Consider the following 108,529-nt stretch of genomic DNA (forward strand, 5'->3'; position numbering starts at 1 on the left):
TGAGCATCGAAGACGCGCTCGCCGCCGCCCGCGCCACCCTGACCAGAGTGGACCCGGCGGCGGCCAGCCGCCTGCAGGCCGACGGCGCCCTCGTGGTGGACATCCGCCCGCACGTGAACCGCGCCGAGGAGGGCGAGATCCCCGGTTCGGTGCCGGTGGAGCGGATCCACCTCGAATGGCGCCTCGACCCGGCGAGCGAGCACCGCCTGCCCGAGGTGCACGCCGACCTGCCGGTCGTGGTGGTGTGCAACGAGGGCTACGCCTCCAGCCTCGCCGCCGCCGACCTGAAGCGGCTCGGTCTGCGCCAGGCCACGGACCTGATCGGCGGCTACCGCGCCTGGCGTGCGGCGGGCCTCCCGGTGGAACCGGGCGGCCGCCCCGCGGTTCCCTGACCGTCACCCGATCAGCTTTCCGGGGCCGAACCCCGGATCCCGGCGGCACAGCGTGTCGTCCCAGTCGCCGAAGGTCATCGACCCGGCGAAAGGGAGGCACTGTGTCCGATGTGGACTTCGGCGCGGTGGTGCCGAGAGCGGTCACCGGCGAACGCGGCGCGCTCGACCTGCTCGCGCGGGCCTGCGTACGGCTGGCCCTGCGGGTCGCGCGGGCCCACCGGCTCACCGACGCCGACGCGTGGGACGTCGGCCAGGACACCTGGATCGCGCTCGCCGCCCGCCTCGGCACGGTCCGGGAACCGAGCAGGCTGCCCGGCTGGCTGATCACCACCGCCCGCCGCCGCGTGCTGCGGATGCTCGCCGGTCGCCGCCGCGAAGTGCTCGGTGTACTGCCCGACCGTCCCGACGAAGCGCCGACCCCGGAAGCCCGCCTGCTCGACGCCGAGCGCAGCCGGGTCTTCTGGGGCGTGGCGGGGCGGTTGCCCGCCCGCTACCACCGGCTGTTGCGCCTGCTCGCCGACCGCCCCGAGCTGACGCACGCCCAGCTCGCCGCCGAACTCGGCATCGCGGTCGGCAGCGTCGGCCCACTGCGACGGCGGTGCTTCGACCAGATGCGCCGCCTGCTCACGGCCGAGGGCTTCCGTCCGTGAACAGCTTGTTCGAGACGGCAGGCCCCCGTTCCGGCAGCCGTGTGCTCGCCCGGAGCGCACCGGTGGGGGAGCTACCCGGCAGACCGAGGTCATCCGCCCCAGCGAGCACCACCCGCTCGGCGGGCACCGCGAGGGCGACACCGCCCCTGTTCGAGCAGGGTGCGGTCCCGCACCATCCGCTCGGCCTCGAACACCGCGCGCAGCTGCCGCGACACCGGCGCGATCGCCACCTCGTGGAACCGCGTCATCGCGCCGACCAGGTCCCCCAGCCCGGTTTCGGTCACCCACCTGGTGTGCTCCCAGCGCTGATCACCGAGCAACCGCAACTCCGCCTCGACCCGTTCGGCCGGCGTGTCCAGCAGCGTGCGCACCCCCGCGTCGAGCGTGGTCTCGCCCCTGGTCGGGGTCAGGAAATCCGGGAAGTACCCGCGACTGGGCAACACCGTGGCCAGCCGGTGCACCGCTTCGCGCCCACCCGGCGTGCGGGACACCTGACCACCGGCCCAGGTCCGCCAGCCACCGAGCGCGGTCGAGCCGTCCGCGGCGCGAAGCCGTTGCAGGCCGAGCAAAGCGTTCCACCGAGCGCCGCCGCGGAGGACTACAACTGCTTCATATCCACCACCGCCGCCATCGCGTGGTACCCGGCGTCGTTCGGGTGCAGCCGGTCGCCGCTGTCGTAGGCGGCCAGCATGGTGTCCTGGTCCGCCGGATCCGCCAGCGCCCGGTCGAAGTCGACCACGGCGTCGTACTCACCCGAGGTCCGGATCCACTGGTTCACCTCGTCCCGCACCGCTTCCCGTTCGTCGCTGTAGTAGAACGAGCCCTTGAACGGCGTCAGCGTGCCCCCGATCACCCGGATCCCGGCCGCCTTCGCCTGCTTGATCAGCTCCCGGTGCCCGGCGATCAGGTCGGCCGCGCTCACCCACGGCGTCGCCCCGAGGCAGTCGTCCGGCGGGAAGGCGCTCATCCCGATGTCGTTGATGCCCTCCAGGATGATCACCGACCGCACGCCCGGCTGCTCCAGCACGTCCCGCTCGAACCGCGCGGTCGCCTTCTCCCCCAGGCAGGTCGAGTCGGTGAGCACGCGGTTGCCGCCGATCCCCGCGTTCAGCACCGGTCGCTTCCCGCCGAACCGCTCGGCCAGTTCGTCCGGGTACCGGTTGTCAGCGTCCACAGTGGACAAAGCGCCCTCGGTGATCGAGTCGCCGAAGGCCACCACCCCGCGCTTGCCCGGTGCCAGCACCTCCACCCCCGACAGCAGGTACCAGGAGGCGGTGCTCTCGGTGAACGCCGTCGCCGCGGTGTCGGACCGGTGGTCGCCGCTCGCCCGGAAACTGGTCGCGTTGGCGTTCAGGTGTGAGGTGACCGGACCGCTCGGCTCGCGGAAGTAGAGCGTGATCGTCAGTTCCTCCAACGGAGCCACCAGCAACGGCAGCGGATCGCTGCGCAACTCGCCCCCGGCCGGGATCTCCGCCGACCGCGCACCGTGGAACCGCAGCTCCCGCACCGAACCCGGTTTCACCGCGGCGCCCTCACCGGCCCGCGCCACCGTCGCACCGGTCAACCGCACGGCTTGGTCGCCGTAGTCGTTCGACAACCGCACCCGCGCGGAAACCCCGCCCGAAGCCACCCGGACGACCTGGCGCACCGACTGGTCGGTGAACCCGGCCTCCGACCAGTTCGGCACGATGCCGATCGAGGGCTGCTGGACCGCTGTCGCCCAGGTACCCGTCCAGAGCCCCGAATCCGGTGCGGCCACCGCCGTCGGCGCCGTGCCGATCGCGGCCGTGGTCACCACGCCCAGCACCAAGCCGAGCAGTCTTCGTTTCATCGGACCCGTCCTCCCAGTCGTCAGTGGGGCGAACGCTAGCGAAGGGGTCCGACAAAAACGAGGTTCAGGCGTGGATCACGCGGCCGAGCTCGGCGGGCGTGGCGAGCAGGCCGTGGCGCGGCAGCACCCGGACGGTGTAGCCGAGCGAACCCGCGTACGGCAGGCGGAGCTTCGCCGCGAACGCGCCGATGCCCGCCGGTTCCATCGACGCGGTCACCGCTTCGGCCAGGTCATCGGTGTCGCCCACCTTGCCGACCACCGCCTGGATGTCCACTTCGGACGGATCGAGGCCTGCCAGGTCGATCCGCGCGGTGACCAGCACCTCGGTGCCGACCACGAGCGTGTCCGGGGCTTCCACCTGCAGATCGGTGTCGAAGATGGTCAGCCGCGGCCAGGCGATCTCCACCTTCGTCCGGTACTCGGCCAGCGAGCGCGCGCCGCGGTAGCCGTCCGCGATCGCGCCGTGCACCGTCTCCACCGCCGGGCGGTAGCCCGTCTCCACGTACTCCCGCACCATGCGCGAGGCCTGCAGGCGCGGCCCCAGCGTCTCCAGCGTGTGCCACACGCGCGACAGCCAGCCCTCCGGCGTGCCACCGGGTCCGCGGTCGTAGAACAACGGCACGATCTGCAACTCCAGCAGGTCGTACAGGGCGGCGGCTTCCAGGTCGTCGCGGCGCAGCGGGTCGAGCACGCCGTCCGCGGTCGGGATGGCCCAGCCGTTGCTGCCGTCGTAGCACTCGTCCCACCAGCCGTCCCTGATCGACAGGTTCAGCCCGCCGTTCAGCGCGGACTTCATCCCGGAGGTCCCGCAGGCCTCCAGCGGCCGGGTCGGATTGTTCAGCCAGACGTCGCAACCCCGGTAGAGGTACCGCGCCATCGCCATGTCGTAGTCGGGCAGGAAGACGATCCGATGCCGCACGCGCGCGTCGTCGACGAACCGCACGATCTGCTGGATCAGCGCCTTGCCGCCCTCGTCGGCCGGATGCGACTTCCCGGCGACCACCACCTGCACCGGCCGGTCCTCGTCGAGCAGCAGCGCGCGCAACCGCTCCGGGTCGCGCAGCATCAGGGTCAGCCGCTTGTAGGTCGGCACGCGCCTGGCGAAGCCGACGGTCAGCACGTCCGGATCGAAGACCTGGTCGGTCCAGCCGAGTTCGAGCGCGGAGGCACCGCGCTGCAGCCACGCCGCCCGCACCCGGCGGCGCACCTCCATCACCAGCTTCTGGCGCAGGTCCCGGCGCAGCGCCCAGAGCTGCTCGTCACTGACCCGGTCGCGGATCCCGGACCAGTTGTCCGAATCCCCGTCGTATCCCCATTCCTCATGGCTGCCGCCGAGCAGCGCGCTCAGCTCGCGCGCCACCCAGGTCGGACCGTGCACGCCGTTGGTCACCGACGAGATCGGCACCTCGCGCTCGTCGAACCCGGGCCACAACCGCGCGAACATGCGGCGTGAAACCCGTCCGTGCAGCGCGGACACCCCGTTCGACCGCTGCGCCAGCCGCAATCCCATGTGCGCCATGTTGAACATGCCGGGGTTCTCCTCGGCCCCGAGCGCGAGCACGTTGCGCAGGTCCACGTCCGGCACCAGCCTGCCGTCGCCGAAGTAGCGCTGCACCAGGTCGACCGGGAAGCGGTCGATGCCCGCCGAAACCGGGGTGTGCGAGGTGAACACCGTCCCGGCGCGGACCGCGGACAGCGCCTGGCCGAACTCGAGGTGCCCGTCGCGCATCACCTCGCCGGCGCGTTCGAGGCCGAGGAAGCCGGCGTGGCCCTCGTTGGTGTGGAAGACCTCCGGCTGCGCGTGCCCGGTCAGCTCGCAGTACTGGCGCACCGCCCGCATGCCGCCGATCCCGGCGAGGATCTGCTGGCGGATGCGGTGGTCGGCGTCGCCGCCGTACAGGCGGTCGGTCACCCCGCGCAGGTCGTCGTCGTTGACGTCGGTGTCGGTGTCCAGCAGGAGCAACGGGATCCGCCCGACCCGCGCCTTCCACACCTGCGCCAGCAGTTCGCGGCCGCCGGGCATGGCCACGGCCACGTGCATCGGCGTGCCGTCGGTGCCGGTGACCAGTTCCAGCGGCAGGCCGATCGGGTCGATCACCGGGTAGTGCTCGACCTGCCAGCCGTCCAGCGAAAGCGCCTGGCGGAAGTACCCGGCGCGGTAGAGCAGGCCGACACCGACCATCGGCACGCCGAGGTCCGAGGCGGCCTTGAGGTGGTCGGCGGCGAGCACCCCGAGGCCGCCCGAGTAGTTCGGCAGCGCTTCGGTGACGCCGAACTCCATCGAGAAGTAGGCGACCGCGGCGGGCAGCGTGCCCTCCCCCTCGTGCGCCCGGCGCTGGTACCAGCGCGGTTCGGTCAGGTAGTGCTCGAGGTTCTCGGTCGCGGCCCGCGCGGCGGCGAGGAATTCGTCGTCGAGCGCCAGCTCCTCCAGCCGGGCCGGCGGCAGCGCGGTGAGCAGCCGCAGCGGGTCGCGGATCTCGTTGAAGAGCTTGGCGTCGATCGAGGCGAACAGGTCCCGCGTGGGCGGGTGCCAGGTCCAGCGCAGGTTGGTGGCCAGCGCGCGGAGCCCGGCCAGCGGCTCCGGCAGGCTCGGTCGGACGGTGAACCGGCGGACTGCTCTCATGCCGAGACCCTAGCGTTCCGTGCACGGTTCGGCCGGTGGCCCACTACAGCCGGTCACCTGCCGCACAATGGGGGTATGCGCACGCCCGCGACCCTGCTCGCGCTCGCTCTCACCGTGGTGTCGCTCGCCGCCTGCGCCACGGCGGTGCGCGGGACCGCGGTCCGCAGTCCGGCGGTGATCGCCGAGGACCTCGCCCGCAGCACGAAGACCGTGGTCGAACCCGACTTCGTGAACGGGACGGACGGCAGCGACGTGGACCGGCTGGCCGCCACCTCGATCACCGACATCCAGGCGTACTGGACGGAGAACTTCCCCTCCGTGTTCGGCGGCCAGTGGGAGGACCTGCGCGGCGGCTTCTACTCGGTCGACACCGCCGACGCCGACGCCAAAGCACCGCCGTGCACCGAGTCGGCGGCCACCATCAGCGGCAACGCCTACTACTGCTCGAACGGCGACGTGATCGTCTGGGACCGCGCCGCCCTGCTCCCGGTGCTCGCCGAGCGCTTCGGCGGGGGCGGCGTGGTGCTCGTGCTGGCCCACGAGATGGGGCACGCCGTGCAGCAGCGCACCGGGCTCGGCCGCGGCGGCGACCGGGACAGCGCCGCGCTCTACCCCGGCATCGTGATCGAGGCGATGGCCGACTGCTACGCCGGTGCGTTCGTCCGCTGGGTGGTCGACGGCAACGCCGAGCACCTGCGGATCGACGCGGGTGAGCTGGACTCGCTGATGCGCGCGCTGATCACCTTCCGCGATCCGCTCGGCACCTCCCACCGCGAGGAGTCCGCCCACGGCGACGCCTTCGACCGCGTGTCCGCCTTCCAGGACGGCTACGACTCCGGCCCCAAGCTGTGCGCCGACCTCAACGCGACGAACCGGGCGTTCACGCAGCGCGCGTTCACCAGTGCCGAGGACGAGGCCCGCGGCGGAAACCTGCCCCTGCCGGACCTGCTGCCCGCGATCTCCGGCGATCTCGGCACCTACTTCTCGCGCGAGCTGTCCGCGGCGGGGCACGAGTGGTCGCCGCCCAAGATCGAGCAGGTGGCCGACCAGCCGCGCTGCACCGGCGGTGAGCAGGGCGCGGTGGCCTTCTGCCCGGACCAGAACTCGGTGCAGGTGCGCGAGGAGGGCACGCTCGGCGACATCCACACCAACATCGGCGACTTCGGCACCGGGACCGTGCTGGCCAGCCGGTTCGCCCTGGGCGCGCTCGGCGCGGCCGGGAAGCCGACCACCGGCGAACCGGCGCAGCGCGGCACGCTCTGCCTGGCCGGCGCCTACACCGGTTCGCTGCTGAAGCCCCAGGGCGACTTCACCGTGTCACCCGGCGACCTCGACGAGGCCGTCCAGGTCCTGCTCGGCTACGACTACCCGGCCCGCGACGTCGACGGCGGCTCGATCAAATCCGGCTTCGACCGCGTGTCCGCCTTCCGCGGCGGCGTGGTCGGCGGCGCCAAGGCGTGCGATCTGGGGTGATCCTCGCGCGGCGCCGGTACCCGCTTAGTAGGGTGCGCTGTGCCGGACTTGGTTCAGCCCTGGTGAGGGCCGGAAACGAAACGAGCGACGATGGGTAAGAACTGGGGGCGGGGGGCCCTGATCGCGCTGGCCGCCGTGCTCACGCTGAGCGCGTGCAGCGGCAAGGGCGATGGCCCTGGTGCCAACGAGGACAAGACCACCGAAGGCAACGTCGCCGGGCTGCCGGTCACGCACTTCGAAAGCGGCCTGAAGCCCGAGGCCCCGGCGCCGAACCTCAACGTCAAGAACGCCACGGACAGCGTCGAGGACAAGATCGCCATCGCCTCGATCGCCGACGTCAGCGACTACTGGACCCAGGAGATGCCCGCCCACTTCGGGCAGCAGTTCGAGCCGGTCAAGCAGCTGCAGTCCTACGACCCGACCACCGACCGCGAAGAGGTCTGCGGGGCGTCGCTCAAGGAAGCCGCGATGAACGCGTTCTTCTGCCCGCCGGAGGACCTGGTCGCCTGGGACCGCAAGCAGCTGCTGCCGCTGCTGAACGAGGAGTTCGGCCCGATGGCCATCGTGACCGTGCTCGGCCACGAGTTCGGGCACGCGGTCCAGTACCGCCTCGCCGAGAAGGCCGGGATGACCAAGAACACCTCGACCCTGGTCAAGGAGCAGCAGGCCGACTGCTTCACCGGCGGCTACTTCCGCTGGATGGCCGAGGAGAAGAGCAAGTACTTCCGGGTGTCCACCTCGGAGGGCATCAACCAGGTGCTCGCCTCGCTGTACATGATCCGCGACCAGGCCGGTCAGTCCGCCAAGGACAAGTCCGCGCACGGCACCGCCTTCGACCGGACCTTCGCCTTCCAGCTGGGCTTCGAGAAGGGCGCCAAGGAGTGCGCCGGGATCAACCAGCAGAACGTGGACGAGCGCATCACCGAACGCCCCTTCGACAAGCAGGACAAGGGCGAGGGCGACGCGAAGATCGACATGACCACGATCGGGCACCTGCAGGAGAGCCTGGACAAGGCCTTCGGAAAGGCGGGCGCGCAGCCGCCGAAGATCGTCGACGACGGCGGCTCCTGCCCCGGCGGCCCGGCCACCCCGCCCGCGTCCTACTGCCCGGACTCGAACACGGTGAGCATCGACCTCAAGGGCCTGAACGAGCTGGGCCGCACCGGGGACCGCAAGGCGGAGTTCGAGGGCGAGGACCCCGGCGGCCTCGGTGACTTCGCGGCGTTCGCGGAGATCGCCTCGCGGTACACGCAGGGCATCCAGAAGGGCGTCGGCGCCTCGATCGACAACGCCAACGCGGGCCTGCGCACCTCGTGCCTGGTCGGCGCCTGGGCCGCGGAGACGAACAAGCCGACCGCGGAACTGCGGCTTTCCTCGGGTGACCTCGACGAGGCCATCGCGGAACTGCTGCAGCCGAAGAGCGTGATCGCCGCCGACGTCAACGGCAAGCAGGTCGAGAACGGGTTCGAGCGGGTCGAGTCGCTGCGCCGCGGCTACCTCGAAGGCTCGGGCGTCTGCACCCAGAACTACGGCTGATCCCTGACGCGAAAGGGGAGCTTCGCCCGCGGGCGAAGCTCCCCTTTTCGCGTTGTGCTCAGAACAGGGCGGAGGCCAGGTTCCGGCGGGCCTTGAGCACCCGCTCGTCACTGGCGTCGAACAGCTCGAACAGCCCGACCAGGTGCTCGCGCACGCGGTTGCGGTCGTCACCGGCGGTCCGGCGGACCGCGTCGATCAGCCGGTTGAACGCCTCGTCGACCTGCATCTGGGACAGTTCGAAGTCCGCCGCGGCGAGCTGGGCGTCGATGTCCTTGGGGTCGGCATCGGCCCTGGCCACCGACGACGGGTCCACCTGGGCCGACCGCTCGGCGAAGGTGACCTGCACCAGCGCCGCCTTGGCCTGCTCGTTGGCCGGTTCGGCGTCGAGGATGCGCTGGTAGGCGGCCTTGGCGGCGGCGAAGTCGCCGCGCTCGAAGGCGTCCTCGGCCTCGGTGAACCGGGTGTCCTCGGGTTCCTCGACCGGCTCGCCGCCCGCGTCCGGGATGCCGGGCAGCTTGTCCTTGAGCGCGTCGAGCAGGGACTTGATCCATTCGCGGATCTGCGGCTCCGGCAGGGCGCCGGAGAAGGCGTCGACCGGCTGCCCGCCCGCGATCGCCACGATCGTCGGGATGGACTGCACGCCGAACAGCTGCGCGATCCGGGGGTTGGCGTCCACGTCGACCTTGGCCAGCGCCCAGGCGCCACCGGACTCGGCGGCGAGGCGCTCCAGCACCGGGCTCAGCTGCTTGCACGGGCCGCACCACTCGGCCCACAGGTCGACCACCACGAGCTGCTTCAGCGAGCGCTCCACGACGTCGGCCTGGAAGGTGGCCTCGCTGACCTCCAGCACCGCTCCGGCGGCGGGGGCGGGCGGACCGTCGCCGCCACCGGCGGGCGGGGGCGAACTCGGCGCCGGGCGCTGCTGTCGCGCCGCGTCGGCGCGGGCCTTGAGCGCGGAGAGGTCCACCGCGCCGGACAGCGCGGCGGAAAGGGCTGCTGACTTGGCTGCGGATCCGCGTGGGTGTGTCACGGTTCCATCCTGGCACGCCCTGGCCCCTGCTTCACCGCAGGTGCTGCTCGAGCCGGTCGACCTTGCCGGTGAGTTCGCCGGTGTGGCCGGGCCGGATGTCCGCCTTGAGCACCAGCGACACCCGCGGGGCCTCGGCCTGCACCACCTCGGTCGCCCGTTTCACCACCGCCATCACTTCATCCCAGTCCCCTTCGATCAGGGTGAACATGGCGTTGGTCTCATTCGGCAGGCCCGACTCGCGGACCACCTGGACCGCCTTGGCCACCGCCTCGGCGACGCCGTCCGACTCACCGAGCGGGGACACGCTGAACGCGACGATCATGGAACTACCTCCGAAAGGGGTGGGGAACCGGCTGAATAAGCACCACCCTGCCCCACCACCGCGGTACCCGCTGGTAACTTCGGCAGCCATGAACAGCCCGCTGCCCTTCGACCCGATCGCCCGCGCCGCGCAGCTGTGGGAAGAGCGCATCGGCGACTCCGGCACGATGGCGGCGGTGACCGGGATCATGCGGGTCCAGCAGATCATCCAGTCCGCTGTGGACGGAGCGCTGAAGCCGCACGGCCTGACCTTCGCGCGCTACGAGGCGCTGGTCCTGCTGACCTTCGCGAAGCGCTCGAGCCTGCCGATGCGCGTGATGGGCGAGCGCCTGCAATTGCACCCGACGAGCGTGACGAACATCGTGGACCGGTTGGAGAAGGACGGGCTGGTCAAGCGGGTACCGCACCCGACCGACCGCCGGACCACCCTGGTGGAGATCACCGACGAGGGCCGCACGCGCCGGGAACAGGCCACCGAAGCGGTCACCGCGATCGGGTTCGGCCTGAACGGGCTCACCGACCGGCAGACGCAGCAGCTGATCGAACTGCTCACCAAGGTCCGCAAGGCCACCGGCGACTTCACCGAGTAGTTCCACCGGACAGCAAACGGGGGCCGCCGATGGCGACCCCCGTTTGTTGCTCGTTGTCGTTGGCTCAGGCCGCGACGGGCTCGCCCTTCTCGGCGAACAGGCCGGTGCCACCGTGCGCGACCAGCTCGGGGCCGTCCAGCTTGCCGGTGCGCAGCGCCCACTTCTCGAAGGCCCAGGTGGCCAGCGGCGGGATGCTGGAGACCAGCGCCAGCAGCAGCGTGCCCGCCTTCCAGCCCAGCGGCTTGGTGACCAGGAGGGAGGTCAGCAGGTAGACCACGAAGACCACGCCGTGCACCATGCCCAGCACCGGCACGCCGCCGTCGCCGGACTCGACGACGTACTTGAAGAACATCCCGATCAGCAAACCAGCCCAGGACAGCGCCTCGGCCACGGCGGCCACGCGGAACAGTACAGCGGCCTTGCTGGACACGACTTCCTCCTATAAGTCGAAAAAACGTCCGTACAACGGGTACGGCAGGAAAGCTTCCTGCCCACGTCAACCGCGTTGTCGGACGATGTGATCCCAGTGTGAGCCGTGATCGCCATCACCGGAACACCGGGGGTGCGTGATCACGCTCACGACCAGCACCCCGACAACCTTGTCAGTCGCTGGGCGGATCCGGGTATTGACAGTGCGCGGTGAGCTGGTGTGCAATTCCGGCCACTATGACAACGTTGTCGTCTCCCGGCCGGGGCAGTGCCCGCCGAGCCACGATGAGCGATGTGGCGCGGCTCGCCGGCGTGAGCATCAAGACCGTGTCGCGCGTGGTGAACGACGAGCCCGCGGTCCACCCCGACACCGCCGAGCGGGTCATGGCCGCCATCGAGCAGCTCGGCTTCCGGCGCAACCTCGGCGCGCGCAACCTCCGCCGGGGTTCGACCACCGGCACCATCGGCCTGATCGTCGAGGACGTCGGGAACCCCTTCTACTCCGAACTCAACCGCGCCGTGGAGCGGATCGCCGGCTCCTATGAGCGCCAGGTGCTGACCGGCTCGTCCGAGGAGAACCGCGAACGCGAGCGTGAGCTGGCTCTCGAATTCTGCTCGCGGCGGGTGGACGGCCTGCTGATCGTGCCGGCCGGCATGCAGCACGGCTACCTCGTGCCCGAAATGCGGGCGGGCACCCCGGTGGTGTTCATCGACCGCCCGGCCGGCGACATCGTGGCCGACACGGTGCTGGTGGACAACATCGGCGGCACCGTCGAAGCGGTCACCCACCTCGCCGCGCACGGTCACCGCCGCATCGCCTTCCTCGCCGACAGCGCCGGCATCTACACCGCCAGCGAGCGCCTGCGCGGCTTCCGCGAAGGCTGCGCCCGCGCGGGCATCCGCTACGACGAGCGCCTGGTGATCATGCGCAAGCCGACCGAGGAGAGCGTCGGCGAGGCGATCCGCACCCTGCTGGCCGGCCCGGAACCGGCCACCGCGGTGGTCGCCGGCAACAACCGCGTCACCGTGCACCTGCTGCGCGCGCTGGCGCACCGCCCGGACCGGCCCGCGCTGGTCGGCTTCGACGACTTCGAACTCGCCGACCTGCTGGACCCGCCGGTCAGCGTGATCGCGCACGACGTCAGCGCGCTCGGTGAGGCCGCGGCCAATCTGCTGTTCGCCCGGGTGCAGGGCGATCAGTCCACCCCAAGAAAGGTAGTTCTCCCCGTGCGTCTTGTAGCCCGCGGTTCCGGCGAGGTGGCACCTCGATGAGCGCTTACGCTCCGCTCCGGCTCCCCGCGAACCAGCCGCCGCAGTTCTACCGGGGTGGCGACGCCATCGCGGGTCTGCGCGGGCTCTCCGCGTCCGCGAGCGACTTCGGCCCGGAAGACTGGGTCGGCTCCACCACCACCCTGTACGGCCAGGACACCAACGGCCTGACCAAGCTCGACGACGGCCGCTGGCTGCGCGACGCCGTCCGCGCCGACCCCACCGGCTGGCTCGGCGCGAAGCACGTCGAGGCGTTCGCCGATTCGACCGGCCTGCTGGTGAAGTTGCTCGACGCCGGGCAACGCCTCCCCGTGCACTTCCACCCGACCGACGCCTTCGCCCAGAAGCACTTCGACTCGCACTTCGGCAAAACCGAGGCGTGGATCGTGGTCGGCACCTACGGCGACGACCCGCGGGTCTACCCCGGTTTCCGCGAGACGCTGAGCAGGCAGACCATCGACGAATGGGTGCGCGAGCAGGACACCCCGTCCATGCTCGACGCGCTGAACAGCGTGCCGGTCACCCCCGGGGACACGGTCTACATCCCGGCCGGCCTGCCGCACGCGATCGGCGAGGGCGTCTTCGTGGTCGAGCTCCAGCAGCCGACCGACTTCTCGCTGACCATCGAATGGCGCGACTTCCTCGCCAGCCCCGAAAAGGGTCACCTCGGCATCGGCTTCGACACCGCGCTGGAAACCCTGGACACTTCCGGCTGGGACAACGACCGCCTCGAGACCATCATCCGCCGCACCGCGGGCGCCGAAGGGTCCACTGTGGACCTGCTCGCCGACGGTTCCGGCGAGTTCTTCCGCGCCGACCAGCTCCGCCCCAGCACCCCGCTGGCGCTGGACCCGTCGTTCGCGGTGCTGGTGGTGATGGACGGTGCGGGCACGCTGCGCACCGAGCAGGGTGACGAACTGGCGTTGCGCAAGGGCGAAACCCTGGTGGTGCCCCACGGCGCCGGCGCCACCGAACTGTCGGGGGATGTGACCCTCATCCGCTGCCGCCCGCCGGCCCCGGAAAGGAGGCCCTGAACATGAGCGAACTCCTGCTCGACGCCCAGGACCTGGTCAAGCGCTACGGCTCGGTCGAAGCCCTGCGCGGGGCCTCGTTCCAAGCCCACGCCGGCGAGGTCACCGCCCTGATCGGCGACAACGGCGCGGGCAAGTCCACCCTGGTGAAATGCCTGTCCGGGGCCGAGCAGCCGACCTCGGGCAAGATCGTGCTGGGCGGCGAGGAAGTCACATTGGACTCCCCCACCACCGCCCGTCGGCTCGGCATCGAGACGGTGTACCAGGACCTCGCCGTCGCCCCGGAACTCGACCCGGCGGCGAACCTGTTCCTGGGCCGGGAAATCCACCGCAAGGGCCTGCTCGGCAAGCTCGGCATGATCGACAAGGCGGAAATGCGCCGCCAGGCGGTCGAACACTTCCAACGGCTGGGCGTGAACCTGCAGAGCACCGAGGTGCCCATCGCCGCTCTCTCCGGCGGGCAACGCCAGAGCGTGGCGGTGGTGCGTTCGGTGGTGTGGGCCAGCAAGGTCGTGTTCATGGACGAGCCGACCGCCGCCCTCGGCGTGGTGCAGCGCGAACGCGTGCTCGACGTGATCAAGAAGGTGCGTGACCAGGGCATCGCGGTGGTGCTGATCAGCCACAACATGCCCGAGGTGCTGTCGGTGGCCGACCGCGTCGAGGTGCTGCGACTGGGCAAACGGGTCGCCCGGTTCCAAGGTGCGGACACCAAGCTCGAAGACCTCGTCGCCGCGATGACCGGTGCCCTGACACAAGAGGAGGCGGCGTGAGCATGACGACTGATCCCGCCAAGTCCACCGTCCAGTCCGATGTGGACGGAACCGGCGGCTTCGCCAAGCGCTCGGTGGGCGCCCGCCTGGTTTCGGCGAACACCTTCTGGATCGCGCTGGTGCTGCTCGCGTTGTGCGTGGTGTTCACCATCGCCGCACCCGGCGAGTTCGCCACGGTGTTCACCTTCCAGACCCTGCTCATCGAAACCGCGGTGCTGCTGGTGCTGTCGGTGGGCATGACCTTCGTGATCATCACCTCGGGCATCGACCTGTCGGTCGGCTCGGTGCTGATCTTCGCCGGCATGGTGTCGGCGAAGACCATGGAGGCGCTCAGCCCCGACGGCACGGCGACCAACGCCGGCTGGGGCGTGATCTCGGTGGGCCTGCTCACCGGCGTGGTGGCGGGCACGGTGTGGGGCCTGATCAACGGCCTGCTGATCGCGGTGGCGAAGATCCCGCCGCTGATCGTCACGCTCGGCACGATGGGCGCCGCCCTCGGCGCGGCGTACCTGCTCAACAACGGTTCGGACGTGCGCAGCGTGCCGACCGCGCTCAACAACACGCTCGGCTACGGCACCTGGTTCGGCATTCCGAACCTGGTGCTGGTGGCGGCGGTGATCACGCTGATCGGCGCGTGGCTGCTGCACACCACCAAGTTCGGCCGCTACACCTACGCGGTCGGCTCCAACGCCGAGGCGGCGCGACGCTCCGGCATCGGGGTGACCGCGCACCTGCTGAAGGTGTACACGCTCACCGGATTCCTGGCGGGCGTCGCGGGCTTCATGTCGCTGGCCTACTACGCCTCGACCACGATCTCCGCGCACACCACCGACAACCTCAACGCCATCGCCGCCACAGTGATGGGCGGGACCAGCCTCTTCGGCGGCATCGGCTCGGTCCTCGGCACGGTGATCGGGGTGTTCATCCCGGCGGTGCTGAAGAAGGGCTTCAACATCACCCAGGTCCCCGACTTCTGGCAGATGATCGCGGTCGGCGCGGTGCTGATCGCGGCGGTCTGGTTCGACCAGCGACGCCGACGGCTGCGCAACAGCCGCTGATCCCGGTTCCCCGCAACAGCACAAAGAGGTGCACCCATGAAGTTCAACCGCAAGACCTTCGTCGCCGCCGGTTCGGCGCTCGCCATCGCCGCACTGGTGACCGCCTGCGGCGGCTCAGGGCAGGTCGGCCAGAGCAACGACGCCGGCGGTCAGCCCGCGCAGAACAACAAGAAGCTGACCCTGATCCCCGGCGTGCAGGCCGAGCCGTTCTACATCTCGATGCAGTGCGGCGCCGAGGCGGAGGCGAAGAAGCTCGGCTACGAGCTGAACACCTCGGCCCCGCAGAAGTTCGACGCCGCGATGCAGACCGAGAAGGTCAACGCGCTCGGCTCCGCCCCACCGGCCGGGCTGCTGATCGCCCCCACCGACGACACCGCGATGCTCGCCCCGATCCAGCAGGTGAAGAACCGCGGCACCAAGATCGTCGAGGTGGACACCGCGCTCAAAGACACCGGTGTGGCCGTCTCGTCGATCTCCTCGAACAACGCCGAGGGCGGCAAGCTCGCCGCCCAGACCCTGGCCAAGCTGGTCGGCGACAAGCCGGGCTCGGTGCTGGTGCTCGACACCATCGCGGGTACCTCCACCACCAACGCCAGGGCCAAGGGCTTCGAGGACGAGCTGAAGAACTTCCCGAACCTGAAGTCCGCCGGCGTGCAGTTCACCCAGAACGAGCCGGACCAGGCCGCCTCGAAGGTGACTGCGGCACTCGCCTCCACCCCGGACCTGGTCGGCATCTTCGCGACCAACCTGAACACTGGCGAAGGCGCCGCCACCGGCCTGCGAAACGCCGGCAAGATCGGCCAGGTCAACCTGGTCGGCTTTGACGCCAGCCCGTCCGAGGTCGAGGGCCTGCGGAAGGGCGAGTACCAGGGCCTGATCGCCCAGGACCCGGCCTCGATCGGGCAGCAGGGCGTGCAGCAGGCGGTCGCCGCGCTGGAGGGCAAGCCGGTGCAGCGCAACATCACCGCCGCCCTGCACTCCATCACCAAGGACGACATGGACGCCAACCAGCAGTTCTTCTACAAGCAGCAGTGCTGACCTGACCCCGCGGCGGGGCTGTTCACCACCGTCTACTGTGGACGCCCCGCCGCCGGTTCAGCCCAGGTCCGCGAGCCGTTCCGCCAGCCAGACGCGCGCAGCCCGCCAGAGCCCGGCTCCCAGCGAGATCCGCGCCGCCCCCAGTTCCGCCAGCTCCGCACGCTGCGGCCCACCCGGCCACAACGTGGCGTTCACCGCCGCCGGACTCACCGCCGCCACGAACTCCCGCAACACCTCGGGCGACCGCACGAGGATCGGGTACACACAATCCGCCCCGGCCTCGAGATACGCCCTCGCCCGCTCGACAGCCTCGTCGAGCACGGCCTTCTCATTCTCCGCCCCGAGGAACACGTCCACCCGGGCGTTGATCACCAACCGGTCACCCGCCGCCGCACGAACCGACCCGAGCAGCTCGGCCTGCTCCGCCACCGGCCGCACTCCACTTCCGGGCACCGTGTCCTCGAGGTTGCAGCCGACCGCTCCGGTCTCCAGCAACCGCCCCGCCAACTCGGCGGCACCAAGTCCATACCCGGCCTCGGCATCCACGGTGACCGGAACGTCGACCACCCGCGTGATCCTGGCCGCCGCCGCGAACATTTCCGCGATCGGAGCCTCTTGGCCATCCGAGTAACCAAGGGACTCCGCGATCGCCGCGGAACTGGTCGCCACCACCGGGAAACCCGCCTCTACCACCAGGCGTGCGCTGTCGGCGTCCCAGGCGTTCGGCAACACCAGCGGACGGCCCGGGACGTGCAGTTCCCGGAGTTTCGCCGCCGTCATCGGGGCAGCGGCTTACGACTGGTGACGCCGAGCCGGTTCCAGGCGTTGATCAGCACCACGGCCCAGCACACCGCGCGGTACTGGTCCTCGGTCAGCACCTTGGTCGCCTGTTCGTACACGTCGTCGGGCACATCCTGGTGCTCGGCCAGCTTCGTCATCGCGTCGGTCAGTGCGAGCGCTGCCCGCTCCTGTTCGGTGTAGAGCTCGGTCTCCCACCAGGCACCCAGCAGGCAGATGCGTCGTTCGTCCTCACCCAGCTTGCGCGCGTCGCGGCTGTGCAGGTCCAGGCAGTACGCACAGCCGTTCAGCTGCGAACCGCGGATCTTGACCAGCTCGATCAGCTTCTGGTCCAGGCCCGCCGCCGCGGCCGCCTGTTCCACCTCGGTGTGCAGGGCCAGCAGCGATTTGTAGAGCGTGGTGTTCGCGGACAGTTGGATTCGCTTCGTCACGACCGCCACGCTACCGACAACTGGTTCACGACTATGGTCCAGTTTCATGGCGGTTTTGTGGTCCAGTTCCCGCGACCTTCACCTCGACTGGCAACCGGGCTCCGGCCAGCGCGGACTGGCCGAGGCGATCCGCCGGGCGATCCGGTCCGGCAGGCTCGAGACCGGTACCGCCCTGCCCTCGACCCGCGCGCTGGCCGAAGACCTCGGTGTCGCCAGGGGCACCGTCACGAAGGCCTACGCCCAGCTCGCGGTCGAGGGCTACCTGCGCACCACCCAGGGAGCGCCGACCAGGGTGGCCGCGATCGCCGCGCCGCAGGCATCACCGGCGCGGTCCCGGCCGAGCAGCGAGGCTCCAGCTGACGCCCGCTGGAACCTGCTGCCCGGCCGACCGGATCTGGCCGCCTTCCCGCGCACGGAATGGTTGGCGGCCACTCGAAAGGTGCTGCAGCAGGCACCTCCCGACGTGTTCGGATACACCGACGACCTTGGTGCGCCCGTGCTGCGCACCGCACTCGCCAGATACCTCGCCCGCAGCCGGGGCGTGGTCGCCGACCCGGACCGGATCCTCGTGTGCGGGGGCTTCGCACAGGCCATCTCGGTACTCGCCGCGGCCCTGCACCACCAGGGCGTGCACGAGATGGCCTTCGAGGATCCGTCCCTGCGCCGCTTCCGCGACCTGGCCTCGGCCGCGGGGCAGCGCATCGTCGGCGTTCCGGTGGACGGGGCCGGTCTCCGGGTGTCCGATCTGGACAGTCCGGTCGCCGTGGTGACGCCCGCCCACCAGTTCCCGTTGGGGGTGACGCTCGCCCCCGAGCGCCGGGCCGAACTCGCCAGGTGGGTGACGAGTTCGGGAGCGTTCGCCGTCGAGGACGACTACGACGGCGAGTTCCGGTTCGATCGGGAACCGGTGGGCGCCCTCCAGTCGCTCGCTCCCGAGCGCTTCATCTACGCGGGCACGGCGAGCAAGACCCTGGCGCCCGCGCTGCGCCTGGGCTGGCTCGTGCTCCCCCGTGCCCTGGTGGATCCCGTCCGGGCCGTGATGGCCGACCGTGGTTCGCGTCCGCCGGCGCTCAGCCAGCACGTCCTCGCCGAAATGCTCGAATCCGGCAAGTACGACCAGCACGTGCGCCGTCGTCGCACGGTCTACCGCAACCGCAGGGACCGGCTGCTGTCCCTGCTGCCACAGCCGCTGCAACCATCGGGGATCTCCGCGGGACTGCACCTGCTCGTCCCACTGCCCGCCGCCGGGCCGGATGAAGCGGTGGTGCTCGACCACGCACGACGGCATTCGCTCGCGCTCGAGACACTCCGCAACACCTGGATCTCCCCTGGCCCTCATCCACAAGGCATCGTCGTCGGCTATGCCGCGCCGGCCGACCACGCCTTCACCCCGGCCATCGACGCCCTGATGGCCACTCTTCGAGGCGCCGGCATCAGTTGGTCATCGGGAAGCTGACCTCACCTGCTCACAACGCCCTCGCTTTCCGCCAGCCCTCGATCTTCTGCTCGACGGCCGTCACCATGCCGTCGAAGATCGCCTCGCCCACCAACAGCCGCAACGGCGGTTCCTCAGTGCCGACCACCTTCAGCACCGCTGCCGCGACCTCGGCCGGGTCACCTTCCACGAAGTCGCCGTGATCGGCCGCCAGCTCCTCGCGCACGACGTCATACGCGGGATTGGCGACGGCGAGCTTCATGCTCGACCCGCCCCAGTCGGTGGCGTAGCCGCCCGGTTCGACCAACGTGACCTTGATGCCGAACCGGCCGACCTCGTGGGCCAGCGCCTCGCTCATTCCCTCCAACGCGAACTTGCTCGCCGCGTACAGACCGGCGGTGCCGAAGGTGGCCACCCCACCGACACTGGAGATCTGCACGATGTGCCCCGAGCCCTGGGCACGCAGTTGCGGTAGCACGGCCTGGGTCACCCAGAGCGCACCGAAGAAGTTGGTGTCCAGCTGCGCGCGGGCCTCCTTCTCGGTGATCTCCTCGACCGCGCCGAGCAGGCCGTAGCCCGCGTTGTTGACCACGACGTCGAGCCTGCCGAACGCCGCGATCGCCTTGCCCACCACGTCGAAGACCGCCGTCCGGTCGTCGACGTCGAGTGGCAGGACGACGAGGCGTTCCTGGTGCTTCTCGACCAGATCGTCCAGCGAGGACGGCTTCCGCGCCGTGCCGACGACCTTGTCCCCGGCCGCCAGGGCGGCCAGCACGAACTCACGGCCGAAGCCCCGGCCAGCGCCCGTGATGAACCAGACGCGTGGTGAATCCGCTCGAGTCATGTTCTTCTCCTTCTCCCACGAGACGAGACGTCTCGTTGTCCGCACAGCATGACCGACAGAATTCGACCTGTCAAGACGAGACGTCTCGGTTCGTCACGTGCTACAGTGAAGTCATGAGTGAGGCCCGGGGCCCGGATCCCACGCGCCGAAGTGAACGTTCGCGGAAGGCGATCCTGTCCGCCGCGATGGAACTGGTGACCGAGAGCGGATACGCGAAGACCTCGATCGAAGGGATCGCCGCGCGAGCCGGCGTCGGCAAGCAGACGATCTACCGCTGGTGGCCGTCGAAGGCGGCGGTCATCTTCGATGCGCTGCTCGAACTGACCGCCGGGCAGCAGGGGTTCAGCCTGCTGGACACCGGCGACCTGAGAGAAGACCTGAAGCAGGCTCTGCGGGCCACCGCGGAGGAACTGGCCAATCCGAAGTTCGACATTTCGTTCCGGGCACTGGCGATCGAGATTCAGTACGACGCGACGCTGGCAGGCCATTGGCGGGAGAAGATGCTCGGCCCCGCCTTGGACGCCACCAAGGACAGGCTGCGCAGCGCGCAGCACAGCGGTGAGATCGACGCCGACCTCGATCTGGACGTGGCCGTGGAGATGCTCTACGGACCGCTCTACCACCGCTGGCTGTTGCAGACCGCTCCGGTGAGCACCCAGCACGCGGACGCGGTGGTCGACCTGGCCGTCCGGGCGATGAGCCGATAGCTGCGCTGTCGGCGAACTCGCCCGCCGGTACCGGGAGCGCTGCCTACTGTCGGCGGCATGGAGATGATCGAGGTCGTCCCGGACCTGTACCTGCTCAGGTTCGCGGTCGGTCAGGCGTACCTGTGGCGAGATGCTGACGAACTGACGTTGGTGGATACCGGCTGGGCCGGCGACGGAACGAAGATCACCGAGGCGATCAGGGAACTCGGGCTCGACCGGGAAAACCTGGTTCGCATTGTGCTCACCCACTTTCACGAGGATCACGCCGGAGCGGCCGCCGAGCTCCGCGCATGGGCGGACGCTCCGGTCGTCGCGCACCGGCTGGACGCACCCGTGGTTCGCGGCGACGTACCACCGCCCGAGCCGAAGCTCGCCGACTGGGAACGACCGCTGTACGAACAGGTGGCGAGTGGGCAGCTCGTCGGCCCACCATCGCCGGTGGATCAGGAGGTCGAGCACAACGACGTGCTCGACTTCGGTGGTGGCGCCCGAGTGCTCTCCATTCCCGGGCACACGGACGGCAGCATCGCCCTCTACCTGCCGGAGCGAGGCGTGCTCTTCACCGGGGACACGATCGCCGAGCACGAAGGACAGGTGATTCCCGGCGTGTTCAACCTGGACGTGGAACGAGTGCACCGCTCGTTCCGGGAGCTGGCCGCCTTGGACGTCGAGGTGGCGTGCTTGGGGCATGGCGGTCCGTTGACCGTGAATGCGGACCAAGTCCTACGAAGCGCAGCCGAGAGGCTGGGCTGAACCAGAAGGGAGTTGATTGAGGAAGCTAGCGTTCCGCGATACCACCTAGTTTCGGCTCATGACGACGATGAGCCGAGCCCCGCAGAAGAAAACGTCGACGGACGGCGAAGTGCTGAGCCTAACTGCGCTGAACCGGGCGACGCTGGCTCGTCAGCACCTGCTCGCCAGGAGCTCGATGTCCGCCGCGGCGGCGCTCAGGCATCTGGTCGGCATGCAAGCCCAGCGCCCGAAGTCGCCGTACTTCGGGCTGTGGACGAGGTTGGCCGGGTTCCGGCCCGAGGAGTTGTCGCAACTGCTGCTCGATCGGCAGGCAGTGCGAGTACTTCTGATGCGCGGCACGATCCACCTGGTCACCAGCGACGACTGCCTGGCGCTGCGGCCGGTGGTCCAGCCCATCATGAACCGCGAGCTGGCCACGAATTCGCCGTTCAGCGGATGGCTGCGCGGCTTGGACCTCGCCGAGGTGGCACGTGCGGCACGTGAACTGATGGCGGAAAGCCCGCGAACGCCCGCGGATCTCGGCAGGCTGCTCGCCGCGCAGTGGCCGGACCGCGAGCCGGAAGCGCTGGCTTTCGCCGTCCGTGGCTCGCTGCCGTTGGTGCAGGTGCCACCGCGTGGACTGTGGGGCCGGAGTGGGCGAACGACCTGTGTTCCCGCCGACCTCTGGCTAGGACGGGAGCAAGGGACCGAGACGGCGCCGGACGAGCTACTCCGGCGTTATCTGGCGGCGTTCGGGCCAGCGAGTGTCGCGGACATGCAGGCGTGGTCGGGACTGACCCGGTTGCGCGAAGTGGTGGATCGGCTGCGGTCGGAGTTGGTCACCTTTGTCGACGAGAACGGCACCGAGCTGTTCGATCTGCCGGAGGCGCCTCGCCCCGGTGCCGGGGTTCCGGCGCCGCCGAGGTTCCTGCCGGAGTTCGACAACCTGCTGCTCGCCCATGCCGACCGGCGGCGGGTGCTGCCGGATGAGCATCGGGAACTGGTCATTGCCGGTAAGTGTGCGTTCCTGATCGACGGCAGGGTCGCCGGGACGTGGCGGATCGCCAAGGAGAAGAAGACTGCGGTGTTGGTCATCGAACCGTTCGCGGTTATGTCCACAAAGGATCGTCGTGAACTCGCTGAGGAAGGGCGGCGGTTGCTTGCCTTCGCCGAGCCGGAGGCGGAGAGGACGGAGATCAGGTTCTGAGGGGCTCAGGCGCGGAGATCGTCGATCAGGCGCTCGGCCGCGGCGTAGGGATCCAGCTCGCGGCCGGCGACTGCGTCGGCCAGTTCGGCGAGCCGGTCGCCGCCGCGCAGGTCGACCAGTTCGGCCCGGAGGCGTTGCAGGGCGATGGCTTCAATCTCGCCGGCGGCGCGGGCAGCGCGGCGGCGGTCGAGTTCGCCTTCGGCTGCCAGCCAGTCGTGATGTTCGTCGAGTGCTTTGAGCACATCCTCGGCGCCCTCGTCGTGGGAGGCGACGGTGCGCACGATGGGCTGGCGCCAACTGGGGCCACGCATCTCGCGGCGGCCCATCGCGATCATCTGCTTGAGCTCACGCACGGTCGCGTCAGCGCCTTCGCGGTCCGCCTTGTTCACCACGAAGACGTCCGCGATCTCGAGCACGCCGGCCTTCGCCGCCTGGATGCCGTCGCCCATGCCAGGCGCCAGCAGCACCACTGTGGTGTCGGCCAGCCGGACGACGTCCACTTCGGACTGTCCAACACCGACGGTCTCGATCAGCACGATGTCGAAACCGGCGGCGTCGAGCACGCGGACCGCCTGTGGGGTGGCCCAGGCGAGGCCCCCGAGATGACCGCGGGTGGCCATGGACCGGATGAACACGCCGGCGTCGGTGGCGTGGTCACTCATCCGCACCCGGTCACCGAGCAGGGCACCACCGGAAAACGGCGAGGAGGGATCGATCGCCAGCACCCCAACGCGCTTGCCCGCCGCACGCAGGGCGGTGATCAGCATCGAGGTGGAAGTCGACTTGCCGACCCCTGGTGGGCCGGTGAGCCCGATGAGCCGGGCCCGGCCGGTGTGCGGGGTCAGCGCGGCCGCGACCTCGCGCAGCTGCGGATGGGCATCCTCCACCAGCGAGATCAGTCTCGCGATGGCGCGTGGGACCCCATCCGCAGCGCGTGCGACGAGTTCGCCGACGTCGACCTGGACGGGCAACTCAGGCCTTGGGCACCGAGAGCAGCAGCGCGTCGCCCTGGCCACCGCCACCGCACAGGGCGGCGGCACCGAGTCCGCCACCGCGGCGACGCAGCTCGTGCACCAGGTGCACGACCAGCCGGGCACCGGAGGCACCGATCGGGTGGCCGAGCGCGATGGCGCCGCCGTCGACGTTGACCTTGTCGTGGTCGAGGCCGAGCTGCTTCGCCGAAACCAGGCCGACGGCGGCGAAGGCCTCGTTGATCTCAACGAGGTCGAGAGCGCCGACGTCCAGCTTGGCCTTGGCCAGCGCGGCCTTGATCGCGTTGGACGGCTGCTCGTGCAGGCTCGCGTCCGGGCCGGCGACCACACCGTGCGCGCCGATCTCGGCGAGCGGCGTGATGCCGAGTTCCTCGGCCTTGGCGCGGCTGGCCACCACCACGGCCGCGGCACCGTCGGAGATCTGGGAAGCGGAGCCGGCGGTGATGGTGCCGTCCGCGGCGAAGGCGGGGCGCAGCTTGGCGAGGCCGTCGGCGGTGGTGTCGGCGCGCACGCCCTCGTCGGTGTCGAAGACGATGGGGTCCTTCTTGCGCTGGGGGATCTCGATCGGCGCGATCTCCTCGGCGAAGCGCCCGGCTTCGATCGCGGCGGCGGCGCGCTGGTGCGAGCGTGCGGAGAACTCGTCCTGCTCTTCGCGGGTCAGGCCGTAGCGCTCGTTGTACTTCTCCGTCGACGAGCCCATGGCGACCTGGTCGAAGGCGCAGAAGAGGCCGTCGTGCGCCATGTGGTCGACCAGGGTGGTGTCGCCGTACTTGAAGCCGGAGCGCGACTTGGGCAGCAGGTGCGGTGCCTGGGTCATCGACTCCTGACCACCGGCCACCACGAGGTCGAACTCGCCGGCGCGGATGAGCTGGTCAGCCAGCGCGATGGCGTCGAGGCCGGAGAGGCACACCTTGTTGATCGTCAGCGCGGGCACGTCCATCGGGATGCCGGCGGCCACGGCGGCCTGGCGGGCCGGGATCTGGCCGGCGCCAGCGGTGAGGACCTGGCCCATGATCGTGTACTGCACCGCATCGGGTGAAACGCCGGCGCGCTCGAGCGCCGCCTTGATCGCGATTCCGCCGAGTTGCGCGCCGGAGTAGTCCTTCAGCGAACCCAGCAGCCTGCCGATCGGGGTCCTTGCCGCGCCCAGGATGACCGAGCTGGACTGTGTTCCGGACATGAGCAGCCTCCAACGGCGAACGACGGCGGTCCGTTCGACCATACCGGGCGGTGTGGCTTCTTGAATGAGTCAGTGTGAGCTGACGCACGACGCCTTTTCCGCGAACAGGACCTATTGTCGCTTCTCATGAATGAAGCGCTGAAGCCGTTCGTCACGACGATCGATCACGTCGGCATCGCGGTCGCCGACCTCGACGCGGCGATCGCCTTCTACGCGGAAACCTTCGGCCTCGAGGCGACCCACACCGAGACCAATCACGACCAGGGTGTCCGTGAGGCGATGCTGCACGCGCCCGGCGACCACGACGGACCCGCCATCCAGCTCCTCGCGCCGCTGTACCCCGACTCGACCATCGCGAAGTTCCTCGACAACCGCGGGCCGGGGCTCCAGCAGCTCGCCTACCGGGTGTCCAATGTGGAAGAAGCGATGGCCGCGCTGAAGGCGAAGGGACTGCGGGTCATCTACGACACGCCGCGCCCGGGCACGGCGGGTTCGCGGGTGAACTTCGTCCACCCGAAGGACGCCGGTGGCGTGTTGATCGAACTCGTCGAGCCCGCGAAGACCAGCGGCGACGCGGAAGGCTGAGCACGCAGCCGCAGGCGGCGAGCCTCAGAGCCAGTCGGCGAGCCTCAGAGCCTGCTGGAGAGCTGGAGAGCTGACCTATCAGCCGGAGGCGTGACGGCGGGCGGCGCGACCAGGGCGCTCGAGAAGTGGTTACGTCGCCGGGGCGGCTCGGAAGGTCAGGGCCCTGGCGATGAAGTTGAGCTCCCGCTCCATCTGCTCCGGCTGGTCGTCTTCGGCGTGGCGCGCGACCGAGTGCCGGTAGCTCACCGCCAGCGCGAGCAAGCCAGCGGCGCTTTCCACGTCGGTCATCGCGAGGCCGCCGACGCCCGCGGCCAGGATGACCGCCTCGACCTGGCGTACCAGCAGCTTGAATCGATCCTGAAGCGCGTCGCGCACCGCGTGGTGGGTGTCGGCTTCGCGCCACAGCAGATGAGACAACACCTGCGAGGCGCCCAGTCGCTGGTCCAGCTCCGAGACCAGGCGGCGCAGGCTCTCCGCGAGATCGCCGGGGACCACCACCCTGGACGGCTCCACGTGCTCGTCCGGCAGGCGCTCGACCAGTGCGCTCAGCAAATCCGTCTTGCGCTTGAAGTAGTAGTGCACCAGGCCCTTCGGCACGCCCGCCCGTTCGGCGATGCGGGAGGTCGGGGTGGCGTCGAAGCCGGACTCCGCGAAAAGTTCCTCGGCAGCGGTGAGGATGCGCTCCTTCGCCGAAGGGTCCTCGCCGGTACTACCCCGTGCCACCGAACCCCACCCCTTCCGCGTGCGCCGGGCCTCACCGTAACGTGGCCAGGCCCGGCCCACGCGAATTGTCAGTGCTGCCCGGCCGTGCGGTCGTGGGCGGCGTTGGCCACCGGCAGCGCGGTCGCGCCGGCGATCATGGTCAGCCCGCCGATGATCCACGAGGACCAGGCGGCACCCATCATGTCCGAGTAGCCGATCACCCACGGCGAGATGAACAGCAGCGCACCCAGCACGATCTGGATGCCCTCGCCGTACACCAGGCCCGGCATGGCCAGCGAGACCAGGCCGTCGATGGCCACCAGTGCGCCCAGCACGATGAGCGTCCACATGGCTGCCGTCTCGGTCTCCATCCACAACGGCGTCAGCACCGCCACCACCCCGAGCACGACCTCAGCCCAGTCGTGCGGACGGGTCCACGGGCTCGTCGACATCTCGCGCACCGAGATCACCTCCGTTTGCCAGGAGAACCGTGTGTTTCGCGGTTCACCCCGATGGTCCTCCTTGGTTGGCCGGCCGGTCAAACATCTGCGGGTCACGAACGCGTGTAGGGGCTACGCCCGTCGGGGGACTTCGGCGTGGTCGAAGTCTCTTCCGGGTTGAGCCCGGCGTTACTCGCCAGTAGTTTCTAGCGAACCGCGCCGACCCACGGAGGTTCGATGAGCGAGATCCAGCAGATCACCCAGGCTGTGCTGTCCGGGGAGCCGGGCGAGGTGGCGTCGATCGCGGTGCCGGAGAGCTACCGGGGCATGACCGTGCACGCCGACGAGGTCGGCATGTTCGAGGGGCTCGCCAGCCGCGACAAGGACCCGCGCAAGTCGCTGCACCTCGACGAGGTCGCCACCCCCGAACTCGGGCCGGGCGAGGCGCTGGTCGCGGTGATGGCCAGCGCGATCAACTACAACACCGTCTGGACCTCGATCTTCGAGCCGATCCCGACGTTCAAGTTCCTGCAGCGCTACGGCAAGCTTTCGCCGCTGGCCAAGCGCCACGACCTGCCGTACCACGTGGTCGGCTCCGACCTGTCCGGCGTGGTCCTGCGCACCGGGGCCGGCGTGCACACCTGGAAGCCCGGCGATGAGGTGGTCGCGCACTGCCTGAACGTCGAACTGGAGAGCCCGGACGGGCACAACGACACGATGCTCGACTCGGAGCAGCGCATCTGGGGCTTCGAAACCAACTTCGGCGGACTCGCCGAGATCGCGCTGGTGAAGGCGAACCAGCTGATGCCGAAGCCGAACCACCTGACCTGGGAAGAGGCCGCTTCGCCGGGGCTGGTCAACTCGACCGCCTACCGCCAGCTGGTCTCGCGCAACGGCGCTGACATGAAGCAGGGCGACGTGGTGCTGATCTGGGGCGCGTCCGGCGGGCTCGGCTCGTACGCCACGCAGTTCGCGCTCAACGGCGGCGCCATCCCGGTCTGCGTGGTGTCCAGCCCGGAGAAGGCGGAGATCTGCCGGAAGATGGGTGCCGAGCTGGTCATCGACCGGAACGCCGAGGGCTACAAGTTCTGGAAGAACGAGCAGGAGCAGGATCCGAAGGAGTGGCAGCGGTTCGGTGCGAAGATCCGCGAGCTGACCGGCGGCGAGGACCCGGACATCGTCTTCGAGCACCCGGGCCGCGAGACCTTCGGCGCCTCGGTCTACGCCGCGCGCAAGGGCGGCACCATCGTCACCTGCGCCTCGACCTCCGGTTACCTGCACCAGTTCGACAACCGCTACCTGTGGATGAACCTCAAGCGGATCATCGGTTCGCACTTCGCGAACTACCGCGAGTCGTACGAAGCGAACCGGCTGATCGCGAAGGGGCTGATCCACCCGACGCTGTCGAAGACCTACCCGCTCGCCGAGACCGGGCAGGCCGCGCTCGACGTGCACCGCAACGCCCACCAGGGCAAGGTGGGCGTCCTGTGCCTGGCCCCGGAAGAGGGACTGGGCGTTCGTGATCATGAACTGCGGGCGAAGCACATAGCTGCGATAAACACCTTCAGAGGTGTGTGACGCCGCGGGCTAGGGTGGACCAATGAGTCTTGGCGACGACAGGGAACTCGTCCCACTGGGAGCCGGCTTCGACCTGGAGAAGCGGGGCTATCACCGCGCCCAGGTCGACGACCACCTCGAGCGGCTCGACGGTGAGCTCAAGATGCTCACCTCGGACCGCGACGCGGCCATCTCGCAGGCCGGGGACCTCGCCCGCCAGCTGGAGATCTCCCGCAGCGAGATCGCCGAACTGCGTGGTCAGGTCGAACGGCTGTCGCTGCCGCCCACCACCCTCGAAGGCCTTTCCGAGCGGCTGCAGCGCATGCTGCGCCTGGCGCAGGACGAAGCGTCGGACACGCAGGCACGCGCCGAGGCCGAGGCCGCGCACATCCGGGCCAAGGGTGAGTCGGACGCGGCGGCGCTGCGTGCCGAGCACGAGGTCCGGCTGAAGCAGCTCGACGAGCGCCGTGAGGAGATGGAGCGCGAGCACCGCGGTGTTCTGGAGACGGCGCGCGCCGAGGCGGAGAAGATCACGCAGGCGGCGAAGGACGAGCGCGACCGCCTGGACAGCGAAGCCGAGCAGCGGCGCACCCAGGTCGAAGAAGACTTCGAGATCGCCATGGCGGCGCGCCGGACCGAGGCCATGCGGACGCTCGCCGAGCAGGAGGCGACCAGCAAGGCGGAGGCCGAGCGGCGGCTGCGCGAGGCGACCGAAGAGGCCGCGAAGATCCGCGCGAAGGTGGCCGAAGAGGAAGCCGCGGCGAAGGCGGACATCGAGCGCCGCCAGCGGGAATCCGTCGAGGACGCCAACAAGCGCAAGCAGGACTCGACGAACGAGGCGAACGCGCGGCTCACCGAGGCCGCCGACGAGGCTCGGCGCCGGGTTCGGGAAGCAACAGAGGAAGCGAACCGCCGGATCAACCACGGCCTCGAGCGCGTGGAGGCCCTGCGCAAGCTCCGCGAGAGCATCGCCAGCCAGGTGCAGGCCGCGCGCCAGGTGCTTTCGGAGGCCGAAGCCGTGCTGCACCAGGATGCCGGGGGTGCCACGGCGGTGGCACCGAAGCCGCACCAGCCGGGCGGTCCCAACCGGCCGGGCGGACCGAAGCCCGAGGGGTCCAACCAGGCCGCGGGGCCCGATCAGCCGACCCGGCCCGCCCTGTCGACCGGAGCCAACCAGGTCGCCGGGTCCGGCCAGACGGCCGGAGCCAACAAGTCGACCGGCCCCGGTCAGGCGAGCGGCTCCGGTCAAGCAGGCGGGGCCAACCCAGCCGCCGGGCAGGCAGCCGGGTCCGGCCAGGCAGGCGGACCCGGCCAAGCAGGCGGACCCGGCCAAGCAAGCGGACCCGGCCAAGCAAGCGGACCCGGCCAGGCAGGCGGACCCGGGCAGGCCGGGTCGAAGCCGGGGGCGAAGCAGGCTGGACCTGGGAAGTCGTCAGGGTCCGGGGAGTCCGGGGCCGAGGCGACGGTCAAGCTCCCCAAGCCCACGCCCCAGCCGGCCCCCCGCAAGCCGGCGCCGGGTCAGCGGCCTGCGCAGGCCCGTCAGAAGCCCTAGTCTCAGCACCCACCGATCGCAGGAGGAAGACGAATGAGCGCCTACCAGACCGTGGTCGTCGGCACGGACGGTTCCGACTCTTCGTTCGCCGCGGTGGACCGGGCGGCGGCGGTCGCCGGGGACGCCGGGGCCACCTTGGTGATCGCCTGCGCCTACTACCCGGCGAACAAGGCCGACGTCGAGAAGGCCCAGGACGTGCTGCGCGACGAGGCCTACCAGGTGGTCGGCTCCGCCCCCGCCGAGGACACGCTGATCTCCGCGCGCGACCGCGCGGCCAAGGCGGGCGCGGAGAAGATCGAGACCGTCGCGCTGGTCGGCGAGCCGGTCGAGTCGCTGCGCAAGGTGGTTTCCGAGCGCTCGGCGGACCTGCTGGTGGTCGGCAACCGCGGGCTGAACACGCTGGCCGGGCGCATCCTCGGCTCCGTGCCGTCGGAAGTGGCGCGCAAGTCCGGCGTGGACGTGCTCATCGTGCACACCACCTGAGGTGCCGACCGACGCGGGTGATCCCGGCGAACTGCAGCAGCGCCTGGAAAAGGTGCTGCTCGGCGGCAGGCGCCGGTACACCCGCCTGCAGGTGGTCGAGAAGGCGGGCGTGCCCGAGGACCGGGCGCGGCGGCTGTGGCGGGCTCTCGGCTTCGCCACCGTCGAGGACGACGAGGTGGTCTTCACCGACGCCGACGTCGAAGCGATGCGCACGGCCGACAACCTGATCAAGGCCGGCCTGGTCGACGCGCGCGTGGAGACCGCGGTGACCAGGGCGCTGGGCCAGCACCTGTCGCGGCTGGCCGAGTGGCAGGTCCACATGCTGTGGGAGCTGATCACCGAGAACCCCGAGCTGGGCCGGAACGAGCGCCAGATCGCGCGGCTGGTGGACCGGCTGCTCCCCGAACTGGAGCGCGTGCAGAGCTTCGTCTGGCGACGGCACCTCGCCGCGTACGCCGGGCGCGCGCTGGCCACGCCCGACGAGGACCTGGAGTCGCGCAGCCAGGTCGTCGGCTTTGTGGACATGGTCGGCTTCACGCGGCTGACCAGGCGGATCGACGAAACCGAGCTCGACGGCATCCTGGACGCCTTCGAGACGGTCGCCTCCGAGGTGATCGCCGAGCACCACGGCCGGATCGTGAAGATGATCGGCGACGAGGTGCTGTTCGTCGCCGACACCTCGGCCGACGCGGCCGAGATCGCGTTGACGTTGAACGAACGCGTCGAGGCCGATTCCTCCCTCCCCTCGGTCCGTGCCGGTATGGCCGCGGGGCGCATCCTGAGCCGGTTCGGCGACGTCTACGGTTCGGTGGTCAACCTCGCCGCCCGGCTCACTTCGGTGGCCAAGCCGGGCACCATCGTGGTCGATCGCGAACTGGCCGCCGACCTGTCCGGCGATCCGGCCTACGAACTGCGGTCGAGGCGGGCGGTTTCTGTCCGGGGGTACAGCAGGCTCAAACCGTGCTCGTTACGCCGGGCGCGTGAACGGCCCGGAAACCGCTTCGAAAGCAGCCAGCAACTCGCCGCCGAGATGCTTGGCCTGCGACAAGCCCGTGCCGAGGGCGTCGAGAACAGCCTGGACGAGGACTTTCCCGGCTACCGCAAGTAGTCGACTCGCGTGCGCTAAGTATCCCCCAAATTTCTTATTTCGCCTACGTCGGAGCACGCGTAGAGTGACTCCGCGCACTCAAACGGACACTCTCAGCTCTCATCCTGTTGAGCTAGCCCATTTCCGAGGAGGTGAAACCTGTGCGCGCCGACCCCGGCAGAGACGGGAAACGGACGCGAAGCCCGCTCCAGGAGATCTTCTGGACGCGGACCAGCCTGCTCCTGCTCGTCCTGGTCGTGGTTTCGATCACCTGCCTGTTCCTGGCCAGCGGCATGGATCCGGGGAACGGCAAGAACTTCGTCAATTCGGTCGGCACCGGCACGATGATCTCCGCGGTGGTCGGTTTCGGGCAGACGCTGATCACGGCGGCCGCCTCGCAGCGGGCCCTCGTGGCACCGGTGATCGACGAGAGCAGGCGGGCACTGGAGAAGCTCGCCGCCGAATACCGGTCGCTGAACAGGGAGTTCTTCCCCACCGACGTGTTCGAGGCGACCCCCGAGCCGGACCCCCGGTTCAACGAGTTGATGATGCGGGACCTCGCGGGCAGCAGGCAGTACTTCTTCCGCGGGTTCTCCGGCCGGTTCGCCGCCGCCAGGTTGCTGCTCTCCCACGCCGAGTGGGAGATGCGGGCGGTGCTGGCCGACCCCAGCGACCCCACCACGATCAGCGGCCGCGCCCGTTACCTGCTGCGCCAGGAAGGCCCCGAAGCGGACTACGAAGCGATCCAGCGGCGGCTGCAGGACGAGATGGGCATGGGGCTGGTCGGGTTGTTCCTGGCCAGGAGCCGCTGCACGCGGATCGACCTGACCGTGGTCACCGATCCCCCGCTGGACCGGCTGGAGATCTTCGACGACTGCGTGTGGGTCACGCTCTACAGCGACGTCGGCCCCGAAAGCGCGCTGTACCCGCGAACCCTGCGGTTCTCCGAGGGTTCGTTCGTCTACAACATGGAACGTGCCGAGTTCCTCCGGCTCGGCGGTGGCCGGAACGGCAGGCACTTCCAGATCACCCCGGAGACCACCCGGGCGGATTTCATCGCACTGTTCGGCCGGGCCACCGGCCGGCCGTTGTCCGAGGAGCAGTTCAGTGAGCTGGAGGGCCGGTTCCGGTCCTTCTCCCAGGAATTCTCCACCGCCGCTGGGCTGAGGAGCTGATAGATGGTGTTGACCCGCACATGCCCACTCGCCGAGCTGGCCGCCGACGTGGCCGCTCGCCGGGTCGGCTCCGACGACGACTGGCGGGCGCTCGCGGAGCCGTTCCAGCACTGGGCCGCCCGGCCCGGCCTGCGAGCCGAGCTGCGCGCGCACATCCAGTCGCTGCCGCCGGAACCGGCCAGCGCGATGATCCGGCGATCCAGGGAGACGACCACGCACTTCGCCTGGTGCCTGCGCGACGAACGGGACGAGCCGTTCTCGTTCTGGCTGCACGAATACAAACCGCAACGGGATTGGCGGCACGGTTACGCCGATTCGGTGCACAACCACCGGTACCACTTCTGGACCACCATCCTCCGCGGCAGCTACCTGCACGAGCGGTACGCCGCCACGCTGGATGTGGCCAGCGGCCTGATCACTTCGGCCCGGTTGATCCACGGTGACGACTACCCGGCGGGTACCACCGGGGTGCTGTTGGCCGACGAGTTCCACCGGATCCCGAAAGCGGCTGACAACACGATGACCTTTTTGGTGAAGTCACGACCAGTGAACGAATGGAGCGTTTCCTATGATCCATTGACCCGAACGAGTCACCGGCACGTTCCGGTGGAGACCCGTTTGGGGGAGCTTCTGGAACGAATCTGAAGTCGGACGTAGCGCACTAGCGATTACCATTCACTCCACCCGGCTGCCTTCCCCAGCCGGTTCGGAGGGGATCGATAATGCGCGCCCACCAAACCGTTGTCCACGCGACCTTCAACTCCGTGCCCGCCGCGGCGATCAACGCCGTCGAGCAGGCCGTGCGGCAGCTCTGCCTGCGCTACGCCGAGCGGCTGCCGTTCCACGGCTGGCACCACGTCAGCTTCGTCCGGTCGAAGTCCGTCGGTTTCGCCGAGCACAACGGCGCCGACGTGAGCATCGTCGAAACGGCCGCGCTGGTGCACGACGTCAACTACCTGGTCCGCCGGAACTCGCCGGCCGCCGAAGGCAGCGGCCTGCGCAGGGAACTGCTCGCCGACGCCGGCGTGCCGCTCCGCGCCGCCGAACGCATCGACGCGATCATCGACGAGGCCGAAATGGCCAATCGCGGACCGGACATTTCGCTCGAAGCGCAGGCGCTCAGCGATGCCGACACCCTGTTCAAAGCGCTGCCGGTGACCCCGGTGGTGCTGGCGCACAAGTACCTGCGCGAGAACGGGCTCAGCCTGCGCGAGCTGGCGAACAAGATCGTCGGCGAGCAGCGCGACGTGCACGACGAGGGTTACTACTTCTACAACGCCGAAGCGGCCGCCGAATATTCGCGCTGGGCGCTGGCGAACCTCGAGCTGTGGCAGTGCATCAAGGAAGCGGTGGACGACCCGGCGGTCGAGGAACTGCTCGACGCGGTCGACCAGGTCGACGTCGCGGCTTCCTGAACCACTCCGCTACCGCGCACAGGGGCCAGTACGGGTGTGGATGCGTGAATTCATTCACACGCGATGATGAACCTCCCGCACCCGGGTCCCGCCATTCGGACGGTTCTTCTCCCCACACGGCTGAATTCGCGCCACGAATAACCGGGCGCCACTATTGTGGCCGTGCAGGGCCATCGAATGGATAGGAGTCATGGTGCCGGACAAGGTCGTGGCAGGACGAAGAGAACCGCAGCCCCAGGGCCTCAGCTCGCTGGGCAAGGACCTGCGGACCAGGGTCTCCAGCGACACCTACGAAGCCACCGAAAAGATTGCCAGGAAACGCGGGGTGAGCATGGCGCATATCGTGCGCCAGGCGGTGGAGAATTACCTGGAGAAGGCACGCTGACACAGTGATGCGTTCGATGTCACAGTGGCCATCGAACGCATCAGCTTAATTGAATATTGAATCAGCGATCCGCGGGCAGTACCGCGTACTGGCGGACGTAGAGATCGGTGTAGGTGACCGGACCGCGCGGGCCGGGCACCTTGTCCAGGTTGATCCCGGTTTCCGGGACCCCGCGCAGTTTGAAGCCGTCGAGCAGGCGGGTGGGGGCGTTCCAGAAGACGCCGGTCCCGGTGTAGCCGTCGAAGAAGGCCTCGGCGGTGGCCGCGTTCTCGGTGGCGATGCCCGCCGCGAGCCCGGAGGTCTGCTCGTTGGCGATCCGCGTGGCCTCCTCGACGCCCGCCACGGTGGAGACGGTGACGGTGGCCTCGCGGTCCGAATCCAGGGCCCACTCGTAGCCGATGGCGTGCTCGTGGGGCGGCAGCGACGCGGTGACGCCGCGTCCGGCGAGTGCCTCGCTCACCACCGGCCACACCTTGTCGTGGATGGGCTCGTCGATCAGCAGCAGGTTCAGCCGGTTGCACACGCCGAGCCGGTCCAGGCTGCCCGAGACGAGCGCGCGCACCTTGTCCAGGTCCGCCGCCTCGTCGATGAAGAGCACACCACCGCCGTCGGCGTGCGCGAGCGTGCGCACCCCGTGCTGGGCGGCCTCGGTGGCGAGCGCGCGGGTGCTGTCGCCGCTCCCCCGCAGGATGACCAGCGGGATCAGACCGGGCTGCGCGACCAGTGCGGCCGCGGCATGCCGTTCGGCGCGCGGCACGAGTTGCACCGCGTCCTGGTCGATCCCGGCTTCGGCCAGCGCGGGCGCGATGACGATCTCGAGCAGGCGCTGCGCGGAGCCGAGCGCGGCGGAACCGGTGCGCAGGACCCCGGCGTTGCGGGACTTCACCAGCTGGGAGGCCACGTCCACGGTCACGTTCGGCCGGGCTTCGTAGTTGGCGCCGATCACGCCGACCGGACGGCGACGCTCCACCAGTCGCAGTCCACCATCCAAAGTGGACAGCGGGACGGTGCGCTCGGAGTGCGGTGCGGCGGCGAGCAGGCGGAGCTGCTCGGCCATGCCGGTGAGCCGCTCCTCGGTGATGGTCAGCCGATCCAGCAGGCCGGCGCTCATCCCGTCTTCACGGGCCTTGGCCACGTCGGCGGCGTTCGCCTCGAGCACGGCGTCGCGGTTCGACAACAGGCGCTCGGCCATGCCGATGAGCGCCGCGTCGATCGCCTCGTCCGGCGCGGCGGCCAGAGACGGAGCGGCGCGCTTCGCCGCGCGTGCGCACTCTTCCACTGCCTTGGCCACGTCGTCGCTCATGGGACCAGTTTGCCGCACGCGTGAACTCAGCTGAGCACGGGTTCGAGCAGCCAGCTCCCGCCCAGGAACAGGCTGCCGAACGCGAGCACACCGAGCACGAGCAGCCACAACGCCACCGGGACGCCGGTGAGCCTCGCCAGCTGGTCGACGTCGGAGTCGCGCGCGGCGCCGCGACGGCGTTTCGACTGCAGCTCGAAGACCGGGCGCACGCCGCCCAGCAGGAGGAACCAGGTGATCGCGTAGACGCAGACCGCCTGCACTCCGGGTGGCGCCAGCAGCGCGACGCAGCCGAGCCCGATCGCCGCGGCGACCACGGAGAACGCGCCGTAGGCGTTGCGGATCATCACCAGCACGCCCAGCAGCAGCAGCGCCGTGAGGCCGAGCAGCACCGAGATGCGGTCGGCGTTGATCAGCGCGGCGAAGGCCAGGCCGAGCAGCGCGGGCGCCGGGTAGCCGGCGAGCGCGGTCAGCACCATGCCCGGGCCGGTCGGCTTGCCGCGGGAGACGGTGACGCCCGAGGTGTCCGAATGCAGCCGGATGCCCTGCAGGCGGCGGCCGACCAGCACCGCGGCGAAGGCGTGCCCGGCCTCGTGGACGATCGTCACCAGGTTGCGGGCGAGCCGCCACGGGGTGCCGGACACCACCAGGAGGAGCGCGGCCACGCCGGTGATGAGCGCCACCAGACCCGGCGGATCCGGCTGTGCGTCGAACAGTCCCCAGAATCCGTCGGTGCCTTCCACGCGGACACCTCAGCACATGTGGAGTTGGATCGGTGTGACGCCCCCTTTCAGCGCTTCCGGTGAGGCGCCGCTCCTGGGTGGGGGCGGCGGGTGGCCGGTGGCGCGGGTTGCGGTGGTGAGGGGTGCGGCGGTGAGGGGTGCCGCCTCGGTATGGATAGTGGTCTCGGCAGGCACGAGGGTCTCGGCGGGCACGGCAGGCACGGTGGCTTCGGCGGGGATGACGGGCGCGGTAGGTGCACCGGGCACAGCAGGTGCGGTGACGCCGGAAGGCATGGTGACTTCGGCAGACGCCGTGGCTTCGGCGGGGAGGGCGGTCTCGGCGGAGGCGGCGGGCTCGGCAGGAAGAGTGAGCTCGGTGGTGAGGGCGGCCCCGGTGGGGGCGGTGGCAAGGGTGGCCTCGGTGGTGAGGGCAGCCGCGGCGGCGGCGAAGGTGGCGGGCTCGGCAGGAAGAGTGAGCTCGGTGGTGAGGGCGGCCCCGGTGGGGGCGGCGGCGAGGGTGGCCTCGGTGGGGGCGAAGGCGGCCTCGGTGGCGGCCTCGGTGGCGGCCTCGGCGGTGGCGGTGGCGGTGGCGGTTGGCATGGTCACCTCACCTTGACCGGGCGGTGGCGGCGCGGAAGAGGAAGCTGACCCAGCTTCGGTAGGGGCGCCACTTGTCGGCGATGCGTGCCAGCCCGTCGACGTCGGCGGCGTTGAGGCCGTAGGTGCGCGCCATTTCCGCGTGTAGGCGCGGTTCGTGGCGAGGGAAGACATCCGGGTGCCCGACGCCTCTGATCAGCACCAGTTCCGCCGAGAACGGGCCGATCCCCGGCAGTTTCCGCAGCCTGGCCAGTGCTACCTCACCGGGGAGGGCCCGTAGGCGGGTGGCATCGAGGTGGCCTTGTTCCGCAGCTGCCGTGAGACTCCTCAGCTGCTTCACCTTGGTCTCCGGCAGGCCCAACGGGCGTTCCAGCAGGCGCAACGCCTCCGGGCCCGGGAACGAGCTGAGCGAGTGCCCGTCAACGGTCAGCCGGGATCCGTGGCGCTCGGCTATCCGGCGCTTGATCCCGGCCGCCTGGACCTGGCGGATGCGCTGGCCGATGATCGCCCAGCAGGCGGCCTCGTAGGGCGAGTGGAACAACACCGGCCGCAGGCCGGCCGCGGCGGTGACCAAGCGCACGGCCAGCTCGTCCCGCTGGATCGCCGCCACGAACTCGGCGGCGTCGAAGTCGAGCGACAGGATGCGCTCGGCCTGCCGGCAGGCTTCGGCGGCCGACTCGCCTTCGGCCTCCACCTCGACCACGCCGTCGGCGTGCTGGCGCGCCACCACCCCGGCCGGCTTCCAGCAGCCGTCCACCGGGAAGGCCAGCCGCAGCGTGCTCGGCTCCCCGGCCGCGTCCGGCCGCCCGGCGGGCACGAAGTCCTCCAGGAACCGCATCGAAGCCCGCAGGTCGAACGGACCGCGCGGGGTGATCGACGCGGTCGCGCCCGGGCGCCAGCGGGTGATCATCTGCTACCTCCTCTTCGGTGATCGCGACGCTAGCGGGGACCCCCGACAGTTCCGGGGCGAAAACCGATTGCGCGTGGTGCTACCTTCGGCGCATGGGAGCTTTGTACATCTGCTGCGCTGTCGTCGCCCGGCCTTGGCCGTGGCGCGCCTGACGCGGCGGCCGTCCCCCTCTTCACCGAGTTCCAGGCGCTGATCACCCGCGCCTGATCCGTCCGCGCGACCTCACCACTGCACGGTCGCCGCGTCTCGACGTCCTCGCGTGCCTTCGCACGCCTTCCTTCGTCCTGACGTGGAGCGACCATGCCCGCCAACGGGTCCTGTCACCCTGCCCGGAAACACCCGTCCCCCAACCCTTCCGGCGTCCACTTCCTCGCCGCGCCCCGGATCGCCGACGAACTGGTGCGCTCGGCCGCGATCACCGAGACCGACCTGGTGGTCGACTTCGGCGCCGGCCTCGGTGCGATCACCGCGCCACTGGCCAGGACCGGCGCCGAAATCCTCGCCGTGGAACGGGATCCCGAGTTCGTGCGCAAGCTGCGCACGCGGCTCGCGGACGCGGCCAACGTCCGGGTCATCCCGGCCGACGCCCGCACCTTTTCCCTGCCCCGCAAGAAGTTCGCCGTGGTGGCGAGCATTCCCTACGCGGTGTCCACCGCACTCATGCGACGGTTGCTCAGCCCGACCGCCTCGGCACTGGACCGGGCCGCGCTGATCGTCGAATGGGGGTTCGCGAAACGACTCAGCGCGGCCAGCCCGCGCGACCTCGAAATCGCCTGGTGGGCGGCGAGGTTCGAGCTGCGGCTGGTGCGGCGCGTCCCGGCCAGGCACTTCAGCCCGGCGCCGAAGGTGGACTCGGCCCACCTGACCGTGCACCGGCGCGGCAAGCCGGACAAGCTCGTCGACCAAGCACTGTGGACACTGCTGCAGGCGGCCTACCGCACCCCGCGCGCCCCGGCGCGGACCGCCGTGGCCTTCCTCGGGCGCAAGCCCCACCGCCTGCTCAAGGCCAACGGCATCGATCCGGACCGTCCCGCCGCGACCGTGCCGCCCGCCGCGTGGACCGCGCTGGCCAGGCAGCTCGCCGCGGACCGCAGCCTGCACTGGCCGCCGTTGCCGAAGGCTTTGCGCGAGGACCGGCGCTGACATACTGTCGGTATCCCAACCGCCCTGGAGCCGCGTGATGCCGACCGAGACCAGCCACCGCCGCCTGCTCGACCTGCTCGACGCCCCGCCCGTGCGGACCACCGGCGGCTATCCCGACCTGCTCGGGGACCGCAGGCAGGCCGGTCCGCCGACCGGCCCGGCGCAGGTGCTGATGAGCGTGGACCTGGTGTCCTCGATCTACGAGCGGTACTGGCGGCCGGCACTCGGCCGGATCGCGAAGGGCCTGCACGGCCCGAGCATGTCCGGCGAGGTCGACCTGGCCACCGACCTGCTGCGGCTCCGGCGTGGCCAGGTGGTGCTCGACGTGGCGTGCGGGACCGGCCGCTTCACCCGTGCCTTCGGGGAAGCGGTCGGTCCCACCGGGCTCGCCGTCGGCCTCGACGGCTCGCGCACCATGCTCGCGCGGGCCGTCGAGGCGGGCGGGAACGACGCCGTCACCTACCTCCGCGCGGACGCCGTGCACCCGCCGCTGCGGCCGTCCACTGTGGATGCCGTGTGCTGCTTCGCCGCGCTGCACATGTTCGGCGATCCGGAGGCAGCGCTGGATTCCTTCGCCTCGGTGCTGAAACCGGGCGGACGGTTGGCGCTGCTCACCAGTGCGCGCCGCGAGTGCCGCCCCGTCCGCGAGCTGGACACGCTGACCGGCCTGGCCAGCGGGCAGCGCATGTTCGACCGCGGCGAGGTCGGCGCCCTGCTGCGCGAACGCGGGTTCACCGAGATCAGCGAACGCTATTCCGGGGTCACCCAGATCGTCGGGGCGACGCATTAGCATGCGGCAATGACGGCTCCCCACCACGCCAGCCCCAGCCAGCCCGACGACGCCTACCTGCGCACCATCGTCGCCGACACCGCGGACGCGGTCGAAGCCGCCGAACCGCTCGGCTCGCCCCACCAGGGCGCGCCCGAAGATGTCCGGACCGAGGTCGGTGCCCTGATCGACGCCCGCGCGCAGGACCTCGTGTCGTTGAGCCAGGACCTGCACGCGCATCCCGAAGAGGGCTTCGCCGAGAAGCGCTCGGTGCGCGCGCTCGCCGAACTCCTGCAGAACCACGGCCACCAGGCGACCGTCGGCGTCGGCGGGCTGGACACGGCACTGAGCGCGACGGTCGGCGAAGGTGGTCCGCACATCGCGCTGCTCGCCGAGTACGACGCGCTGCCGGGGATCGGGCACGGCTGCGGGCACAACATCATCTGCGCCACCGCGGCCGGCGGTTTCCTCGGTGCCGCCGCGGTCGCCGAACGCCTCGGCGGGCGGGTCTCGCTGTTCGGCACGCCGGCCGAGGAAGGCGGCGGTGGCAAGGAAACCATGGCCAGGGCGGGCGTGTTCGACGACGTGGACGCGGTGATCATGCTGCACCCGTTCAGCCACGACATCGCGATGCACCCGTTCCTCGGCAGGCGCCAGCTCGAGATGGTCTTCCACGGCGTCGCCGCGCACGCCTCGGCGCAGCCGTTCATGGGCCGCAACGCGCTCGACGCCGCCGTCGCCGCGTACCAGGGCGTGGCCGCGTTGCGGCAGCACCTGCCCGGCACCGACCGCGTGCACGGCGTGTTCACCGACGGCGGGGCCCGGCCGAACGTGGTGCCGGACCGCGCGGCGCTGCTGTTCTACCTGCGGTCCGGGCAGCCGGAAACGCTGCGCGACCTGGCCGAGCGGATCACCGGGATCGCGCGTGGTGCGGCCGAGATGACCGGCTGCGGGGTGGAACTGCACTGGGACGAGCAGCCGCCCTACCTGCCGATCCGGTTCAACGGCGCGCTGGCCGGGCGGTGGGCGGTCAACCAGGAGGGCTGCGGGCGCAAACCGTTGCCGCCCGGCATCGTGCCGGAGTTCCTCACCGGCTCGACGGATCTCGGGAACCTGAGTTTCCGGATGCCCGCGATCCATCCGATGCTGGCCGTGTCCGAACAGACGGTTGCCTTGCACACCAAGGAGTTCGCCGCGGCGGCCGGGTCACCGGCCGGTGACCGCGCGGTGGTCGACGGAGCGCTCGGGCTCGCGCTGACTGCGGCCGACTACCTGGCCGACGCGGACCTGCGGACGGCGGTGCACGAGGAGTTCGAGGCCGCCGGTGGCGCGTTGGACGTTCCGGCGTTCTTCGCTTAACCACAGGCGTTTCTCAGCTTATTCTTCTCAGAAAAGTCCCCGGGTAATCCACAGGTTGCTCACAAGCGGGCGCGCGAACCTGGGTGCATGGACGAGAACCGGCAGAACCCGTTGTTCACCCCGCAGCAGCACGAGCAGCCCGCCGCGCCGCCGTTCTACCCGGCGCCGCCGGCGCCCGCCGCCCGCAAGCCGAAGCGCTTGGCCGTGCTGGTGAGCGCGGCCGCCGTCGCCGCCGCACTGGTCGGCGGCGTCGGCGGGGCCGCGCTCGTCGGCCTGACCGACCAGGCGCCGGCGAGCAGCAGCACCAGTGCGCTCGGCACGGCCACCGGTCAGACCGTTTCGAACTCCGGTTCGGACGTCAGTTCCGTGGCGCAGCAGGTGCTGCCGAGCGTCGTGCAGGTCAACACCACCACGCGCGAGGGCGAGGCGATCGGGTCCGGGGTGATCCTCTCGTCCGACGGCAGGATCCTGACCAACGCGCACGTGGTCGACGGCGCCACCGGGGACGTCACGATCACGCTGTCCGACGGCACGAAGTACCAGGCGACCGTGCTCGGCGCGGACACCAAGGCCGACATCGCGGTGCTGCAGGCGAAGAACGCCAGCGGCCTGACCGCGGCGAAGCTCGGCGACTCGAGCCAGGTGCAGGTCGGCTCCGAGGTGGTCGCCATCGGTTCGCCCGCCGGGCTGCAGAACACGGTCACCTCGGGCATCGTCAGCGCGGTCGGCAGGCAGCTGTCCGACGTCGGGCAGCAGGAGCAGCCGCAGTCGCCGTTCGGGCGGACCAGCTCGCAGCAGCAACAGCAGGGGCCGAGCTACACCGCCATCCAGACCGACGCGTCGATCAACCAGGGCAACTCGGGTGGCCCGCTGGTCAACGCGAACGGGCAGGTGATCGGGATCAACTCGTCGATCTACTCACCGTCGTCGGGCGGGAGCGTGGGCATCGGCTTCGCCATCCCGATCAATGACGCGATCAAGATCGTGGAGCAGATCGAACAGGGTTGAGCGAGGGGGGAAGCGGGTGGACCGGGGTCGGGGCGGTCCACCCGCTTTTCATGCCTGCGGCTGCTTGAGCTCCGGGTGGACGGCGACCACCAGGTGGTGCGTGCGGCCGCCGGTGGCCGAGTCGTCGTGGTACTTGGCGACCAGCGAGGTCACCGCGTCGGTGAGTTCCTCGGCGAAGGCGGCGCGATCGGCCGCGGAGGCGAAGCGCACGTCGCCGTCGATGGTGAAGGTGGCCAGCTTCTTGCCCGCCCGCTGCGCGCCGGTGAGCAGCTCACCGACGTCACGCACCAGGCGCGAGGCGACCGCGAGCAGCCACCGCGCGGAGAGCCGGTCCGGCGACTGCCGCGGGTCGGGTTCGACGGCGCCCAGCACGCTCGGCGAGATCACGTACGAAGAGGCTGTCGCCCGCAGCACGCGCTCGGTGACGTTGCCCTTGCGGCGCTCCTCCACCAGCGAGATCAGCCCGTGCTGCTCCAGCGCGCGCAGGTGGTAGTTGATCTTCTGCCGGGCCAGGCCGAGCTTCTTGGCCAGGGTGGTGGCCGAACCCGGCTCGGCCAGTTCGGCGAGCAGGCGGGCACGCATCGGGTCCAGCGACGCGCCGGCGGCCTCGGCGTCGTCGATCACCGCGATCTCGTTCATCCGCCAACGGTCTCACCGACAAGTTTTTTTGTCAATCGAGGTGGTAGTCGAGTTCCAGCGTGTGGCTGCCGTCGTCGTGCTTGGCCACCATCGCGGAACCGGTGATGCCCGCCAGCTCCCCGACCCCGGAACCGGGCAGGATCTTCAGCTCGTAGCTGTCCGCGAAGGCGGCGTGCTGGAGCACGAACCCGCCCTTCCGCCCCTCGACCGAGACGTCGAACCGCTCGAAGGCCACGTACGCCTGCGCGGTTTCGGTGATCGCGCTGAGCATGGTGACCGTGCTGGCGCCCTCGACTAACCCGGTGAAGGTCTTGCTCAACCGCACCTGGCCCAGTTCGGCTCCTTCGGCCTCGTCGAGAGACGACGGCTCCCAGTTGTCCACGGTGAACGCTGCAGTGATCTTCGGCATACGCCGAGCTTCGCAGGCCTACCTGACAAGGTGTGTCAGGTTTTAGCGGCGGCGGTTCCCGAACAGGCCACGCGTGACCTCGCGTCCCAGCGCACTCGCCGCCGAGCGCAGGAACGAGCGGACCGCCGGGTTGTCCATCGTCTTCTGGATGAACCCGGGGCCTTCCTGCTCGGCGGGCTTCTCCGGCTCGGTGGCGGCCACCTTCGCGGCGAGCTTCTCGTAGGCCGACTCGCGGTCGATCGTCTCGGCGTACTTCCCGTGCAGCTGCGACGACTGGGCCGAGGCACGCACGGCCTCCTCGCCGATCGACCCCATCTTCGACCGCGGTGCCCGCAACTTCGTCCACGCGACCGGCGTCGGCGCCCCGCGTTCGGACAGCACGGTGACCACCGCCTCCCCGATGCCCAGCGAGGTCAGCGCCTGCTCCAGGTCGTAGTGCGTGGTCTTCGGATAGGTCTTGACCGTCTTCGCCAGCGCCTTCTGGTCCTCGGGTGTGAACGCGCGGATCGCGTGCTGCACGCGCGCGCCCAGCTGCGACAGCACGGCGTTCGGCACATCGGTGGACAGCTGCGTGCAGAAGAACACGCCCACGCCCTTCGACCGGATCAGCTTGACCGTCTGCTCGATGCTGTCCAGGAAGGCCTTCGACGCGTTGTCGAACAGCAGGTGCGCCTCGTCGAAGAAGAAGACCAGCTTCGGTTTGTCCAGGTCGCCCGCTTCCGGGAGTTCCTCGAACAACTCGGCCAGCAACCACATCAGGAAGGTGGAGAACAACGCCGGCTTGCTCTGCAGGTTGTCCAGCTCCAGGAGGGTGATCACGCCCTCGTGCATCAGGTCGGCGACTTCGAGTTCCGGCTCCCCGAAGAACTCCTCGCCGCCCTGGGCCGCGAGGTTGACCAGCGCCCGCAGGATCACCCCGGCCGTCGCTGGGGACACCCCGCCGATGCCCTTGAGGTCGGCCTTGCCCTCGTCACTGGTCAGGTGCGTGATCACCGCGCGGAGGTCCTTGAGGTCCAGCAGCGGCAGACCGCGCTCGTCGGCCCAGTGGAAGATCAGGCCGAGGGTGGACTCCTGCGTCTCGTTGAGGCCCAGCACCTTCGACAGCAGGATCGGGCCGAACCCGGTGATCGTGGCGCGCACCGGCACACCACGGCCTTCGGTGCCCAGCGAGAGGAACTGCACCGGGAAGCCCTGCGGCTGCCAGTCGTCGCCGAGTTCCTCCGCGCGTTTGGCCAGCTTGTCGGTCGACTCCCCCGCCTCGGCCAAACCGGACAGATCACCCTTCACGTCGGCCAGGACCACCGGGACACCCACCGCCGACAGCTCTTCGGCGAGCAGCTGCAGCGTCTTGGTCTTGCCGGTCCCGGTCGCGCCCGCCACCAGGCCGTGCCGGTTCAGCATGGCCAGCGGGAGGCGTACGCCGGCACCCGGGCACACCTGCCCGTCGAGCACCACCGAGCCCAGCTCCAGCGCCGCCCCTTCGGTCCGGTAGCCCTCGGTGATCGCGGTTGCGTCCTGGTCCATGCCTGCCCTCCCGTTACGCCGACCGGCCGAGCGTAACCGCGGGAACCGCAGGTCGCGCCCGCGAAAGTGCCCCGGAAGAGTTAGGGTGCCCGGGTGAACGATCGTCTTGTCTGGATCGACTGTGAGATGACCGGCCTCGACCTGGCCAAGGACGCCTTGATCGAAATCGCCGCCCTGGTCACCGACGCGGAGCTGAACGTCCTCGGCGAAGGCCTCGACCTCGTCATCCACTGCGATGAGGAAGCACTCGCCAACATGCCCGACGTGGTCCGCGAGATGCACGCCCGGTCCGGACTCACCGAGGAGGTGCGGCAGTCCTCGGTCACCATCGAGGAAGCCGAGCAGCGCGTGCTCGAGTACGTCCGGGAGCACGTGCCCGAGCCCAACACCGCGCCGCTGGCCGGGAACTCCATCGCCACCGACCGCGGCTTCATCGTCCGCGACATGCCCGCGCTCGACGCGCACCTGCACTACCGGATGGTCGACGTGTCCTCGGTCAAGGAGCTCGTCCGGCGCTGGTACCCGCGGATCTACTACGCCAAGCCGGAAAAGGGCCTCGCCCACCGCGCGCTCGCGGACATCCGGGAGTCCATCGGCGAACTGGACTACTACCGGCGGGTGGCCTTCGTGCCGCAACCCGGGCCCACCACCGAACAAGCCCGCGCGGCCGCCGCCGAAGTGCTCAAGCAGCCCCGCGGCTGACCCCCGGAAGGGGCACGCTACGATAGTCGAGCCGAGGTGATCGTCAGACCGCCTCGCACGGTGGGTGTAGCTCAGTTGGTAGAGCACCTGGTTGTGGTCCAGGAAGTCGCGGGTTCAAGTCCCGTCACTCACCCCATGTGGCCCATGCTGGTCGGTCGCTTCGCGGCCTCCCAGCATGGGCTTCGTCGTTCTTTCTGGGGGTCGGACCCCCAGGCCCCCGCCAGGGGGCGGAGCCCCCTGGACCCCCATCGTGGCTGGGCACGTTGGTGTGTGAACGCCGAGAGGCCCTCGCACCGGGGTGGGTGCGAGGGCCTCTTTGTGGGTCTGGTTAGTTCTTTTTGCCGCCGGATTTCCAGTCGTCCCAGGACATTTGCCAGACGGACCAGCCGTCGGTGGCTTCCAGGGTCTGCGGGCCGCCGTTCTGCACGGTGATGATGTCGCCCTTCTTCGAGGTGTCCATCATCCACTTCGCGTTCTCGGTGGAGAGGTTGATGCAGCCGTGGCTCACGTTGCGCTTGCCCTGCGAGCCCACCGACCACGGCGCCGAGTGGTAGAAGATCCCGCTGTTCGACATGCGGACCGCGTACTGCACGAAGGTGCGGTACCCGGCGGCGCTGTCGGTCGGCACGCCGTAGGTGCTCGAGTCCATCGTGTACCCGGTGTGCTCGCTCATCACCGTGTAGTTGCCGTTCGGCGTGCTGGAGGACTTCTTGCCCATCGAGATGGGCATCACCTTGGCCTCCTGGTCGTTGATCGACACCTTCATCTGGAAGGTCTGCCCGTCGGCGACGGCCACCAGCTTGTCGCCGATGGTGAAGTTCGCCGCCCGGTCCTCCTTGCCGTAGGTGCCGTTGCCCAGGTTCTTGCCGTACACCGCGGCCTTCACCGAGACCTTGGTGCCCGAGGGCCAGTAGTCCTTCGGCCGCCAGATCACCGAGGTGTCGCTGAACCAGTGGAACGCGCCTTCGACCGCCGGCTCCGACTTGATCTCCAGCGCCTTCTCCGCGGCGGCCTTGTCCCCCACCTTCATGCCGAAGGTGAAGATCAGCGGCATGCCGACGCCGACCGTCTCGCCGTCCTGCGCGTTGATCGACACGGTGGTCTGCCTGGCCGGCTTCGCCGTGTTGAAGGCCGAGGTGGAGGTGGCGGGCTGGCCGTTGGTACCGGTGCCGGTGGCGGTCAGCGTGTAGGCCTTGCCGTAGCCGAGCGGTTCGGTGGACACCCAGCCTGCCCCGTCCGGGGCGAGCTGACCGGCCACGGCCTTGCCCTCGGCGTTGGTCAGCTTCACGTCGTTGATCTTGCCGTCGGTGGCGTTGACCCGCACCGGCTCACCGGGGGCCACGTCCGCCGCGCCCTGAGCCGGGGTCAGCGCCAGCGAGACCGGTTTCGGCGGGGCCGTCGAGGTCTCTTTCGGGGCTTCTCCACCGCCGGGCCCGGGTTCCGCACCCGGCGCCGACGTGCAACCCGAGATGATGAGCCCGGCCGCGACCGCCAGCAGCGACAACCGCACCCCAGAACGCCCGGTTATCGGGCGACGCCCCACTCCGCCCCGACCACTCATGGAAGACCGTCCATTTCGCTTAGAAGAATGCCCCAAGTGTCCGGCTACAGTGTGCCCGACCGGGTTCCGGCGCGTGTGCGGGACTGGTCAACTGGGCCGAACCCGCTTCGGGGGACCCCCGTGAACGGCCCCCGAACCGCGTGCTAAAGTTTCTCTCGTTGGTGCGGGAGAGCGAGAAACCCGCCCGGCGCCATTAGCTCAATTGGCAGAGCAGCTGGCTCTTAACCAGCGGGTTCGGGGTTCGAGTCCCTGATGGCGCACCACCTGAAGGCAAAAGCCCACCAGTGTTTCTTTCACTGGTGGGCTTTGTGCTGTGCGGGGCCGGTCCGCTGGTCGCTGTCGAATCGTTACCGCGGTGAGCCCCGCCGCATCCTCGGGTCCTGGGACGGGTCGGCGTACATCGGCGGGCAGCCGGATTCGACGGCTTCCGGGCGCAGTTCGTAGTGCCAGGGCTCGTTGCGGTAGATCTGGCACAGCCCGTACCCGGCGCCGTGCTCGGACAGCCACGCCCTGGCCGCGGGTGGTCCGATGTCGACGGCGTCGCCCGACACGTGGGCCGACGTGTCCGGGGTGGCCACCCACCGGGCGGCCTCCTTTTCCGAGCCGTACTTCGAAATCGCCCGGCGAAGCAGTTGTTCCTGGTATTCCGGCGAACGCCAGCCGCCGTTCACGACGAATTCGACGCCGTCGGCCGCGGCATCGGTCGCGGCCCGGCGCAGGGCGTCGAGCAGTCCGGGGTCCAGGTTGGCCACGGCCGGGCTGCCGTCATCGAACACGGTGACCGGTACGGGGACGGCGCCGTGCGCCTCGCCGAGAGCGTGCCGGACGGCCGTACCTGCTGCGGTGGGAGTCATACCGCCAGTCAAGGCAAGGCGATGTTGCCACCACGTACGTGGTTTTCGATATGCCGACGATATGCGCGTGAACGTAGGTTCGACGCATGCGTGTGCTGGTCGTCGAGGACGAACCCTATATGGCGGAGGCCATTCGCGATGGACTGCGCCTGGAGGCGATCGCCGCGGACATCGCCGGTGACGGCGACACCGCGCTGGAGCTGCTGAGCCTCAACACCTACGCCATCGCCGTGCTCGACCGGGACATCCCCGGTCCCTCCGGTGACGAGATCGCCGAACGCATCGTCGCCTCCGGCACCGGCATGCCGATCCTGATGCTCACCGCCGCCGACCGGCTCGACGACAAGGCCTCCGGCTTCGAACTCGGCGCCGACGACTACCTCACCAAGCCGTTCGAACTCCGGGAGCTGGTGCTCCGGCTCAGGGCGCTCGACCGCAGGCGCGCCCACAGCAGGCCGCCCGTGCGGGAGATCGCCGGTCTGCGGGTGGATCCGTTCCGCCGCGAGGTCTTCCGCAACGGCCGCTACGTCGCGCTGACCAGGAAGCAGTTCGCCGTGCTCGAAGTGCTGGTCGCCGCCGAAGGCGGGGTGATCAGCGCCGAAGAGTTGCTGGAGCGGGCGTGGGACGAGAACGCCGACCCGTTCACCAACGCCGTGCGCATCACCGTCTCGGCCCTGCGCAAGCGGCTCGGTGAACCGTGGCTCATCGCCACCGTGCCCGGGGTCGGCTACCGCATCGACCCACAGGCCGGGGGCGACCGTGGATAGAGAGCCCGGGATGAGCGTTCGCCTCAAGCTCACCCTCAGCTACGCCGGGCTCCTCATGTTCGCCGGTACCCTGCTGCTCGCCGTCGTGTGGGTGTTCCTGCTGCGTTACGTGCCCGAGGTGGTCGCCGACGGACCTCCTCGCCGCCCGGGCTCCGGGCCCGCCCAGCCCCACGTGCCGGACCGCTCCGACCTGCTGGAAGCCTTCGTCCCGAAGGCGATCGCGATGCTGGCGTTCCTGCTGCTGTTCAGCCTGGTGGGCGGCTGGCTGCTGGCGGGCAGCATGCTCGCGCCGCTGACCCGCATCACCAACGCCACCCGCCTGGCCGCGAACGGCTCGCTCTCGCACCGGATCCAGCTGGAGGGCCGCGCGGACGAGTTCCGCGAACTCGCCGACGCCTTCGACACCATGCTCGCCCGGCTCGAAGCACACAACGCCGAACAGCAGCGGTTCGCCGCCAACGCCTCGCACGAACTGCGCACCCCGCTGGCGATCACGCAGACCCTGCTCGACGTGGCCCGCAAGGAACCGCCCCGCGACACCGGCGAACTCGTCGACCGCCTCCAGCACGTCAACACCAGGGCGATCGACCTCACCGAGGCGCTGCTCGTGCTCAGCCGCGCCCACCAGCGAACCTTCGCCCAGGAGCCGGTCGACCTGTCGCTGGCCGCCGAGGAGGCCGCCGAAACCCTGCTCCCGCTCGCCGAAAGCCACGGCATCACCATCGAGACCTCCGGTGAGCAGGCCCCGACCACCGGCTCCCCCGCGCTCCTGCTGCAGGTGACCACGAACCTCCTGCACAACGCGATCGTGCACAACCTCCCCGAGCAGGGCACGGTGTGGGTCACGACCGGCGTTCACGCCGGGAAAGCGGTGCTCACGGTCGAGAACACCGGCCAGCCGGTCTCCGCCAAAATGGCTTCCACGCTGGTCGAACCTTTCCAGCGCGGCACCCAGCGCGTCCGCACCGACCACGCGGGAGTCGGCCTCGGCCTGGCGATCGTCCAGAGCATCACCCGGGCCCACGACGGCACCCTCACCCTCACCCCCCGCTCCGGCGGCGGGCTCCACGTCACGGTGCGGCTGCCCGCGGCCGGAGCGCAGCGCTCATGAGGTGGTCCGGCGGCGCTCGGCGACCACGGTGAGCGCGTGCCGGGCCAGGACGGCGCCCGCGTCCGGCGCGCCGGTCGCCGACGCGCGGGCCGACATCGCCGCGATCCGTCCGGGGTCGGTGAGCAGCGGGATCAGGGTGCGCTCCAGCCACGCCGGGTCGAGGTCGCCGTCGTCGAGGAGCAGCGCCCCGCCGGCCGCGACCACCGGCTCGGCGTTCAGCCGCTGCTCACCACCGCGATCCGGCAGCGGAACGTACACGGCGGGCAGGCCGACGGCGGCCAGTTCGGCGCACGTCATCGCCCCCGACCGGCAGATCGCGAAGTCGGCGGCGGCGTAGGCGTACCGCATCTCGTCGACGTAGGGAACGACCACGTAGGGCGGGTCGCCGTCCGGCACCTCGACGGTGTGCCGCGGCCCGGTGATGTGCAGCACCTGCACGCCCGCCGCTCGCAACGCCGGAGCCGCACCGGACACCGCGGTGTTGATCGTCACGGCCCCCTGCGAACCGCCGGTGACCATCAGCACCGGCCCGTCGGGGCGCAGGCCGAACCGCCGCCGGGCGGCGTCGCGCAGCGCGGGCCGGTCGAGCCCGGTGATCGACGGCCGCAGCGGGATCCCGATGGCCGTGGCGTTCGCCAGCGGAACGGCCGGCGTGGCGGTGAACACGTGGGGCGTCAGCCGGACCGCCAGCCGGTTGGCCACGCCCGGCCGGGCGTTCGCCTCGTGGACCACGATCGGCAGGCGCTGCCTGCGCGCGGCGAGGTAGGCGGGAGCGGCGACGTAGCCGCCGAAGCCCACCACGACTTCGGCCCGCACGCGGTCGAGCACCGCCCCGGCCGCCAGCACCGCGTCGCGAAGCCTGCCCGGCGTCTCCAGCGCGGCCCGGTTCAGCCTGCGTGGCAACGGGACCGGCGGGATGAGTTCGAGCGGGTAACCGCGGGCCGGGATGAGCGTGGTGTCCAGGCCGCGGACGGTGCCGAGTGCGGTGATCTCGGCCGTGGGCGCCAGCAGGCGCAGGGCGTCGGCGAAGTTCATCGTGGGCTCGATGTGTCCGGCCGAATGCCCGCCGGCCACCACGACACGCGGTGCTTTCACCCCCGCCCTCCCAGCCGGGCCACGTCGGAAGTGGTACTGAGGCCGGGGGTGTGCAGCTCGCGCACGAACCGGGTCGACCGCCCGGTCTGGTCGGTGTACCCGCGGTTCCGGTAGAACGCGTGCGCGTGCTGACGGCGGTCCGCGCTGGTGACCTCTATGCGCACGCACCCCCGGCTCGCGGCGAACAACTCCGCCGCGGTCACCAGTTCACTGCCGACGCCGCGCCCCCGTGCCCGCTCGGCGACGACCAGCGCCACGATCCGGCCCCAGCTGCCGGCGCGCTCGAAGAACGGGCAGCTGTACACCGCGATCACGCCGAGCAGGTCGCCGCCGGCATCGGCCACGTAGGCCGCGCCCGCCGGATCCTGGTCCCAGCGGCCGATCCTGGCCGCCGTGGCGGTCGTGTCGTCCGGTGGGTACCCCAGCTGGTGCAGCAGCTCGCCGACGGCCGCGGCGTCGCTGACGTGTGCCGGTCGTATCCGCATGCCTCTTCCCGTGAACGACATGGCCTAGACGATGGGGAAGTCGAAGTAGGTGTCCGGATAGGGCTCGTCCTTCAGCACGTAGTGCCACCACTCGCGCTCGTAGGCGCGGAAACCGCAGTCCTCCATGACCGACCGGAGGTGCTGCCGGTTCTCCGCCTCCACCCGCGCGACCCCGGGCGCGCCGTGGTGGGAGATCGAATCCATCAGGTCGTGGTCACCGCCCATGGGCGCGAGTTCACCGGTGTCCAGGTGGTAGAGGGTCAGGTCGACCGTGCTTCCCCGGCTGTGCCCCGACTTCCTCGCCACGTACCCCTTTTCGAACATCTCGGCCCGGTCGATGTGCGGGTAGTGCCGCAGCTTCGTCCGGCCGTCCTCCGGCTGTCGCGCCCAGCGCACGAAGCAGTCCACGGCCCGTTGCGGGCGGTAACCGTCCCAGAGCAGCAGGCCGAAACCGAGGGAAGCGGCCTTTTCCCGCGCGTTCGCCAAGGCGCCGCACAGTACCTTCGTGCCGACGATCCGGTTCACCGCGTAGCCGTCGACGGGCTTGCCGGTGAAGTTGTCCCAGGTGGCGTACTTGGCGTCCCAACGCATTCCGGCCACGACCTCGTCCACGAAAGCAAAATCCTCGTTCATTGGAATTTCCCCGTCAACGTCAACGACACCATGCGGTCGATCACTTCGCCGAGCGGCACTCCGGCGGCCGCCATCATTCTCGGGTAACGGCTGTAGGAGGTCATGCCGGGAAAGGTGTTGACCTCGTTGAGCACCACCGTGCCGTCCTCCTTCAGGAACATGTCCACTCGCGACAGTCCGGAGCAGCCCAGCGCGCGGTAGATGGCCTTGGCCGTCTCCTGCACGCGGACCCTGGTCGCGGCCGGGAGGTCCGCCGGAACGGTGATCGTCGAGTTCTCGGAACCGCTTTCCGGGTTGCTCTCCTGGTGGATCTTGAAGAACCCGTGGGAGAGCGAGATCTGGTCCACCTCGCCGGCGAACAGCTCCAGTTCGTTCCCCAGGATGGCGCAGCCGACCTCGCTGCCGACCACGGGCTCCTCGATCAGCACCTTCGAGTCGTACTGCCGCGCGGTCTCCACCGCGGTCGGCAGTTCCTCTTCGCTGGACACCTTGCTGACCCCGAAGGACGACCCCGACCGCGCGGGCTTGACGAACACGGGATAGGTGAGCGGGCCGGGGTCGACCGTCTCGTCCGCCATGACGATCCGGAAGTTCGGTGTCGGGATTCCGGCGGCGGCGGTGATGACGTAGGCGAGCGACTTGTCCATGCACACCGCGGAACTCTGGACGTCGCAGCCGACGTAGGGAATGCCGGCCAGCTCCAGCAGCCCCTGCATCGCGCCGTCCTCGCCGAGCTTGCCGTGCAGCACGGGCAGCACCAGGTCCGGGCAGAGCACGTCGAACTTCCCGCGCTCCAGCACGAGGAACCCGCGGATGCTCCGGTCCGGCGACAGCACGACCGGGCGGCCGGTCTCCGCCCAGCCCTCGTCGGGGCCGTCGCAGAGCTTCCAGGCACCGCTTGGGGTGATCCCGATCCAGTACGGTTCGTACTTGTCGGCGTCGAGGTGCTTGGCAATCTCCTGCGCGGACTTGACCGAGACGGGGTGTTCCTCGGAACTTCCCCCGAAGATGATTCCGATCTTCATATCCAGTGCTGCTTTCTGCTTTCGAAGTTCAGGCAGTTGACAATGGAGTTCTCCACGGTGTCGCCAAGGGCGTGGTCCGTGTAGTAGGCGGTGTGCGGGCTGATGATCACGTTCGGGAGTTTCTGCAGTCGCAGCAGCAGATCGCTGTCCACCGGCTCGTTCCGGCGGTCCGCGTAGAAGATTCCGTCCTCTCCTTCGAGCACGTCCAGCGCCGCACCGCCCAGTTCGTCGTTCTCCAGCGCGTCGACGAGTGCCTCGGTGTCGAGCAGCGGACCGCGCCCGGTGTTCACCACGTACGCGCCACGCCTCATTTCCTTGATGCGCTGACGATCCAGCAGGTGGTGGGTGTCCGCGGTGAGGGGCGTGTGAAGCGTCACGATGTCGCTCTGCCGCAACAATTCGTCCAGAGAAACGTATTCGGCGGAGATCCCGGGACGGCTGTCGTGAGCCAGGATCTGGCAGCCGAAGCCCCGAAGCCGGTCCACGACGGCCGCGCCGATGCGACCCGTGCCGATGATTCCGACGGTCAGATCGCGCAGCTCTTTCCCGCGCACTTCGTGCAGCCGGTAGTCGTGGACGTCCGTGCGCCTGATCATGGATTTGGCGTTCCGCACGGACATCAACATCAGCATCAGCGTGTAGTCGGCCACGCTGTCCGGCGAGTAGGTGACGTTCTCCACGGAAATGCCGACGCTCTTCGCGTACGACACGTCGAGGTGGTTGTACCCGATGCTCCTGGTGGAGATGTAGCCCACACCCGCCTGGCTGAGCGCGAGCAGCGTTTCGTCGGTGATCCGGGTCTTGTGCCCCACGCTGATGCACCGATTTCCCGCCGCCAGCGCGACATTGGCCTCGGACACCGCATCCTCGACGATGGTCGGCCGGATCCCGAAGCGGGACGACATCTCCCGGAACAGGGCGGCCTCGTCCGGCCCGCACCCGTAAACCGTGATCCCCATCCCCGGCACGGTGGCGAAGGACCAGGCCCCCAGCGACCGGGTGCGGCGGGCCGCCGTTCGTGCTGGTTCGCGGTAGGTCATGCGCCCCAGTCAAGACAGCGCGGCGTTGCGAGCGCGTATCCGGTTTTCGATATGCGCAGGATAAGTTACTGGCGAGTAGTGCTAGGTTTGATGGCCGATCATCGCGATCAGGGTCCCGACCAGGTCCTCGGGCGTGACCGCCCATTTGTGCGCGGCCAGGTGCCCGTTGACTTCCAGGTCCGTGATGCCGTGCGCGCTGGACAACAGCAGCGCGGCGTACCGCTGGGTGTGCTCACCGCCGACGACCCCGCCGACGATGGCGAGGAACTCGTCCATGGCGCGGTCGGCCGCTTCCGTTGCGGCCTGGACCGCGGCCGGGGCGCCGGCCGGGGTGGTGAACATGAGGCGGTACAGGTGCGGCTGGTGACGGCCGATCGTCATCAGGGCGCCCAAGCCGCGCCGCAGGGTGTCCGCGGCGGGTACCTCGGGGTCGGTGCGCACGGCCCGCACCTGATCTGCGAGTCGTTCCAGCGCTTCGGCGGCGACGGTGGTCAGCAGGCTGTCCTTGTCCGGGAAGTGCCCGTACGGCGCCCCTCGGGTGACGCCGGCTCGGGCGCCGACCGCGCGCAGCGTCACCGCGTCCGGGCCGCCGCTGTCCAGCAGGTCGGCGGCGGCGTCCACCAGGGCGCGCCGCGTCGCGGCGGCGGATTCCGCTCGGCTGGCCATGGGCACACCCTAACGGTTGACACTGTCATCCGAGCTGCCTAGCCTCGTTCACATGACAGTGTCACATGAAACCGTGGTTGTTACCGGAGCGTCGACCGGGATCGGTGCGGCGAGTGCCCGCGAGCTGGCTCGCCGGGGGTTCCACGTGTTGGCGGGGGTTCGTCGGGAGCAGGACGCGGACGCGCTTCGCGGGCCCGGCATCGAGCCGGTCATTCTCGACATCACGCAGCCCGAGCACATCGCCGAGTTGGCCGGGCGCGTGAGTTCGTTGCGAGCGCTGGTGAACAACGCGGCGGTTCAGACCAACGCGCCGGTGGAAGCCCTGCCGTTGAGCGAATGGCGTCGCCAGTTCGAGGTCAACCTGTTCGGCCACATCGCGGTCACGCAGGCACTGCTGCCCGCGCTGCTGCGTCGTTCGGGCCGGGTGGTCAACATCAGCTCGGTCGGCGGGCGGGTCGCGATGGCCACGTACGGCCCTTACGCGAGCACGAAATTCGCCCTCGAAGCAGTCAGCGACTCGCTGCGGCGGGAACTGGCGCCGCTGGGCGTGCGGGTGGTCGTCGTCGAGCCGGGCGCGGTGCGCACGGAGATGCCGGACCGGGTGATCGCCGCCACGAAACAGCAGGCCGCCACCATGTCGCCGGAACACCGCGAACGCTACGGAAAGCTGATCCAGGCGGCCAACGCGCACGCCGCCGCCCACATCCCGGGCGGCCGGTCCGCCGCCGACGCGGCCAAGGTGATCGCGAAGGCCGTGACCGCCGGGAAGCCGCGCACCCGCTACACCGTCGGCCGCGACGCGGCGCTGGGCACGCGGCTGGCCCGGGTGGTGCCGGACCGGTTGCTGGACTGGGCCCTCGCGGCCAGCTTGAGGCCGCACTACCCGAAGGTCAGTCCAGTTCCGCGGTGAAGGCGCCGGTGAGGAGTTCTCGGGCGCGGGGCAGGGTGATGGAGCCGCTGAGCCAGCGTTCGCTGAGGCCTTCGACGAGGGCGGTCAGGCGTTCGGCGGCATCGGCCGGGTTGATGGTCGCGGAGACCCGGCCGACGGCTTGCGCCTCGCGGATCAGGGTTTCCGTGTCCGCCGACCAGGCCTCGGTGCTGTCACGCAGGGACTCGCGCAGGTCGTCCGAAAACACCGCGCTGGCACGGAGTTCGCCCCACGCGGTGCTGTTGGTGCGGACCTCGTCGGTGTCCTGGAGTTCCAGCAGCAGCATCTGCTCGAGGCGGGTGCGCGGATCGTCCGCGCTCAGCGCGCTTTCGGTGTAGCGCACGGCCCGGTCGTTGACGTGGTCCAGCGCCCGCCGGAGCACCCCGGCCCGATCCTTGAAGTGGTAGTAGATCAGCGCGGTGGACACCTCGGCCTCGGCCGCGAGCTTCTCCACCCGCAGGCCGCGCACGCCGTCCTGGGCGATCACCCGGACCGCGGCCTCCAGGATCTGGGTCTGACGATCGGACATGGATCCTCACTGTAGGGCCAGCGGCTGCTGCTGCGTGGTGCAGTGGATCCCACCCCCGCCCGCCGCGATGCCGTCGATGTCGAGTTGCACCACCTGGCGTCCGGGGAAGAGCCGCTCCAGGGTCGCGCGGGCGGCCGAATCCGCTTCGGGGTCCCCGAATTCCGGCGCGATCACCGCGCCGTTGCACACGTAGAAGTTGATGTAGCCGGCCGCGAAGTCCTCGCTGTCGTCCCGGACGTGCTCGGGGCCGTTGATCACTTCGACGCGCAATGGGCGGCCGTCGGCGTCGGTCGCGGTTTTGAGCAGGTCGAGGTGGCGGCGGGTGACGTCGTAGTCGTAGGACTCGGGGTCGTTGTCCAGTCCGGCGACCACCACGCCGGGGCCGGCGAACCGGGCGTAGAAGTCGGTGTGCCCGTCGGTGATGTCGCGACCGGCGATGCCGGGCAGCCAGATGATCTTCCGGAGGCCGAGCAGTTCGGCCAGCTCCGCCTCGACGTCCTGTTTGGACCAACCCGGGTTGCGGTTCCGGTTGAGCACGCAGCTTTCCGTGATGATCGCCGTGCCGTGGCCGTCGACCTCGATGCCGCCGCCTTCGAGCACCAGCTCGGTGCGCACCACCGGAACCCCGGCGCGCCCGGCGACGAACTCCGCGACCTCGGCGTCGCGCGCGTGCTCCTGCTTGCCGCCCCAGCCGTTGAAGTTGAAGTCGACCGCGCCGCCGGTCACGAACACCGGGCCGGTGTCGCGCAACCACAGGTCGTCGAGCGGGGTGGGGACCAGTTCGACCGCGTCGCCGACGAGTTCGCGGGCCAGGTCCAGTTCGTCCGGGCGGACGAGCATGGACACCGGTTCGAAGCGGGCGATCGTGGTGGCGATGGTGGCCAAGTTCCGCTGTACGACGGGCACCTGGTCGGGCTCCCACACGCGGTCGCTGACGCCGAAGGCCATCCACGTCCGCTGGTGTGGCTCGGCCTCGTCCGGCATCAACCGGCGCTGCGCGGCGGGGGCCGGTTCTTCGCAGCCTGTCATGAAGGCACCTCCCAGCAGCGAGAGTCCCAGTTGGACGAAGTGGCGTCGGATCATGCCCCGGACTGTACCTGACTGAATTTTCAGTCAGGAAGCGCAATGTGACAGAATCGCGGTGATGACGTGGCAGATGGTTCCGACGCACACTTCAGGGGAAGCCGCCGGTGCGGAGGTGGCGGTGTTGCCGGTGGGCAGCCACGAGCAGCATGGGGCTCACCTACCGCTGGCTACGGATACCGTGATCGCTTGCACGATTGCGGAGGCGGTCGCGGGGGCACATCCGGTGCTGCGCCTTCCCCCGGTCACCATTTCCTGTTCGCATGAGCACGCCGCCTGGCCTGGCACGGTCAGCATTTCGGCTACCACGCTCGCCGCGATCGTTACCGACGTGGCGGCGTCGCTCAAGGCGAGTGGCATTGAGAAGCTCGTGCTCGTCAACGGCCACGGGGGCAACTACGTGCTGAGCAACATCGTTCAGCAATCAAAGAAGATGGCGCTTTTCCCCACCATGGAGTGCTGGGACGAAGTGCGCGCCGAGGCCCGGCTGGAGACCGGCGCCTACAGCGACATGCACGCCGGCGAGCTGGAGACCTCGATCCTCCTCCACGCCCACCCCGAGCTGGTGCGTCCCGGCTACGAGAACGCCGACGAGCTCGCCGAGGATCGCAGGCACATGCTCACCACCGGGCTCGAGGCCTACACCAAGAGCGGCGTGGTCGGCCGACCCTCACTGGCCACTGCGGCAAAGGGCCGGGACGTGCTCGACCGGCTCGTCGTGGCGTTCGGTGACTGCCTCGCGTCGCTCGCTTGATCGCCGTCCGAACACCAGCACGCCGGCCCCCGGCAGGCTCGCCACCGCGCTCAGCAGGCCGTACACCACCGCCACCGTCAGGCCCTGCGCGGCGCCGAGACCCGCCGCACCAAACGACAGCGCCGTGACGCCCTCGCGCGGGCCCCACCCGCCGACGTTCACCGGCAGCCCCATCGCCAGCAGGGCCAGCAGGAAGATCGGCAACAACTCGAAGATCGGCGCATCGGTACCCGCCACGCGCGCGGCCACCAGGAACAACGCCAGGTGCCCGGCCAGCGCCGCCGCCGAGAGGGCGAGTACGCCCGGCCAGGTTCGAGCCGACAGCAGCCCGGTACGCACGTCGGCCACGGTGACCGCGACCCCGCGCCGCCACTTCGACGGGCTGTCCGCCCACCGCCGCGCCACCACCGGCGCCACGGCCAGCAGGGCCAGGACCACCGGCACGAGCGCCACCCCGATGGTGGTGATGACCTCCCGCGCCTGCGCCGGCACGAGCGTCGGCTGCACCGCCAGCACCGCGATCCCGGCCGCGATGAGCACCACCTGCCCACCGGCGCGTTCGAGCACCACCGCCCGCACCCCGCGCCCGAGATCACCCTCGTCCTTGCCGTGCCGAACCGCGCGGTGCACGTCGCCGAGCACGCCGCCGGGCAGCGCCACGTTGAGGAACAACGCGCGGTAGTACGCCGCGACCGCCTCACCCAGCGGCAGGCGCAGCCCGAGCCTGCGGGCGATCAGCACCCACCGCGCCGCGCTGAACACCGTGGTCAGCAGGCCGATGCCGAGCGCGGCGGCCACCGCGGGCAGGTTCACCGCGCGCACGCCGTCCAGCAGCGCGCCGGTACCGAGCTGCCAGCACAGGAACCCGAGGATGGCCGCCCCGGCGAGCAGCCGCAGCCACGACCAGAGCAGGCGCTTGGCCGCTGGGGACAAACCTGGGGCGAGCACGGCCGCGGTCATCGGGATCCCTCCTCCTGCCGCGGTGATCACCCCGGCACCCTGGACCACGTGCGGTGCCGTCGGACGGTTCAATCGAGTTCGGCCTGCCGCAGCAACTCGAGCAGTTCCGCGTGCAGCGCGGGCCCCACGGCGATGGTCGCGGCCGAGTCGACGGTGTGCTCGCTGCCGTCGCGGTCGAACACCAGCCCACCCGCTTCGCGCACCAGCAGCACGCCGGCCGCGGTGTCCCACGGGAAGTTGGCCAGTATCACCGTGCCCGCCAGCTTGCCGTCGGCCACCCAGGCCAGGTCGATCGCCGCGCTGCCGAGCATCCGGATCCGGTGCGCCCGCGCGCCGAGCCGGGCCAGCAGCCCCAGCCGCACCCGGTTCTTCGGCTCGGCACCCTCGCCGATGGCGAAGTCGCCGACCGACAGCACCGCGTCGGACATCCGATCGACCTCGGCGATCCGGATCGGCCGGTCGCCGGCGAACGCGCCGCCGCCCTTCACCGCGGTGTACCGGGCGCCGAGGAACGGCAGGTCGATCGCCGCCAGCACCCCGCGATCACCCTCGACCAGGCCGAGCGACACCCCGCACAACGGGATGCCGTGCGCCAGGTTCGAGGTGCCGTCCACCGGGTCCAGCACCCACCAGCGGTCCCGCGGCCCGGTGTGCCCGTGCTCCTCGCCGAGGAAGCCGATCTCCGGGGTTTCCTCGGCGAGGAACTCCCGCAGCGCGTCCTCCACCGCGAGGTCCACGTCGGTGACCAGATCGCGGTCGCTCTTGAGCGTCACGGCTCCCGGGATGCGGGAACCGATGATGTGCTTGGCCCGGTCCAGCGCCTCGGCGGCGACCGGGCGCAACGTGGTGTGGTCCATCAACTGCCCAGTCCGTTGACCACGGAATCGAGGTGCGGCAGGTGGTGGCCCAGCCGGTCCCGTTTCGCGGTGAGGTAGCGGATATTGTGGTCGGTCGGCTGGATCAGCAATGGTACGCGCGCGGAAACTCCGATTCCGTACGATTCCAGCGCGTCGATCTTGTCCCCGTTGTTCGACATCAGTTCGACCGTGCGCACGCCCAGATATCTCAGCACCCGCGCGGCCGGTCCGAAATCACGTGCGTCCACCGGAAGGCCGAGCGAGGTGGCCGAATCCACCGTGTCCAGCCCCTGCTCGTCCTGGAGCACGTGGGTGCGCACCTTGGCCACCAGGCCGATCCCCCGGCCCTCGTGTCCGCGCAGGTAGACCAGCACGCCGCGGCCCCGCTGCACGATCCGGTCCAGTGCCGCGCCGAGCTGGTCACCGCATTCGCAGCGGCGCGCCGAGAAAATGTCGCCGGTGACGCATTCGGAATGCACGCGCACCAGTACGTCCTGTTGTTGCCAGAGGTCGCCGAGCACCAGCGCGATATGCTCGTTGCCGTCCACCGAGTCGCGGAATGCGACCGTGCGGAATTTACCGCGACTGGTCATGAGGTCGGCTTCGGCGATGTCCTCGAACTCGATGGTTTGATCGCGCATCAAACAACTCCCTTTTCATCGCTCGACCCCGGGCCCACGCTAACCAAGATCGGGGACTCAGTCCACGCGCGGCAACGCGAGCAGATCTCGGTGGCGCACCGCCACCGCCAGCTCACCCGCCGCGCACGCCGCCAGGCGCTCACGCAGGTAGCGCTCCGCCGCCGGGCGAAGCGCGGGTTCCTGTTCCACGGCCGCGCTCACCCAGCCGGTCAACCATTCCGCCGTCAGAGCCGAGCACGTGCCGTCCAGCCGCCAGTCGCTGTCCGCCAACCGGACCACGGCACCGTGCCCGCCGAACGCCTCGGCCGCGACCGCCACGCTGTCCGGCCCGAGCAGCCGCCGCCCCTGAACCACCCTCCGCTGGTGCGCGTTGAACGCGGCGGCCAGGTCGGCGTCCAGCGGATCCCCCGGCGTCAGCTCCACCTCCCCCACCACCGACAGCGTCAGCAGCACCGGGATGCCCGCACACGCCGTGGCCAGCGCGGAAACCTCCTCCGCGGTGAGCAGGTCGAGCAACGCCGACGCGGTGATCAGCGAGGTCCCGGCGAGATCCGCGGCGCTCAGGTTCGTCACGTCACCCCGCGAAGTGGTCACCGTGACCGAGGCGGGCTTGCGCGCGGCGGCCACCGCCAGCAACGCCGGATCGCGGTCGTGCAGCGTCCAGTGCTGCGGGCCCGGCAACCGATCGGCGAGCCAGCGGACCATGGATCCCGTGCCGCAGCCCAGATCCCGGATGTGCATCGGGGTCATCAGGCGCTCGCGCAACGGTTCCAGCAGCTCTTCGGCCCGTGCGTCGGCGTCCGCCGGTTCACGCAGTGCCAGCCATTCCGAAGAAAACACAGAGAACTCGCTCATACCCGCTCCAGCACGTGAGCGAGTTTCCGCGCGCTGTGGTCCCAACCGGGCAGCGTCGTCCGGCGCGCATACGCGGCTTCGCGCAACCGTTCGCGCAACTCGCCATCGGTGAGCCACGCGCGCAACGCCTTCGCGATTTCACCCGGCTCGGGCGGTGTGAGCAGCCCGGCCGTGCCGACCGTGTCCGGCACGGCGTCGACCTCGGTCGCGAGCACGGGAATGCCGCGCGCGAGCGCCTCGGTGAGCACCATGCCGAAGGTTTCCGCGCGGGAGGTGAGCACGACCAGGTCCGCCCGTTCGAACTCGGCGGCCAGTTCCGCGCCCGCCCGTGGACCGGCCAGTTCGACCCGCTCGCCGAGACCGCGTCCGGTGATCATCCCGGTCACCTCGTCGGCGTAACCGGAATCGCGGCTGAGGGTGCCGACGCACCGGCAGTGCCAGTCCAGGTCGCTGACCTGCGACAACGCCTCGACCAGGAGATCGTGTCCCTTGCGCGGGGTGACCGCGGCCGGGCAGAGCAGCTGCCGCACCCCGTCGGTGCCGGACGCGATCGGCGCGGGCTCCGTGCCCGGCGGCACCGCGTGGACGTGCGCGAGACCGTGGTGCTCGACCAGTTGCGCGGCCGCCCAGTCGCTGGTCGCGATGACCGCCTTCGCCTCGTGCAGCGTGGTGCGTTCGAGCCGGTCGAGGTCGGGGTGCTCCACCCGCAGCGGCAGGTGCACCAGCACGACCAGGCGCAACCGGTTCGCGTGCGCGGTGATGATCTCCGGCACCCCGGCCGCGACCAGGCCGTCGAGCAGCACGAGCGTGCCCGCGGGCAGAGCGGTGAGCAGGGCCGCCAGCCGGTCGCACGCGTCGTCGCCGGGCTCGGGCCAGCTCCCGTCGATCGCCGATTCGTCCACCTGCCAGCCCAGCGCGCGCAGACCGTCGCACACGCGCCGGTCGTAGGTGTTGCCGCCGCTCGGCACCCGCGGATCGTCCACGTCACCGGGCAGCACGACGTGCAGTGCGGTCACAGCGAACGCTCGTAACTCGCCCACGCCACATGGGATTCGTGCAGGGTGACGGTGATCCCGGCGAGCCCGCGCGCACCCTCGCCCAACGCGCCCGCCTGCACCTTGCCTGCCAGGCGGTCGGCGATCACCTTGGCCAGGAACTCGGTGGAGGTGTTGATGCCGGCGAACTCCGGCACGTCGTCGAGGTTGCGGTAGTTCAGGTCGCCGAGCACGGCGGCCAGCTCCTCGGTGGCCAGTCCGATGTCGACGACGATGTTGTCCTCGTCCAGTTCGGACCGCTTGAACGTGGCGTCCACCACGAAGGTCGCGCCGTGCAGCTGCTGCGCCGGACCGAAGACCGCACCGCGGAAGCTGTGGGCGACCATGATGTGCCCGCGGACGTTCACACTGAACAAGGCTCACTCTCCATCAGTCGTAGGTGATCCGGTGGCACAGCGACGGCAGGTCGCCGCCGGCCAGCGGGGGCAGCACGGCCGGCAGGTCGCCGAACGGGCTTTCCCCGGTGATCAAGGCGTCAAACCGGGCGTCGGCGAGCAGTTCCATCGCCAGTGCCATGCGGTCCGCGTAGGAGTTGCGGGTGCGCCGGGCCGGGGACACCACACCGACCTGGCTGCCGCGGATGGTCAACCGTCGCGAATGGAAGAACTCCCCCAGTGGCAACGAGACCCGTTTATCGCCGTACCAGCTCAGTTCGACCACCACGCCGTCCGTGGTGAGCAGTTCGAGCGAGCGCACCAACCCCGCTTCGGTGGTGCTCGCGTGGATCACCAGGTCGCACTCGCCCTCGGCTTCGTCGGGCGTGGCGAAGCCGACGCCCAGCGCCTCGGCCACGCTCGCCCGCGCGGGATCGGCGTCGACGAGCTGCACGCGCGCACCCGGGAAACCGGCCAGGATCGCCGCAACCGAGCAGCCGACCATGCCACCACCGACCACGGCGATCCGGTCGCCGATCTTCGGTTCGGCGTCCCAGACCGCGTTGACCGCCGTCTCCACGGTGCCGGCCAGGATCGCGCGCTCCGGCGGGACCGCGTCCGGCACGGGCGTCACGGCGTCCGCCGGGACCACGTAGGCCGTCTGGTGCGGGTAGAGGCAGAACACCGTCCGCCCGCGCAGGTGGTCCGGGCCCTGCTCGACCACACCGACGTTGAGATAGCCGTACTTGACCGGTCCGGGGAAGTCGCCTTCCTGGAAGGGCGCGCGCATCACCTCGTGCTGGTTTTCCGGCACCTGCCCGCGGAAGACGAGTGCCTCGGTACCGCGGCTGACGCCGGAGTAGCGCGTGCGGACCAGCACCTCGCCGTCGCCGGGAGCGGGCACTTCGACCGGCCGAAGTTCACCCTGACCTGGGGCGCGGAGCCAGAACGCCTGGTGCATAACCCTCCTCTGAGCACGAAGATCGTCCCGTCAGGATAGGCGCGATCGACCCGACTTGAACCGTTCACGGACGTGGTACGTGGACAGGGTGAGGGCTTAGGGAGGTCGCGATGCGCACACTGGGATGGGAAGCGGCGGGCTGGCTGGCCGGGCAACTGGCGGTGCTCACCGCGTTGGCCGGCCACCTCGGCCTCGGGCCGGCGGGCTGGCTGGCCGGGGCCGGGTTCACCGCGCTGCTGTGGGGTGCGCTGGCCGCCTCGGTCGATCGCCCGTGGACGCTCGGACCGGCGAACCGGGTCACCGTCGGGCGGGCCGTGCTCGTCGGCGGGGTGACGATGCTGGTCGCCGACGCCACGGTCACCGGGTCGAGCCCGCACACCGCGTTGCTGGTGGCGGTCGCGTCGGTCGCGCTCGCGCTGGACGCCGTCGACGGGCAGGTCGCGCGGCGCACCGGCACCGCGTCGGCGCTCGGCGCCCGGTTCGACATGGAGGTCGACGCGTTCCTGATCCTGGTGCTCAGCGTGGCGGCGGCCTCGGTGGCCGGGCCGTGGGTGCTGCTGATCGGCGCGATGCGGTACCTGTTCGTGGCGGCCGCGTGGTTCGCGCCGTGGCTGCGGGCGGACCTGCCGCCGAGCACGGCGCGCAAGGCCGTGTGCGCGGTGCAGGGCGTGGTGCTGGTGGTGGTGACCTCGGGCCTGCTGCCGGAACCGTTGTCGGTCGCGGTCGCCGCGGGGGCGCTGGGCAGCCTGCTGTGGTCGTTCGGCCGGGACACCGCCTGGCTGTGGCGGTCTACCGTGGGGACATGGAGTCCCGCCGCGTGCGCACCCCGGATCGTCAGGACCTCGCCGCGGCTTGGCGCACGATCTCGGCCCGGCTCGCTCCGACCCCGCTCCACGCAGGTGTCGACGGGCTGAACCTGAAGCTGGAGACCTTCCAGCCGACCGGTGCCTTCAAGATCCGCGGCGCGCTCAACGCGTTGAGCGCGCTGCCCGCGGACGTCGTGCCGGTCACCGCGTCGGCGGGCAACCACGGGCTCGGCGTCGCGCACGCGGCCAGGATGCTCGGCCGCCGCGCGACCGTGGTGGTGCCGGGCAACGCTTCCCCCGCCAAGGTCGCCGCGCTCCACGCCACCGGGGTCGACCTGGTCGAGATCGGCAGTTCCTACGACGACGCCGAGCAGCACGCGCTGGAGCTCGCCGCCGGTGGGGCGCACTACCTCTCGGCGTACAACGATCCCGAGGTCATCGCGGGCCAGGGCACGATCGGGCACGAACTCCGCGAGCAGGTCCCCGGACCGCTGACCGTGGTCTGCGCGGTCGGCGGGGGCGGACTGGCCTCCGGGCTCGGGTTGTGGGCTTCCGGCCACGACGACGTCCGGATCATCGGTGTCGAAGCCGCCGAATCGACGGCGGTTTCCGCGGCCGTGCGCGCCGGGCGGGTGGTCGACGTGCCGATCGGGGAAACGATCGCCGACGGGGTGGCCGGTGGGGTGGAACGCGGGTCCGTCACCATCGAACTGATCTCCGCGCACGTGTCCGAACTGCTCACCGTGACCGAAACCGAAATCCGCGCGGCGATGCGGTACCTGCTCACCGAACGCGGCGTCGTCGCTGAGGGTGCCGGCGCACTCGGCGTGGCTGCTTTGCTTGCGGGCAAAGCGAAAGCGGACGGCACGGCGGTCGCGGTGGTGTCCGGGCGCAACATCACCGTCCCGGCGCTCACCGCCGCCGTGCGCTGAGCCAACCGCGCGAAGCTTGGCGCGCGCTGAACCCCTGCCGTCCAGCGGTAAGGGGGGAAACCGGTGCGCAATTAGGGGGTTGGGGCGGCGCGGACCGGCTGGCACAGTAATTCACGGGCCGCATTACCCCCAGCACGCATTTCGACCTCCTTGGAAGGAAAAGAGAGGCGATGCACAGAACTCCCGAGGCGACGACGATTCCGGCCGCCGCCGCACCCATTTCACTGAGCACCACCACGGTGGACATCGTGGTGCCGGTGTACAACGAGGAACGCGCGCTCACCGGCACGGTCGAGGTGCTCCGCGCCTATCTGCGCGAGAACTTCCCGTACGACTGGACCATCACGGTGATGGACAACGGCAGCGAGGACGGCACGCTCGAAGTGGCCAACGCGCTGGCGCGCAACGACGAACGCGTGCGGGTGATGCACCTCGACGTGGCGGGCCGCGGCCGCGCGCTGCGCGAGGCGTGGGGCCGCAGCGGCGCGGACGTGGTGGTCTACATGGACGCCGACCTGTCCACCGGGCTGGACGCACTGCTGCCGCTGGTCGCCCCGCTGGCGAACGGGCACTCCGACATCGCCATCGGCTCCCGGCACGCGCCCGGCGCGCGCACCATCCGCGGCCTGCAGCGCGAGTTCATCTCCCGCTCCTACAACGCGTTGATCCGGCTCACCCACGGCGCCCGGTTCCGCGACGCGCAGTGCGGGTTCAAGGCCGCGCGCGGCGAGGTCATCCGCCCGCTGCTGCACCACGTGCACGACGACGGCTGGTTCTTCGACACCGAACTGCTGCTGCTCGCCGAGCACAACGGGCTGCGCGTGCACGAGGTGCCAGTGGACTGGATCGAGGACGTGGACACCAGGGTGGAGGTGACCAGCACGGCCTGGCACGACATCCGCGGGCTGATCAGGGTGGCCAGGGCGAAGGCACGCGGCACCGCCCGGGTCGATGAGCTGCCGCGGCGGCCGGACCCGAAGCCGATCCACCCCGACCCGGTGCTCGGCGGGAACGCCGGCGCGCTTTCCTGGCAATTGCTCTCGTTCGCCATTGTCGGCGCCATTTCCACGGTGGCGACGTTGACCTTGTACGCGATTTTCCGGGAATGGATGCCGCTGCTGCTCGCCAATTTGGCGGCACTGACGCTGACCACCCTGTTCAACACCGAGGCGAATCGCCGGTACACCTTCGCCGGGCGCCGGCATTCCACCGGCCGGGTGCATTTCCAGGGGATCATCGTCTTCGCGCTGTACTACGGGTTCACCTCGGGTGCGCTGCTGCTGTTGCACTGGCTGGCCCCGGACGCCTCGCGCCTGCTGGAGCTCACCGTGCTGCTGGTGTCGTCGATCCTCGGCACCACCGGGCGATTCCTGTTGCTGCGCAACTGGGTCTTCCGCCGGAAGGAGCCGACGGCATGACCGCCACCGCGCACCGGAGCGCACCCGCGACCACCCGTACGGCGGTCTGGGCACTGGCCGCGATCTGCCTGCTGGCCGGGGTGCTCTACGCCTGGGGCTTCGCCTCCGGCAGTTGGGGCAACACGTACTACAGCGCCGGGGTCAAGGCCATGTCCTCCGGCTTCACCAACTTCCTGTTCGGCGCCTACGACCCGGCGGGCGCGGTCTCGGTGGACAAGCCGCCGATGTCGTTGTGGCCGCAGGTGGTCTCGGTGTGGATCTTCGGTTACCACGGCTGGGCGATCCTGCTGCCGCAGGTGCTCGCCGGGGTCGGCGCGGTGTTCCTGCTGCACCGGACCGTGCGCCGCTGGACCGGTGAACCCACCGCACTGCTCGCCGCGCTGCTGCTCGCGCTCACCCCGATCACCGTCGCGGTGAACCAGGTGAACCTGCCCGACACGCTGCTGGTGCTGTTGCTGGTCGCCGCCGCGTACGCGCTCACCCGCGCCGTCGAAGGCGGGCGGCACACCGGGTGGCTGCTGTGGTCGGCATTCTTCGTCGGCTGCGCGTTCACCACGAAGATGCTGCAGGCGTGGATCGTGGTGCCGGGCCTGGCCGCGGCCTTCCTGATCGGCGCGTCCGGTCCGGTCCGGCGGAAGCTGCTCGACCTGCTGGCCGCCGGGCTCGTGCTCTTCGTGTCCTCGTTCTGGTGGCCCGCGCTGCGTGACTGGTGGCCGGGTGAGAAGCCGTACATGGCCAGCACCTCGGACGGCACCGCGATGGACCTGATCTTCGGCTACAACGGGTTCGGCCGGTTGTTCGGTGCCGAGGGCGGTGCGGTCGCCACGCAGGCCGGTGGTGGCAACGTCGGGGTGGCCGGTGGCGCCTCCGGCATCACGCGGATGTTCGGCGCGGCCGGTGGCGGGCAGATCTCCTGGTTGCTGCCGCTGGCTTTGGTCGCGCTGGTGCTCGGCGTGCTCGGATTCCGCGCTGCCACGCGGGAAGGGCGCGCGGGCTGGGTGTTGTGGGGCAGCTGGCTGGTGCTGTCCGGACTGTTGTTCAGCTTCGCGCAGGGTGTGATGCACCCGTACACCTCGGCCATGCTGGCGCCGGCGGTGGCCGCGCTGGGCGCCGCCGGGCTCGCCCTGCTGTGGCGGTTCTACCGCGAGGACAACGCCGCGTGGGTGTTGCTGCCGTTGGTGGTGGCGGGGACCGCGGGCTGGGCGTGGGTGGTGATTTCCCGCAACCTCGCGTGGCACGGCTGGCTCCGCTGGGCCGTGGTGATCGTCGCGGCGGCGGCTGTGGTCGCGCTGGTCGTGGCGAGGCAACGGGACGAACTGCGCAAGGCCGCGCTGGGGCTCGCGCTGACCGCGGTGGTGCTCGCGCCCGCGGTGTGGTCCGCGGGTACCGCGCTCGACGGGAACCGGATCGGTGTGCTGCCGTCCGCGGGTCCGTTGAGCGAGCTGTTCGCCAAGCTGAAGGGCAGCCCCGGTGGGTTCGGTGGGCTGCTCACCGCGGACCTCAGCCAGGAGAACCGGCGGATCCTGGCCTATGCCAAGGAAAACGGCGGTGGCGCGGAGATCGTGCTCGCGGTCGAACGCGGGTCGACGGCCACCTCGCCGTTCCTCATCCACACCGACGAGACGGTGGTCGGGCTCGGCGGGTACGCCGGTGCCGATCCGGCGCCCTCACCCGCCCAGCTGTCGGACTGGGTGGCGCGGGGCCGGTTGCGGTTCGTGCTGAGCAGCCTCGGGCAGGGGCCGAGCGCACCCGCGCAGCAGGAGCGCGCGGCGTGGCTGGACCGCGAATGCGTGCTGGTCGATCCCGCCGCGTACGGGGGCCAGCCGGTCCAGAAGTTGTTCAGCTGCAGCTAGGGGAGGTCGTTCCGCAGCGGCGGAGCCGCTGGCTGTGGGCCGTCACCTCGCACCGCCACCCGCACCGCCACGCAAGCCACTCTCAACACTGCTAGGGGAGGTCTTATGAGCAAGCCGGTCGCGCTGGCGGTGTTCGCCCATCCCGATGATGCCGAACTGGCCTGTTTCGGCACCTTCGCCGCACTGCGTGCACGCGGGTACGCGCTGTCGGTGCTTTCGCTCACCGACGGCGCCAACAGCGACGTGGAGCAATCCTACCTCCGGCCGAAGGAAGCCAGGCTCGCCGCCGCGATGGTCGGGGCCGAGCTGGTGGTGGAGGACTTCGAGGACGGCTCGCTGACCGCGGGGCGGGCCGTGTTCGACCGGATCGAGCAGCACATCCGCCGGGTGCGGCCGACCGTCGTGCTGACCCACTACCCCGGCTCCCGCGAGCACCAGGACCACCAGGTGGTCGGCACGGTGGCGACCACGGTCGCCCACCGTGCCGGGCACGTCGGCCTGGTGTTGCAGGGCGAGCCGCCCGGTCAGGCCGGCTCGTTCACCCCGCAGCTGTTCACCGACATCACCGCGCACATCGACCTGAAGCTCAAGGCCCTCGCCTGCTACAAGTCCGAAGCGGACAAGGGCTTCATGCACCGCGAGACCGTGCTGGACCGCGCCCGCTGGTGGGCGCGGCAAGCCGGCGCGGTGGAGGACGGCGTCCCCCGCTACTACGAGGCGTTCGTGGTGTCGAAGGCCTTGCTGCCCGCGCTCGGGGTGTAGCTGAGGATGAGCAGCCCGGTCTCGTGCACCTCGACGCCGTTGAAGTCGAACTTGTACTGCTGCCCGTCGCGGTAGAGCAGCTCACCGGGCGCCGCCTTGCCGGAGAGCACCGGGTGCAGCCAGACCCGCAGTTCGTCGAGCAGGCCGTGGTCGAGCATCAGCCGGGTGACCGGGCCGAACCCGTACTGCAGCAGGTTCGTGCCGGACTCCTTGAGCTCGCGGATGCGCTCGACCACGTGCTCGCTGATCACCTCGGTGTTCTCCCACTTCGGGTCGGTCAGCGTGGTCGAGACCACGTACTTCTTCAGCAGGTTCATCCGGGCCGGCGAACCGTCCTCTTCGGTCACCGACGGCCAGACCGCGGCGAAGCCCTCGTAGGTCTCGCGGCCCATGATCACCGCGTCGGCGGCGCGCTGCTGGGCGTCGGCGGCGCGGTTGGCCTCGGCACCGAAGTAGTCCATGTGCCAGTCCTGCATGTTGCTGATGTCACCGTCGAGGGTCAGGTACGTGGCGTTGACGATCTTGCCCATGGTTCGCGCTCCTTGTTCCGCTGTGTGGTTGCCCGTGCGTCGAGCGGGCCCGGCGCGGATCGACAGCCCGCCGAAAAGATCTTGGAAGTAACCCCGGTCACACCTCGTTCGCGCAGACGGGTGACGACGAAACGCCCGCCACTCCTCCTTTGGGATGAAGCGAAGTGGTTTCATGTTCCACAGTGCGTGCTCGCGCGTTCTCTATAGGGAGAGAGCCGGCGAACGGACGGAAGGAACCACGGCGATGCCCGACTACCAGGACACCACCCGCGCGAAGATCGTCTTCGGACTGCGCACCTTCGCGGCGGGCCCGGCGCCGCTGCCCGCGGAGCTGGCGTACGACACCAGCGACCCGTACGCGGTCGCGGTCAACTTCCACACCGGCCGCGGCACCGTGCAGTGGATGTGCGCCCGCGACCTGCTCGCCGACGGCCTGCTCGGCCCGGCCGGTCTCGGCGACCTGCGGATCAGCCCGGCCACCGACCCGGAGTACGTGGTCTTCGAGCTGATCACGCCGGACGGCGAGGCCGTGATGGAGGCACCGTCGGCGGAGATCGCCGCCTTCCTCGACCGCACCTACGAGAAGATCCCGGCCGGCTCCGAGCACCAGTGGTTCGACTTCGAGCACGAACTGGGCAAGCTGACCTCGCACAGCTGAGTCACCGTCGTCGGGTCAGGTACCACCCCACGACGTAGGCGGCGAGCGCGACGCCCGCACCCCGCGTCATGCCGACGAGCAGCTGCCTGACCCAGTCGTAGCCGCTCACGCGGCTCACCGGATCCGCCAGGCCGCAGGCCGCCCCGAGTGGAGAGGCTGCTGAGAAGCCCGCGCTGTGTTTAAGTTCGCCGAGAAAGCCCGGTAGCGGGACTCCCGGCGGGAGCCAGCCGGTACCACCGCACCGCCGCCAGCGCGAGCACCAGCAGCCCGCCTGCCGAGGACACGTAGCCGATCACGTTGTAGAGCCGGTGCGGGCCGACCACGGACGTTCGCAGCCAGGCCCAGTGCTGCACCGCGGGGCCGTGCACGTGCGTGACGGCGTCCCAGGCCACGTGCGTCAGCGCTCCGACCACAATGGACACGGCGAGTCGCCACGCGGCCACCCTCCGTCCACTTCGGACCTCGATGCGGGCGCGCACCCCGTCCGGCGCCAGCGCGAGCAGCGGCGCGGCCATCGCCCAGCCGAGCAACAGCAGCATGATGCCGAGTGCAAGATCCACCCAGAAAACCCCGCCGAACGAATGCGTGATCTTGGAGCCGCCGGGGATCGGCAGGTAGTAGGCGACGTCCGGGGACAGGGCACCGGCGACCAGCCCCGGCAGCCACAGCACCCGCCGCAGCGGCAGCACCACGGCCGGGTGCGCGAAGGTGAACGGCACTCTAGGAGTTCCCCCGCGTGTACCGGTGCTTCACGCCGACCGGGAAGTACTCCGGGTCGCCCGCCGGTCGCAGGTCCACTTCGGGCAGTTGCCGGTCCGCCGGGACGTAGTGCGCGAACTCGCTGTTCAACCGCACCAGCTGCGCCCGGATCGACTCCGCCACCGCCGCCGGGTCGCCGTCCTTGCCCGGCGCGAGTTCGACGGTCACCCGCAGGCGCCGGTCCCGCTGCTCGTCCTCGACGGCTTCGAGCACGAACTTGCCGGTGACCCAGCCGCTGATGCCCGGCTGTTCCAGTCCGACGGTCACGTTCTCCGGGTAGACGTTGGCCCCGAAGAACGACACGGTGAACAGCGACCGGCCGAAGACGTAGACGAACGGCAGGTTCTCCCCCTCGGGCGGTGAGAACCCGTGCCGTGTGCAGAACTCGACCAGTTCGTCGTGCGCGAGCACCCCGCCTTCGTCGGCGATGTGGTAGCGGACCAGCGGAATCCCGTTGTCACCGGTGAACAGCAGCGTGCCGTCGGAGACCTCGAAGTACCGGCTGGCCGGGTCGTACTGCACCAGCGTGGGCAACCGGTCGGCGTCGAACAGTTCCCTCGCCAGGTCCGGCCGACCGGCCAGGAACCGGCGGATGGACACCGAGAGCGCGGTCTCGTTGCCCAGGACCCCGGCGTCCGCGGTGCCGTACAGCGCCACGGAATCACGCACCGGATCGGCCATCCCGGCGCGCTCGGCCATCAGGTCGCGCCACTCCTCGCTGAACACCTCGCCGGCGAGCACCAGCTTCACCGCGTACCGGTCCCAGCCCTCGCCGCTGTCCACCACGTCCTTGACGAACGGCGGGTACCCCAGCAGCACCACCTGCTCGAAGTGCGGCGCCAGTTCCGGCAGCACGCGGAGGATCTCCGCCTTGTTGTTGCCCGGCGCCACCACGGTGATCGGGAAGCCCTTGGCCGCCAGGTGCCGCACGCAGGCCGTGGTGAACAGGCCGCCGACCCAGGTGCCGAGCGGGAAGCAGACCACCGCCAGCGTCCGGCGGTGGTCCGCGCCGAACCCGCGGAACACCTGCTCGAACCGGCGGGTGATCTCCAGTTCGTCGGCCAGCGAACGCGGCCAGATGGTCGGTGTGCCGCTCGACCCGGACGACACCGCGATCATGTCCAGGTCCTCCAGCCTGCCGTCGCGGCACAGCTCGGGCAGCGGGTAGCGCTGGTGGTAGGACGCCTTGTCCAGCAGCGGCAGCCGTTCGAAGTCCTGCCGCGAGGTGATGGTGACCGGGTCGACGCCGTGCTCGCCGAGGAACTTCCGGTAGGCGGGCACCGAGTTGGCCACCTCGTGGAACAGGGCCACCGGGTCCATCGCGGCCGGTTCGCCGGAGAAGAATCGCTCGAAGGCCCGCGTCACGCGGTGGGGTCGCTCCAGGTCCATGCCCGCATCGTGTCAGACCCTGGCCAGGTTGAGGCGCGTCCGCACCTCGTCCGCTTCCGGCACGCCCATTTCCGCGAACAACGCCAGCGCGCGTTCCCAGTGCTCGCGCTCGCCGGTGGCGTCCCCCAGCCCGCGGTGGGCGTACGCCTGATCACCGGTGCAGCCGGTTTCGACGGCGATCTCCAGTGCGTCGCGGAAGAAGCGGGTCGCCTCGGCGGATTCGCCGCGGGTGATGGCCAGCGAGCCCAGCGAGGTGAGCACCCGCGACTCCACCCCGCGATCGGCGCACTCACGGGCGATCGCCAGCGCTTCACCCAGGCAGCGCGCGGCTTCGTCGTGGCGGCCCAGCTCGCGGTGGACGTCGCCGTAGTGCTTCAGCGCCACGCCTTCGTTGACCCGCCCGCCGGTTTCGCGGGACACCGCCAGCGCCTGGTCCAGCCGCTCCAGCGCGTCGTCGTACCGGCCGAGCGAGCGGAGCGCGCCACCGAGGATGCCCAGCGCGTACCCCTCGCTGGTGCGGGTGCCGGTCTCCGCGAACAACGCCAGCCCTTCCTCCAAAGAGGACACCGCCTGCTCGTGCTTCCCCTGCGCGGACAGCACATCACCGAGGTTCACCCGGACGTAGCCCTCGCTGGTGCGGTCACCGGTCTCGCGGGCGGCGGCCAGCGCGAGTTCCAGGTACCGCGCGGCGTCGCGGTAGCGCCCCATCCCCCGGCAGGCCGCGCCCAGCACCACCAGCACCAGTCCCTCGCTGTTCCGGTCGCCGGTTTCCCTGGCCAGCTCCAGTGCCTGCTCCAGGTAGGCCAGCGCGTCGGTGAACCGCCCGAGCGCCCGGCACACCAGGCCGAGCGTGTTCAGCACGTAGCTCTCGGTGTTGCGGTTGCCGCTTTCCCTGGCGGCGGCGAGCGCCTCTTCCAGGTAGCTCAACGCTTCCTTCGACCGGCCGACCCGCCAGTACCCGAGCCCGATGAGGGTCAGCGGGTCCGTGCGCTCCCCCGCTTCGGCGAAGGCCGACGCATGCGTGTGCAGCATCAGCGCGTCTTCGTGGTACCCGCCGAGGTCCAGGTACTTCCAGAGGATGCCGGACAGCAACCGGACGTGCTCCGGCCAGCCGTGGCGCGTGGCGTGCGAGGCGACGGCGAGCAGGTTTCCGCGTTCGGTCTCCAGCCACTCCTGGGCGTTCGGTGGGCGCCAGTCCGGGAACCGCAGCGGCGGCGCTTCCGGCCGCAAGTGCTTCTCCTGCGGGGAATCCAGGTCCATCGCCAGCGCGGCCGCGGCGACGTAGTGGTCGAACAACCGGGTCAGCGCGTCACGATCGTCCTCGGCGAGTTCGGCGGCGTAGACCCGCAGGAGGTCGTGCAGTTGGTAGCGGCCAGGCCGCAGTTCCTCGGCCAGGTGCGCGCGGACGAGCACGTCGATCAGCCGCTGTGCCTCGTGGAGGCTGGTCCCGGCGAGCGCGGCGGCGGCGTCGACGGTCAGCGCGCGACCGGGATGCAGGCCCCACAACCGGAACATCCGCGCGGCGTCGAGCGGCAAGTGCCCGTAGGACCAGGAGAACACCGCACGGACCGCGGTGCGCGGGTCGCCACCGCCGTCGAGCAGGTCCAGCCGCCGGCGCTCGTCGGCCAGTTCCGTGGCGAGCTCGGCCAGCGACACCGACGGCCTGGCCAGCGCCAGCTCCGCGACCAGCCGGAGCGCCAACGGCAACCGCACGCAGTACTCGACGAGCGCTTCCGCGGGCACGGGCTCCGCGGTCACCCGCTCACCGAGCAGCGTGCGCAACAGGTCCAGGGCGTCCTCGGGCGTCAGGAGGTCGAGCAGCACCCGGTGCGCGCCGTGCCGGGCGATCAACGCGGGCAGCGTCTCGCGGCTGGTCACCAGCACCGAGCAGGACGCCGCGCCCGGCAGCAGCGGCCGGACCTGCTCGACCGAACCGGCGTTGTCCAGGATCAGCAGGAGCCTGCGGTCGTCCAGTTCGGTGCGGAACCGCGCCGCGCGCTGGTCCTCCTCGGCCGGGATCTCGGCACCGGCGACACCGAGCGCACGCAGGAACCCGGACAGCGCGTCACCCGGTTCGACCGGTCGTTCCGGCCCGTACCCGCGCAGGTCGAGGTAGAGCTGGCCGTCCGGGAAGCGCTCGCGGGACCGGTGGGCCCAGCGCACGGCGACCGCGGTCTTGCCCACCCCGGCGGTGCCGGACACCACGGCGATCCGCACGGCCGTGCCGTCGTCGGGCAGGAGGTGGTCCAGCGAAGCCAGTTCCGTGATGCGGCCGGTGAACCCGCCGACGTCGGCGGGCAGCTGCGCCGGGCGGCGGCGGTCGCCGTCCGGCGCTTCCGGCTCTTCGGGCCGCAGCACGCGCGCGTGCGCCCGCCGCAGTTCGGGGCCGGGCTCGATGCCCAGGTCCCCGGCGAGGCGGCGGCGGATCTCGTCGAACAACTCCAGCGCCGCCGCCTGCTGGCCGGCCCCGGCGAGCGCGAGCATCAGCCGCGCGTGCGCGGTCTCGTGCAACGGCTCGGCGGTGGTCAGCGCCCGCAGGTGCGGGATGGCGTCCTCGTGATTCCCTTGCGCACCAGCGACTTCGGCGTACGCGAGGACGGCGGCCGACCGGCGCGCCTGGAGGGAGTGGCGCACCGGGTGGTGCCGGAATCCGTCCAATCCGGACAGTGCGGGACCACGCCACACCTCGAGCGCTTCGAGCCAGCACCGCTCCGCGGTCGCGGGATCCTCGGCTTCTTCGGCCCGTTTCGCGGCGGCTTCGAACCGCAGGAGGTCCAACTGGTGTTCCTCGACGGACAGCCGGTAGCCACCGGGGACCGTGGTGATCACCCGAGCCGGCTCCTGGCGCACCCGGCGCGGCTCCAGCACCTTGCGCAGCCGCGCGACGTAGGTGTGCACCAGTTCCAGGCACGAGGACGGCGGCCCGTTGCCCCACAGCACGTCGACGATCTCCTCGCGGCGCACCACCCGGTTCGGCTGGATCGCGAGCAGCGCCAGCAGCCGCCGCTGCTTCTCGGCGCCCAGGTCGACCGGCTGGCCCGACTGGTGCACCGACAACGGCCCGAGCACGCGGATGCTCAGCTCCGGGGCCTCGTCGGCGAGCACGGCCAGCAGCCGCCGCGTGGTCTCGGCGCGGGAGTTGCGCACGTGCCCGCGTTCGGCGTTGCGCACCGCGCGCAGGCTGACCCCCGCGCGTTCGGCGAGTTCGGCCTGGGTCAGCCCGGCCAGCAGTCGCCGGGCCCGCAGCCTGTTGTCCACCGGCACCTCCAAACCTGCCCGTCCAGCTTGGCGAAGATGCCGCCGGACGACCACCGCCAAACGCACCACAGGGTTGTTCACGCTGGTCAGAGCACTGTGATCGAGTACAGTGCGGAGTACAGGCAGGCGTCCAGTCCTGGCCATTATGGTGATACAGGTCACTGGGGCACCCGCCGCGTGGGGTACGGCGGGTGCCCTGGCGCGGTTGGGGGCCGCCAGCGGTTACTTCTCCCGCAGGCGGGAGTGGCGGCGGCCGTAGACGAAGTAGATCAGCAGGCCAAGGCCCAGCCAGGCGGCGAACCGGATCCAGGTCAGCACGTCCAGGTTCAGCATCAGGTACAGGCAGGCCAGCGCCGCCACGATCGGCAAGACCGGGGAGAACGGCACGGTGAACGGCCGCTGGAGGTCCGGCCGCTTGCGCCGCAGGACGGGCACCGCGATGGCAACGATGATCATCGCGGACAGCGCGCCGATGCTGACCATGTCCGACAGCTCGGTGATCGGCACGAACGCGGCGAGCAGCGCGATCAGCACCGCGCCGATGATCGTCACGCGGTGCGGGGTGCCCCAGCGCGGGTGCACCGTGCCCAGCTTCTTCGGCAGCAGCCCGTCACGCCCCATGGCGAAGCCGATTCGCCCGATGGTCACCAGCTCCACCATCATCACCGAGGTCAGCCCGGTCACCGCGCCCAGCGAGATCAGCGCGCTGATCCAGTGCATGCCCACCGAATCGAAGGCGTCGGCCAGTGGCGCGCCCTCGTCGATGTCGGTGAACGGGACCATGCCGGTCAGCACCAGCGACACCCCGATGTACAGCAGCGCGCAGATGCCGAGCGCGCCGAGGATGCCGACCCGCAGGTCCTTGCGCGGGTTCCTGGTCTCCTCCCCGAGGTTCGCCAGCGCCTCGAAACCGGTGTAGGCGAAGAACACGATCGCCGCCGCGGTGAGCACGCCGGCGATGCCGAACGCCGACTGCTCCAGCCCGAGCCCGGCCTGCACCACCGGCTGGTGCAGCACGTCGGCCCCCTCCTCCGGCGGCTGCGACGGCGGGATGAACGGGGTCAGGTTCGACCCCTTCACGAAGAAGACGCCGATGCCCAGGATCATCAGGCACACCGCGACCTTCACCACCACGAGCACGTTGGTGAACAACGAGGACTGCTTGATCCCGGCCACCGCGACCACCGTCAGCACCGCGATGATCAGCACCGCGCCGATGTTGATCGTGGCGTCCTCGCCGAACCACTGCGGCGGCAGGCCCAGCAGGTTCGCCAGGTAACCGGACCAGCCGCGCGAGACCACCGCCGCGCCGAGCGCGAACTCCAGCAGCAGGTCCCAGCCGATGATCCAGGCGAACACCTCGCCGAGCGTGGCGAAGGCGTAGGTGTAGGCGCTGCCCGCGGTCGGCACGCTCGACGCCAGTTCGGCGTAGCAGAGCGCGGCCAGCCCGGCGACCACGGCGCCGATCACGAAGGACAGCGTCACCGCGGGCCCGGCGTGTGTTTTCGCCTCGACCCCGGCGAGGGTGAAGATCCCGGTGCCGATGATGATGCCGACCCCGAATCCGACCAGGTCACGGCCGCGCAGGCGCCGCTTCAGGTCGCCGGATTCCTGCCGCGCGAGCACCGTGTCGACGTCCAAGGTGCGCATGATTCCCATTCGGGCACCGTAGGAGTTCCGGCACCGGTCCGCAGCGCAACGCGCTAGGCACTGTCCTACAAGTCACGCTCGCAGTCTTCGCGCCCAGGCGGCCCCTGGCGGCACCGGGCCTTCGGCCGAGTACGGCCAGTACGAGGCCGAACGCCCGGCACCGCCAGGAACCACCTGGATCACGAAGCCCATCGAGCAGACTTGCAGGACAGCGCCTAGGCGAACAGCCGGTCGGCGCAGTCGGCGACCAGGTCCTCCGCGTACCCCGGGATGGCGTTGCCCGCCCGCAGGTGCCGCCGGACCGTCGAATACGGAATGTCCACAGTGGCCAGAACCAGCCGGTCGGCGCCCTCGGCACCGGGGTGGCCGACGCGGTCGGCCAGTGCCCGCAGCGCCCGGTCGACCTGCGCGTTCCGCTTGGCCAGCCGGTCACGGGCGTCTTCCGGCCAGGTGGGTTCGCCGAAGTCCACCGGGCCGTACAACAGCACCGCGGCCTGGTCGGGGTTCGCCCGGCACCAGGCGACCACGTGCCGCGCGGCCGCGGCGGGCGAGTCACCGTCGAGCGCGTCGAGGAAGCCCTCCTGGAACCGTTCCACCGTGCGCAGCCACAGTTCGGCGAGCAACGCCGACCGGCTCGGGAAGCGGTGGTAGATCGACCCGCTGGGCGCACCGGCCGCCCTGGCCACCGCGGTGACGGTGACCGAAGCCGGCCCTCCGGTGGCGGCCAGCCCGGCGGCGGCGTCGAGCAGGCGGTCCGTGTCGTGGCGCGGCGGCCGTCCCATGGCGGGCAGGGTACCGCCAACCCGCTACGGTGTGCGCAGGCGAACGCGAGGAGTACTCATGTCCGACCACGATCCCGACCTCGTTCCCGACGGCGTCGATCTGGAGCACCCCAATCCGGCCCGGATCTACGACTGGTTCCTCGGTGGTACCGCGAACTGGGCGATCGACCGGGAGTTCGGGGCCAAGGCGGTGGCCGCCTTCCCGATGGTGCGCTCGATGGCCAAGGTCGGCCGCGAGTTCCTCGGCCGCGGGGTGCACTACCTCGCGCGCCAGGGCATCACGCAGTTCCTCGACCTCGGTTCCGGCGTGCCCACCGTGGGCAACGTGCACGAGATCGCCGACTCGGTGAACCCCGACAGCCGCTGCGTCTACGTGGACAACGAGCCGGTGGCGGTGGCGCATTCGCAGGTGCTGCTCGAACGCGAGGGCGACCTGCGGCGGCACGCGGTGATCCAGGCCGACCTGCGCGACCCGGAGAACATCTGGGAGCGCGCGATGGACACCGGCGTGCTGAACCCGACCGAGCCGATCGGGCTGATCATGGTGAACGTGCTGTACTTCGTCAGCCCGGAGGACGGGCCGAACGAGATCATCGCCCAGTACCGCGACCTGCTGCCGTCCGGTTCGTACTTCCTGTCCTCGCACATGACCGTGGACGGGGTGCCCGCCGAGGGCGAGGAGGAGCGGGCCGAGGTCCGCCGCCAGTACCGCAACTCGGCCACGCCGCTGCACCTGCGCTCGCGCGAGGAGTTCACCCGCTTCTTCGACGGGTTCGAGCTGGTGGAGCCGGGCATCACGTGGATCCCGGAATGGCGCACGGACGAACGCGCCTCCGAGGCCACGCAGGACTTCCTGGCCGCGCCCAACACCAGCAGCGCCTTCGCCGGGCTGGGGCGCAAACCCTAGGATCGGCGCATGGCGGGTGAGGGGCTGAGCGTCGACCAGGGCATTCGGACCCTGTTGCTGCTCATGCCGCGGATGGCGGGCCGGGTCAAGCGGATCCCGGTTCCCGAGCAGCTCCGCTCGTTCTCCCTCGCCCCGCGTCACCTGTCGCTGCTCGCCTACCTGCTCTTCGACGGGCCGATGACGGTGAACGAGCTCGCGCGCCTGCTGGAGGTCGCGCCGGCCACGGTGAGCCTGATGGTCGGTGACCTGAGCAGGCAGGGCGTGCTCGAACGCCGGGAGGACAGCCAGGACCGGCGGCGCACCATCGTGAGCATCGCCGACCAGCACCGCGACGCGGTCGACGCGTGGCTTTCGGCGGGCGCGAGGGCCTGGCGGAAGGCGCTGGAGCCGCTCACCCCGGACCAGCGGCGGATGTTCGTGGAGACACTGGAGACCTACGAGCGGGAAGCGGCCGCTCAGTCCTGATCGCCCTGGCGGCGAGCCAGGTTCATCACGGCCCACACCGTGCGCGTGGTGCCCTCGCCGCGCACGCCCCAGTCGAGCGGGAGCTGCTCCAGCAACAGCCTGCCGTCGGCGGTTTCGTCCGGGGAGACCGGCAGCGGCACGTCGTCGGTGGCCTCGGCGTCCACCTCGACGCGCAGGCGTGCGGCCTGCCGGTCGAGGCCGAGGCGGATCTCGGTCACCTGCTCGCGGTAGCGCTCGGCGTCGGAGATCAGCTCGTCGACCACGAGCAGGGTCTGGTGGACGGATTCCGGGGTGGCGCCGTCGAGCATCAGGCGCACCTGGCTGCGTGCCCAGGAGGTGCTCTCCGGGCCGTCGGTCAGCGTCATCCTGGCGTTGAGGATCTGGTCAGGCTTCGGCACGCGTGGGGCTCCTCCCCGGTACTGGGCTGCTTACCTGTACCCCGGATGAGCGTGGGGGAAACACCGGAGAGTGAACACAATGAACGAAAGCGTGACCACGGTCACGCGCGCGGTGATCCTTGACCGGCATTCGGCCCGTTGATCAAGGAGGATCACGTGCTCCGACGACCCCTTTCCGGGCGGTTGCCGCTGGTGGGCGCCGTGGTGTTGCCCGCGGTGGTGGCTGCGGTGGTGGCTGCTCCGTCCGCCGCACTGGCTGGCCCGGCCGCCCCGCTGACTGCCCCGGCCGCCTCGGGTACCGCACTGGCTGGCCTGGCCGCCGCACCCGCTGCCTCGGCCGCCGCACCCGCCACCTCGGGCACCGCATCGTCCGCCATGGCTGCCGCACTGGCTGGCCCGGCCACCGCGCCGGCCACCTCAGCCACCGCACCCGCCTTGGGCACCGCGAGTTCCGGCGTCACCGACCACCCCGTGCCCACCACCGGCTGCGGGCGCACGCCACCGGTCACCCCCGGCACCACCGTCCCGCAGACCCTCGTCTCCGGCGGCCTGACCAGGGAATACACCGTCCACCTCCCGGCGAACTACCAGCCGCACCGGCCCACCTCGGTGGTGCTGTCCTTCCACGGGCACAAGCGGACCTCCCAGTGGCAGGAGGAGCTTTCGGAGTTCTCCGGCGTGAACACCATCGCCGTCTACCCGCAGGGCCTGATCGGCACCGACGGCGGGTCAGCCTGGACCGGGGCGCCGTACTCCGCCGACGCCGACGACGTGCTGTTCACCAGCGACCTGCTCACCAAGCTCCAGTCGCAGCTCTGCGTGGACGCGAAGCGGATCTACGCCACCGGCAAGTCCAACGGCGGCGGCTTCGTCGGCGTGCTGGCCTGCCGCCTGCCCGGCCGAATCGCCGCGTTCGCGCCGGTCGCCGGGGCCTACTACCCGCAGGGCGGTGAGTGCTCGCCGAGCAAGCCCGCGCCGATCCTCGCCTTCCACGGCACCGCGGACGCCACCATCCCCTACGACGGAAATCCGGCGAAGGGTTTGCCCGCCATTCCGGACTGGCTCGAGAAATGGGCGGAACGTGACGGTTGTTTCGCTCATCCGGTGACCTATTCACCGCAGGAAAAAGTGACCGTGCAAAAGTGGCTCGGTTGCGACGAACGGAGCAGTCTCCAGCACTACCGCATCGACGGCGCGGGCCACGTTTGGCCCAGCACCAAGCCCAACAACGACTCCGCGACGCCCACGGTGCTGGACGCGACCCCGGTCATCTGGCGCTTTTTCCAAGGTCAGCGCCTTCGTTAAGCGACAATTCGGCTGACCATATTTCGAATTGGCAACGTCGCCGTCATGGGGTAACCCATTCCGGGTTCCTCTCGCATGGAGACAGCGGAGAAGCTCTGCGTCCACCCCTCGAAGACCTGCGGCGCCGCGGTGGCCGAAGCCGCGGCCGGTGACCAGGCCGCGCTCGAACGGCTGATCGCGGCCATCCGGCCGTCCGTGGTCCGGTACTGCCGCGCGCGCATCGGCAAGCACGGGGACAGCTTCGCCCCGGCGGACGAAGTGGCGCAGGAGGTCTGCATCTCGGTGCTGACCGCCCTGCCCACCCGCCGGGACGAAGGCTCGCTCCGCGCGTTCGTCTACGAGATCGCGTTCAAGCGCGTCGGCGAGGCCCGCACCGGGGCCGCGGACCGGTTCGGCGCGTTCGTCCGCGGGCTGCCGGAGATCGAGCGGGAGGTCGTGGTGCTCCGCGTGGCGGTCGGCCTCAGCGCGGAGCACACCGCCGAAACGCTGGGGAGCACGCTCAGCTCGGTGCTGCACATCCAGCACCGCGCGATGAACCGCCTCCGCGGCACGACCTCCTAAGCCAGGCCGGTGCGGTCGATCTCCAGCACGCACGCCGCCGCACTGCTGCGGTTGCCGACCCTGGTGAACCGCGATGACGCCGCCTTGAACAGGCGGGCGGCGTCCTGGCACTCCCCCAGCACGCGGTACGCGCGCCCGATGTCGAGCCGCACCTGCGCCGCGCACTGGTCGTCGCGCTGCGACTCGAGTCGTTCGAGTGCCTGGTACAGGCTGGCCAGCGCGCGCTCGGGGTCACCGCGCCGCAGGTGGAGCTGCCCGAAGCGCCGCAGCACGAGCGCCATCCGGTGGTCGTCACCGAGTTCGGCGCACAGCCGGCGGGCCTGGTCGAGCGCCGTTTCGGCGTCGGCGAGCTGGCCGAGGTCGAGGCACACAGCGGCGATCGAGGTATGGCTGTGGGCCGCGCCGAGCCGGTCGCCGCATTCGACGAACATCTCCAGCGCGCGGACCGTGCGCGCGTGCGCCTGCTCGGGTCGCCAGGTCACCCGCGAGACCACACCGAGCCCGGTCAGCGCGCGGGCCATGCCCGGCCGGTCGCCCAGCGAAGCGCTGATCCGGTACGACTCCCCCAGCGCGTCCACCGCCTCGCCGAACTCGTCCCAGTAGATGTGCAACTGCCCGATCCCGCGCAGCAGCGCGGCTTCCCCGCGCCGATCACCCGCGGCACGCACGGCGTCGAGCGCGCGGCGGTGGCACCGGGCCCATTCCTGGTAGAGCCCGCGGTAGTCGAAGTAGGCGGAGGCGGTCGCGGCGAGTTCCCAAGCCAGTTCGGCGAAACCGGCCACCGCCGCGTGCCCGACCGCGTCCTCGATGGCCTGCTGCTCGGTTTCGAACCAGGCCAGCGGATCGGCGGGCGGCTCGATCGCCACCGGCCACCGCCGCGCCCGGCCCGGTTCCGGCCGCAGCACACTGCCCGGCAGCCGGGCGGCGGCCCGTTCGGTCAGCCACAGCAGTCCGCCGAGCACCCGTTCCAACGCCGAATCCGGTTCGTCGGTCTCCGGCAGGGCCGAGCGGACGAGGTCGTGCAGCCGGTAGCGGCGCCCGCTTTCCCGGAGCAGTTGCCGCTCGTGCAGGTCCCGCAGCACGCGCTCGGCTTCGCTCGGATCGCCGTCGACCACCGCCGCGGCCATCCACGCGGAGAACTCCGGCATGGGCAACGCGGCCAGCCTGGTGAGCATCCGCCGCGACTCCGGGTCGACCTGCCCGAGTTCCCCGTCCTGCGCCCGCAGGATGCCGATCTGGATCTCGCGCAACGCCGCCGACGGTTCCACCCCCAGCTCCTCGACCAGCCTCCCGCGCCACCGCCGGTAGACCTCGAGCGCCTCGGCGGCCCGGCCGCGGTTCGCGAGTGCGGTCATCAACAGCCCGCAGAACCGTTCCCGGAACGGGTGCGCGGTGATCAATTCACGGAGTTCGGTGCTCAGGTCCTCGTCGGCGCCGCTGCGCAATTGGGCGTCGATGCATTCCTCGAGTGCCGCGAGCCGCCGTTCTTCCCAGCACGTCACGAATTCGGCGACCGCGTCGAGCCGGAGGTCCGCCAGCACCGGGCCGCGCCACCACGCCAGTCCCTCGCGCAGAGCGCGCACGCCGTCGTCGAGACGGCCCTCGGCGAGCAGCTCACGACCGCGGCGCACGGCATCGGCATACTTGTCCACATCAGACTGTCCAGATGCGACAGTCAGCCGGTAGCCCGGCCCCACCGTGGCAATCGGGTCGGCCTCACCCGGTTGGCGTAGTGCCCGGCGCAGCTGTGAGACGAGACCCTGGATCTGCACGCGGTGGCTCGCGGGCGGCAGCGCGCCCCACAGCGCCTCGGCGAGGCGGTCCACCGAGACGACCTGGTTCGCCTCGGCCAGCAGCAGCGCGAACACCTGCCGCGCCTGCGGCCGCCCGAGCCGCACCTCCGTCCCGTTCCGCGTCACCTGCAGCGAACCGAGCGCCCGGTACAAAATCGTCATGCGCAACCCCCAGGCCGACTGACGCGTGTGACGGTATCAGCTTCGGGTGTCACACCGGTGAAGAATTCACCTACGGATTTCCGGCTGCTCACCGCGCGTGGTTAGGTCATTCCATGCGAGAGGACGTCCGCGCGCCGAAACAACCGCTGGACCGGACGGCCAGGGTCACCGTGCTGCTGCTGTTCGCCGCGTGGACCGTGGACTACGTCGACCGCCTGCTGGTCAACCTCGCCCTGCCGCAGATCGGCGCCGAGTTCGGCCTCGACCACACCGAGCAGGGCCTCGTGCTGTCCGCGTTCTTCCTGGCGTACGCGTTGTTCCAGATCCCGGGCGGGCTGCTCGCCGACCGGTTCGGCGCGGTGCGGGTGATGCTGGTGGCGGTGCTCGCGTGGTCGGCGTTCACCGCGCTGACCGGGCTGGTCGGCTCGTTCGTGCTGCTGCTCGCGGTGCGGTTCCTGTTCGGCGCGGCGGAGGGCGTGTTCCCCGGCGCGTCGATCAAGGCGTTGTCGGAGCGCACCGAACCGGGTCAGCGGATGACGGCCAACGGCTGGATGCAGAGCTCCAACGCGTTCGGCGTGCTGCTCGCGCCCGCCATCGCCGCCCCGCTGATCGCGTGGTGGGGCTGGCGGGGCGCGTTCGTCGCGATCGCGGTGCTCGGCGTTTTTGTGTTCCTGGCGCTGCGGAAGTGGCTGCCCGCCCCGCGCGTGGCGGTCGAGCGGCGGCCCGGCGGCGGGCGGGCCGTGCTGCTCTCACCGGTGATGTGGCGGTTCGCGCTGATGTTCTTCGGGTACGACGTAATCGTCTGGGGGCTGGCCTCGTGGGTGCCGTCCTACCTGCAGAGCGAGCGCGGGCTCACGCTCACCGAGGCGGGCGCGATCACCGCGCTGCCCGCCCTCTTCGGCGGGATCGCGGTGGTGCTCGGCGGCCGGTGGAGCGACCGGCTGGGCGGCAGGCACCGGGTGGTCGTGCTGCCCGCGATGGCCGCGACGGCGGTGTGCCTGGTGGTGATGTCGTACTCCGAGCCGGTCGCGGTGTTCGCGGTGTTCCTCACGCTCACCGGCTTCTTCGCCGCGCTGTGCTACATGCCGATCTTCGCCGTGCCGCTGCGGAGCCTGCCCGCCGGGCTGGCCGGGGCGGGCGCGGGCCTGATCGTGTTCGGCGGGCAGGCGGCGGGCATGGTCATCCCGGTGGTGATGGGCGCGCTGGTGGACGAGTTCTCGTACCGGGTCGCGTTCCTCGCGTTGCTGAGCGGCGTGGTGCTCACCGTGGTGGCGGCGTTCGCCACCCCGCAGACCAGCGAGGGGTTCAAGCTCCGTTGACCGGAGCGGCGGGGGCTATATAGAGTTCTGCCTATGCCGAGAATGACCCTGCAGACCCAGGCCGTGCTCGCGGTGTTCCTCGAGCGCGACGCCGGTGAGGTGTGGGGGTTCGAGCTGAGCAAGGCGAGCGGGCTCCCGGCGGGCACCATTTACCCGATCCTCCAGCGCCTGACCGCCGCCGGCTGGGTGTCGAGCCGCTGGGAACAGGCCGAGCACGCGCAGGAAGCCGGACGGCCGCCGCGGCGGTATTACACGCTCACCACCGAAGGCCGCGCGCGGGCGGTGCACGCGCTCGCCGAGGGCGCGAAGAAGCGCGCGAACCTGTCCCGCCTGCTCGGCCCGGCCGAGGAGGGCGCGTGACCGGCGCGCTCGTCCCGCGGTGGTGGCTGGCGCCGTTCGCGCTGGCGACCGCGTCACTGCTGCTCGCCCGTACCGAATGGCTCATCGCCGTCGTCAGTCTGGTGTGGACGGTGACGGCGATGATGCTGGCGGCGGCGTTCGTGGTCGGGGTCACGCGGCGGTGCCTGCCGAGCGGGCTCACCGTGCTCGACCGGCTGGCGATCGTCCTGCCTCGGGCGGAGCGCGCGAATTGGCGGGCGGAACTCGTTTCGGTGCTGCACGCGTGCGAGGGGCGTGAACGGACGCGGCAGGCGCTCGGTTTTCTCACCGCGTTGCCGGTCACCGCGGTGGTCAGCCGGGTCCACCGGTGATCCGGCTGGAGGGCGTCGGGCAGCGTTATCGGCGCGGGCCGTTGGTCGTCGAGGGGGTGGAGCTGGCGATCGGGCCGGGTGAGCCGGTCGTCGTGCTCGGGGAGAACGGTTCGGGGAAGTCGACGCTGCTGCGGGTGATCGCGGGGTGCGGGACGCCGTCGGAAGGTCGCGTCACGGGTCGGCCGGTGACGGTGGGGTATGTGCCTGACCGGTTTCCGGCGCATCTGCGGATGTCGGCTGCGAGCTACCTGCGGCATCTGCGGCGGATCCGGGGGCGTTCGGCGGGGGATCCGGTGGAGTTGTTGGAGCGCTTGGGTTTCTCGGGTGGGTTGTCGACGCCGATGAGCCGGTTGTCGAAGGGGAACGCGCAGAAGGTCGGCTTGGTGCAGGCGCTGACGAGCGGGGCGGAACTCCTGGTGCTGGACGAGCCGTGGTCGGGGTTGGACGTCGGGGTGAGACCAGTGCTCACAACCGAGATCACCGCTCTCTCCCGGACGACGGCGGTGGTTTTGACCGACCACACGGGCACCGCGGATGCCCTGCCAGGGCGGCGGAAGCTGCGCCTGCACGACCGCCGTCTCCGCGATGAGGCCCACGAGGGCGCTGGTGGCGAGAGCCACCGGGACCGCACCGACGCGGGAGGCGATCGCGGCGGCAGCGGCGGCCGAGGCACGGTGGTGATCACCTTGTCCTGCCCGGAAGGGCTGGCCGAACCCGTCCTCGCCGAGGCGGCTCGGCTCGGTGCCACCGTCGAGGAGGTGCGCCGCTCATGAGCATCGTCAACCACACGGGACACCGGCGGCGGGTGGGGGTGGTGGCGGCGACTTGGTCCCTCTCCCGCTACTACAGCGCCGATCTCCTGCGCTCCCAACGGTTCCTCCTCCCCTTCCTCCTCTACGGCATGCTCCTGGCCCCCCTCTTCGGCGGCGACCCCGGGCCCCCGCCGGCTACGTGGGCGGCATCGGTCCTGGCGCTCTACCCCGTGTCCGTCTGGCTCGCGGTCACCGTGGCGAACACCGAGGACCCCACCCAACGGCAGGTCACCATCGCCGCCGCGGGTGGGCGGGGGCGGGTCACCGCGGGCATCCTGCTCACCTGCCTGCTCGCCGACCTCGTTCTCGTCGCCTTCGCGCTGCTTTGGCCGGTGCTCGCCACCGCCTACGACTATCCCCCGCACCTGCTCGCCGCCGGGGCACTCGCGCACCTCGCGGCCGGTGCCACCGGCACCGCCGTCGGCCTGCTGTGCGCCCGCCCGGTGGTGCGGGGCATCGGCTGGTCCGCCGTGCTCGGCGCCGCCGTGGTCGCCGCGACCGGGTTCCAGCGGTGGCTCCCGCCGGTCGGCGAGGCCGCGCGAACACTGGTGGACACCCCCGTTTCGCTGTCCACCCTGACGTTCGACGCGGCACTCGCACTCGCACTCGCCGCGCTGGCCGGCGTGCTGGTCAGCCGAGTCCGAGCAACGTAGCGAACCGGCCGACCATCATGTCGGCCCCCTTGATCTCCGAGGTCGTCGCCGCGTCCAGCAAGCCCGATTCCGGCGTGTAGGTCGCGCCGTGCTTCGGCCCGAGCGGCAACGCCATGGCGGGTGGCGCGGCTTCGTAGGTGCTCAGGTCCCCGCCGCCGATGAGGGCGCGGATGTTCGCCGCCACCACTTCGGCGTGGTCCCCGGCGGCCCTGGCCAGCTTCGCCTCCGGCACGTCGGTGATGTCACCGATCGCGAAAACCCGCTCCTGGCCGGGCAACCGCAGCTCCGGCGTCACCGCCACGCGCCCGTCCGCCAGCCGGGCCGCGGCCAGCTCCCCGGTCAGGTACCCCGTCGCGGGCACGATCCCGAAGCAGCGGAACCACAGGTCCGCGGTGACCTTGGTGCCGTCGGCCGTCTCCACGGTGAAGCCGCCCTCGGCCGGGGGCGTGTCGACCGTCGTGCCCAGCAGGAGTTCCACGCCGAGTTCGTCGAGCTGACTCCGCACCGACGCGCGGAACTCCTCGGGGAACCGGGCGAGCAGCTCCGACTCCGGGTCGACGATGGTGACCGCCTTGTCCGGCCACTTCGCCTTGATCTCCCCCGCCAGCTCGAGCCCGACCGGCCCGGCGCCGAGCAGGAGCACGCTGTCGGCCGCGGCGAGTTCGTCGTGCGCGGCACGCAGTTTGGCCTTGGCCGCGGCGGTGTCGCGATCGGCGAACTTGGCCGGGAACGGGTACTCCGCGCCGGTCGCGAGCACGAGGTAGTCCGCCTCGATCCGCTCGCCGGAGCCGAGCGTGACGGTGCCGGTGTCGGCCGCCACCGCGTGGTCGCGCACCACCCGGCCGCGCTTGAGCAGCTGGTCGTACGGCAGGAAGATCCGCTCGGCGAACTCCGGCTCGACCAGCCCGCGCAACGCGGCGACGTGGTGCACGAACTGGTCCTTCGGCTCGACGAGCACCACGTCGGCCACATCGTCGAGCGCCTTCGCGGCGGACGCCCCGCCGTACCCGCCCCCGACAACCACCACGGTCGCTGTCATCTTCGCCCCTTGTTCGCAGTACGTACTGTTGGCTGTGCGAACTACAGTAGTTCGCGGTACGAACAAACGTCAACTACACTCGGGGACATGAGTGACGGGACCGAGCTGGCGACCGCACTGGTGCGGCTGTCGCACCTGGTGCAGCGCGTGTTCACCGATGCCAGCCGGGACCACGACCTGACTCAGCCGCAGGCGCAGCTGCTGTGCGCGCTGACCCCCGGGCCGGTGGGCATGACCGAGCTGAGCCGGATCCTGCACCTGGAGAAGTCCAGCCTGACCGGGCTGGTGGACCGGGTCGAGCGCCGCGGGCTGGTGGCCAGGGTGCGCGACGACCACGACCGGCGCGCCTGCCAGATCCAGCTCACCGAGACCGGCGCCGAACTCGGCGAACGCGCGCACAACGACGTGGTCGACCGGCTCGACGAGCTGACCGCGGGCATGCCTGCCGAGCAGCGCGAGCTGGTCGCCGCCGCGTTGTTCGGGCTGACCACGCAGACCGAAACCGGGCGGCAGGTCTTCGAACCCGCCGCGGGGAGCTGACGTTCCGCCCCGATCGGGTTAACGTGCGCGCATGAAAATTACGCACCGGTGGACCATCGCCGTGGTTTCCGCGCTGGCACTGGCCGGGCTGGCCACCCCCGCCCAGGCCGCGCCCGCCACCCCGGCCACCGCTTCGACCGTGCAGTGCGAGTTCACGCCGACCCCGGAGAACCCGGCCGCGCGGCCGGTTCAGCCGCCGTCGCCGACCGCCTCGGCCAAGGGCACCGCGAAGGCGGTGCTGCAGACCAACTACGGGTTGGTCGCGATCGAGCTGGACAAAGCGAACGCGCCGTGCGCGGTGCACAACTTCCGGCACCTGATCCGCAGCTGGTTCTACCAGCACACGCAGTGCTTCCGGCTGACCGCTTCGCAACGGCTGGGCGTGCTGCAGTGCGGGGACATCTACGAGGTGGAGAAGGGCGGACCCGGTTACCGGTTCCCCGATGAGGTGACCGGGAAGGAGACCTATCCGCGGGGCACGGTCGCGATGGGCAACCAGGGCCCGGGCACGAACGGCAGCCAGTTCTTCGTGGTGCACTCGCACGCGAACATCGACCCGAAGTACAGCGTGCTCGGGCGCGTGGTGTGGGGCATGGACACGCTCGACCGGATCGTCGCAGCGGGCATCGCGGACGGCGCCGACGACGGCGCACCGGCGCACCCGGTCCGCATCCACTTCGCCCTGACCACCTAGGCGATGTCACGAATGTGGCTTTCGAGACGTTCCGCGTCTCGAAAGCCACATTCGTGACAGGGGGCGGTGCGGTGAAAGCCACCTTCACAGCACCGCCCGAGGCCTCGTGTCCATCACCTAGGGGTCCGGCGGCGGGAGATTCCCGGATGTCCCCGGCGCCGTTCGCCGCCACGGTATGGGGCATGAAACCTGCTGTGGTCAAAGGTGCGTTCGTCGCGGGGCCGGTGCTCCTGCTCGCCGGCGTGATCGCGATGAAGTTCGGCTGGAAGGGCAACACCGGCCTCGACTGGAGCATCGCGCTCCCCCTCTGGACGGGCGCGCACCTCGCCTACGTCCTCGGGTACCTCGCGTTCGGCATCGTGCTCGCCGCACTCTGGACCAGAGCCAGAACGCAAGCACGCCTGCTCGCCGACGTGCTCGGCGTGGCCGGGCTGATCGGGCTCATCGCCATCCAGGGGCAGATGGTGATCGACCTGATCGCCGGCTTCCGGGCCGAGGACCGCGCCGGGCTGGGCGCCATCACCCGGTCGATCCGCGACCTGCCCGGCTTCGAGAGCTTCTTCTACGGCGTCGTGCCGTCGCTGCAACTGGGCGCGGTCACGCTGCTGGTGATCCTGCTGGCCGTCCGCCGCCACGTCCCGCTGTGGGCCGCGGGCACCTTCGTCGTCGGCGCGGTGTGCGTCGGTACCCAGGTCACCGCGCTGATGGTGCTCGGCGGCGTGGCACTGTGCGCGGCGTTGCCCGCGATGCGCTCCGAGGACCGAAGGGTTCCCGCGATGGCCTGATAACCGAAGATCGGTTCGGCCACGAACCGGCTTCGGGCCTGGATTCGGCGGGCGGTGGCTGCGAGACTGGGCCGCCCTGGTCCGGTTCCTCCGGATTGTCCCCCGCGGAGGTTTCGCTGTGGAATCCTCGGTCGCCACCACCGTGCTGCTGCCCATCGCGCTCGGCGTGATCATGTTCGGCCTCGGGCTTTCGCTGACCACCAAGGACTTCGCCCGCGTGCTCAGCTATCCGAAGGCCGTGGTGGTGGCACTGGTCTGCCAGGTGCTGATCCTGCCCGCGGTGTGCTTCGGCCTGGTCTACGCCCTTTCGCTCCCGCCGGAACTGGCGGTCGGCATGATGCTGCTGGCCGCCTCGCCCGGCGGCACCACGGCGAACCTGTTCAGCCACCTCGCCCACGGCGACGTGGCGCTGAACATCACCCTCACCGCGGTCAACTCCCTGCTCGCCGTGCTCACCCTGCCGCTGGTGGTGAACTTCGCGCTCGGCCACTTCCTCGCCGGGGACGCCGGGATCGGCCTGCAGTTCGGCAAAACCGTGCAGATCTTCGCGATCGTGCTGATCCCGGTGGCGCTGGGCATGCTCGCGCGCCACCGCGCCCCGGCCTTCGCCGAACGCGCGCAGAAGCCGGTGAAGCTGCTGTCCGTGTTGTTCCTCGTCGGCACCATTCTCGTGGCCGTCTACCAGGAGCGCGAGAACATCGGCGGCTACCTCGCCGACGTCGGGCTGGCCACGTTCCTGTTCAGCGTGCTCTCCATCGGGGTCGGCTACCTCGCGCCGCGGTTGTTCAAGGTGGACCGCAGGCAGTCGATCGCCGCCGCGATGGAGATCGGCATCCACAACAGCGTGCTGGCCATCACCATCGCGCTCACCCTGCTGAACAGCACGCAGATCGCCATTCCCGGCGCGGTCTACGGCATCGTCATGTTCTTCACCGCCGGCGCGTTCGGCTTCCTGATCAGCCGCCGGGTGGCCGCGTCGCCGGTAAGCTCGCCCCGGTGAGCGTCTTCACCACGGTCCAGCGCTGGGCCGGCGAGGAGCCCGGCCGGATCGCCCTGCGGTTCGGGGAGCACGCGTGGACCTGGGCCGAGCTGGTCAGCCGGGTCCGCCGCAACGCCGGTGCCCAGCTCGCGGCCGGGTTGCGCCCCGGTGACCGGGTCGCCTTCCTGGACAAGAACCACCCCGCCTGCCTGGAAACCACGCTCGCGTGCGCACTGGCCGGCACGGCCAACGCGGTGGTCAACTTCCGGCTGGCCCCCGACGAACTGGTCTACGTGCTCAACGATTCGGCCGCGCGCGTGCTGTTCGTCGGCGCTGAACTGCGCGGGGTGGTCGACGAGATCCGGGACCGGCTGGAGACCGTCGAGCGGGTGGTCGCCGTCGACGACTACGAGGATTTCCTCGCCACCGCAACGGAATTCACCGAAGGGGCCGAACCCGAGCCGGACGACTGCTTCCTCCAGCTCTACACCTCCGGCACCACCGGGCACCCCAAGGGCGTGCAGCTCACCCACCGCTCGATGCTGGCCCACGCCGACGCCGCCACCGAGGCCTTCCGCTTCGACCGCGACTCGGTGAACCTGGTGGCCATGCCGCTGTTCCACGTCGGCGGCACCAGCTGGGCGCTCGGCGGCATGGGCGTCGGCTGCGAAACGATCGTGGTCCGCGAAGTGGTGCCCGACCAGCTCCTCGCCCAGCTCGGCCGGGACGCGGTCACCCACGCGTTCTTCGTGCCCGCGGTGTTCGGCTTCTTCCTCCAGGTCCCCGGCGTCGAGGACTACGACTATTCGACCCTGCGCTGCCTCGGTTACGGCGGCTCGCCGATGCCGGAACCGCTGCTGCGACGGTCGATGGCGGCCTTCGGCGTGGACTTCTACCAGGTGTACGGCATGACCGAGGCCTCTGGTGTGTTCTGCGTGCTCGGCCCGGAGGACCACCGCGCGGGCGAACGGCTCACCGCCGCGGGCAAGCCGGTGCGCGGAGTGGAGGTGCGCGTGGTCGACCCGGTGACCGGCGAACCGGTGCCGGACGGCGCGGTCGGCGAGTTCCAGATCCGCGGTGCGCAGGTGATGGCCGGGTACTGGCGGCGACCGGACGAGACCGCGGCGACCTTCACCGACGGCTGGCTGCGCACCGGCGACGCCGGGCACCGCGACGAGGCCGGTTACCTCTTCGTCGAGGACCGCGTGAAGGACATGATCATCTCCGGCGGGGAGAACGTGTACCCGGCCGAGGTGGAGCGCGTGCTCAGCGAACACCCCGCGGTCGCCGAGGTCGCGGTCATCGGCGTGCCGGACGAGAAGTGGGGCGAGACGGTGAAGGCCGTCGTGGTCCCGTCGGGTGAACTCGACGAGGCCGCGCTGCTGGACTACTGCACCGGCAAGCTGGCCGGCTACAAGCGACCGACCACAGTGGACCTGGTGGCGGCGCTGCCGCGCAACGCCACCGGCAAGATCCTCAAACGCGACCTGCGCGCCCCCTACTGGGCGGACCGGCAGCGCTCGATCTAGGGATTGACCGCCAGGAACAGGAACGCCGCCAGCAGCACCAGGTGCACCCCGCCCTGCAGGCGGGTGGCGCGGCCGGGCACCACGGTGAGCACGCTGACCACCATGGTCAGTCCGAACAGGACCATCTGGGTGGCGCCGAGGCCGAGCATCAGCGGGCCGTCCAGCCAGATGGTGGCCACCGCGATCGCCGGAATGGTCAGGCCGATGCTGGCCATCGCCGAGCCGTAGGCCAGGTTGAGGCTGATCTGGACGCGTTCCCGCAGGGCGGCCCGCAGCGCGGCGAGCGTTTCCGGCGCCAGCACCAGCAGCGCGATCACCACCCCGACGAAGGTCGGCGGGAAGCCGATCGCCTTCACGCCCGCCTCGATCGCCGGGGACTCCACTTTGGCCAGTCCGACCACGGCCACCAGCGCGATCAGCAGCAGTCCCAGGCTGAGCAGGGCGGCCTTGCCGCTGGGCGGGTCGGCGTGCCCGTCACCGTCGGCGTCGGTGGACCCGCTCTCGGTCTCCACCGGCAGGAAGAAGTCGCGGTGCCGGACGGTCTGGGTGAACACGAACATGCCGTACAGCGCCAGCGAGGCCAGTGCCGCGAAAACCAGCTGCGCGCTGGAGAACTCCGGCCCGGCCTGGCTGGTGGTGAAGGTCGGCAGCACCAGGCTGAGCGTGGCGAGGGTGGCCACCGTGGCCAGCGCGCCGCCGGTGCCCTCGGCGTTGAAGTGGGTGAAGCGGTGCCGGATCGCGCCCGCCATCAGCGCGATGCCGACGATGCCGTTGCAGGTGATCATCACCGCGGCGAACACGGTGTCCCTGGCCAGCGACGCCGACTCCGGTCCACCCGAGACCATCAGCGTGACGATCAGCGCCACCTCGATGATGGTCACCGCCACCGCGAGCACCAGTGAACCGAAGGGTTCACCGACGCGGTGCGCCACCACCTCGGCGTGGTGCACCGCGGCCAGCACGGTCGCCGCCAGCACGAGCGCGACCAGGATGACGAAGAGCGTGCTGAGGTCGCGGCCCCAGGTCGCGGCCAGCACGAGCGCCGCGAGCACCGGGACCACCGTCGTCCAGGACAACACCGGGGATCGAGTGGCAGCCATGCCGCCAGCCAACCAGACCCCCGGCCACCTCGCCCGTTGGTCTCACCCGGCCGTCACCGGGCGTGTCGCGGACAGCCCGGTCACCTGCAGTGCGGTCAGCCCGAGCACGGCCACCGCCTGGACCAGGACAAATGCGACACCGAGCCCGGTGAGACCGCCCAGGAACGCGTACGCCGCGCTGCCCAGTACGTAGAGGACGTTGATCGAAATCACTTCCCGGACCAGGCCCGGCTTGAGCCCGGAGGACACCCAGCCGACGAACACCGCCCAGCCCACCAGCCCCACCCCGGCGGTCAGCGACACCGCCACCGGGATGCCGAGCGGTTCCGCCAGCACCGCGCACAGCGCGGCCAGCACCAGCCCGACCGCCCCCGAAGCCAGCGCGTCCAGCCTCAGCACGTTGCGAAGTTCGAACATCGTTTCCTCCTGTTTTCGTTCCGATGCCCCAACTTTCGCGGTTCGCGCCGACCACGTCGATTACGCGGGAGGTAATAGGATCCCGCCATGACCGTGAATCGCAGGCACATGCTCGGCCTCGGCGGTGCGGCCGCCGCCGGCGTTGTGCTCGCCTCCGCCTCCCCCGCTTCCGCCGAAGACGAAGAGATCGTCGCCGTCGACGCCGCTTCGGCCAACCGCAAGATCGCGCGGGTCTACGCCCGCGAAACCCGCCGCGCGCGGGGCACCTGGTCCTCCTACATCGGCGTGGCCGGTGCCGAGACCGCCGCCGTGGCGGACCGCGCCGACGAGGTCGTCGAGGCCTACAGCGTGAACAAGATCGCGGTGGCCGCCGCGGTGCTGGACAAGGTCGACCGCGGCCTGCTCACGCTGGACCAGCGCGTGGACGTCACCGCCGACATCGTCATCAAGGACACCGACGGCATCTTCGGCCTCGACGGCGCGTACCCCAGCTCGGTGACGCTCGGGCACGCGATGGCCGCGCTGCTGACCCTGTCGGACAACACCGCGGTCCGCCTGTGCGGCCTGGTCTGCCCGGCCCTGGAACTCAACGAGATCCTGCGCGGCAAGGGTTTTGTGCACACCCAGGTGGTGCCGGTGGCCAACCCGAACCGGTTCTTCCTCGGCACCACGACCCCGCGGGAGACCCACGACCTGCTGCGGAAGCTGGTCGGCGGCACGCTGCTCTCGCCGGCGTCGACCGAGTACCTGCTCACCGTGCTGCGCTCGCTCAGCTCGTTCACCGACGGCATCCGCCTCGACCTCAGCTCCGACGAGCGGCTGCGCGTGGCGGCCAAGGCGGGCTGGTTCAACGACGGCCGCAACGAGGCCGGGATCGTCTTCGACACCGAGGGCAGGCCGGTGGTCACCTACGCGCTGTTCGCCTCGGGCCCGTTCACCGGTGACGCGGCGGCCAACGACACGAACTTCGGCGCCACCCACCCGGCGCTGCGCGCGCGGCAGGCGATCGGGCGGACGCTGGTGGATTCGGTGGGAAGGTTCTCCACGCCGGCGGCGTTGACGTTCAAGGCCAGGGCCTACCAGCCGTCGAACGGCGGCTGACCCGCCAGGAACGGAGCACGCCATGCCGGACAGGAAGGTGCTGGTCCCCGGACCGGACCACCCGATCACCATCGAACCCAACCCGAACCGCGTCGTCGTCACGGCCGGTGGGCGCACGATCGCCGACACCACGAAGGCGCTCACGCTGCGGGAGGCGAACTACCCGGCCGTGTCGTACATCCCGCGCGAGGACGTGGACTTCTCCGTGCTGGAGCCGACGGACCACCAGACGTACTGCCCGTACAAGGGCGAGTCCGCGTACTTCAGCATCAGCGGTGGTGGGGAGAACGCCATCTGGACCTACGACGAACCGTACGACGCGGTCGCCGGGATCAAGGGTCACCTGGCGTTCTACCCGGACCGCGTGGACAAGATCGAGGAAACCCCGCGGTGATCCGCGCGGCGGGCGGCAGCGCGGTCGGCGCCAAGTACCGGGAGAACTACGACGTCTGGTACCTGGCCGAAGACCCGCTGCTGGCCGTCGTGGCGGACGGGATGGGCGACGGTCCGGGCAGCGCGATGGCCGGCCGGACCGCGGTGGACACCTTCGTCGCCGGAGCCGCGCCGGACCCGTCGAAGCTGCGCGACGCCGTCGCGCTGGCGCAGCGACGCGTAGGTGACTTCGGCAGGCGGCTCGGTGGACTGGCGGGGTGCACGCTGACCGCGCTGGTCGCCGACGGGCCGGAGTTCTGGATCACCCAGATCGGGGATTCGCGGGTGTACCGATGGCGCGGCAGGCAGCTCGAACTGCTCACCACCGACCACACCATGGCGTGGCTCGGGGCCGTCCACGGCTGGTACCCCTTCGACTCCCCCGAAGCCGCGGCGGCGCGCTACCAACTGACCCGCTACATCGGCCACGGTGACGAACCCGCCCCGGACGTCCTGAACATGGCGGCCCGGCCAGGAGATGTGTACCTGCTGTGCACCGACGGCATCGCCGAACAGGTGCCGTTCGCAACCCTCGCAGAAATCCTGGGCCAACCGGGCGCGGCCCCGGCCACCCAAGTCCAACGCCTGCTAACCGCCGCAGACTCCGCCGGTGGCAAGGACAACGCCACCGCCATCGTCATCGCCGTACTGCTGTGAATGTGGCTTTCACTGCGAAATCGGCAGTGAAAGCCACATTCACAGCACTCATCACGCCACCACCCACCCGGCGACCGCCCAACCACCACCCGGCCGCCACCCAACCGGCGGCCGCCCAACCGACTGCCCAACCGGCGGCCGCCCAACCGACTGCCCAACCGGCGGCCGGCGACGCAACCCAGCCACCCACCACCCCAGACCTCCCCATCCCCGGTCCACAGCCCAAAACACGGCGAGGGCTGGTTAGTCAAGGCATCTTTCCCGCCTTGACATCGAGGCCCTCGCCGTAGTCACACTAAAAAGACCGGGGTGGAACCCCCCATCAAACACTCGCCAGATACGCAGCAGCCTTCTCCGGATCCAAGAACCAGTGCTGGAAATCGGACGGATCCTGGAACCCGTTCGCGAACCGCCGCGCCACCTCCGGCTTCGCACCGGCCGTCCCGATGATCTCCAGCACGTGCGGGGGCGGCGGCTGCAGCATCGCGTTCGTCCAGATCGTCACGTGCTGCGCGTACTCCCAGTACTGGTCGAACGCGCCCTTCATCCACTGCCGGTCGAACGGCTTGTCCCCGTTCGCCAGAATCGAGTCCAAATAGGACGCCGCGCACTTGCTCGCGTTGTTCGAGCCCTGCCCGGTGATCGGGTCGTTGGCCACCACCACGTCCGCCATGCCGAGCACCGCGTGGCCCGACGGCAGCTCACCGACCGCGTTCCGCACCACCGGCGTGTACCCACCGGCGAGCGTGGCGCGCGCGTCGGTCAGCTCCACCTCGGTCGCCCGGTCGTACTCCCACGGCAGGTACTGCTTCATCAGCGCCAGTATCCGGTCAAGGTGCTCCTGCGGGTGCGGGTTGTCGGTGAACACGTCCAGCGGCCCACCCGGGATCCCCTCGAAGAACAGGATCTCGCAGTTCCCGCTGAGCGTGTACGCGGGAATGATGAACAGTTCCCCGACCCCGGGAATGATGTTGAACCGCACCGCCGAGAAGTCCGGGTGCTCCGGCCTCGGCTTGAGCCCGTGCACGTAGGCCAGCGAAAGCGCCCGCTGCGGCTGGGTGTACGGCGACAGCTCGGGAATGCGGTCGAACAACTGCACCAGCTCGCCCTTGCCCGCCGCGACCACCACCAGGTCGTACATGCCGGCCAGCGAGTTCAGGTCCGAGGTGGTCACCCCGTGGATGATCAGCTTCCCGCCGCGCTCCTCGAACTTCTCCAGCCAGCCCGCCATCTTCACCCGCTGGTCCACCGACTGCGCGTAGTCGTCCAGCCTGCCGACCCAGTCCAGCGCCCGGCTGCTGTCCGGCGCGGCGATGGACACGCCCAGCCCCTCGACCTTGACCGTCTCGGCCTCCCAGAAGTTCAGCCCGTGGTCCCGCTCGTGCTGCAGCGCCAGGTGGAACATGCACTGGGTGGACATCACCCGCCCGGCCCGGATCTCGTCCGGCGTCCGCGCCGACATCACGGTGACCTCGTACCCGTCGTGCTCTAACAGGCTCAGCCCGAGCTGCAGGCCGGACTGACCGGCGCCGACGATCAGGATCTTGGGCATGTGGGGACGTCCCTCCAGGAAAGGCGGTTCTTCGAGAGGAAATCAGGCGGGGCTGAACTCGGCGCGCGGCAGCCCACCGGGCACCGACAGCTTCGCCATCGACATCGTGTGCCGGACCACGTCCTGCAGCACCCGCTGCACCGAACCGCGATCCCGCGCGTCGCAGGTGACCAGCGGGACGTCGTCGCTGAGCGCGAGTGCGTCGCGCACCTCGTCCACCGAGTGCGTCAACTCCCCGTCGAACAGGTTGATCGCGACGATGAACGGCAGGTCGGAGTCGTTCTCGAAGTAGTTGATCGCGGCGAAGGACTGGTCCAGGCGGCGGGTGTCCACCAGCACCACCGCCCCGAGCGCACCCCGGCACAGGTCGTCCCACAGGAACCAGAACCGGGGCTGGCCCGGCGTGCCGAACAGGTACAGCAGCAGATCCGAGTGCAGGGTGATCCGGCCGAAGTCCATCGCCACCGTGGTGGTCGACTTCTTGCCCCCGTCCGGGGGATCGTCCACGCCCTGGCCCGCTTCGGTCATCCAGGCGTCGGTGTTCAGCGGCGGCACCTCGGAAACGGCGCTCACCAGCGTGGTCTTCCCCACCCCGAAACCACCCGCCACGACGATCTTGGCCGAAATCGCCGCCAAGGGGTCTCCGGCGTCCGGCTGCGCGAGGCTCGACTTGCTCATCATGTCCTTTCCGCGGTGCTCAAGGCCTCGTCTAGACGGGGAGCCGCTTGAGCCCGTCGAGGACTCGTTCCAGCAGCGACAGGTCGTGGGAGTAGGTGTGCGCCGTGGAGTGGATGTGCACCGCGCCCTGCGACGCCAGATCGCTGATCAGCACGCGCACCACGCCCAGCGGCATGGTCAGCCCGGCGGACAGCTCGGCGATCGAGGCGCGGGTGCGGGCGCGTTCGTAGATCGCGCGCGACTCCGGCATCAGCGCGTCGGCCAGCACCGGGTCGTAGCTCGGCACCGAGATCAGCGTTTCCACCAGCAGGTGGTGCCTGCTCCGGGTCCGGCCACCGGTGAGCGTGTACGGGCGGACACGCCGGCTGCGCATCTTGCGGACCGGCTGCTCGGTCACTTCGTCAGTGGACACGTAGTTCACCTTCTCCCGGCCGGTCAGGCCTGCGGCCTGCGGGCGGTGAGCACGCGCCGCAGGTCGGCCCGTATCTCAGGGGTCAGCACGTGGCCGGCGTTGCGGACGAACTGCGTCATCTCGTACGCGACGACCTTCATGTCGCACTCCGGGCCGGTCAGCACGGCGAGACCGGCCCCGACCCCGATGCCCATGAACAGGAAGTAGCCGTGGGTGAGCCGGATGATGATCTGCTCACAACTGCCCTTGTGGAACAGCGCGGCGCTGTTGCCCGCCAGGCTGAGCAGGCCGCTGGCGATGGCGGCGAGCTGCTCGGCGTCGTCGTTGTTCATGCTGTCCGACGAGGTCAGCGGGAACCCGTCGGCCGACATGATCAACGCGTGGCTGACGCCGTGCACCTTGTGCACGAAGTCGTTGATCAGCCAGGTGAAGTCTTGCTTGCCGGAACTGTGCTGGGCGGCGGTCACGCTTGAGGTCCCTCGGGTGGTTTCGCTGGGTCGTTCTCGTCTCTGGCGCCGCCGGCGTCGCGCTGCTGCTCCTCCAGCGCGGCGCGTTCCCCGTCGGAGAAGGCACCGAGGTCGGCGAGCAGCCGGTCGTGGCCGTCGCTCTGGTCGATCGGGTCCTCCGGGGCGGGCGGCGGCTGCGGCTCGTCCTCACCGGTGCCCTTGATGCTGCGGGGTACGCGGCGGGGCAGGCCGCCGGCGGTGATCCCGCCGCTTTCGTCTTCGCCACGGGGTGCGGGCGACGGCTTCCGCTTGGTCAGCGGCTCGGCCGTGGCGGTGGCGCCGGAGGCACCGGCGGTGCGCTTGGGCAGCGTGCCCGAGGTGCTCGTCGTGGTCGACGAATCCGACGAGCTCGACGAGCCCGACGAGCCGCGGCGGGCCAGCGGTACCGCGTCGGCCTGGGGCGCCAGGGTGGGGGTGAACCCGTTCGACGGCACGACCACCGTGGCGGTGCCCGACCAGCCCGCCTCGGGCAGTTCGCTGACCAGTTCGGCGGGCAGCAGCACGGTGGCGGTGGTGCCGTGCGGGACGCGGCGCTCCAGCCGCACCCGCATGCCGTGCCGCACGGCGAGCCGCCGCACCACGGCCAGGCCCATGTGCCGCACCGAGGCGTGGTCGAGCACCGGTTCGGCGTCGAGCCGGTCGTTCAGCTCGGCGAGCCGTTCGGCCGGGACGCCGATGCCCTCGTCCTCGATGCGGATCAGCACGCTGCCCTGCTCGGTGAGGTGGGCGCTGACCCGGACCGGGGTGTCCGGCGAGGACTGGCCGGTGGCGTTGTCGAGCAGTTCGGACAGCAGCCTGCTGAGGTCCTCGGCGGCGAAGCCGACCACGCCGAGCGGGACCACGCGGCCGATCGACACCCTGGCGTAGTGCGTGATCGAGGACATGCCCGCCCGGATCACGTCGACCACCGAGGCGGTCTCCCCGGCGTTGTCCCCGGCCTCGCGACCGGCGAGCACGCGCAGGTTCTCCGCGTTGCGGCGCAGGCGGGCGGCGAGGTGGTCGAGCCGGTACAGCTCGGAGAGCCGCTCGTCGTCCTCCTCGCGCGCTTCCATTTCTTCCAGCTGGGAGAGCAGGGAGTCGACCAGGTTGAGGTCGCGCAGCGCGACGCTGGCGCAGATCCCGGCCAGCGCCTCCTGCTCGGTGTTGTCCACCGGGGGCGGAGGCGGCGGCGCCTCGATCACCCGGGTGCCCCGCACCGGTTGTTGGTCGGGGGTGCTGAGGAACTGGACCGCGGCCGCGCGGGCGCGATCTCGCAGCACCCGCGAGCGATCCAGTAGTTCCCGAGCCCGCGTCGCCATCTGCCTGTCTACCCTCTTCGTCGCGTACGGCTCCGTTTCGCCCACCGGCCCTACGCCGACGGTCGTAGTGCAACATGCAAGCAGACACCGTAGCCGATGTCCACAAAAAGCTCTCGTCCGCCTACAGTCGGTCATACCGTTACCGCGCCACGTATCCGATCGTGATCTTCACCGTCCACTGTGGACGGTTTTGATCACCGGTGGAAGACCCGCTTCACCGCGGCCATGTCCTGGTCGCCGTCCCCATTCGTAACGGCGTCGTCGAACAACGCCTTCAGCGCCCGCATCAGCCGGTCGTCGGTGCCGCGCATGGCGGCCAGGATCAGCCCGGCGTCCTTGGCCGCGCCCTCGGCGGGGAACGCGGGCGGGTACTCGCCGTCGATCATCGCCCCGCCCTTGAGCTGCGCGTACGGGTTGTCCAGCGGGCCGCCGGAGAGCACGTCGAGAAACAGCCGCGGGTCCAGCCCGAGGTCCTCGGCCAGCCGCACGCTCTGCGCGGTGGCGGCGGTGATGGACAGCACCCAGGCGTTGGCGGTGAGCTTGAGCCGGTGGCCGTCGCCCGGGCGTTCGCTCACCCACACGGTGCGCGCGCCGATCGCGTCGAACACCGGGGCGACCGCGTCGCGCAGGTCCGCCGGGCCCGCGGCCAGCACCACCAGCGCGCCGTCCTCGGCGGGCTTGCGGGTGCCGAGCACCGGCGCGTCCACGTAGCGGGCGCCGAGCCCGGCGAACTCCTCGGCGGCCTCGACCCCGACCGTGCCCGACTGGACCCAGACCCCGGACAGGGCGGGCAGCGCCTCGGCCATCACCTGCCGGACCGCGTCGGCGTCGAACAACATGGTGACCACGACGTCGGCGGCGCGCACCGCGTCGGCCGGGTCATCGGCCACCGTCGCCCCGACCTCGGCGAGGGGCCGCGCCTTGGCGGCGTCGCGGTTCCACACCACCACCTCGTGACCGGCGCGGAGCAGGCTGCGCGCCATGCCCGCGCCCATGATCCCGGTACCCAGCACGGCCACCTTGCTACTCATCGGAAGTCGCTCCTCACCGGCGCGTAACGCCGTTGATCACCTATCGATGGACGGGACACATCCGGCGCTCCGGTCGCCGGGTCCACTCATGGGGTTCCATCATGGCGAGATCCGCCTTGTTCCGCCGTGCGCTGATGAGCCTGCTGGTCAGCGCGGCCGCGGCCACCGTCGCGTGCCACCGAGGTGTGGCGAACCGATCCGGCGGACCAGCCGACCTGGGTCCGCCAGCCCGCCGAGCGGGACCGGTTCGCCGGGCCCTACGCCGGCGATGTCTGCGTGGCGGAACACGTCGGGGCCGCCGGCACCGAGCTGATCCGGGCGGCGATGGACGCCGGGCAGACCAGGGTGACCGTCGCCCTGCTCGCCGACTGCGCCGGCGGCGAGCTCTACCCGGTGGCGCGCACCGAGTACGTCTTCAGCACCTCCCGCGACGAAACCCAGCGCACCGCGGTGGCGGGTCCGGACGGCACCGCCACGGTCACCCTCACCCGGCCGAGTCCGGGTACGCCTACCTGTGGGTGACCAGCCGCACGGCGGACGGGGTCGAGTCGGGGCAGCGGACCTACTGGTTCATCGTGGGGTAGCGGGAAATTCCGTGCACGGCGGGAAAAACGGACAGCCACTCGATCCGGCTACCCTGGCCGGGGTAGCCCCGCCTCACCCGGAATTCACCCGGTGGATGCCTTGCCACACCAGGGTTTCCGAATTTCTCCTTGGTGCGCAAGGGAAAGTCGCGAGACCGCGCGATCGGCGGCAGACCGCGGCCGAATTCGTTGGTATGTTGGAGATCTCCGAGGTTCTGGAGGTGACGTGGCGGAGAACCCCAACTTCGGCGTGGTGTGGCGCGGCTACCACCGCGGTCAGGTCGAGCAGTGTCTGGACGAGCTCAGAGCCGAGCTGGCCGAGGCGGTGGCGAGCCACGAAGCCGCGGTGTCCCAAGTGGAAGACCTCGAGAAGCAGGTGGCGGTGCTGCTCGAGGACAACCAGGAACTCCAGGCGGCACTCGATCGGGTGTGCCAGGCGCCGATCGAGCCCGACGGGCTGACCGAGCGGCTCCGGCACATGATGGAGCTGGCCCGGCTGGAAGCCACCGAGATCAAGGCCACCGCGCACGCCCAGCGCGAGCGGGACGAGCAGCGCCGGAAGCAGACCGAACAGGATTTCGAACTCGCGATGTCCGCGCGGCGGCGCGAGGCCCTGCACGATATCGAGGTGCAGAGGGCCGAGGCCGCGGCGGAGGTGGAGCGCGTCCTCGCGGAGGCGCACGCCAGGTCGGCGGAGGCCGAAGACCTCCGCGCCCAGATCGTCAGCCAGCTGGAGGCAGCCAACAAGATCCTCGAAGAAGACCGCGTCACCGCGGAGACCTGACCCGCGTCAGCCCGGCCAGGCGGCGGTCGCAGGCGCCACTACTGATCGCACCGGCGACCAGGGCACCGTGCGCCCACGGCACGACGACCAGGTCAGCGGAAGGGCACGGTCATGCAGGCCACCCGGCCACCGGCCTGGCCGGCTTTGCCGTGCTCGGTCGCGGTGTGCTCCTCGGCGTGCACCACCACCGAAGCCGGGACCCGGTCGCTGAAGCCGAACGGCACCTCGGTGCGGGACTCGCCGTCGCCCTCGGCGTTCGTGCGCAGGTCGAGCCAGAACTCGTTCTGCGGATTCGCGTACGCCGGGTCCTTCGACGGCTGCTCCGGGGTAGCCGCCGGGTCGACGCGGTTCTGGAAGTGCGGGCCCGCCGCATCGCCCGTGGGCCCGCACGGCTTGGCGTGCAGGTGGACGGCGTAACCGCGGTTGGCGGCCAGCCCGTCGGCGTCGAACTCCACCAGCGTGCCCGTGCCGGTGGACCTCGCCGAGACCTGCAAGCCCGCGCCCACCGGGGCCGCCGCCTGGTCGTAGGTGAAGGCGTCCGTCCCCTGCTCGGGTGCGGCGAGCCGTCGCTCCTGCTCTACGTTGACCCCGGCGGCGCCGTTGACCTGCGGGCTGTCCTCTTCGCCATCCGGTTCGTCCCCGCAGCCGGCGGCGAGCAGTCCCACCGCGGCGCACCCGATGACCAGTTGCTTGCTCCTGCGCATGCTCCCGGACTTCCCGATTCGTCCGTTCACTAATCACGCCGGGCGACGACCGCCAGCAGCAGGCAGGCCAGCGCCGTGGTGCCGGTGATCAGCCAGCCCGCCGCGGCGGACCCGCTCCGGTCCATCAGCCCGCCGATGACCAGCGCGAACAGCAGGAACACCGTCCAGGAGAGCGCGCCGACCCCGGAGGCGACGCCCGAGCGGACGGCCGACGGGACGGCGTCGTGGAGCAACCGGGTGACGTGGATGGTCACCACCACGACCAGCAGCACCAGCACCACCTGGGCGACGGTGACCAGCACGATCCCGGCGGGCAGGACCAGCACCAGGCTCGCCGCCAGCATGGTCGCGCACACCGCGGCGAGCGTGCGCGGCCTGCCGAGCGCGAGCCGCCCGCCGAGCAGTCCGCCGAGGCCGAGCGTGGACACCAGCGCCGCCCAGTACGGCCCGTGCAGCACCGCGGGCAGCGCCAGCGCGACCAGCCAGAGCGGGCCGAACTCGAACACCACCTGGGTGAGCAGCGCGGCGAGCACGGACAGCGCCACGATCGGCAGCAGCCTGCCGCGCCGGACGAGCGTGCGGAAGGTCAGCGCCAGTTGCTCGCGCAGTCCGGTCCGCGTACCGGCCTGGTGCAGCCGCGGCTCGTCGAACCGCAGGTAGGCGACGATGGACAACAACGCGAACGGCACGGTGAGGAAGTAGGTCAGCCGCGTCGAGAACGCGCCTGCCAGCCAGCCGCCGGCCAGCGAGCTGCCCACCAGCGCTACCGCCTCGATCAGCCGGACCCGGCCGATCCGCTGCTCGAACCGGTCGCTGCCGCCGGTCTCGGCGAGCACGGTGTCGTAGACGACCGCGTCCATCGTGCCGGAGTACATCGCGAAGTACACGCCCAGCGAGAGCGTGGCGAAGATGTAGGACGGCACGTCGTGGCTGAGCCCGCCGAGCAGCGCGCACACCGCGAGGGCGAGGCTTGCCAGTACCAGCACCCCGCGCCTGCTCCAGCGGTCGGCGAGGATTCCGGAAACAACCTCGACCAGCGGGACGACCGCGGCGTACGCGGCGGCCATCAGCCCGACCGCGGCCGCGTCGAAGCCGATCTCGGTGAGGAACAACTTCTCGACCGGCACCCAGAGCGAAACGCCCTGGAGCGCGGTTGCCACGTGCAGCGGCCACAGCCGGGTGACCAGCGAATCCTTTGACGGCGCTCGGTTCAGCATGCCGGTGCAGTGTCACCGGCGGGCTGAGGCGTTACACGTCGGTTCGCCGGAACGCGGCGAGCAGGGACTCGCGTGCTTCGGGCGGCAGGTTCTCCGGCGGGAGATCGCCGAGGGTCCGCACGGTCGCGCGGACCTGGTCCAGGTAGGTGCCGCAGCCGTCGCACTCGGCGAGGTGGTCGACGAACCGGCGTTCCGCGGCCGGGTCCATCACCCCGTCGAGAAAGGCCGTGACCTGCTCGACGAACTGCTCGCAGTTCACCGTGCCACCTCCTCGTCGGTGAAGTACGCGTCCAGTTTGCCCCGCACGAACGCGCGGGCGCGGTGCAGCAGCACGCGCTGGTTGGCCGCGGAGATCTCCAGTATCGCGCACACCTCCGCCGAGTCGTAGCCCTCGACGTCGCGCAGGGTGAGCACCACGCGCTGGCGTTCGGGCAGGTCGGCGAGCGCGGCGGACACCTGGGCACGCACTTCGCCGTCGAGCGCGGCCTGGTCCGGGCCCGGCCAGGGCGCGGGCAGTTCCAGCCAGTGCCCGGGGAACGGGTCGCCGGGCCCGCCGAACTTCGCCGGGTCGACGGTGGGGCCGAGATCGCTCGCCGGGATGGTCCGGTATTCGCGCTTGCCCCGGCGTTTCGCGGTGTTGACCAGGATGCGGAAGACCCAGGTCTTCAACGAGGAGCGGCCCTCGAAGCCGTCGATGCCCTTGATCACCGCGAGCCAGGTGTCCTGCACGACCTCGGCCGCGGACTCGCCGGTCGAGACGAACGAGCGGGCCAGCCGGAGCAGGCCGGGAGACCAGCTGTCGAGCACGAGCGCGAACGCCGCCTCGTCGCGGGCACGAAGCCGCGCCACCAGTTCCTCGTCCCCAGGCAACCCCACGGCGGGAGACTAGCGCTGCTCGGCGCCGTCCGCCCCGGGTCGATTGCTATGAGTGGGGCATTACTTGCAATCAACGCAAGTAATGCCCCACTCATAGCATTCAGCCGGGCGGGTGGACGGTGTGGGTTCGGGCCGGGTCCCAGTCGGTCGAGCGGAGCAGGCGTTCGCGCATCCGGGCCCAGCCGTCCGGCCGGGCGATCACCAGCCAGGTGTCCGGCCCGCCGTCGACGAACCGCCTGGCCTGGCGCAACCACGAGGCCGCCTGCTCCGGCCAGTCCACAATGGACAAAACGGTGCCACCGCGCGCGGTCCAGGTGGCCGCGGCGGCCTCGGCCATCGCCCGGCACTCGTCGTCGCGGGAGCAGCCGATGGTCAGCGTGCCGCGTCGGGTCACGCGGCCTCCATGCTGAGCAGGTGGTGCTTCGCCTCGGCACCGCCCGCGTACCCGCCGAACGAACCGTCCGAGCGGACCACCCGGTGGCACGGCACGACCAGCGGCAACGGGTTCGTCGCGCACGCCGTGCCGACCGCCCGCACCGCGCGCGGGCTGCCCGCGGCCGTGGCGACCTCGGCGTAGCTCTCCGTCCGGCCGTAGCCGATCTCGGCTAGGTGGGTCAGCACGGCCAGCCGGAAGCCCTTCGACAGCCGGAAGTCCAGCGGCAGGTCGAACGAGCGGCGCCGGCCGTCGAAGTACTCGTCGAGCTGGTGGACCGCGGCGTCGAGGCGGCCCGGCGCGCGGAGGATGCGTGGGCTGACCACCTCGGCGAGGTTCTTCAGCACGGCGTCGTGGTCCTGGCGGGCGAAGGCCACCCGGACCAGCCCGGCGTCGGTGGCGGCCAGCAGCAACTCCCCCACCGGCGAGTCGACGGTGCGGTAGGCGACGTCCAGCACCCCGTCGCGCTCGGCGGCGGCGACCAGCTTCGCGCGCAGCCGCGCGGTGGTCGCCGGATCGATCTCGGGCAGGTCAGCGAACAGCTCGGACACGGTCACTCCCCGGGTAGACGGCTCTGAGTTTCTTGATCCCGTCGGCGGCGGCGCGCCTCGCGGCGTCGGCCGAGCCACCGGTGATCGCGGCGATCTCCTGGTAGGGCAGGCCACCGAGGTAGTGGTAGGCGACCGCGGTCCGCTGGCGGTCCGGCAGCGAGCCGAGCGCGGCCCACAGGTCGCCGTCCCAGTCCTCCGGGCGGCCGCGCGGGGACGGGCGCTCCGGCACCTCGGCGGTGGTGATCGCCCGCCGCGCCTCGGCCCGGCGCACGTCGATGGCCTTGCGGTGCGCGATGGTGACGAGCCAGGCCTCGACGTTGGCGTCGGCGGGCAGGTCCGGGTACGCCTTGAGCGCGGAGAGAAAGGTCTCCGACCAGGCGTCCTCGGCGTCGGCGTGCCCGAGCACGGCGCGGCAGACGCGCAGCACCATGGCGCCGTACTCGGTGACGATCTCGTCGAACGGCTGTTTCTTTGGCCGCGCCTCCGGCCCGGCGGGCGAGGTCGCTTTTGAGCCGGTCACTGGGCTGAGGCACACCAGGCCGCTGGGGCGACCTGGCGCGCCTCAGCCCAGTGACCGGCGCGACCTCGCGCGGGGGTGCGTTCTACGACCATGTCCTGTCCCCTTCGTCGAAAACCCTTTGTACCGGGTAGACGCGGGGACGGCGCGGAACGTGAGATCAGCGCGCGAACGGCACGCTTTCGGCCAGCTCGCTGCCCGCCAGCAGGTGCTGGAGCAGCACGATCAGCACCTGCTTGGTGGACTCGCGATCACGCGCGTCGCACAGCAGGAGGGGGACCGACGGGTCCACGTCCAGCGCGGCGCGCACCTCCTCGGTCCCGTACCGGTAGGCGCCGTCGAAGCAGTTGACGCCGACGATGAACGGGAGCCCGCGGCGCTCGAAGAAGTCGACCGCGGCGAAGCAGCTCTCCAGCCGCCGGGTGTCGGCCAGCACCACCGCGCCGAGCGCGCCGGTGGCCAGCTCGTCCCACATGAACCAGAACCGGTCCTGCCCCGGCGTGCCGAACAGGTACAGGATCAGGTCCTGGTTGATGGTGATCCGGCCGAAGTCCAGTGCCACCGTGGTGGTGGTCTTCGCCTCCACCCCGGACAGGTCGTCCACGCCGGCCGAGGCCTCGGTGATCAGCTCCTCGGTGCGCAGCGGGGGTACCTCGCTGACCGAGCCGACCATCGTGGTCTTGCCGACCCCGAAGCCACCGGCGATGAGGATCTTGACCGCGGTTGCGGTCAGTCCGCGCCGGGCCTCAGAGTTTCCGGATGCCATCAAGAACCGCCTGCAGTACGTGTTTGTTGGGGGTTTCGGTCAACGGGGCCGCGGTGCGGAAGAGCACCAGGTTCTGCTCGATCAGATCACACAGCAGCACCTTGACCACCGGCAGTGGCAGATCGACCCTGGCGGCCACCTCGGCGACCGAGATCGGGCGCTGGCAGAGGCGCACGATCTGGCCGTACTCCGGGTCCATGCCCGCCGCCTCGGCGATCGAGGGCATGGCGACCACCAGCGTGATCAGGTCCAGCGAGACGTTCTCCGACCGCGTGCGCCCGCCGGTGACCGCGTACGGCCGGACCAGCGGGTCGTCGAACCAGGCCTCGTGGCGCGGGGTCATGGCGAGGTGCGCTGCGGGGCCGCGCTTCTCGGTGCGGCGGTGAGAACGGCCCCGACCC

121 protein-coding genes, 2 tRNA genes and 1 pseudogene (3 of these 124 cut by a window edge) are annotated in these 108,529 nt (G+C 70.5%); 60 read left to right on the plus strand and 64 right to left on the minus strand.

The window, feature by feature from the left end; genetic code table 11:
* Positions 1-3: the final stretch of a cysteine dioxygenase family protein gene (locus JYK18_RS02755; RefSeq protein ID WP_206800366.1), read on the plus strand. 543 nt of this gene lie to the left of the window's left edge; the window shows 3 of its 546 coding nt (coding positions 544-546); its start codon lies off the left edge, out of view; its stop codon occupies positions 1-3.
* On the plus strand, positions 1-392 hold the 3' portion of the coding sequence (locus JYK18_RS02760; RefSeq protein WP_206800368.1) for a rhodanese-like domain-containing protein. 1 nt of this gene lie to the left of the window's left edge; 392 of the gene's 393 nt are visible here — the last part of the coding sequence; its start codon straddles the left edge of the window (only 2 of its three bases are visible, at positions 1-2); the stop codon is at positions 390-392. The genes JYK18_RS02755 and JYK18_RS02760 overlap by 4 nt, the downstream gene beginning before the upstream one ends.
* A 101-nt stretch (positions 393-493) precedes the next feature.
* Complete coding sequence (locus JYK18_RS02765; protein ID WP_206800370.1) at positions 494-1,042, plus strand: RNA polymerase sigma factor; 549 nt, start codon at positions 494-496, stop codon at positions 1,040-1,042.
* 89 nt (positions 1,043-1,131) lie between these two features.
* Here JYK18_RS02765 and JYK18_RS02770 read toward each other — a convergent pair whose 3' ends face one another.
* The 3 genes from JYK18_RS02770 to glgP form a co-directional block, all read right to left on the minus strand.
* Entirely contained in the window at positions 1,132-1,611 is a 480-nt protein-coding gene (locus JYK18_RS02770) for a hypothetical protein (protein WP_206800371.1), read from the minus strand.
* Positions 1,612-1,640: 29 nt separating this feature from the next.
* A complete protein-coding gene (locus JYK18_RS02775) occupies positions 1,641-2,873 on the minus strand; it encodes an SGNH/GDSL hydrolase family protein (RefSeq protein ID WP_206800373.1) in 1,233 nt (410 codons plus the stop codon).
* Positions 2,874-2,937: 64 nt separating this feature from the next.
* Entirely contained in the window at positions 2,938-5,496 is a 2,559-nt protein-coding gene (gene glgP / locus JYK18_RS02780; RefSeq protein ID WP_206800375.1) for an alpha-glucan family phosphorylase, read from the minus strand.
* Positions 5,497-5,571: 75 nt separating this feature from the next.
* On the opposite strand from glgP, the gene JYK18_RS02785 reads away from it, so the two are divergent.
* Both JYK18_RS02785 and JYK18_RS02790 read left to right on the plus strand, forming a co-directional pair.
* A complete protein-coding gene (locus JYK18_RS02785; protein WP_206800377.1) occupies positions 5,572-6,969 on the plus strand; it encodes a neutral zinc metallopeptidase in 1,398 nt (465 codons plus the stop codon).
* A gap of 90 nt (positions 6,970-7,059) precedes the next feature.
* A complete protein-coding gene (locus JYK18_RS02790) occupies positions 7,060-8,505 on the plus strand; it encodes a neutral zinc metallopeptidase (protein ID WP_206800379.1) in 1,446 nt (481 codons plus the stop codon).
* Positions 8,506-8,563: 58 nt separating this feature from the next.
* Here JYK18_RS02790 and trxA read toward each other — a convergent pair whose 3' ends face one another.
* Both trxA and JYK18_RS02800 read right to left on the minus strand, forming a co-directional pair.
* Positions 8,564-9,535, minus strand: a complete 972-nt coding sequence (gene trxA / locus JYK18_RS02795; RefSeq protein WP_206800388.1) for a thioredoxin — start codon at positions 9,533-9,535, stop codon at positions 8,564-8,566.
* A gap of 31 nt (positions 9,536-9,566) precedes the next feature.
* Positions 9,567-9,857, minus strand: coding sequence for an MTH1187 family thiamine-binding protein (locus tag JYK18_RS02800; RefSeq protein WP_206800397.1), 291 nt, complete (start codon positions 9,855-9,857; stop codon positions 9,567-9,569).
* A gap of 88 nt (positions 9,858-9,945) precedes the next feature.
* Between JYK18_RS02800 and JYK18_RS02805 the strand changes: the two genes are divergently transcribed.
* On the plus strand, positions 9,946-10,446 hold the full coding sequence (locus tag JYK18_RS02805) for a MarR family winged helix-turn-helix transcriptional regulator (RefSeq protein WP_206800399.1): 501 nt from the start codon (positions 9,946-9,948) through the stop codon (positions 10,444-10,446).
* Between the two features lie 64 nt (positions 10,447-10,510).
* Here the strand turns inward: JYK18_RS02805 and JYK18_RS02810 are convergent, their stop codons facing one another.
* Positions 10,511-10,876 carry a DUF3817 domain-containing protein gene (locus JYK18_RS02810; RefSeq protein ID WP_206800401.1) on the minus strand — a complete coding sequence of 122 codons (366 nt, stop codon included), beginning with the start codon at positions 10,874-10,876 and terminating at the stop codon, positions 10,511-10,513.
* 284 nt (positions 10,877-11,160) lie between these two features.
* Between JYK18_RS02810 and JYK18_RS02815 the strand changes: the two genes are divergently transcribed.
* The 5 genes from JYK18_RS02815 to JYK18_RS02835 are packed head-to-tail and all read left to right on the plus strand — an operon-like array spanning position 11,161 to position 16,041.
* Positions 11,161-12,147 carry a LacI family DNA-binding transcriptional regulator gene (locus JYK18_RS02815; protein ID WP_206800403.1) on the plus strand — a complete coding sequence of 329 codons (987 nt, stop codon included), beginning with the start codon at positions 11,161-11,163 and terminating at the stop codon, positions 12,145-12,147.
* Complete coding sequence (locus tag JYK18_RS02820) at positions 12,144-13,178, plus strand: class I mannose-6-phosphate isomerase (protein ID WP_206800405.1); 1,035 nt, start codon at positions 12,144-12,146, stop codon at positions 13,176-13,178. Before JYK18_RS02815 ends, JYK18_RS02820 begins: the two co-directional genes overlap by 4 nt.
* A 2-nt stretch (positions 13,179-13,180) precedes the next feature.
* Positions 13,181-13,945, plus strand: a complete 765-nt coding sequence (locus JYK18_RS02825) for an ATP-binding cassette domain-containing protein (RefSeq protein WP_206800407.1) — start codon at positions 13,181-13,183, stop codon at positions 13,943-13,945.
* Between the two features lie 2 nt (positions 13,946-13,947).
* Positions 13,948-15,003, plus strand: coding sequence for an ABC transporter permease (locus tag JYK18_RS02830; RefSeq protein WP_206803993.1), 1,056 nt, complete (start codon positions 13,948-13,950; stop codon positions 15,001-15,003).
* A gap of 36 nt (positions 15,004-15,039) precedes the next feature.
* Positions 15,040-16,041, plus strand: coding sequence for an ABC transporter substrate-binding protein (locus tag JYK18_RS02835; RefSeq protein WP_206800409.1), 1,002 nt, complete (start codon positions 15,040-15,042; stop codon positions 16,039-16,041).
* 57 nt (positions 16,042-16,098) lie between these two features.
* Here JYK18_RS02835 and JYK18_RS02840 read toward each other — a convergent pair whose 3' ends face one another.
* Positions 16,099-16,821, minus strand: a complete 723-nt coding sequence (locus JYK18_RS02840; RefSeq protein ID WP_206800418.1) for an isocitrate lyase/phosphoenolpyruvate mutase family protein — start codon at positions 16,819-16,821, stop codon at positions 16,099-16,101.
* Positions 16,818-17,318: a carboxymuconolactone decarboxylase family protein gene (locus JYK18_RS02845; protein WP_206800420.1), complete on the minus strand. Its 501-nt coding sequence runs from the start codon at positions 17,316-17,318 to the stop codon at positions 16,818-16,820. The genes JYK18_RS02840 and JYK18_RS02845 overlap by 4 nt, the downstream gene beginning before the upstream one ends.
* Between JYK18_RS02845 and JYK18_RS02850 the strand changes: the two genes are divergently transcribed.
* Positions 17,317-18,726, plus strand: coding sequence for a PLP-dependent aminotransferase family protein (locus tag JYK18_RS02850; RefSeq protein ID WP_206800429.1), 1,410 nt, complete (start codon positions 17,317-17,319; stop codon positions 18,724-18,726). The two genes, JYK18_RS02845 and JYK18_RS02850, sit on opposite strands and share 2 nt — an antisense overlap.
* A gap of 10 nt (positions 18,727-18,736) precedes the next feature.
* On the opposite strand, the gene JYK18_RS02855 is transcribed toward JYK18_RS02850, so the two are convergent.
* Positions 18,737-19,549: an SDR family NAD(P)-dependent oxidoreductase gene (locus tag JYK18_RS02855; RefSeq protein WP_206800437.1), complete on the minus strand. Its 813-nt coding sequence runs from the start codon at positions 19,547-19,549 to the stop codon at positions 18,737-18,739.
* A 113-nt stretch (positions 19,550-19,662) separates the two neighbouring features.
* Here JYK18_RS02855 and JYK18_RS02860 point away from each other — a divergent pair, with 113 nt between their 5' ends.
* From JYK18_RS02860 to JYK18_RS02870, 3 genes are read left to right on the plus strand one after another with little or no spacing between them, the layout of a single operon-like run.
* Positions 19,663-20,256, plus strand: coding sequence for a TetR/AcrR family transcriptional regulator (locus JYK18_RS02860; RefSeq protein WP_206800439.1), 594 nt, complete (start codon positions 19,663-19,665; stop codon positions 20,254-20,256).
* Between the two features lie 57 nt (positions 20,257-20,313).
* Positions 20,314-21,009, plus strand: coding sequence for an MBL fold metallo-hydrolase (locus JYK18_RS02865; RefSeq protein ID WP_206800441.1), 696 nt, complete (start codon positions 20,314-20,316; stop codon positions 21,007-21,009).
* A gap of 58 nt (positions 21,010-21,067) precedes the next feature.
* The gene (locus JYK18_RS02870; protein WP_307795761.1) at positions 21,068-22,195 is read left to right on the plus strand and encodes a winged helix DNA-binding domain-containing protein; all 1,128 of its coding nucleotides are present in this window, start codon (positions 21,068-21,070) and stop codon (positions 22,193-22,195) included.
* Between the two features lie 5 nt (positions 22,196-22,200).
* On the opposite strand, the gene meaB is transcribed toward JYK18_RS02870, so the two are convergent.
* Together meaB and JYK18_RS02880 are read right to left on the minus strand one after the other, a co-directional pair.
* Entirely contained in the window at positions 22,201-23,166 is a 966-nt protein-coding gene (meaB, locus tag JYK18_RS02875) for a methylmalonyl Co-A mutase-associated GTPase MeaB (protein ID WP_206800450.1), read from the minus strand.
* A gap of 1 nt (position 23,167) precedes the next feature.
* Entirely contained in the window at positions 23,168-24,367 is a 1,200-nt protein-coding gene (locus JYK18_RS02880; RefSeq protein WP_206800452.1) for an acetyl-CoA C-acetyltransferase, read from the minus strand.
* A gap of 126 nt (positions 24,368-24,493) precedes the next feature.
* Between JYK18_RS02880 and mce the strand changes: the two genes are divergently transcribed.
* Positions 24,494-24,952: a methylmalonyl-CoA epimerase gene (mce, locus tag JYK18_RS02885; protein WP_206800462.1), complete on the plus strand. Its 459-nt coding sequence runs from the start codon at positions 24,494-24,496 to the stop codon at positions 24,950-24,952.
* Positions 24,953-25,081: 129 nt separating this feature from the next.
* Here mce and JYK18_RS02890 read toward each other — a convergent pair whose 3' ends face one another.
* Both JYK18_RS02890 and JYK18_RS02895 read right to left on the minus strand, forming a co-directional pair.
* Complete coding sequence (locus JYK18_RS02890) at positions 25,082-25,675, minus strand: TetR/AcrR family transcriptional regulator (RefSeq protein ID WP_206800464.1); 594 nt, start codon at positions 25,673-25,675, stop codon at positions 25,082-25,084.
* A 68-nt stretch (positions 25,676-25,743) separates the two neighbouring features.
* A complete protein-coding gene (locus JYK18_RS02895; RefSeq protein ID WP_194240306.1) occupies positions 25,744-26,106 on the minus strand; it encodes an SPW repeat protein in 363 nt (120 codons plus the stop codon).
* Positions 26,107-26,331: 225 nt separating this feature from the next.
* On the opposite strand from JYK18_RS02895, the gene ccrA reads away from it, so the two are divergent.
* The 8 genes and pseudogenes from ccrA to JYK18_RS02935 all read left to right on the plus strand — a co-directional run bounded on the left by ccrA (position 26,332) and on the right by JYK18_RS02935 (position 33,748).
* Entirely contained in the window at positions 26,332-27,672 is a 1,341-nt protein-coding gene (ccrA, locus tag JYK18_RS02900; RefSeq protein WP_206800473.1) for a crotonyl-CoA carboxylase/reductase, read from the plus strand.
* Positions 27,673-27,694: 22 nt separating this feature from the next.
* A pseudogene (locus JYK18_RS02905) lies at positions 27,695-28,675 on the plus strand (chromosome segregation protein); the annotation flags it as partial.
* Between the two features lie 561 nt (positions 28,676-29,236).
* A complete protein-coding gene (locus JYK18_RS02910; RefSeq protein WP_206800476.1) occupies positions 29,237-29,686 on the plus strand; it encodes a universal stress protein in 450 nt (149 codons plus the stop codon).
* 1 nt (position 29,687) lies between these two features.
* Positions 29,688-30,794, plus strand: coding sequence for an adenylate/guanylate cyclase domain-containing protein (locus JYK18_RS02915; protein WP_206800477.1), 1,107 nt, complete (start codon positions 29,688-29,690; stop codon positions 30,792-30,794).
* Positions 30,795-31,009: 215 nt separating this feature from the next.
* Positions 31,010-31,948 (plus strand): hypothetical protein, encoded by a 939-nt coding sequence (locus tag JYK18_RS02920; protein WP_242579632.1) that lies wholly within the window; start codon positions 31,010-31,012, stop codon positions 31,946-31,948.
* Positions 31,949-31,954: 6 nt separating this feature from the next.
* Positions 31,955-32,593, plus strand: coding sequence for a hypothetical protein (locus JYK18_RS02925; RefSeq protein ID WP_206803995.1), 639 nt, complete (start codon positions 31,955-31,957; stop codon positions 32,591-32,593).
* A 77-nt stretch (positions 32,594-32,670) separates the two neighbouring features.
* On the plus strand, positions 32,671-33,363 hold the full coding sequence (locus JYK18_RS02930) for an HD family phosphohydrolase (protein WP_206800481.1): 693 nt from the start codon (positions 32,671-32,673) through the stop codon (positions 33,361-33,363).
* A 190-nt stretch (positions 33,364-33,553) separates the two neighbouring features.
* On the plus strand, positions 33,554-33,748 hold the full coding sequence (locus JYK18_RS02935) for a ribbon-helix-helix domain-containing protein (protein WP_153029887.1): 195 nt from the start codon (positions 33,554-33,556) through the stop codon (positions 33,746-33,748).
* Positions 33,749-33,809: 61 nt separating this feature from the next.
* Here the strand turns inward: JYK18_RS02935 and JYK18_RS02940 are convergent, their stop codons facing one another.
* The 4 genes from JYK18_RS02940 to JYK18_RS02955 are packed head-to-tail and all read right to left on the minus strand — an operon-like array spanning position 33,810 to position 37,277.
* Positions 33,810-35,051, minus strand: a complete 1,242-nt coding sequence (locus JYK18_RS02940) for an aldehyde dehydrogenase family protein (RefSeq protein WP_206800482.1) — start codon at positions 35,049-35,051, stop codon at positions 33,810-33,812.
* Between the two features lie 26 nt (positions 35,052-35,077).
* Positions 35,078-35,791, minus strand: coding sequence for a M50 family metallopeptidase (locus JYK18_RS02945; protein WP_206800491.1), 714 nt, complete (start codon positions 35,789-35,791; stop codon positions 35,078-35,080).
* A gap of 9 nt (positions 35,792-35,800) precedes the next feature.
* On the minus strand, positions 35,801-36,370 hold the full coding sequence (locus JYK18_RS02950) for a hypothetical protein (RefSeq protein WP_206800493.1): 570 nt from the start codon (positions 36,368-36,370) through the stop codon (positions 35,801-35,803).
* A gap of 7 nt (positions 36,371-36,377) precedes the next feature.
* Positions 36,378-37,277 (minus strand): DNA-3-methyladenine glycosylase, encoded by a 900-nt coding sequence (locus JYK18_RS02955; protein WP_206800495.1) that lies wholly within the window; start codon positions 37,275-37,277, stop codon positions 36,378-36,380.
* 300 nt (positions 37,278-37,577) lie between these two features.
* On the opposite strand from JYK18_RS02955, the gene JYK18_RS02960 reads away from it, so the two are divergent.
* The 4 genes from JYK18_RS02960 (at position 37,578) to JYK18_RS02975 (ending at position 41,556) form a co-directional block, all read left to right on the plus strand.
* Positions 37,578-38,420, plus strand: coding sequence for an rRNA adenine dimethyltransferase family protein (locus JYK18_RS02960; protein WP_206800497.1), 843 nt, complete (start codon positions 37,578-37,580; stop codon positions 38,418-38,420).
* Positions 38,421-38,457: 37 nt separating this feature from the next.
* Positions 38,458-39,210, plus strand: a complete 753-nt coding sequence (locus tag JYK18_RS02965; RefSeq protein WP_206800499.1) for a class I SAM-dependent methyltransferase — start codon at positions 38,458-38,460, stop codon at positions 39,208-39,210.
* 9 nt (positions 39,211-39,219) lie between these two features.
* Positions 39,220-40,548, plus strand: a complete 1,329-nt coding sequence (locus JYK18_RS02970) for a M20 family metallopeptidase (protein WP_206800500.1) — start codon at positions 39,220-39,222, stop codon at positions 40,546-40,548.
* Between the two features lie 87 nt (positions 40,549-40,635).
* Positions 40,636-41,556, plus strand: a complete 921-nt coding sequence (locus tag JYK18_RS02975; protein ID WP_206800502.1) for a S1C family serine protease — start codon at positions 40,636-40,638, stop codon at positions 41,554-41,556.
* A 48-nt stretch (positions 41,557-41,604) separates the two neighbouring features.
* Here JYK18_RS02975 and JYK18_RS02980 read toward each other — a convergent pair whose 3' ends face one another.
* From JYK18_RS02980 to JYK18_RS02990, 3 genes are read right to left on the minus strand one after another with little or no spacing between them, the layout of a single operon-like run.
* A complete protein-coding gene (locus JYK18_RS02980; RefSeq protein WP_206800504.1) occupies positions 41,605-42,195 on the minus strand; it encodes a helix-turn-helix domain-containing protein in 591 nt (196 codons plus the stop codon).
* 31 nt (positions 42,196-42,226) lie between these two features.
* Entirely contained in the window at positions 42,227-42,604 is a 378-nt protein-coding gene (locus JYK18_RS02985) for a DUF3224 domain-containing protein (RefSeq protein ID WP_206800506.1), read from the minus strand.
* A gap of 42 nt (positions 42,605-42,646) precedes the next feature.
* Complete coding sequence (locus JYK18_RS02990; protein ID WP_206800508.1) at positions 42,647-44,128, minus strand: helicase HerA-like domain-containing protein; 1,482 nt, start codon at positions 44,126-44,128, stop codon at positions 42,647-42,649.
* A gap of 93 nt (positions 44,129-44,221) precedes the next feature.
* Here JYK18_RS02990 and orn point away from each other — a divergent pair, with 93 nt between their 5' ends.
* Both orn and JYK18_RS03000 read left to right on the plus strand, forming a co-directional pair.
* Entirely contained in the window at positions 44,222-44,830 is a 609-nt protein-coding gene (orn, locus tag JYK18_RS02995; RefSeq protein ID WP_206800510.1) for an oligoribonuclease, read from the plus strand.
* 60 nt (positions 44,831-44,890) lie between these two features.
* A tRNA-His gene (locus tag JYK18_RS03000) sits at positions 44,891-44,966 on the plus strand.
* A gap of 192 nt (positions 44,967-45,158) precedes the next feature.
* Here JYK18_RS03000 and JYK18_RS03005 read toward each other — a convergent pair.
* Positions 45,159-46,391, minus strand: coding sequence for an Ig-like domain-containing protein (locus JYK18_RS03005; RefSeq protein ID WP_206800512.1), 1,233 nt, complete (start codon positions 46,389-46,391; stop codon positions 45,159-45,161).
* A gap of 187 nt (positions 46,392-46,578) precedes the next feature.
* On the opposite strand from JYK18_RS03005, the gene JYK18_RS03010 reads away from it, so the two are divergent.
* A tRNA-Lys gene (locus JYK18_RS03010) sits at positions 46,579-46,654 on the plus strand.
* A gap of 84 nt (positions 46,655-46,738) precedes the next feature.
* Here JYK18_RS03010 and JYK18_RS03015 read toward each other — a convergent pair.
* Positions 46,739-47,245, minus strand: a complete 507-nt coding sequence (locus JYK18_RS03015; protein ID WP_206800514.1) for a M15 family metallopeptidase — start codon at positions 47,243-47,245, stop codon at positions 46,739-46,741.
* An 86-nt stretch (positions 47,246-47,331) separates the two neighbouring features.
* On the opposite strand from JYK18_RS03015, the gene JYK18_RS03020 reads away from it, so the two are divergent.
* Positions 47,332-48,012 (plus strand): response regulator transcription factor, encoded by a 681-nt coding sequence (locus tag JYK18_RS03020; RefSeq protein WP_206800516.1) that lies wholly within the window; start codon positions 47,332-47,334, stop codon positions 48,010-48,012.
* Between the two features lie 10 nt (positions 48,013-48,022).
* Entirely contained in the window at positions 48,023-49,123 is a 1,101-nt protein-coding gene (locus tag JYK18_RS03025; RefSeq protein WP_242578924.1) for a HAMP domain-containing sensor histidine kinase, read from the plus strand.
* Here JYK18_RS03025 and JYK18_RS03030 read toward each other — a convergent pair.
* The 6 genes from JYK18_RS03030 to JYK18_RS03055 all read right to left on the minus strand — a co-directional run bounded on the left by JYK18_RS03030 (position 49,118) and on the right by JYK18_RS03055 (position 54,067).
* The gene (locus JYK18_RS03030) at positions 49,118-50,218 is read right to left on the minus strand and encodes a glycosyltransferase (protein ID WP_206800521.1); all 1,101 of its coding nucleotides are present in this window, start codon (positions 50,216-50,218) and stop codon (positions 49,118-49,120) included. The genes JYK18_RS03025 and JYK18_RS03030 overlap by 6 nt on opposite strands.
* Positions 50,215-50,703, minus strand: a complete 489-nt coding sequence (locus JYK18_RS03035) for a GNAT family N-acetyltransferase (protein ID WP_206800523.1) — start codon at positions 50,701-50,703, stop codon at positions 50,215-50,217. Before JYK18_RS03035 ends, JYK18_RS03030 begins: the two co-directional genes overlap by 4 nt.
* Before the next feature lie 24 nt (positions 50,704-50,727).
* On the minus strand, positions 50,728-51,336 hold the full coding sequence (vanX, locus tag JYK18_RS03040) for a D-Ala-D-Ala dipeptidase VanX (protein ID WP_206800525.1): 609 nt from the start codon (positions 51,334-51,336) through the stop codon (positions 50,728-50,730).
* Positions 51,333-52,361 (minus strand): D-alanine--(R)-lactate ligase, encoded by a 1,029-nt coding sequence (gene vanA, locus JYK18_RS03045; RefSeq protein ID WP_206800526.1) that lies wholly within the window; start codon positions 52,359-52,361, stop codon positions 51,333-51,335. Before vanA ends, vanX begins: the two co-directional genes overlap by 4 nt.
* The gene (gene vanH / locus JYK18_RS03050; protein ID WP_206803996.1) at positions 52,358-53,320 is read right to left on the minus strand and encodes a D-lactate dehydrogenase VanH; all 963 of its coding nucleotides are present in this window, start codon (positions 53,318-53,320) and stop codon (positions 52,358-52,360) included. The genes vanA and vanH overlap by 4 nt, the downstream gene beginning before the upstream one ends.
* 162 nt (positions 53,321-53,482) lie before the next feature.
* Positions 53,483-54,067: a TetR/AcrR family transcriptional regulator gene (locus JYK18_RS03055; protein WP_206800527.1), complete on the minus strand. Its 585-nt coding sequence runs from the start codon at positions 54,065-54,067 to the stop codon at positions 53,483-53,485.
* Positions 54,068-54,119: 52 nt separating this feature from the next.
* On the opposite strand from JYK18_RS03055, the gene JYK18_RS03060 reads away from it, so the two are divergent.
* The gene (locus JYK18_RS03060; RefSeq protein ID WP_206800528.1) at positions 54,120-54,977 is read left to right on the plus strand and encodes an SDR family oxidoreductase; all 858 of its coding nucleotides are present in this window, start codon (positions 54,120-54,122) and stop codon (positions 54,975-54,977) included.
* Here the strand turns inward: JYK18_RS03060 and JYK18_RS03065 are convergent.
* Together JYK18_RS03065 and JYK18_RS03070 are read right to left on the minus strand one after the other, a co-directional pair.
* On the minus strand, positions 54,958-55,524 hold the full coding sequence (locus JYK18_RS03065) for a TetR/AcrR family transcriptional regulator (RefSeq protein WP_206800529.1): 567 nt from the start codon (positions 55,522-55,524) through the stop codon (positions 54,958-54,960). The two genes, JYK18_RS03060 and JYK18_RS03065, sit on opposite strands and share 20 nt — an antisense overlap.
* 6 nt (positions 55,525-55,530) lie before the next feature.
* Positions 55,531-56,553 carry an agmatine/peptidylarginine deiminase gene (locus JYK18_RS03070; protein WP_242578926.1) on the minus strand — a complete coding sequence of 341 codons (1,023 nt, stop codon included), beginning with the start codon at positions 56,551-56,553 and terminating at the stop codon, positions 55,531-55,533.
* A 115-nt stretch (positions 56,554-56,668) separates the two neighbouring features.
* Between JYK18_RS03070 and JYK18_RS03075 the strand changes: the two genes are divergently transcribed.
* On the plus strand, positions 56,669-57,361 hold the full coding sequence (locus tag JYK18_RS03075; RefSeq protein ID WP_206800530.1) for a creatininase family protein: 693 nt from the start codon (positions 56,669-56,671) through the stop codon (positions 57,359-57,361).
* Here the strand turns inward: JYK18_RS03075 and JYK18_RS03080 are convergent.
* From JYK18_RS03080 to JYK18_RS03110, 7 genes are all read right to left on the minus strand, one after another.
* Positions 57,278-58,321, minus strand: a complete 1,044-nt coding sequence (locus tag JYK18_RS03080) for a lysylphosphatidylglycerol synthase transmembrane domain-containing protein (RefSeq protein ID WP_206800531.1) — start codon at positions 58,319-58,321, stop codon at positions 57,278-57,280. The two genes, JYK18_RS03075 and JYK18_RS03080, sit on opposite strands and share 84 nt — an antisense overlap.
* Positions 58,322-58,389: 68 nt before the next feature.
* Entirely contained in the window at positions 58,390-59,181 is a 792-nt protein-coding gene (locus JYK18_RS03085) for an inositol monophosphatase (RefSeq protein WP_374194982.1), read from the minus strand.
* Complete coding sequence (locus tag JYK18_RS03090; RefSeq protein WP_206800533.1) at positions 59,178-59,819, minus strand: GTP cyclohydrolase II; 642 nt, start codon at positions 59,817-59,819, stop codon at positions 59,178-59,180. The genes JYK18_RS03085 and JYK18_RS03090 overlap by 4 nt, the downstream gene beginning before the upstream one ends.
* A 57-nt stretch (positions 59,820-59,876) precedes the next feature.
* A complete protein-coding gene (locus tag JYK18_RS03095; RefSeq protein ID WP_206800534.1) occupies positions 59,877-60,674 on the minus strand; it encodes a class I SAM-dependent methyltransferase in 798 nt (265 codons plus the stop codon).
* On the minus strand, positions 60,671-61,690 hold the full coding sequence (locus JYK18_RS03100; protein WP_206800535.1) for a glycosyltransferase family 4 protein: 1,020 nt from the start codon (positions 61,688-61,690) through the stop codon (positions 60,671-60,673). Before JYK18_RS03100 ends, JYK18_RS03095 begins: the two co-directional genes overlap by 4 nt.
* Positions 61,687-62,085, minus strand: a complete 399-nt coding sequence (locus JYK18_RS03105; protein WP_206800536.1) for a 6-carboxytetrahydropterin synthase — start codon at positions 62,083-62,085, stop codon at positions 61,687-61,689. The genes JYK18_RS03100 and JYK18_RS03105 overlap by 4 nt, the downstream gene beginning before the upstream one ends.
* Positions 62,086-62,098: 13 nt before the next feature.
* On the minus strand, positions 62,099-63,064 hold the full coding sequence (locus tag JYK18_RS03110) for a zinc-binding alcohol dehydrogenase (RefSeq protein ID WP_206800537.1): 966 nt from the start codon (positions 63,062-63,064) through the stop codon (positions 62,099-62,101).
* Between the two features lie 110 nt (positions 63,065-63,174).
* Here JYK18_RS03110 and JYK18_RS03115 point away from each other — a divergent pair, with 110 nt between their 5' ends.
* The 5 genes from JYK18_RS03115 to JYK18_RS03135 all read left to right on the plus strand — a co-directional run bounded on the left by JYK18_RS03115 (position 63,175) and on the right by JYK18_RS03135 (position 68,835).
* Entirely contained in the window at positions 63,175-63,978 is an 804-nt protein-coding gene (locus JYK18_RS03115) for a CDP-alcohol phosphatidyltransferase family protein (protein ID WP_206800538.1), read from the plus strand.
* Positions 63,867-64,802: a threonine/serine dehydratase gene (locus JYK18_RS03120; RefSeq protein WP_206800539.1), complete on the plus strand. Its 936-nt coding sequence runs from the start codon at positions 63,867-63,869 to the stop codon at positions 64,800-64,802. The genes JYK18_RS03115 and JYK18_RS03120 overlap by 112 nt, the downstream gene beginning before the upstream one ends.
* A 170-nt stretch (positions 64,803-64,972) precedes the next feature.
* A complete protein-coding gene (locus tag JYK18_RS03125; RefSeq protein ID WP_206800540.1) occupies positions 64,973-66,220 on the plus strand; it encodes a bifunctional glycosyltransferase family 2/GtrA family protein in 1,248 nt (415 codons plus the stop codon).
* Positions 66,217-68,073, plus strand: a complete 1,857-nt coding sequence (locus JYK18_RS03130) for a glycosyltransferase family 39 protein (RefSeq protein WP_206800542.1) — start codon at positions 66,217-66,219, stop codon at positions 68,071-68,073. Before JYK18_RS03125 ends, JYK18_RS03130 begins: the two co-directional genes overlap by 4 nt.
* 105 nt (positions 68,074-68,178) lie before the next feature.
* Complete coding sequence (locus tag JYK18_RS03135) at positions 68,179-68,835, plus strand: PIG-L deacetylase family protein (protein ID WP_206800551.1); 657 nt, start codon at positions 68,179-68,181, stop codon at positions 68,833-68,835.
* Here the strand turns inward: JYK18_RS03135 and JYK18_RS03140 are convergent.
* Complete coding sequence (locus JYK18_RS03140) at positions 68,784-69,365, minus strand: dihydrofolate reductase family protein (protein ID WP_206800553.1); 582 nt, start codon at positions 69,363-69,365, stop codon at positions 68,784-68,786. The genes JYK18_RS03135 and JYK18_RS03140 overlap by 52 nt on opposite strands.
* Before the next feature lie 244 nt (positions 69,366-69,609).
* Here JYK18_RS03140 and JYK18_RS03145 point away from each other — a divergent pair, with 244 nt between their 5' ends.
* Positions 69,610-70,023, plus strand: a complete 414-nt coding sequence (locus JYK18_RS03145; RefSeq protein WP_206800555.1) for an SsgA family sporulation/cell division regulator — start codon at positions 69,610-69,612, stop codon at positions 70,021-70,023.
* A gap of 179 nt (positions 70,024-70,202) precedes the next feature.
* On the opposite strand, the gene JYK18_RS03150 is transcribed toward JYK18_RS03145, so the two are convergent.
* The 5 genes from JYK18_RS03150 to JYK18_RS03170 all read right to left on the minus strand — a co-directional run bounded on the left by JYK18_RS03150 (position 70,203) and on the right by JYK18_RS03170 (position 77,861).
* Positions 70,203-70,742 carry a DUF4184 family protein gene (locus JYK18_RS03150; RefSeq protein ID WP_307795762.1) on the minus strand — a complete coding sequence of 180 codons (540 nt, stop codon included), beginning with the start codon at positions 70,740-70,742 and terminating at the stop codon, positions 70,203-70,205.
* Between the two features lies 1 nt (position 70,743).
* Positions 70,744-72,171: a phenylacetate--CoA ligase family protein gene (locus JYK18_RS03155; protein ID WP_206800557.1), complete on the minus strand. Its 1,428-nt coding sequence runs from the start codon at positions 72,169-72,171 to the stop codon at positions 70,744-70,746.
* Positions 72,172-72,183: 12 nt separating this feature from the next.
* A complete protein-coding gene (locus JYK18_RS03160) occupies positions 72,184-75,429 on the minus strand; it encodes a tetratricopeptide repeat protein (RefSeq protein ID WP_307795763.1) in 3,246 nt (1,081 codons plus the stop codon).
* Between the two features lie 222 nt (positions 75,430-75,651).
* Positions 75,652-77,088, minus strand: coding sequence for an APC family permease (locus JYK18_RS03165; RefSeq protein WP_206800561.1), 1,437 nt, complete (start codon positions 77,086-77,088; stop codon positions 75,652-75,654).
* Positions 77,089-77,294: 206 nt separating this feature from the next.
* Positions 77,295-77,861 carry a TetR/AcrR family transcriptional regulator gene (locus tag JYK18_RS03170; RefSeq protein ID WP_206800564.1) on the minus strand — a complete coding sequence of 189 codons (567 nt, stop codon included), beginning with the start codon at positions 77,859-77,861 and terminating at the stop codon, positions 77,295-77,297.
* Positions 77,862-77,919: 58 nt separating this feature from the next.
* On the opposite strand from JYK18_RS03170, the gene JYK18_RS03175 reads away from it, so the two are divergent.
* Both JYK18_RS03175 and JYK18_RS03180 read left to right on the plus strand, forming a co-directional pair.
* Positions 77,920-78,768 (plus strand): SAM-dependent methyltransferase, encoded by an 849-nt coding sequence (locus JYK18_RS03175; RefSeq protein ID WP_206800565.1) that lies wholly within the window; start codon positions 77,920-77,922, stop codon positions 78,766-78,768.
* Positions 78,769-78,777: 9 nt separating this feature from the next.
* The gene (locus JYK18_RS03180) at positions 78,778-79,233 is read left to right on the plus strand and encodes a MarR family winged helix-turn-helix transcriptional regulator (RefSeq protein ID WP_206800567.1); all 456 of its coding nucleotides are present in this window, start codon (positions 78,778-78,780) and stop codon (positions 79,231-79,233) included.
* Here the strand turns inward: JYK18_RS03180 and JYK18_RS03185 are convergent.
* Positions 79,224-79,631, minus strand: coding sequence for an ATP-binding protein (locus JYK18_RS03185; RefSeq protein WP_206800570.1), 408 nt, complete (start codon positions 79,629-79,631; stop codon positions 79,224-79,226). The genes JYK18_RS03180 and JYK18_RS03185 overlap by 10 nt on opposite strands.
* A 375-nt stretch (positions 79,632-80,006) precedes the next feature.
* Between JYK18_RS03185 and JYK18_RS03190 the strand changes: the two genes are divergently transcribed.
* Together JYK18_RS03190 and JYK18_RS03195 are read left to right on the plus strand one after the other, a co-directional pair.
* Positions 80,007-80,936, plus strand: coding sequence for a ferulic acid esterase (locus tag JYK18_RS03190; RefSeq protein WP_206803998.1), 930 nt, complete (start codon positions 80,007-80,009; stop codon positions 80,934-80,936).
* 75 nt (positions 80,937-81,011) lie between these two features.
* Positions 81,012-81,497, plus strand: coding sequence for a sigma factor-like helix-turn-helix DNA-binding protein (locus JYK18_RS03195; protein WP_206800572.1), 486 nt, complete (start codon positions 81,012-81,014; stop codon positions 81,495-81,497).
* Here JYK18_RS03195 and JYK18_RS03200 read toward each other — a convergent pair.
* Positions 81,494-83,452 carry a BTAD domain-containing putative transcriptional regulator gene (locus tag JYK18_RS03200; RefSeq protein WP_206800580.1) on the minus strand — a complete coding sequence of 653 codons (1,959 nt, stop codon included), beginning with the start codon at positions 83,450-83,452 and terminating at the stop codon, positions 81,494-81,496. The genes JYK18_RS03195 and JYK18_RS03200 overlap by 4 nt on opposite strands.
* Positions 83,453-83,565: 113 nt before the next feature.
* Here JYK18_RS03200 and JYK18_RS03205 point away from each other — a divergent pair, with 113 nt between their 5' ends.
* From JYK18_RS03205 to JYK18_RS03225, 5 genes are read left to right on the plus strand one after another with little or no spacing between them, the layout of a single operon-like run.
* A complete protein-coding gene (locus JYK18_RS03205; RefSeq protein WP_206800582.1) occupies positions 83,566-84,771 on the plus strand; it encodes an MFS transporter in 1,206 nt (401 codons plus the stop codon).
* A gap of 33 nt (positions 84,772-84,804) precedes the next feature.
* Positions 84,805-85,131, plus strand: a complete 327-nt coding sequence (locus JYK18_RS03210) for a PadR family transcriptional regulator (protein ID WP_206800584.1) — start codon at positions 84,805-84,807, stop codon at positions 85,129-85,131.
* Positions 85,128-85,481: a hypothetical protein gene (locus tag JYK18_RS03215; RefSeq protein ID WP_206800586.1), complete on the plus strand. Its 354-nt coding sequence runs from the start codon at positions 85,128-85,130 to the stop codon at positions 85,479-85,481. The genes JYK18_RS03210 and JYK18_RS03215 overlap by 4 nt, the downstream gene beginning before the upstream one ends.
* Positions 85,478-86,254, plus strand: coding sequence for an ATP-binding cassette domain-containing protein (locus tag JYK18_RS03220; protein WP_206800588.1), 777 nt, complete (start codon positions 85,478-85,480; stop codon positions 86,252-86,254). Before JYK18_RS03215 ends, JYK18_RS03220 begins: the two co-directional genes overlap by 4 nt.
* On the plus strand, positions 86,251-86,946 hold the full coding sequence (locus JYK18_RS03225) for a hypothetical protein (RefSeq protein WP_206800590.1): 696 nt from the start codon (positions 86,251-86,253) through the stop codon (positions 86,944-86,946). The genes JYK18_RS03220 and JYK18_RS03225 overlap by 4 nt, the downstream gene beginning before the upstream one ends.
* On the opposite strand, the gene JYK18_RS03230 is transcribed toward JYK18_RS03225, so the two are convergent.
* On the minus strand, positions 86,924-87,985 hold the full coding sequence (locus JYK18_RS03230) for an NAD(P)/FAD-dependent oxidoreductase (RefSeq protein WP_206800600.1): 1,062 nt from the start codon (positions 87,983-87,985) through the stop codon (positions 86,924-86,926). The two genes, JYK18_RS03225 and JYK18_RS03230, sit on opposite strands and share 23 nt — an antisense overlap.
* Before the next feature lie 87 nt (positions 87,986-88,072).
* Here JYK18_RS03230 and JYK18_RS03235 point away from each other — a divergent pair, with 87 nt between their 5' ends.
* The 5 genes from JYK18_RS03235 (at position 88,073) to JYK18_RS03255 (ending at position 92,512) form a co-directional block, all read left to right on the plus strand.
* Positions 88,073-88,525: a MarR family winged helix-turn-helix transcriptional regulator gene (locus JYK18_RS03235; protein ID WP_206800610.1), complete on the plus strand. Its 453-nt coding sequence runs from the start codon at positions 88,073-88,075 to the stop codon at positions 88,523-88,525.
* A gap of 31 nt (positions 88,526-88,556) precedes the next feature.
* Positions 88,557-89,219, plus strand: coding sequence for a peptidylprolyl isomerase (locus JYK18_RS03240; RefSeq protein ID WP_206800612.1), 663 nt, complete (start codon positions 88,557-88,559; stop codon positions 89,217-89,219).
* A 182-nt stretch (positions 89,220-89,401) separates the two neighbouring features.
* Entirely contained in the window at positions 89,402-90,004 is a 603-nt protein-coding gene (locus tag JYK18_RS03245) for a hypothetical protein (protein ID WP_206800614.1), read from the plus strand.
* Positions 90,005-90,122: 118 nt separating this feature from the next.
* A complete protein-coding gene (locus JYK18_RS03250; protein WP_206800616.1) occupies positions 90,123-91,004 on the plus strand; it encodes a bile acid:sodium symporter family protein in 882 nt (293 codons plus the stop codon).
* Positions 91,001-92,512, plus strand: coding sequence for a long-chain-fatty-acid--CoA ligase (locus JYK18_RS03255; protein ID WP_206800618.1), 1,512 nt, complete (start codon positions 91,001-91,003; stop codon positions 92,510-92,512). The genes JYK18_RS03250 and JYK18_RS03255 overlap by 4 nt, the downstream gene beginning before the upstream one ends.
* Here JYK18_RS03255 and JYK18_RS03260 read toward each other — a convergent pair.
* Positions 92,509-93,612, minus strand: coding sequence for a calcium:proton antiporter (locus tag JYK18_RS03260; RefSeq protein ID WP_206800619.1), 1,104 nt, complete (start codon positions 93,610-93,612; stop codon positions 92,509-92,511). The two genes, JYK18_RS03255 and JYK18_RS03260, sit on opposite strands and share 4 nt — an antisense overlap.
* Positions 93,613-93,654: 42 nt before the next feature.
* The gene (locus JYK18_RS03265) at positions 93,655-94,029 is read right to left on the minus strand and encodes a hypothetical protein (RefSeq protein ID WP_206800622.1); all 375 of its coding nucleotides are present in this window, start codon (positions 94,027-94,029) and stop codon (positions 93,655-93,657) included.
* 87 nt (positions 94,030-94,116) lie between these two features.
* Between JYK18_RS03265 and JYK18_RS03270 the strand changes: the two genes are divergently transcribed.
* The 3 genes from JYK18_RS03270 to JYK18_RS03280 are packed head-to-tail and all read left to right on the plus strand — an operon-like array spanning position 94,117 to position 96,219.
* Positions 94,117-95,130: a serine hydrolase gene (locus JYK18_RS03270; protein WP_242578928.1), complete on the plus strand. Its 1,014-nt coding sequence runs from the start codon at positions 94,117-94,119 to the stop codon at positions 95,128-95,130.
* Between the two features lie 22 nt (positions 95,131-95,152).
* Positions 95,153-95,524 carry a DUF427 domain-containing protein gene (locus JYK18_RS03275; protein WP_206800624.1) on the plus strand — a complete coding sequence of 124 codons (372 nt, stop codon included), beginning with the start codon at positions 95,153-95,155 and terminating at the stop codon, positions 95,522-95,524.
* Positions 95,521-96,219, plus strand: coding sequence for a PP2C family serine/threonine-protein phosphatase (locus JYK18_RS03280; protein ID WP_206800626.1), 699 nt, complete (start codon positions 95,521-95,523; stop codon positions 96,217-96,219). Before JYK18_RS03275 ends, JYK18_RS03280 begins: the two co-directional genes overlap by 4 nt.
* A gap of 322 nt (positions 96,220-96,541) precedes the next feature.
* Here JYK18_RS03280 and JYK18_RS03285 read toward each other — a convergent pair whose 3' ends face one another.
* The 6 genes from JYK18_RS03285 to JYK18_RS03310 form a co-directional block, all read right to left on the minus strand.
* Positions 96,542-97,771: a styrene monooxygenase/indole monooxygenase family protein gene (locus tag JYK18_RS03285; protein WP_206800628.1), complete on the minus strand. Its 1,230-nt coding sequence runs from the start codon at positions 97,769-97,771 to the stop codon at positions 96,542-96,544.
* A 42-nt stretch (positions 97,772-97,813) separates the two neighbouring features.
* Entirely contained in the window at positions 97,814-98,452 is a 639-nt protein-coding gene (locus tag JYK18_RS03290; protein ID WP_374194983.1) for an ATP/GTP-binding protein, read from the minus strand.
* 28 nt (positions 98,453-98,480) lie between these two features.
* Positions 98,481-98,822: a DUF742 domain-containing protein gene (locus tag JYK18_RS03295; protein WP_206804000.1), complete on the minus strand. Its 342-nt coding sequence runs from the start codon at positions 98,820-98,822 to the stop codon at positions 98,481-98,483.
* Positions 98,823-98,884: 62 nt separating this feature from the next.
* Positions 98,885-99,328, minus strand: coding sequence for a roadblock/LC7 domain-containing protein (locus tag JYK18_RS03300; protein WP_206800631.1), 444 nt, complete (start codon positions 99,326-99,328; stop codon positions 98,885-98,887).
* Entirely contained in the window at positions 99,325-100,665 is a 1,341-nt protein-coding gene (locus tag JYK18_RS03305; RefSeq protein WP_206800633.1) for a sensor histidine kinase KdpD, read from the minus strand. The genes JYK18_RS03300 and JYK18_RS03305 overlap by 4 nt, the downstream gene beginning before the upstream one ends.
* Positions 100,666-100,859: 194 nt before the next feature.
* Entirely contained in the window at positions 100,860-101,696 is an 837-nt protein-coding gene (locus JYK18_RS03310; RefSeq protein ID WP_206800635.1) for an NAD(P)-dependent oxidoreductase, read from the minus strand.
* A 183-nt stretch (positions 101,697-101,879) separates the two neighbouring features.
* Between JYK18_RS03310 and JYK18_RS03315 the strand changes: the two genes are divergently transcribed.
* Both JYK18_RS03315 and JYK18_RS03320 read left to right on the plus strand, forming a co-directional pair.
* Entirely contained in the window at positions 101,880-102,218 is a 339-nt protein-coding gene (locus JYK18_RS03315; RefSeq protein ID WP_206800637.1) for a hypothetical protein, read from the plus strand.
* A gap of 288 nt (positions 102,219-102,506) precedes the next feature.
* Positions 102,507-103,064, plus strand: coding sequence for a hypothetical protein (locus JYK18_RS03320; protein ID WP_206800639.1), 558 nt, complete (start codon positions 102,507-102,509; stop codon positions 103,062-103,064).
* 92 nt (positions 103,065-103,156) lie between these two features.
* On the opposite strand, the gene JYK18_RS03325 is transcribed toward JYK18_RS03320, so the two are convergent.
* The 10 genes from JYK18_RS03325 to JYK18_RS03370 form a co-directional block, all read right to left on the minus strand.
* Complete coding sequence (locus JYK18_RS03325) at positions 103,157-103,768, minus strand: superoxide dismutase family protein (RefSeq protein ID WP_206800641.1); 612 nt, start codon at positions 103,766-103,768, stop codon at positions 103,157-103,159.
* A gap of 29 nt (positions 103,769-103,797) precedes the next feature.
* Complete coding sequence (locus JYK18_RS03330) at positions 103,798-104,985, minus strand: MFS transporter (RefSeq protein ID WP_206800643.1); 1,188 nt, start codon at positions 104,983-104,985, stop codon at positions 103,798-103,800.
* A 31-nt stretch (positions 104,986-105,016) separates the two neighbouring features.
* Entirely contained in the window at positions 105,017-105,244 is a 228-nt protein-coding gene (locus tag JYK18_RS03335) for an anti-sigma factor (protein WP_206800650.1), read from the minus strand.
* Positions 105,241-105,861, minus strand: coding sequence for an RNA polymerase sigma factor (locus tag JYK18_RS03340; RefSeq protein ID WP_206800652.1), 621 nt, complete (start codon positions 105,859-105,861; stop codon positions 105,241-105,243). Before JYK18_RS03340 ends, JYK18_RS03335 begins: the two co-directional genes overlap by 4 nt.
* A 100-nt stretch (positions 105,862-105,961) precedes the next feature.
* Positions 105,962-106,255, minus strand: a complete 294-nt coding sequence (locus JYK18_RS03345) for a hypothetical protein (protein ID WP_206800654.1) — start codon at positions 106,253-106,255, stop codon at positions 105,962-105,964.
* On the minus strand, positions 106,252-106,836 hold the full coding sequence (locus JYK18_RS03350) for a methylated-DNA--[protein]-cysteine S-methyltransferase (protein ID WP_242579678.1): 585 nt from the start codon (positions 106,834-106,836) through the stop codon (positions 106,252-106,254). The genes JYK18_RS03345 and JYK18_RS03350 overlap by 4 nt, the downstream gene beginning before the upstream one ends.
* Complete coding sequence (locus tag JYK18_RS03355) at positions 106,826-107,365, minus strand: sigma-70 family RNA polymerase sigma factor (protein ID WP_307795765.1); 540 nt, start codon at positions 107,363-107,365, stop codon at positions 106,826-106,828. Before JYK18_RS03355 ends, JYK18_RS03350 begins: the two co-directional genes overlap by 11 nt.
* 157 nt (positions 107,366-107,522) lie before the next feature.
* Positions 107,523-108,128 carry an ATP/GTP-binding protein gene (locus tag JYK18_RS03360; RefSeq protein WP_153029809.1) on the minus strand — a complete coding sequence of 202 codons (606 nt, stop codon included), beginning with the start codon at positions 108,126-108,128 and terminating at the stop codon, positions 107,523-107,525.
* Positions 108,109-108,471: a DUF742 domain-containing protein gene (locus JYK18_RS03365; protein WP_153029808.1), complete on the minus strand. Its 363-nt coding sequence runs from the start codon at positions 108,469-108,471 to the stop codon at positions 108,109-108,111. Before JYK18_RS03365 ends, JYK18_RS03360 begins: the two co-directional genes overlap by 20 nt.
* Positions 108,468-108,529: the 3' end of a roadblock/LC7 domain-containing protein gene (locus JYK18_RS03370; RefSeq protein WP_113693929.1), read on the minus strand. The gene runs 355 nt beyond the window's last position; 62 of the gene's 417 nt are visible here — the last part of the coding sequence; its start codon lies off the right edge, out of view — the gene reads right to left on this strand; it ends in the stop codon at positions 108,468-108,470. The genes JYK18_RS03365 and JYK18_RS03370 overlap by 4 nt, the downstream gene beginning before the upstream one ends.

The sequence above is a fragment of the Amycolatopsis sp. 195334CR genome (assembly GCF_017309385.1).
Lineage (GTDB): Bacteria > Actinomycetota > Actinomycetes > Mycobacteriales > Pseudonocardiaceae > Amycolatopsis.

What these genes read in the sequence shown, in the direction of transcription:
- JYK18_RS02775 (WP_206800373.1), bottom strand. Translation starts at nt 2,873, where the DNA reads ATGAAACGAAGACTGCTCGGCTTGGTGCTGGGCGTGGTGACCACGGCC.
- glgP (WP_206800375.1), bottom strand. Translation starts at nt 5,496, where the DNA reads ATGAGAGCAGTCCGCCGGTTCACCGTCCGACCGAGCCTGCCGGAGCCG.
- JYK18_RS02785 (WP_206800377.1), top strand. Translation starts at nt 5,572, where the DNA reads ATGCGCACGCCCGCGACCCTGCTCGCGCTCGCTCTCACCGTGGTGTCG.
- JYK18_RS02790 (WP_206800379.1), top strand. Translation starts at nt 7,060, where the DNA reads ATGGGTAAGAACTGGGGGCGGGGGGCCCTGATCGCGCTGGCCGCCGTG.
- JYK18_RS02800 (WP_206800397.1), bottom strand. Translation starts at nt 9,857, where the DNA reads ATGATCGTCGCGTTCAGCGTGTCCCCGCTCGGTGAGTCGGACGGCGTC.
- JYK18_RS02805 (WP_206800399.1), top strand. Translation starts at nt 9,946, where the DNA reads ATGAACAGCCCGCTGCCCTTCGACCCGATCGCCCGCGCCGCGCAGCTG.
- JYK18_RS02815 (WP_206800403.1), top strand. Translation starts at nt 11,161, where the DNA reads ATGAGCGATGTGGCGCGGCTCGCCGGCGTGAGCATCAAGACCGTGTCG.
- JYK18_RS02820 (WP_206800405.1), top strand. Translation starts at nt 12,144, where the DNA reads ATGAGCGCTTACGCTCCGCTCCGGCTCCCCGCGAACCAGCCGCCGCAG.
- JYK18_RS02825 (WP_206800407.1), top strand. Translation starts at nt 13,181, where the DNA reads ATGAGCGAACTCCTGCTCGACGCCCAGGACCTGGTCAAGCGCTACGGC.
- JYK18_RS02830 (WP_206803993.1), top strand. Translation starts at nt 13,948, where the DNA reads ATGACGACTGATCCCGCCAAGTCCACCGTCCAGTCCGATGTGGACGGA.
- JYK18_RS02835 (WP_206800409.1), top strand. Translation starts at nt 15,040, where the DNA reads ATGAAGTTCAACCGCAAGACCTTCGTCGCCGCCGGTTCGGCGCTCGCC.
- JYK18_RS02840 (WP_206800418.1), bottom strand. Translation starts at nt 16,821, where the DNA reads ATGACGGCGGCGAAACTCCGGGAACTGCACGTCCCGGGCCGTCCGCTG.
- JYK18_RS02850 (WP_206800429.1), top strand. Translation starts at nt 17,317, where the DNA reads ATGGCGGTTTTGTGGTCCAGTTCCCGCGACCTTCACCTCGACTGGCAA.
- JYK18_RS02845 (WP_206800420.1), bottom strand. Translation starts at nt 17,318, where the DNA reads ATGAAACTGGACCATAGTCGTGAACCAGTTGTCGGTAGCGTGGCGGTC.
- JYK18_RS02855 (WP_206800437.1), bottom strand. Translation starts at nt 19,549, where the DNA reads ATGACTCGAGCGGATTCACCACGCGTCTGGTTCATCACGGGCGCTGGC.
- JYK18_RS02860 (WP_206800439.1), top strand. Translation starts at nt 19,663, where the DNA reads ATGAGTGAGGCCCGGGGCCCGGATCCCACGCGCCGAAGTGAACGTTCG.
- JYK18_RS02865 (WP_206800441.1), top strand. Translation starts at nt 20,314, where the DNA reads ATGGAGATGATCGAGGTCGTCCCGGACCTGTACCTGCTCAGGTTCGCG.
- JYK18_RS02870 (WP_307795761.1), top strand. Translation starts at nt 21,068, where the DNA reads ATGACGACGATGAGCCGAGCCCCGCAGAAGAAAACGTCGACGGACGGC.
- JYK18_RS02880 (WP_206800452.1), bottom strand. Translation starts at nt 24,367, where the DNA reads ATGTCCGGAACACAGTCCAGCTCGGTCATCCTGGGCGCGGCAAGGACC.
- mce (WP_206800462.1), top strand. Translation starts at nt 24,494, where the DNA reads ATGAATGAAGCGCTGAAGCCGTTCGTCACGACGATCGATCACGTCGGC.
- JYK18_RS02895 (WP_194240306.1), bottom strand. Translation starts at nt 26,106, where the DNA reads ATGTCGACGAGCCCGTGGACCCGTCCGCACGACTGGGCTGAGGTCGTG.
- ccrA (WP_206800473.1), top strand. Translation starts at nt 26,332, where the DNA reads ATGAGCGAGATCCAGCAGATCACCCAGGCTGTGCTGTCCGGGGAGCCG.
- JYK18_RS02910 (WP_206800476.1), top strand. Translation starts at nt 29,237, where the DNA reads ATGAGCGCCTACCAGACCGTGGTCGTCGGCACGGACGGTTCCGACTCT.
- JYK18_RS02930 (WP_206800481.1), top strand. Translation starts at nt 32,671, where the DNA reads ATGCGCGCCCACCAAACCGTTGTCCACGCGACCTTCAACTCCGTGCCC.
- JYK18_RS02935 (WP_153029887.1), top strand. Translation starts at nt 33,554, where the DNA reads ATGGTGCCGGACAAGGTCGTGGCAGGACGAAGAGAACCGCAGCCCCAG.
- JYK18_RS02940 (WP_206800482.1), bottom strand. Translation starts at nt 35,051, where the DNA reads ATGAGCGACGACGTGGCCAAGGCAGTGGAAGAGTGCGCACGCGCGGCG.
- JYK18_RS02950 (WP_206800493.1), bottom strand. Translation starts at nt 36,370, where the DNA reads ATGCCAACCGCCACCGCCACCGCCACCGCCGAGGCCGCCACCGAGGCC.
- JYK18_RS02955 (WP_206800495.1), bottom strand. Translation starts at nt 37,277, where the DNA reads ATGATCACCCGCTGGCGCCCGGGCGCGACCGCGTCGATCACCCCGCGC.
- JYK18_RS02960 (WP_206800497.1), top strand. Translation starts at nt 37,578, where the DNA reads ATGCCCGCCAACGGGTCCTGTCACCCTGCCCGGAAACACCCGTCCCCC.
- JYK18_RS02965 (WP_206800499.1), top strand. Translation starts at nt 38,458, where the DNA reads ATGCCGACCGAGACCAGCCACCGCCGCCTGCTCGACCTGCTCGACGCC.
- JYK18_RS02970 (WP_206800500.1), top strand. Translation starts at nt 39,220, where the DNA reads ATGACGGCTCCCCACCACGCCAGCCCCAGCCAGCCCGACGACGCCTAC.
- JYK18_RS02975 (WP_206800502.1), top strand. Translation starts at nt 40,636, where the DNA reads ATGGACGAGAACCGGCAGAACCCGTTGTTCACCCCGCAGCAGCACGAG.
- JYK18_RS02980 (WP_206800504.1), bottom strand. Translation starts at nt 42,195, where the DNA reads ATGAACGAGATCGCGGTGATCGACGACGCCGAGGCCGCCGGCGCGTCG.
- JYK18_RS02985 (WP_206800506.1), bottom strand. Translation starts at nt 42,604, where the DNA reads ATGCCGAAGATCACTGCAGCGTTCACCGTGGACAACTGGGAGCCGTCG.
- JYK18_RS02990 (WP_206800508.1), bottom strand. Translation starts at nt 44,128, where the DNA reads ATGGACCAGGACGCAACCGCGATCACCGAGGGCTACCGGACCGAAGGG.
- JYK18_RS03005 (WP_206800512.1), bottom strand. Translation starts at nt 46,391, where the DNA reads ATGAGTGGTCGGGGCGGAGTGGGGCGTCGCCCGATAACCGGGCGTTCT.
- JYK18_RS03015 (WP_206800514.1), bottom strand. Translation starts at nt 47,245, where the DNA reads ATGACTCCCACCGCAGCAGGTACGGCCGTCCGGCACGCTCTCGGCGAG.
- JYK18_RS03020 (WP_206800516.1), top strand. Translation starts at nt 47,332, where the DNA reads ATGCGTGTGCTGGTCGTCGAGGACGAACCCTATATGGCGGAGGCCATT.
- JYK18_RS03025 (WP_242578924.1), top strand. Translation starts at nt 48,023, where the DNA reads ATGAGCGTTCGCCTCAAGCTCACCCTCAGCTACGCCGGGCTCCTCATG.
- JYK18_RS03035 (WP_206800523.1), bottom strand. Translation starts at nt 50,703, where the DNA reads ATGCGGATACGACCGGCACACGTCAGCGACGCCGCGGCCGTCGGCGAG.
- vanX (WP_206800525.1), bottom strand. Translation starts at nt 51,336, where the DNA reads ATGAACGAGGATTTTGCTTTCGTGGACGAGGTCGTGGCCGGAATGCGT.
- vanA (WP_206800526.1), bottom strand. Translation starts at nt 52,361, where the DNA reads ATGAAGATCGGAATCATCTTCGGGGGAAGTTCCGAGGAACACCCCGTC.
- vanH (WP_206803996.1), bottom strand. Translation starts at nt 53,320, where the DNA reads ATGGGGATCACGGTTTACGGGTGCGGGCCGGACGAGGCCGCCCTGTTC.
- JYK18_RS03055 (WP_206800527.1), bottom strand. Translation starts at nt 54,067, where the DNA reads ATGGCCAGCCGAGCGGAATCCGCCGCCGCGACGCGGCGCGCCCTGGTG.
- JYK18_RS03060 (WP_206800528.1), top strand. Translation starts at nt 54,120, where the DNA reads ATGACAGTGTCACATGAAACCGTGGTTGTTACCGGAGCGTCGACCGGG.
- JYK18_RS03065 (WP_206800529.1), bottom strand. Translation starts at nt 55,524, where the DNA reads ATGTCCGATCGTCAGACCCAGATCCTGGAGGCCGCGGTCCGGGTGATC.
- JYK18_RS03070 (WP_242578926.1), bottom strand. Translation starts at nt 56,553, where the DNA reads ATGACAGGCTGCGAAGAACCGGCCCCCGCCGCGCAGCGCCGGTTGATG.
- JYK18_RS03075 (WP_206800530.1), top strand. Translation starts at nt 56,669, where the DNA reads ATGACGTGGCAGATGGTTCCGACGCACACTTCAGGGGAAGCCGCCGGT.
- JYK18_RS03080 (WP_206800531.1), bottom strand. Translation starts at nt 58,321, where the DNA reads ATGACCGCGGCCGTGCTCGCCCCAGGTTTGTCCCCAGCGGCCAAGCGC.
- JYK18_RS03090 (WP_206800533.1), bottom strand. Translation starts at nt 59,819, where the DNA reads ATGCGCGATCAAACCATCGAGTTCGAGGACATCGCCGAAGCCGACCTC.
- JYK18_RS03095 (WP_206800534.1), bottom strand. Translation starts at nt 60,674, where the DNA reads ATGAGCGAGTTCTCTGTGTTTTCTTCGGAATGGCTGGCACTGCGTGAA.
- JYK18_RS03110 (WP_206800537.1), bottom strand. Translation starts at nt 63,064, where the DNA reads ATGCACCAGGCGTTCTGGCTCCGCGCCCCAGGTCAGGGTGAACTTCGG.
- JYK18_RS03115 (WP_206800538.1), top strand. Translation starts at nt 63,175, where the DNA reads ATGCGCACACTGGGATGGGAAGCGGCGGGCTGGCTGGCCGGGCAACTG.
- JYK18_RS03120 (WP_206800539.1), top strand. Translation starts at nt 63,867, where the DNA reads ATGGAGTCCCGCCGCGTGCGCACCCCGGATCGTCAGGACCTCGCCGCG.
- JYK18_RS03125 (WP_206800540.1), top strand. Translation starts at nt 64,973, where the DNA reads ATGCACAGAACTCCCGAGGCGACGACGATTCCGGCCGCCGCCGCACCC.
- JYK18_RS03130 (WP_206800542.1), top strand. Translation starts at nt 66,217, where the DNA reads ATGACCGCCACCGCGCACCGGAGCGCACCCGCGACCACCCGTACGGCG.
- JYK18_RS03135 (WP_206800551.1), top strand. Translation starts at nt 68,179, where the DNA reads ATGAGCAAGCCGGTCGCGCTGGCGGTGTTCGCCCATCCCGATGATGCC.
- JYK18_RS03140 (WP_206800553.1), bottom strand. Translation starts at nt 69,365, where the DNA reads ATGGGCAAGATCGTCAACGCCACGTACCTGACCCTCGACGGTGACATC.
- JYK18_RS03145 (WP_206800555.1), top strand. Translation starts at nt 69,610, where the DNA reads ATGCCCGACTACCAGGACACCACCCGCGCGAAGATCGTCTTCGGACTG.
- JYK18_RS03155 (WP_206800557.1), bottom strand. Translation starts at nt 72,171, where the DNA reads ATGGACCTGGAGCGACCCCACCGCGTGACGCGGGCCTTCGAGCGATTC.
- JYK18_RS03165 (WP_206800561.1), bottom strand. Translation starts at nt 77,088, where the DNA reads ATGGGAATCATGCGCACCTTGGACGTCGACACGGTGCTCGCGCGGCAG.
- JYK18_RS03170 (WP_206800564.1), bottom strand. Translation starts at nt 77,861, where the DNA reads ATGGGACGGCCGCCGCGCCACGACACGGACCGCCTGCTCGACGCCGCC.
- JYK18_RS03175 (WP_206800565.1), top strand. Translation starts at nt 77,920, where the DNA reads ATGTCCGACCACGATCCCGACCTCGTTCCCGACGGCGTCGATCTGGAG.
- JYK18_RS03180 (WP_206800567.1), top strand. Translation starts at nt 78,778, where the DNA reads ATGGCGGGTGAGGGGCTGAGCGTCGACCAGGGCATTCGGACCCTGTTG.
- JYK18_RS03190 (WP_206803998.1), top strand. Translation starts at nt 80,007, where the DNA reads ATGGCTGCCGCACTGGCTGGCCCGGCCACCGCGCCGGCCACCTCAGCC.
- JYK18_RS03195 (WP_206800572.1), top strand. Translation starts at nt 81,012, where the DNA reads ATGGAGACAGCGGAGAAGCTCTGCGTCCACCCCTCGAAGACCTGCGGC.
- JYK18_RS03200 (WP_206800580.1), bottom strand. Translation starts at nt 83,452, where the DNA reads ATGACGATTTTGTACCGGGCGCTCGGTTCGCTGCAGGTGACGCGGAAC.
- JYK18_RS03205 (WP_206800582.1), top strand. Translation starts at nt 83,566, where the DNA reads ATGCGAGAGGACGTCCGCGCGCCGAAACAACCGCTGGACCGGACGGCC.
- JYK18_RS03210 (WP_206800584.1), top strand. Translation starts at nt 84,805, where the DNA reads ATGCCGAGAATGACCCTGCAGACCCAGGCCGTGCTCGCGGTGTTCCTC.
- JYK18_RS03225 (WP_206800590.1), top strand. Translation starts at nt 86,251, where the DNA reads ATGAGCATCGTCAACCACACGGGACACCGGCGGCGGGTGGGGGTGGTG.
- JYK18_RS03230 (WP_206800600.1), bottom strand. Translation starts at nt 87,985, where the DNA reads ATGACAGCGACCGTGGTGGTTGTCGGGGGCGGGTACGGCGGGGCGTCC.
- JYK18_RS03235 (WP_206800610.1), top strand. Translation starts at nt 88,073, where the DNA reads ATGAGTGACGGGACCGAGCTGGCGACCGCACTGGTGCGGCTGTCGCAC.
- JYK18_RS03240 (WP_206800612.1), top strand. Translation starts at nt 88,557, where the DNA reads ATGAAAATTACGCACCGGTGGACCATCGCCGTGGTTTCCGCGCTGGCA.
- JYK18_RS03245 (WP_206800614.1), top strand. Translation starts at nt 89,402, where the DNA reads ATGAAACCTGCTGTGGTCAAAGGTGCGTTCGTCGCGGGGCCGGTGCTC.
- JYK18_RS03260 (WP_206800619.1), bottom strand. Translation starts at nt 93,612, where the DNA reads ATGGCTGCCACTCGATCCCCGGTGTTGTCCTGGACGACGGTGGTCCCG.
- JYK18_RS03265 (WP_206800622.1), bottom strand. Translation starts at nt 94,029, where the DNA reads ATGTTCGAACTTCGCAACGTGCTGAGGCTGGACGCGCTGGCTTCGGGG.
- JYK18_RS03270 (WP_242578928.1), top strand. Translation starts at nt 94,117, where the DNA reads ATGACCGTGAATCGCAGGCACATGCTCGGCCTCGGCGGTGCGGCCGCC.
- JYK18_RS03275 (WP_206800624.1), top strand. Translation starts at nt 95,153, where the DNA reads ATGCCGGACAGGAAGGTGCTGGTCCCCGGACCGGACCACCCGATCACC.
- JYK18_RS03285 (WP_206800628.1), bottom strand. Translation starts at nt 97,771, where the DNA reads ATGCCCAAGATCCTGATCGTCGGCGCCGGTCAGTCCGGCCTGCAGCTC.
- JYK18_RS03290 (WP_374194983.1), bottom strand. Translation starts at nt 98,452, where the DNA reads ATGATGAGCAAGTCGAGCCTCGCGCAGCCGGACGCCGGAGACCCCTTG.
- JYK18_RS03295 (WP_206804000.1), bottom strand. Translation starts at nt 98,822, where the DNA reads ATGCGCAGCCGGCGTGTCCGCCCGTACACGCTCACCGGTGGCCGGACC.
- JYK18_RS03305 (WP_206800633.1), bottom strand. Translation starts at nt 100,665, where the DNA reads ATGGCGACGCGGGCTCGGGAACTACTGGATCGCTCGCGGGTGCTGCGA.
- JYK18_RS03310 (WP_206800635.1), bottom strand. Translation starts at nt 101,696, where the DNA reads ATGAGTAGCAAGGTGGCCGTGCTGGGTACCGGGATCATGGGCGCGGGC.
- JYK18_RS03325 (WP_206800641.1), bottom strand. Translation starts at nt 103,768, where the DNA reads ATGCGCAGGAGCAAGCAACTGGTCATCGGGTGCGCCGCGGTGGGACTG.
- JYK18_RS03330 (WP_206800643.1), bottom strand. Translation starts at nt 104,985, where the DNA reads ATGCTGAACCGAGCGCCGTCAAAGGATTCGCTGGTCACCCGGCTGTGG.
- JYK18_RS03360 (WP_153029809.1), bottom strand. Translation starts at nt 108,128, where the DNA reads ATGGCATCCGGAAACTCTGAGGCCCGGCGCGGACTGACCGCAACCGCG.
- JYK18_RS03365 (WP_153029808.1), bottom strand. Translation starts at nt 108,471, where the DNA reads ATGACCCCGCGCCACGAGGCCTGGTTCGACGACCCGCTGGTCCGGCCG.